Here is a 90,850-nt window from a genome sequence, read left to right as displayed (position 1 = left end):
CCGGGGTGCGGCGCATGACCGGGGCGAGAAGTTGCTGTGCAGCCTTTATCTGTTCGAGATTCACGCATGCCTCCAGAAAGTGCGCCTCCACACCCCTGTGAGGTATGAAGGCGCACTGCAGATTCGAATTCGAATTACCGTAGAGCGAAGATCAGAACTCGAGCGGGTGGGGTTACCCGTTCGGGCACTTCAAGTTGTTGAGTTCCCCTGGTCTGGGATGATCTGCGGGTGTCATCGACGTACAAGGGTTACCGATTCCCTCGCGAGATCATCTCCCCCTGCATGTGGCTGTACCACCTTCACTGCGGGTCAGCGCGGATCTTGGATCATGGTTGGTCCTGCAGTGAACACGAACCCACACCCTCACGCGAATGCGGCGCTACAGTCCGTCGCGAGGGTCCTTCGCAACACGCCGATTTGAGCGGGCGCGAAGGTCGAATGCGAATGGGCCGCTCGATCGAGCTGCGCACGGAATAGTCCTGGGCCGCACTGACTAACGGTCCGCGTGGGGGTGCGGGTTGAGCCACAGGTCTACGCCCGGACCCGGCTGAGACTCGCGCGTCGTTCGAATTCCTTTTCCAGGCCCACGAGATTCGGATCTGACAACAAGGCTGCCAGAAGTACGCGTGCCTGCCCGGCTCGAAGATCGGTGGAAAACACAGCCCCTGCGGCGATCAAGTCGTGCCCGCCACCACCGCCACCGTAAACCGGGGAGATATGCCCCGAGGACACCCGAGTTGTCACGGCTACCGGGATGTGAGCGCCTACGCAGTCTCGTACGGCCTCGACTATCGTCGGATTGGCATTTCCCGAACCGAGTCCATCGAGAACAAGTCCCTGTGCCCCGGCGTGCACGCAGGCGTCGATCTGTACACGGTCTGCTCCGGGATACACGGCGATGATGTCGACGCGGGTGTCCGAAATCGGATGCCACGGCAATGGTTCGGAAGTGCGCAGCAGGAGCGGATCGATGTGCACGGGGCGGAAGGCATCGAGTGCCGTCGTATCGGACTTTCGCGTACCTGCAGCTGGATGGACCGAACCGCCGAAGGCGATGAGGACACCACGCCCGAGTGACGAGATGTCCAGTCCGGCTGAGATCGCCGCGGCGAGATTCGAACGAGCGTCGGATTCGGGATGGTCGAAAGTGCGCTGCGCGCCGGTGAAGACCACCGGGCGTTGGTCGTCGTGGTGCAGGTCCAACAAGAACGCAGTTTCCTCCATCGTATCGGTGCCGTGAAGCACGACCACCGAGTCGAGTCCGGGATCCTTCAATTCATCGGCTACGGCGTCGCGAACACGATCCATGTCCGCGAAGGTCATGCTCGAGCTGTCCTTCGACATCACGTTCACGACTCGAAGATCGATGTCGGTCTGCTCGTTGCCGACCAGATCTGCACCGGTGATTGCGGGCCGGCTGATGCCGTGCGCATCCCGGGTGCTGGCGATGGTGCCACCAGTAGTGACAACTGCGACTTTCGGCACTGTGGTCCTTTCTCGTCACGCCGTGGCGCGTTGGATGGCTAGTTCGCGAATACGATTCCTGGCGGCGTACCAACCAATCATCAACAGCGGTGCGATGATCGCGATGGATCCGACGGTCCACGTTCCAACAGGGTGGAAACGAAGGATCCGGAAGTCGGTCGGTGCATCACCAGTTCGCCGAGTGCCCTCAGGATCAGGAACGCGAAGAACCCGCACAGCGCGTACACGAGAACCAAGGCCGGGCCCGCCTGTTGTAGCCGCCCTCCAGCGCCCATGAAAAGGCCGGTTCCGATCGCACCGCCGATCGCGATCATCTGAATCTGTCTGGGGCCGAGCGCCTTCTGATATCCGAGATCCTCCTCAGTGGCAACCTCGGCGCGGCCTGTCTCTTCCCGTTCGACGGTCATCAAACCTCCTCCGCAACGGCGGTGGCATGAGGCTTCTCGCCCGAAACGCGGAGATTGGCGAGATGCTCGGGGCTGAGCAACCGATCGAGTTCCTCGCGGTCGAGTAAGCCGGCTTCGATTACGAGATCGGCGACGCGACGCCCGGAAATCAACGCCTCCTGGGCGATCCGAGTGGACGCGGTATATCCGATGTAGGGGTTGAGCGCGGTGACGAGGCCGATGGAGTCTTCGACTCGGGCGCGCAGCAGTTCGGTGTTGGCCGTGATGCCGAGTACGCACCGGTCCGCCAGAATGCGGCAAGCCGCACCGAGGTGTCGCATTCCTTCGGACAGTGAGTGCACGATGATCGGCTCGAAAGCGTTGAGTTGGAGCTGACCGGATTCCGCTGCCATCGTGATGGTCACGTCGTTGCCGATGACTTCGTACGCGACCTGATTGAGGACTTCGGGAATGACCGGATTGACCTTGCCGGGCATGATCGACGAACCTGCTTGCACTGGTGGAAGATTGATCTCGTTCAATCCGGCCCGCGGACCCGAAGAGAGCAGTCGGAGATCGTTGCACACCTTGGACAACTTCACAGCGACCCGCTTGAGGACGCCGGAGAGGTGGACGAACTGGCCCACGTCTTGGGTCGCTTCGACCAGATCCGTTGCCAACACCAGCGGCAGTCCGGTCAGTGCGCCCAGATCGGAACAGGCCACCTCGGCGTAGCCGGCAGGTGCGTTGAGGCCAGTACCGATAGCAGTGGCACCGAGGTTGATCTCGTGCACGAGAAGAGCGGCCTCAGCCAGACGCGCCCGATCCTCCTCGATCATGACCGCGTAGGTGCCGAACTCCTGACCCAGAGTCATCGGCACGGCGTCCTGCAGTTGGGTGCGTCCCATCTTCACGGTGTCGGCGAACTGAAGAGATTTGGTCGTGAACGCATTCTGGAGTGTAAGAAGTGCATCCAGCAGGTCATCGATCGCGAAGATCGTCGAGATATTTACGGCCGTGGGGTAGACGTCGTTGGTCGATTGGCTCAGGTTCACGTGTTCATTGGGGTGAAGCCGTTCGTAGTCGCCGCGCTGGTGGCCGAGGATTTCCAACGCGCGATTGGCGATGACCTCGTTGGCATTCATGTTCGTCGACGTTCCGGCGCCACCCTGGATGACGTCCACCACGAACTGTTCGTGCCACCGCCCGTCCACGATTTCCTTACATGCCTGTGAGATGGCCTCCGCGCGCGGGCGGTCGAGGATGCCCAGCTTTTGGTTTGCGCTGGCTGCCGCCCACTTGACGTAAGCGATGCCGCGGATCAGATGCGGGTTCGTGGCGATTGTTCGACCAGTGATCGGGAAGTTCTCCATCGCGCGCAAAGTGTGGATACCCCAGTACGAATCGGCTGGAACTTCGCGATCGCCGAGCAGATCGTGTTCTGTTCGCGTTTCGAGCACTTGATCAATTCCTCGTGTCTCTTCGCGCAAGCATCACTCTGCGCGGTGGGTGTATTTCGGGATCGCAGCGCTGACGGTCAAGTAGTAGTCCCGCCCAGCTATCGGGCTATCAGGCTGTCTGACAGGTGCAATTGTTACCTCGCTCACTCCGGCACGTCAACCCTTCACCAGGTGCGATGTTTGACGCGGGACTTCGGCAGTCGCAACAATGACGGCATGAACCTGTCAGACAGCTGGGCCACCAGGCGACCCGTCGCCTCGCGGGTGAGTGCTGCCGAGGCAGTTCTCGCCGACCTCCGTGCCGCAATAACCTCCGGCGAACTGGCAGTCGGAGAGCGTCTCCCGTCCGAGGCGTCTCTGGCCGAAAGACACGGGGTCAGTCGATCGGTCATCCGTGAAGCCCTGCGCTCGTGCCATGCCCTCGGGCTCACCGAGACAAAATCCGGGCTCGGCACCTTCGTCGTCAGCGATTCGATAGCACGAGACCTCGACTTCGGCAGCTACGCCGCCAACGAGTTGGTCGAAGCACGGCCGCATGTCGAAATTCCGGCCGCAGGATGGGCTGCCCAACGGCACACAGCGGAGGAACTGACGGCCCTCCGCGGACTGGTCCAGCAGATGCGTGACGAGGATGATCCGCTCGTATGGGTCGCACTCGATGCGCAATTCCACGGACTGATCGCAAAAGCCAGTAGGAATCGGGTCTTCGAGTCGGTAATCGTCGACATCCGTGAAGCGTTGACAAGGCAATCCGAGACACTCAATCTTGTTGCCGGTCGCCAGGAAAAGTCGAACGAGGAACACGAACGAATAGTCGAAGGAATCGCATCCGGGAGTTACGACCACGCCTCCAGAGCGATGGCCGAACATCTGGACGCCGTCAAGATGACACTCGCAACTCTTTTTCAAGAGAGTGATTCGTAGATTCGGACACACTCCGTCGCTACGTCTGAACTGAGGCCCTCAGTCCAGACCGGATCGCGATCGCCACCCGCATCGAATGCCGCCGAATCCCAAACACCACGCCAGGCTCGACCGACAAATCGATCACAATGCGGGTGAAGGACGAAGCGCACCAATTGCTAAAAACTACTGATAAACAACGTCGTGCAATTACCCAAATCAAATCTCGTGCGCCAAGCGTCCACGCAAACCACCACCGACACAGCCGCCGGCGATCGCCCCGATCGACACGGCAGGCACTGAACCCTCCACGAGGGTCGTGGACCAGAAGTCCTCGATGGCGGCATGTGTAGCGGGGAGGGGAATCTCGGAAGACGGGCACCGGTCGTGATCGCCCCCGATGCCCACCCAGATCAGCCGCGGAGCCTTTCGACGTCGCCACCGTCGTTCGGCCGGATCGTTGAATCCGCGGATCCAGTGCCGGCCCTGCGCATCAGTGATCGGCGTTCCCTCTGGAGTAGCGCGCAATTGCTCGGCACTGTCATAAACGCGCCCCCGGTTGAGTGCTCGAGCGAAATCACTTTCGTAGCTGGCCATCATGCCTCCTGTAGTTCTCTAGTCAGATTAATGATGATTGCGTCTCTCAATAGCGCTACCTGCCAGTCGATTTCGAGACTCTGGCTACGCGCCCTCTGGAAGCAAGGGCACTTCAGAACAGGTGGGTGTCGCGGTAATCGTTGGTGCCTGGACATTCTTCGACGGCCGCGGCGGTGAATTCGGTGATCGGGGGTCGCCATCGGGCGCGCTCGGCTTTGCTGATGTGGCACCACATCGTGGTGTCCCGGAGGTCGAGGTCCTCGTCGCCTTCGCGGGCAATGAACGAGTCCGGGGATTGGTGCGTCAGCGCGGCCAGGGCGAGGAGCTGCTCGAACGAGGGGTAGCGGGTGCCGGCCTCCCATTCGTCGACTGCCGGCTCCTGCGCCCCGCATGCAACGTCGACGTCGGGGCCGTACAGCTCGGCGGCGTCGAGTGCGCGGGTGATCCGGTACGGGCAAGCGCACCGGTGGCCCACTGTTCGTAGGCCCGGTCATGGGCGGCTCTGCGCTGCGCCGCGACGGCAGCCCACTCGGCTCGTTTCCGCAGACGCGCTGCTGCCCGGTCTCCGGCTGCGCGGAATCTGGAGCGTGCGGGCATGGTGTGCTCGTCGGTCACAGCGCCTGTGGCTTCCCGTCGGCGCGACCTGCGTTCTCACCGACAGCGTGGCCGGCAGGGGTTCGGAACACGTCTTCCCCGCGAAGGTTGAGAACGGTGATGAGAGCTTCTCGCGGTGTGCAGTCGGGACGTAGATGACGCACCTCGATCGCTGCCAACCTTTCTCCGTCGGTGGCCTTGATCTGCGAAATCAGGTCCCGCTCGGCAGCGGTGAGCTCGAGGACGCCGGAGGGCTTGTGCTGGGCGAGGTAGCGACCGATTCGACCTGCCCATCCCCGACGAATCGCAGGTGGTTGCGCGATGCGAGCAGGACGCGCGGTCAACTCGCCACCACAGTTCGGGCACTCGTTGTCCATCGCCGCCGAACAGTCGACGCAGAAGGTGCATTCGCAGCTGCATATCGTTGCGGCGGAGGCGTTGTCGAGAGAGGTGCGGCACCTCTCGCACATTGTTTTCATCGCCAACATCGCCGCTCCTGGAGTCGTCTCGCCTTCCGGCGCAGTGCATCTGTCAGCGTCAGAGAACCACACCTACCCGGAATCGGCCTACGGGGTCACACACCCATCTCCCGGCCACTTCAGGCGTCCGTCAGGCCCGTCCGGCACGGTGTTACGGCACGATGATGTGCACGGTCGATCGGTGATTCGGAGGAAGTAATGAGCAAGGATTTTTACACTGCGTCGGAACTAGCGGAACTGGGCTACGTGTCCGAGCGTCTGACGTCGGTATTCGGCGAACCCGATTCCGTCGACGGCGAGTTCCGTTGGGATGGGCGACACCGTTGACGCCGTCGAGCGGGCCGTACTCGCTCCAGCTGCCCGGATCATGTTCGACGCCTTCGCTCCGGAATGGAACACACGCGTCCAGATGAACGGATCGAACCTCGCCCTCGGGTGGCCGCAGATGGAGCAGATGCTCGCCCGAGTGACGATGCGGGAATCCTGACCTCTCGTCCAGCACGCCGTCTGGAAGGACTCGTTCATGAAGACCTATCGCGACTTCGAGTGGCTCTTCCGCGACTACCCGTGGACCGAGAACGGGCTGTACGTGACCTATGTGCGCGACGCAGCGCCGGCTGCCGTGATCGAGGCGATGACCGTGCGCGAGCTGGGGGAAGTGCGCGGATTGCAGGGCATCAACGAACTCGGGTGGGAAGAGTTTTCGATCGTCGGCGCCGCGGCCTTGGGGAACTGGACGATCGCGCTCGCCCCGATGGCGTCAGCGGGCACGGACGACGTACTGATGGTGCCGCTGTCGGCGGGACGTGAGGCGCTCACACACTCGAGCAATGTCGCAGCTGCCGCCTCGTTCGTCCTGTGGCAGGACGGGGTTCGTACGGTGCACTTCGATCCTCACCTGCGCCTGGACCCGATACCGGAGGCGTGGCAGTCGCGGATGAGAGACGTCGGGCTCGACCCCGAGGGTGAAGGACCGTCGCCGGACGGGAAATTCCACGTCGTCGAAGCATCTTTTGCGATGGCCGCGAACTACACCGGCGTGCAGATCACCCCCGAATTTTTGTCGACGTCGACCTTCGTGGCCGGCAGTGACGACTGATCTCGATGCAGGTCAGCGCACCGAAATAACTCTCTGCCTTGGTTCGTTGTAGAGGCTGTCGGTGTTCGGTTCTTTGCCCCGGGTACCACCCCAGAAATGCCGCTTCGAGCAGCCACTTGCCGAGAGGCGCAAGACGGGCACCGACCCTGTCAAGCCGCTGGACACCCTTTTCGGTGCCGGCGGCTTCGTCATGTCCGAGGTGGTCAATGTTGGCAGGGGAGGTCGACTGGCAGATGTGCAGTATTCGAAAGGTGCTGTATTCCGGCCGACGATGGAGACTAAATCATGCGCCAACGCAGTGAGGACCGAACTTCAGTCGACAAAGCCAACAGGGCGCTTCGGTGGCTGCTGCTGGGATGGAGCGTGGGCAATGTTGCTGTGTGGTGGATCCACCTCGCCCGACGCAGCAGTCGTGAAGTCCAGGTTTCGCTGATAAGCCCAGGACCCTTCGGTGAACGCACCTGGATTGATATGGGAGGCTTCCTTGCGTATTGCTCGCTAGCATCCCTCCTGGCCATCCTGATTTGGTACATCCTGGCTCGTAGATGATCCCGTCGTTTACTTAGGCTGCGGAAACGGGCTCCAATACAACCACCAAATTGTCCATCAGCGAATCTTTCTGATTTGCACTGTTGCAGTGACTCAGTGACTCAGTGACAACCCGGTAGGTTGAGTGGCGGATGTGCAGTATTCGAAACATGCACTATTCCCCGTCCGGCCAGAGAGGCCGATCGGGGATCACTCGTCGAACACGAACCTGACGCTGCCATCTTCTGGCAGCTCATGAACAATCACCTCATCACCAAGGCCCGTGACGATGGATACGAAAGCCACAGTCTGGCTATCGATTTCGACGAACCAACTAACCGAGACACCCCGTTGACGGGGAACCCGGCGGAAGATCGACCCGCCGCCTTCTACGACCGACCCCGGGTGCAGCGACTGGGCCGTGTCGATCACTGTTCGCCGAACGACATCCAGGTCGATCACGTCATCGTCGGGGCCGATCAGTGACGGCTGGAAACTCGTCAGAGCGAACGGTAGGTGGATCATCACCGGCTCAGGCGCGGGAATGCGCACCGGGTTGTCACTGAAGTCGACATCCCAGACCAGGGTGCCGTCCTCGACGGTGGGGACCAGTCCGGAGTGTTCGACACCTGACTCGAGGCTGATACGTACCGAATCGACGTAGTCTGCCAACGACGCCGACTCCGGATCGCATTCATCGGCGCCCTCTGCGCCGAACTCGCGGACACAGCCTTCTCGCTCCCCGCCGCGCGTGTCCACGCACAACAGATCACCGCATCCGTGCTCTGCGAACGGAATGTATTCACTGAGGAACATGTGCGCGATCTCGCCGGCCGGTTGTTGCCGGGCGATATTTCCCCAGTCGTCGCCGAGGTATTCGGTGTCGTGGAGGTGATCTCGTAAAGAGCGGTGCTGTGTGACGATGTCGGCGAGCGGGAGAAGCTCGAAGCTCGGGAACACGCTTCCGACGAAGTCTTCTTCACCGATCGGTCGTTTCTGGCCGTCGTGAAGGGAAAAGAACTCTCGAAGCTCGAGGGTCCACGGTGCTGTAACGCGTTCGGCGTCTTCTCGCTCGGAGAGCGGCCGTGGCGGACGAACCGCGGCGGCCGTGATCGGTGCCTTCTCGTGAAGAACCTGCATGTACCGGCGCCATGCATTGGTGAGAGTCATCTCCCGAATGTATCCGTCAGGTCGGCTGTTAGCCGTTCACCCCTTTGTCCTCTTCGAACGCAGTCAGCGTGGCCCCAGCTAGGGCACGTCTGACGACTGGCTCGCCCAGAGGCGGCAGCGGCGCGCGTCTACGCAGCCGCTGCCGCAGAACCTCTCAGTGGTGTACCCGGGCGCGGGATGGCCTTCTGCGTTGCGGCGGCGACCAACCCAAGGGCTGCCAAGGGGACAGCGAAGAGAAGAGATCCCCAAAAAGAGCTCCAGTTCGCCAACCCGGCGATGGACAAACCAACGAGTGCGGCGACAGCCAACCCAGAGACCCACTTTCGCATTGCCAATGCGGCCACCACAGGTGGTGTTGCGAGCAACAGTCCCAGGCCGATCAGCGGCCAGGCACCTAGCACGTGGACGATGCGGTCATCGCACCGGAAGGAGGATCCGCTCTCGCCGGTCTTCGAGCACGCCAACGACACTTCAGCCATCGTCCATGAGGCACCGACCCACACGGTGAAGGCCAACGCAGCCCCGACAGAGACCCACCACACTGCTCTCGACACGCCCGCAGCCTAGCCCGGCGCGCGGGTGTGCGGCTCCACATCAACCCGCGGGTAAGGCTCTTCGAGATCGAGGAGGGGACGAGTCCGTCAATCAGCTGAGCGAAGGTTGCATCAGATACAACATTGATGCATCTGTTTCGGCGCTGATCACTCGTCATGTTCGGTGGTCAGTGGCGTCCGGGCAGGTCGACCTCATCAGCGGTCTTGTCGTTGCGCAGCCCTCGAAAGGATGGGTGCCGCAAGCTGCCGCCAGTGAAAACCGGTGGACGGTAGGTATTCGAACCTTGCGCTATTCGTTCAATCTTTGCCGTTATCGGGGCATCACCCCTGCCACCTGCTCCTGTGAGAAACACCGCAGATCATCGTGGCTGTAGAGATTCGCGATCGTCATCGGACGTCTGCGGCGAACCTAGCGAAAGTCAGCCCGAGATTCGCCAAGTCGCAACGTGCGGAGGTCTCCCAAACCCACTCCTCGGTTCATTGCCTCGCGCTACGGGCTCTCGCTGTTTCGCTGCGCTTACCCACTACGACAGACCTGCCGGCTGCGGCCAGTCCCATGACGGGCATATTCGAGTAGATCGACTCGTGCCGACCGGCTCCGACGCGGTAGGTCTCGTGGTAGACCCCGACGTCGCCGCTGGCGCCGACCTTCTTGTTGAAGGCTTTCCATGCCGGCAGGTGTGGATCGTTCGGATTCTTTGCGAACGCTTCGAGTTGGTCGAAGCTGCGCCAGTACTGCACCACGGTGAAAGTGCGTCCGCCCAGCGCTATTCGAGCCCCTAACATGCCTTTGTCTGGGTGCAGGCGCAGCTCGCGCAGCATTCGAGGCATCGAGAAGAATGGGCCGATCCACTTGTGGATCTTCCAGAGTTTGTTGATGCGGATGCCGATGAGGAAGACGACGAAGTCGTCATCGATCTCTGCGGTGTAGCGGCCGGTCTGGACTCGACTTCGGGCCATCGAGCGTCCCCTTCGTTGTCGGTCCCGTGATCGATTCACGGTATGGATAGTGCTCCTATCCATAATGGATAGTGCTACTATCTACTTGTGAAGTCAAGGAAGGACGAGTGAAGGTTTCCGAACTCAGTCAGCGCAGCGGGGTGTCGGTTTCCTCCATCAAGTACTACCTGCGCGAGGGCCTGCTGACGGGCGGTGTGCAGACGGCCACCAATCAGGCTGCGTACAGCGAACAGCACATTCGCCGACTGCGGCTGATCCGCTCCCTGATCGATATCGGCGGTCTCTCGATTTCACATGTGCGTGCCACACTCGCGGCGGTTGACGATGAATCGACGCCCATGCACGACGCATTCGGGGCGGTAATGCACGGTCTCGACGAGGTGCCCACCGAGACCGTGTCCACCGATATCCAGACGGCCTACGACGAAGTGCAGGAATGGCTTTCGTCCAGGGGCTGGGACATTGATCCGGACGCTCCCGCGCCGTATCGGCTGGCCGAACTTGTCGCTACGCTGCGCCGGTTCGATTTCCCGACAACGCTCACCGACTTCGACAGTGTCGCCGATATGATCGAGCGCACTGCGCATATCGAAGTGGAGTACGCCCGGGCCTTGCAGGATCGGACTGCAGCCGTCGAGACGATGCTCATCGGAACCGTAATACTCGAACGGGCCATCGTTGAGGTTCGCCGACTCGCCCTCGAAGCTGCCAGCGCCCGGATCGACATCGCGCCGCGCACGACGACGCGCCGTTCGCCGTGACCTTTCACCCCGCTCCCATTTGTCGACTAAGTCCGTAACAGCACAACCAGATGTTTCGAATCACCTCACTGCTGATAGCCGAATTCGATTGCTTACCTGGACTTGTCCTGCGCCGCTAGGTACGTCGCCCAACTGGTGCTCGCATACTGAGCCCATTTATGTGCCGTCTTAGGGGCAACGCCGAAGAGATCGCTGACCACGACGGCGTCGAGATGGGTGACGATGGCGATCATGGCCGTGTTCCGAGCAGCGCGGGTAGGCAACCCGTGTTCTTTCAACTGACGCCACAGAAGTTGGGTACTTCGAGGTCGACTCGGCGGCCTCCCCGGAAACAGGTAGGCCGGATGCCGAATACTGCTGCTTCGAACATTATCCGTTGATCTTCGGAGTAGTTCATCGATGAGTACAGCCAGCGAAGGTGGGACCATGACGGCATTCTCGTCAATCGTCAGGTAGGCCGCGGCATCCTCGTGCCGGAATCGGTCGGTGGTGAGTTCGACGATGCGGACGACAGGGAGTCCATAGAGCCTGATCAGAGCCCCGACTACCCGAATCTCGAGCGGCAGGGAGCTATCGGTGAGGCATCGCCGCAGCTGCTCGGCATGGTCTTCCTCATCCCGAAATTCTTGTGGGAGGGCATCTTTGGGACGACTATATCGATATCGGTAACGAGGCCGCGGGCACCCATCCAGGAGATGAAGGTGAACAAGGCCTGGACATTGGCAGGGCTCTTGTCGAGGTAGGTATCGAGATGCTGCTGGCTCAGTCCTGCAACAGAAGTTCCCATGAACATGCTGATCGCGACCTCGTAACTGCGAGCCGTAGATAATGCCAGAGGTTCATCCCCACCGCGAAGGTGGGGATGAAGGCCTCACCCTCCGCCGGTGTCCACTGCCACGGATACAACCCTGAGAATGTCACGACGCGCTGCATCAGCCACGTTCTCCGCACCACCGTCCCCGTCTTGAGGAACCGCGCAGCCTGTTGCCTACGCCAACCCTCCGACATCGCTGCGAACACCGCCGGTGCTGGATCGAGATGAACGACATTGCCCGCCACCCGCCAGCATTAAATGCGCTGAACCGGGAGGATTCAGGGTCATACCTCTGTTGTATCAGATACAACATTGATGCGGTACCCATAAACACCCAGCTAGCATCCGGGTGGCGCCGATGATTGCGAAAGCCGACACCGCGCCGACGTGCGGAAACAAGTGTCCCCCAGTGAGGGCTCCAAGGCACGCGAGGTTTTGATGAAGCCTGAGGAACTCGACGGTCTGCTGGTCTGGCCGTCGCCGAGAGGAATCGACGCCGGCGGAAACCACAGATCGCACTGCACGACCTGAACCGGATCATGATCGAGGAGGTCTGCTGGGTCGGCGGAGGCGTATTCGGGTCGGATTGCGGATTCGTTCGCGTAGCCAGCTGATGGATCCGCCCCATCCGATGTGTTCGGCAATCACTGTGGCCAGCATCGTCGGATGTTCTGAGAGCAGTGCCCTGATCTTCGGTTCCACGGCGCTGATCGCGGATTCGACTGATGGTCGCCGATATTTCGGTGGACCCTCGCTGGTCAGAGCGTTGGTGACGATGTCGCGCGCGATGCCGAGCTTGGCAGCGATGGCACGTTCGGACAGCTTTTCGCCGTGATAGAGGTGCCTGATCAATGCCCAGTCTTCCATGGAGATCACCCATTCAATCTTGGTTGGGTGGCCGAGTTTTGGACCGGGTGGTCTCAATCGATCGTTGCAACAGACCTGAGATTCTGGGGGTTATGTTGTCATCGTCTCGTCGTGTCAAGAAGGGGCCGGGCCGGCGCCCACTCTCCGACAAGCGTCGCCGCTTCATGGAATTGCGAGGCCGTGGATGGAGCATCCGCGCAGCCGCCCGCGAAGTTGGAGTATCCCGCGCGTCCGGAACCAACTGGGCCCGCGGCTATTCCGTCTATCACGCCGGACAACTGGTGCGGACCGTCGCTCCGTTGGACCGACTCGCAGTCCGCGCCATCAGTCCGCGGTTCCTATCGGAAGACGAACGTATTCAGGTAGCCGATCTACGACGTGAACGGCTGAGTATCCGGCAGATCGCTACGCAGTTGAACCGATCGCCGTCGACGATCTCGCGCGAGCTTCGACGCAACGCCTCTACCTCCGGGACGTATCGCCCCCACGAAGCCCACCGACGGGCCGTCGCTCGGCGAGCACGCCATCGTCAGCGGCGAATCGAATCCTCTGCCGAATTGTTCGACGCGTGTGTCACAGTTGCTGGGCCAACGGTGGAGTCCGCAGCAGATCAGCCGCCATCTGACGACTCGATTTCCCGCCGAACCAGCAATGCGACTGTGCCACGAGAGCATCTACCAGGCCCTTTACCAACCCGGATCCTTGCTGATGCGACCCTCACCACTGGCGCCGCAGCGGCAATCACCGTTGCGCACCGGCCGCCAGAATCGTCGTGCTCACGTTGCCGGCGACCGCCGTCGTCCCCGATTTGAACAGCCCATGCTCACTATCCACCAGCGCCCCGAGAGCGTCGCTGATCGGAGTGAAGCCGGCCATTGGGAAGGTGATCTCATCGTCGGTAAAGATGCTGGCTCAGCGATCGGCACCCTCGTCGAACGAAAAACCCGCATGATTCGATTACTCCACTTGACCCGTCTTGATGGCCAGACCCTTCGGCAGGCACTGATCGAGCGAATGGGCGATCTTCCACCGGATCTGCTGCGATCGATCACCTGGGACCAGGGCACCGAGATGGCTCAGCACCGAGCGATCACCGCCGCACTGGGCGTACCGGTGTACTTCTGCGATTCGCGATCACCGTGGCAACGCGGGTCGAACGAGAACTCCAATGGTCTGCTGCGGGACTACTTCCCCAAGGGCACTAACCTGAGCGTGCATTCGCCGCAGCATCTCCTGGCGGTCGAGAACGAACTCAATCGCCGACCCCGTCAAGTAATCCAAGACTGCACTCCCACAGAACTATTCGAGTCACTGCTAACCTCGAGCCAGGTCACCTGTTGCAACGATGACTAGAACCCGCCCCGTCGGGAGTGGACTAGTTTTCGACCGTCGTTCACATCCGCGAAGTGCGTCACCACACGCAGGCACGTGTGGCAGATCAGTCGACCATCCGAGTTGTCGAAGATTACGTACCTGCGTGACCGTTCACCAGAATCGTGAGGATCGCGGCGACAGTGCCTCGGCCGGTGCGACAAAGAGCGCGGTCGCCCAGAGCACCACGGCGACGACCACTGTGCGAACAGGCCCTGCGATGCTGTAGCTATGCTGCCGACTGACCTACGCAACTTGCACCTGGAGCGACCCACCGTCTACCTCGATCAGTGGGTGTGGATAGCGTTGGCCAAGGCCGATCACGGAACCGGCAGTCCAGAAGATCATGCGGCGCTCGCCGCTGTTCGGCTTGCGGCCTCATCGGGGGTCGCCTTTCCGCTATCTGCGACGCACTACGGCGAAACTCTCGCAGTTACCGACCCCGGGCAGCGACGTCGATTGGCACACACGATCGCATCCATCTCCTGTATGCGCACCCTAAGATCCCCGCACGTTCTCATTAAGCACCAGCTTCTGACCGCCATGCATGAGCAGATCGGGCTACCAACTTTCCGGCCAGCTCAGGTAGAGGTCCTTCATACCGGTTTCTATTGGGCCTTCCAAGGGGTTCGGACACGGGGTTTCACCATTGGAGCCCCAGACGCTGACATTCCCGAAGAGGTCCTGCGCAAACTGCCAGTCAGTGTTACTGAAATCAATCAGTGGGCGGAGATGCGGATGTTGGCCGGTGCTCGGGACCAGGACGTCGAAGCGCTGCGCAAGGTCGGTTACAACCCGGAAGGCGCCGCGCTGTCCTTCCAACAGCGCGTCGACTTCGAGTCAGAATTTGCAGCGAAGTTGCGGACAGGCGAGGTGAAGCCTCGTAATTCCGACGAGTTGCGGGTCTTTGTTCAGGCCAGGGAAGTAATGCACGAGCACATCGACACCCTCAACGAATTGTTCGCTGAGTACCGTGTGCCATTCAGCAGAACATTCGGTGACGGCGACCCCAGCAGCAGGCAAGCGATAGTCAAATTTATAGACGCGGTTCCATCCGTCCGTGTCGCGGTCGATCTCAAAGCCCATCTTTTCCGCAATCCTCAAAAGGTGTGGACGCGCAACGCCGTACGCGATATCGACGCCCTCAGTGCCGCCGTGCCGTACTGCGATGTAGTTGTGGCGGATCGAGAGATGACCGATCTGCTCGCCCGGTCAGGCACTGCATCGGCGATGGGCACCACTGTGCTGCGGAAGATATCTGAATTGATCGACGTGCTGCCTCCACTTGCCGAGCGCGCCCAACTGCTCGGTGATGATCGAACTGGCTGGGGAGGCAGTACCTTCCGCATCGAAGCGTTACCTGGTGTCGACATATGACGAACCGGAATTGTGGGTGAGTTCGGTGCCCGAACTCCCGACGAACGCACGCTTTGTCAGCCTCCCACCGGAGCCCACTCGGCCCACACTTTGCGACCCATAGCGTCACCAATCGGTCGACCTTGAACGTGCACCCTGATCTGAAGATCGCCGCTCGCGCCCCGCTAGGCTACGACGATGGCAACAAAGGATCAGCAAGTGAAGCACGTTGTGGAAGGTGTCGCGCTAGGTGTTCTCGCCCAGGGTGTTACGGCCGTAACAAGCGCCAAAATAGAGTTCGAGCTGGCGTTTAACCACGCATGGAGGAACTGGTCCCGCGCCGCACATTTTCCCAGCATCACCGGATTCGACCCTGGCAATCAGTTCTGGATCGGAGTCGGAAAATCGGAGGGCCGTCGGGGTGCACGCGCTGCATGGCAACGCGGCCGGTGGTCCGAACCGTATGTCCTGCTGAATGAGTGGACAGTCGACGAGTGCATCGAGTGCCACGCGGACGAACGCGCATCAGCCGAGGACTGGAAGGATCTAGGGGCGCTATACGTGTCTGAATTCAAACCCGAAGATCTGCGACGCACGACGGACTGATCAGCACAGCCACGATGGTCAGCTAGTGAGAACTCAACTGTCGAAAAGTCTTCTGGTCCAATTCCGATAATCAACGGGTGCATCGAGATCAACGAAGGATGCCTGGTCAAGCGAGATCGACGCCCGCTCACCGGCCAGGCCCATATCCCGCCTTGCAACAATTGAATCCTCAGACGGAGAACAAGGGTAGTAGTCACGGCTGGAGCAACAGGAACCATCGACTGGCCTTCACTCGGCCGTGAGAAGTTCGAGCGGACCGTCGAAGTGATGCTCCGCCGCAGATGGGAGAACGCCGGAGCCACCGTCATCTGTCATTGAGCTGGTGCGGTTGCTTTCACCCTGCAGCCCGCGTCGTAGACAAAGCCGACGCCAGCGCCGCCCTGAACGCCGGCACAGCGGCGAACTTCGAAGCCACCACTGTATGTCCGCACAATTTCCTCATCCGCGATCATTGACTGATGCAGACTGAGACCAATAGTTCGGCAATCGTGGGTTTAGATGTCGAGATCACCTCGATGAGCGAGGACCGCCTAGATCGCAAGGCCTACGCACGCAAAATCGCCGAGCGCATCCACACCGCCGGTGCGGGACCAAGTGTCGTTTTCGGGCTTACCGGGCCCTGGGGATCTGGTAAGTCCTCGGTAATCAACATGATCACCGAGGTGTTGGAAACGGAACATAGCGTTGAGTGGTCCGTTACGGCATTTACCCCTTGGTCTGCCTCGAACACCGTGAGCCTAGCGGATGAGTTCTACAACGCCGTCGCCTCAGCGATGCCTCCAAACGCAGCGGGTGAAAAGGCCCGCACACTGCTCTCGGCAGCTGCACCCACAACCATTGCTGTCATCAAGGCAGCCGGCGTCGCCTTCGTCGAAAAACACCTTGGCGACGGCGCGATCAAAGACATCTCCGAGGCTGCCGTCGACGCAGCAGCCGAACAGGCCGGCGGTCACAGTTTCACTGGCCGTTCCGACCCCTTCACCAAGCAATTCGGAACAATCTCGGACGCAATTTCACAGGTAGGAAAGAACGTCCTGGTAGTCGTCGACGATGTCGACCGGCTTCACGCGGACGAGTTACTCGCGGTGATGAAAACCGTCCGCCTTCTCGGACGGTTTCCTCACGTCCATTACCTGCTCTCCTATGATGAAAAAACTGTCATCGATGTGCTCACCCGAACCGATCTGGCCAACAACGACCATGACCGAGCCCGGGACTACCTCGAAAAAATCGTGCAGTACCCGTTCGAGCTGCCGCCCTTGCGTAAATCCCATCTCACCACTGAACTACGCCTACAGCTGAAAGCCATCGCGCAATCCCACGGAATCGACTATCTCACTCCGACACACCAAGATTCTGATCCGGCCGACACGGTGTATCGCACCATCCCTGAGGAAGAAAGCCTCACCCTCCGACGTATTTATCGCCTGTGCAACCAGGTAGACGTCATGCTTTCCCTGATAGGAGGTGAAGAAATCGATCTCACCGATGCAACCGTTATCACCTATCTGCGTCTGCACCACTCCGATCTGTACCGCAGGTTGCCTCGCTGGCGTTCAGCTCTGACGCGTACGTCACACATCTACTTTTCCAGTAGTACGAAGGAACCTACGGCTGAGGAATGGTTGGGGCGAATCGCTGATGTGGTGCGCCTTGAAGCCGACGCACCGCTCGTTCGCGAGCTTTACCGCGTCCTTCGCGGCCTGTTCCCAGCACTACCGCATCTCACGGGCTTATTTGTCTTGTCATCCGAGGCTCCACTGGGTGTACGCCTTCCCGCATACTTCCATCGGTACTTCTCCTTCGGAATGCCGGAAGGCGATGTCTCCAACGCATCCGTGCAAGCCGATTTCTCCAACCTGCTTTCCTCTGGCCAGTGGGCGGAACCCTCCATCATCCAGACCGCCATGACCGACCCGGACATAGACTTTCAGGTCTTCCAAAAGGTGTTCAATCAGGTGGACGAGATCCGCTCGGCCAGCGTCGAGAACTGCATAAGTGCAGCTCACAAGATCGCTGCAGAATGGTCGAGCACAGAGCGAGGCATATTAAGCCGTTGGCACAAGCTGATCTACCTACTTCTCGGAAGAGCTATCACCGACGCACAAGCATCAGAAGATGCACAGGAAATCATCGACGCGTTCCACAAAGAATTCGGACTCAACGCTGTCCTGGAAGTAGGCCACAGCAAAGTGGAAGAGAATTTCGTCGACCACGCCCGGATCCGCGAAGCCCTCCGTTCGGTCGACGAAGCCATGATCGAGGCCGTACTGAACGACCTCAAGATCGATCGATCTCCAGACGAACGGGTCCATACCTCGACCCTCGACTACGCGCGGTACCTCGACGAACAATCATGGACGAAAATACGCCAGGCGACAGCAACGCTGCTCAACGACGGATCCCGCACCCAATCCGACATCGCCGCCCGGTTTGTATCCGTAGCTCTCGTGAACAACGGGCACGGGACAGTGCGAAAGCTCCGTGAACTGGAAACAGAACTATTCACATACGTCATCCCTCGAGAACAGTGGGACCTCACCGATTTCCCGGAACCTCCCGACACCCAGCCCGACGAAACCGAACACACCCTCCCCAGCTGTAAAGCACTATCATCAAAGAGAATTCGCTCGATGCTGACCACACACCCAACCGACTAGAGACAGCTCCCCTACACCCTTCCCATCGACATCGACATCGACATCGACATCGACATCGAAGCCAATTTGAGGGGCTTTTCGTATGTCCATCGCAATCCAGAGTCATCGCCACGGCCCGCTACGTAGTATCCGGGCGGATACTACGTAGGCAACAAGCAGCGCGACGCGAGCATTCGGCGATACAGCAGCCGAGTGACCGCGACCATCTCACTGCTTCGACCGTCGGCAACGACTGATCACCCACGCCACGGCACGGCACGGCACGGCATACTGCATCCTCCCCACGGTCGAGTCAATAAAACCGTGCAGTCTGCAATCATGGGCACAGGAGGTGCGACGGTCACCTCGGAGGAGAACTCGGTGAAGCTCGTAACGCTCCGAATCTGCAATTTTCAATCGTTCGGCCCCGACCCCAAAGAGATCAAACTCGACTCACTGACCTACGTGCTCGGCCCTAACGGCTCAGGAAAGACCGCAGTCCTTCAAGCTCTCGTTCGAATGTTTGGAATCGATCAGTCACAACGACGAGTGCAGAAATCTGACTTCCACGTCCCGATTGCGACCACCGGAATTCCTGCAGCGGTGGAGAGCCCGGAACTCTGGCTGGAGGCTGATTTCGAATGGGAAGAGGCCTCCGACACCAGCGGCGCAGTTCATCCAACCGTCCCACCGTTCTTCGCACATATGCAGCTGTCCGTCGCCGGCGAGCCACCACGTGTACGAATTCGACTCACTGCCACACTCGACACAGATGAATATATCGATGAGAAAGTCGTCACCGTCATAGAAGCCGATACCCAGGGCACCCCGATACGGTGCGTCGACCTGCCTAGACGTGACCGAAGTAGCATCCAAGTTCACTACCTCCCCGCCCGACGAGATCCAGCCGACCACATCTCATACGCGGCCGCCTCGCTCTTAGGTCGTGCTCTTCGGGCAGCGAACTGGACTGCTGAGCGAAGCTCGGTGGCCACTCTGACAGAGCAGATATCCGATGCGCTCGTTGCCAACACCGCGGTTACCGGTATCGGAACGAAGTTGCAGGAGTCCTGGTCTGGCCTCCACACCGGCACCTTTTTCAGCAATCCCATCATGTCGTTCGGGCAGAGTGAGATCGACAACCTTTTACGCCATATGAGCATTACGTTCTCTCCCAGCCCCATCAACACCCCGGTTGATTACACTCGTCTCAGTGACGGCCAGAAGTCCCTCCTGTACATCTCCCTCGTCCTTGCTCTGCAGTCGATCGGACGGGAAGTTCTCGAAGGTAAATCAACGGCCTTCGACCCGGACAAGCTGCGACCGGCTGCTTTCACGTTGATCGCGGTCGAAGAGCCCGAAAATAGCCTTGCACCACAGTATCTCGGTCGCATCGTCAAGGCCCTACGAGAGGCGTGTATCCGAGAAGACGTACAGGCGCTCATTGCAACACACTCACCGTCACTGATGAAACGTGTTCCGCCAGAGAATGTTCGATTCCTCAGACTTAATGAGCAACGAGCAACCACCGTGCGTGAGATCGTCCTGCCGGAAAAATCGGATGTTGCTCACAAGTACGTACGCGAGGCAGTCCTCGCCTTCCCCGAACTGTACTTCTCACGTCTCGTCGTCCTCGGCGAAGGCGACAGCGAAGTAATCGTACTCCCCCGAATCTTGGCTGCCCGAGGCATCGCCGAGGATGACGCCTCCGTAGTGGTCGTGCCCTTGGGTGGCCGTCACGTCAACCACTTTTGGCGACTCCTCCACGACCTGGAAATCCCGCATGTCACACTGCTCGACCTCGACTTCGCACGCTTTGGAGGAGGATGGGGACGGATCAGAAACGTAGCCAACAAACTGCTGGAATATTCAGCTGACGTGAAGGAACACAAACCCTTCACGTCAGCTGATGTCGACAAGCTCCCAAAGTGGGACGAGCCACCAATCCCTCCAGAGGGTGTGGCCGAGAATGGTGGAAAGCTATGGAAGACATACCTTGAGGACTACGGCGTCTATTTTTCAGGACCGCTCGACCTCGACATTCTGATGCTCACGCACTATCCGGAGGCATACGGCATCGAAGACGCCTCGACGCTTCCGTTGCCCGACGACGCGACACGTAAACACGTACTCGGTAAGGCGCGCAAGAACGAGGAAGTGCTGGGAGACAGCATTCTCCGATTGTTCGATACCTACCATTCGCTGTTCGATTTGGACAGTAAACCTGCATCCCATCTCAGCGCCCTTGCAGCGCTCAATGACGCAGCATTGCTGGCAGCACTTCCGCCGGTTCTCGACCGAATGGCCACGTACATCAGCACCGAGCTTGCCAAGATTCCCGAATGATCAGCCAAGCAGACTGGCAACCGGCTGACGGCCTGATCCTGGAGCCAAACGCCATCACCGCGATACGCGAGACATCACACAACTGCGCTCTCACTGCGGGTCCTGGAGCGGGTAAAACGGAGATGCTCGCGCAACGCGCCGACTTCCTCCTCAGCACAACGACATGCCCATACCCCCGGCGAATCCTCGCGATCTCCTTCAAGGTCGACGCGGCCCGAAATTTGAAAGATCGCGTCGAACAACGCTGCGGATATCAGTTGGCCGCACGCTTCGACAGCCACACCTTCCACGCATTCGCCAAACGCCTGATTGACCGATACCGACCAGCGCTCACCGGCATCAACGCTCTCGAGCCGAACTACACGGTCGGCGACACCCGTATCCCGGGAACGCAAATCACCTACAAAGACATGGTTCCACTGGCACTCGAAATTCTCGAGAAAAGTGCTGCTGCTCGAGGAGCACTGCGCCAGACATACAGTCACCTATTTCTCGATGAGTTTCAAGATTGCACCGAACAGCAGTACACACTGATCCGAACAGCCTTCCTCGACACATCCACACAAGTGACCGCTGTCGGAGACACTAAACAACGCATCATGGGGTGGGCAGGCGCGCTCGAAGGGATCTTCCAGAAATACGCAACAGACTTCCACGCCGTGCCATCGAACCTGTACCAGAACCACAGGTCCAAGCCTCGCCTGCGCCGGATGCAAAATCGCATGATCGCGGTGATGGACCCTACTGGAACCGCGCCACCCGAGGATCTCCAAGGCGAAGAAGGCGAAGTGAAAATTCTCCGCTTCACCAATGACCAGGACGAGGCGGAACACATCGCCGGCTTGATCACTGATTGGCTCGAAGAGGGTGTGCCACATCAGGAGATCGCCATCGTCATCTCCAAGCAGCCACACCTCTACGCCGCACCGCTGATGCAGGCTCTCACAAACCGCGGGATCGCGTATCGCAACGAGCAAACACAGCAAGACCTAGCCGCCGAACCCGTATCGGCCCTGATCCTCGACTTCCTACGAGTCGTATTCGATGATCGACAGCCTGAGGCATATCAGCGATTGATGAAGACCGCAGCCAGCTACACAATCGACGAAGAAGCTGGAAGTCAAGCTCGAAGCGCAATCGACCGATACATCCGAGACTGTCGACGAAAGGTTCGAGAATCCGGCTTCGACAGCACCGATGCCGACGAAATCGAGGGCATTGCCTTCGGATTCATTCAACTCCTCGGGCGGGAGGCGGTGACTGCGCTCTCACCCGACTATGAGCGAAGTACACGGCGCGACGACCTCATCACCGAGACAATGGCCGCAGTCCACACTCAAATTGCCGTGGACCACGACCCTGCCGCCGCACTTCGGCGTCTATCGGACACAGACGCTGTCCGCATATCCACGATCCACAAAAGCAAAGGACTCGAATTCGCAAACGTGATCGTACTCGCAGTCGAAAATCAGACCTTTTGGAGCAATATTGACGCCGAACGCTCAGCGTTCTTCGTCGGCATCTCACGAGCAAAAGACTGCCTCATTCTGACTACCGCGCGCGAGCGCCCCTGGCCGAACGACCCATCCACCAAGAATTGGAAAGTGGCCCGCACCCCGCACCAGGAATTCCTCTCCTACACAAAGGAGTAGCGCCACAGCAAGCCTGACACGCAACAAGAGGAGAGCGCCGTCACGGCGAGCCTCCGCGAAGTCGTTTCGATCCTTGACGCACCAGGATGGCCACCCCCAACTTCGACTTCATTCCGAACCGCTTCTGAGAGGGATTACGGTGAACTCACTGTTTGCCCCCTAGAACGGTCCAAGGCTGCCAGAGTGAACTCTGCGATGCTGCATGCCTCACGCACGACAAGTCTTGCAAGCTCTGGGGTTACACCGGTGGGCAGCGTCCGGCCATGGCCTGTGCCTTGATGAGAATGTCAATCTGGTTCGAACCCAGTAGGGCGGTTTGATTCGAACCCACCCAGGCGGTTTCGGTCGAAATGTTGTAGACCGAGTTTGAGAGTGTCCAGCGTTGGTCTCTTCAGCTTTGGCGTCTGTGGATCAATTCGCGGTGTGGGGAGATCGGCGAAGAGATCGGCTACCAGCGAACCTCTGCCATGGCGGAACGCTTCGTACCATTAATGCGTGTTTTGGCAGCGCAGGCTCCGCGTCTCCACGCGCAGCGCAGGTGTCGAGCTGCAGCGAAGCTCAGCCAAATGCGACGCCAGATAACTGGGTGGCGATGCGATGGCTCTCATCCAGAGTGTGGGGCGGTGCGCGTCTCGGTCTCGGTCTCGGTTACGCCGTCGCTGTCGCCGTCGGTGCAATTTACCTTGGCATCCGGCGCCAGATTGCTTGCGGCAGCATTCGCGCGACGATGTACGCTGGGCGGGTCAGGGCAGGAACCCATACTCGGATCCGATTGTTGCGCAGGCCTTTCACGACGGCGTCGGCGATTTGACCGGGGGTGCTGGGTAGCGGAGCTGGGCTCATGCCTTCGGTCATGCGGCCGATGACAAATCCGGAGCGCACCAGCAATAGATGAACGCCGCTGCCGTGCAGGGCGTCCCCGAGTCCACTGGCGAATCCGTCGAGGCCGGCTTTAGCCGATCCGTAGACGTAGTTGGCCTTGCGTACCCGTATGCCCGCCACGGACGAGAAGACTACGATCTGGCCGCTACCCTGCGCACGTAGTAGATTGGCCAGCACGGTGAGAACACTGATCTGCGCTACGAAGTCGGTGTGAACTACTGCAAGTGCATGTGCCGGGTCCCGCTCCGCCAGAGCTTGATTGCCGAGGACTCCGAACGCGAGCACTGCGACACCAATTCGGCCGTGTTCGGCGGTGATCGTCCCCAGCAGACCTGGGTGGCTCGCAGTATCGTCGGCGTCGAACTCCACACAGTGGATTGCGGATGCGCCGGCTGCGCGTACGAGTGCGATCTCGTTAGCCAAGTCGCCACTGCGTCGCGCTGCCAGAATCACTACCCGTCCGGGCGCCAGTCTCTGAGCCACCTCGAGCCCGATCTCACTTCGCCCGCCGAGAACTAGTACCGCACCTGCATCAGTTGCGCCGGTATTGAATTCCCGTTGCATCCCCTCGTACGTGACGTCCATTCGAACAGAGTAGAACACGTTTCAAGTCTCCACGGCCGTGAACATCGCCGACACACCCGTGATCCGTCGAAGTAGCGTGGTGTGTCCCGCCGATCTTCGCTGCATCTCGACAGTAGGGCGTTCGACCGATCGGGGCCAGTAGTCTGGTTGACCGGGTAGTGCAACGAATCAGAGGGCTCGCCCAGGTTGTCGATCGGCCACCCCGACGAGGTGGGCGCGGAGGGCATCAGCAACGATTTCGGGATTCTCGAGCATCGGAATGTGGCCGACGCCCGAGAGGGTCACCTCTTCGACGTGGCCGGGCAATTCGTCGATCAGTCGCTGCATGCACTTGTCCCGGGTGAGGAAGGTGTCGAATTCGGACAGCATCAACGATGTCGGTGCGGTCACGCGGCGGATGTCCTGGTCCGTGAGCGGTCCATCGCGGAGATAGGCCAGTTGCATGGGCAGGTAGATGGGACAGCGAGAGACTGCGCGGATTGTGTTTGCAGCGTCGTCGGGGGTGACCGCAGCCATGTCACTGACGCAGTTTCGGATGATCGGGCGTTGAAAGATCTCGCGAGTTGCCAATCGATCACCGAACACGCGGGCAGCAGCAGCGAGTGGAAACTGTGCGACAAATACCAGGCCAAGCCGAAACTCGTTGTAGGAGAAATGCTTCCATCCTCCGCTAGGGTTTATTGCAGCGAGAGATCTCGCGCGGCCACGGCGCTCGAGTTCGAATCCGATCTCTCCGCCTAGTGAGCTTCCGGCTATATGGCAGGTTTCCCAACCGAGCTTGTCGAGTTCACGTTCGACGCCATCGGCGATCCCGCGGACTCCAACGTCGCGTAGTCGCAGACGAGGGCCGCCCCAGTGCCCTGGCATTGTCATCGCGAGGACGTCGTAGTCACGCGAGAGGTTGTCGACAACTCTGTGCCATGAATGGTGGGACAAGGTGTATCCGTGCAGCAGCAGTACAGGCTCACCCGATCCAGCCCGGTTCATGGATTTCACAAAGCCTCCGTCGTGTCTTTGTACTACCTGGTGGTGACACGCAGGATACGGACGTGTCGAGAGCCCCGTGTAGGAATGGTGTATCGGTCAGGCGGATTGCTGAGCTCGGGTATGAGCAAGTCGGTAGGAATCGGTGCCGGTTTCGATGATGTTGCCGCCGAACGTGAGCCGATCCACGATGGCAGCGCAAAGCCTCGGATCGGTGAACTTTTTCGTCCAACCCGAGAACGACTCGTTCGAAGCGATGGCCACGGAATTCTTCTCCCCCCGTTCGGTCAACACCTGAAAGAGCAGCTCCGCACCTCGCTTGTCGAGTTCCATGTAACCAAGTTCGTCGAGCAAAAGTAGATCCACTCTGCCGTAACGGGCGATCGTGCGGGTGAGCTGTTTCTCGTCCGCGGCTTCGACGAGCTCGTTGACCAGCCGGGTCGCGAGGACGTATTTGACGCGATAGCCCGCTTCAGCGGCCGCCGCGCCGAGCCCGATGAGGAGATGCGATTTCCCGGTTCCGGAGTCCCCGATCAAGCACAGGGGTTGGCCCTTGCGAATCCAGTCGCCGGTGGCGAGGGAGCCGATGGTGGCGGGATTGATATTCGGGTTGGCATCGAAATCGAATTCGGCCAACCACTTTTCGCGAGGGAACCCCGCTCCCTTGATCCGACGCACCACACTTCGCCGGTCACGGTCGTCGCATTCGGAAAGCAGCAACTCCGCAAGAAATCCGTAGTACGAAAGCTGGTCCTTGCGTGCTGCAGTGGCGGCGTCCTCGACCACGGCACGAACAGTGGGTAGCCGTAGCCGGCGGCAGGCCTGATCGACCGCGGCGGTGGCGGCCTCCTCGGTCAACCCTCGGCGGCGCAACGTGGTGGAAACCGTGACGGGTGGACGAACCATTCTCGGACCTACTTTCACTCGGCTCGGGCGGCGGACTGGGCGGGATTGCGGCATTCGGGTAGTCGCAGGAGTCGGTCGTAGTGATCGACCGTCGGCGCAGGCCGAGAATCGGCCGGCAGACCAGCGATGACCGCTGCCGGATCGGCGAGACGGCGTTGGGTCAGGCTGACAACGCGTTGCTCCCGGCCGCTACGACGAGCAACGAGATGACGGCCTGAATCAGACCCACCCGCACCGACCTCCGATGATGCGTGTCGGCGGGCTTCGACCGCGACGACATCGGCGGTCACAGCGCCCACGGTCAGCGCGGCTTCGATGCCCGCGATCATGTCACCTGCGCCGATCGTTCGGTGCAGGAGCAGGACGTCGATGAGTTGGCGGGTTCCGCCGGCGTCACCGTCGGTTTTGCGGGCCGCCGCCCAGAACGCGTCATGGCTCGAGGTGAACGTCCCGTTCCTGCGGGCTGCGGCCAAAGCACTCACCCCTGGCAGGGCACCGGGTTTGGTGCGTAGTACTTCCAGGTAGTGGTCGAGATCGAGGCTCTGACCGCCACGGGCGACGACACGTTGATGGCGAGCGACTACCGCCCGTCCGTCGAAGACCACCACTTCCGATGCCCGCAACGAGACTCGCACTTTTCGGCCGATGAAACGTGCGGGGACACAGTATTTCGCCATCCGCACGGTGATCAACGAACTACGGTCGACTCGCGGTTCCAGCGACAATCCAGGATCGAAGCCCTCGCCTGGAACAGGGCGCAGAAGCGGTGCTTCGACGGCGAAGTCCTGCCCGATAGTGCGGATCCGGTCATTGATTCGCCGGCCGTTGTCGGCGGTGTCCCAGCCGCGGATCTTCTCGTTGAGCTCATCGAGTGAGTCGACAACAGGCATCGGGGACAACCGATTACGACGGAACCGGCCCACCTCGCCCTCGACGCCGCCTTTTTCGTGCGCCCCGGAGATACCGGGTTGGCAGTAGAACGGGTCGAACCCGAAATGCGAACGGAACAACACCCACCGCGGGTTCTCCACTCGCACTCTCGACTGCCCGTAGATCACTTTCTGCACCGCACTAGTCAAATTGTCGTAGCGGATGTGACGGGTCGGGACACCGCCGATCTCGTCGAATGCTGCGATATGTCCTTCGAGGAACGCTTCCTGCCCTTGCGTCGAATACACGCGGTGCACGGATTTTCCCGAGTGCGAGAGTCGGAAGGCGAACATGTGGCATTTGGTTTTCACCCCGGCCAATATCACCCACACTTCACAGAAATCGACTTCCGCCTCGGCACCGGGTGCGTGTTCCTGTGGGACGAATACTTCGATGCGGCGTCCGGCTTCGACGTCGATCTGTGCTCGCCGGACCCGCACGTAGTCACGCACCGTCGAATACGAAAGGTGCTGCGCTCCATGTTCGTCGGCCAGCCTGGCGAGGATACGTCGGGCCGTGTGACGTTGTTTTCGGGGTACCCCGATATCAGTGGTGAGCATGCCGTCGATCGCGGCTTTGAACGGATCGAGCTTCGGTGAACAGCGCACCGGAACTTTTCTCGGCGGCGGCTCCGCCTGCGCCAACGCCATCCGCACCGTTGCCCGGCCAACCTGGTGGCGGCGGGCCAACTGCCGGATCGAACACCCCTCGACCCGGGCATCACGTCGAATTCGGGCGAACAACTCCATCCGAGTCTCCATCACTGCCCTCCACCAGCTGCTGGCATCCGAACAAACCAGATGGCACCAACTCTGAGGTGGGCTCAGCTCAAACCGTCACCATCGGTCCGGCGAGTCGCAGATGGGTCTGGGTCTGACCGTCACGGTGGTCTCGACTCAAGCTGTCATAAACACCGACTCAACACCCCCACAGAACACCTCCGACTACCCTGACAACATGAACGGACGCACCGCACTCAAAATCCTCGGAACCATCGCCCTGAGCGCGATCGCAGTCGCCTACGCACGCGTAACCGACGAAGACATCTCCAACTACCGAAAAGAACAAGACAGAAAATACTACGAGAACCACACACGATGGACCGACAAAAACCGCTGGGAATAACCCTCACACCCGAAAACCCGAGTCCATACACTGAACCGTGCCGGGTTTGATGCCGCATCCGTTTTTGTGGAGGATGCAGATCATGCCCAAGCGTTACCTGCTCGATCGCGATTTCACCGCCGAAGCTCCGAACCGCACATGGGTAACCGATTTCACCTATTGCCGAACGTGGGCGGGGTTCGTCTACGTCGCATTCGTGATCGACTGCATTTCCCGGGCGATTGTCGGCTGGCATGCCTCGACAGTGAAGGACACGGCGATGGTCACTTCGGCATTGAAGATGGCGTTGTGGCGACGCGATCACGGTGGACATCGGGTAGGTGATGGGTTGATCCATCACAGCGATGCCGGCAGTCAGTACACATCAATTTCCTTCGCGGAAACGCCTTCGCTGGAAGGGATTGCAGCTTCAATTGGAAGCGTCGGCGACGCCTACGACAACGCCCTCGCGGAGTCGACAATCGGACTGTTCAAGACAGAAGCAGTTTCCAAGAGCAGTCCGTTTCTGCAAGGGGCGATCAAGACGATCGACGACATCGAATTCGCGACGATGGAATGGGTGGATTGGTTCAACAATCGCCGCCTGCACGGCACCTTGGACTACGTCACTCCCGACGAGTTCGAGGCCGTCTATTACTCTCAACTATCGATTCTCCCGCCGGAGATGTCGCCAGCATAGGAGCGGCAAGAAACCCGGCACGGTTCAGACCCCATGCCGCGTTCTGCCGGTATCAGAGTCCGGTTTCTACGAGTGGCGAAAGCTGTCAACGGCGGGTTCACTGAAATATGCCTGGCTGACGCGGCTCATCACCTAGTCCACACGACTTCGAACGGAACATAGGATGCCTGTCGAGTCCATGCCGATCCAAACGCACCTCGGCCACGCGATTGCAGTTAAACACGGCTGTAGCAAATCAATGATGAGAGCTGTTGATGTGAAAGGGCTGGATGGACTTCAGATGGATCTGCTGCGCCCGAACACTCGACTTCTTCGCCAAGCGTTCGAGCGAAAGGTCGCGACAAGCTCGTGATGGGCCTTCTCCAGGCGATCACGGTCAGGCAGCAGTTGGCCAGTGTCGTTGTAAGGGTTCTGATTGGGGTAGTAACCCGTCTCAGACTCGACGTGGACCAAGCAAATTTTGTTCGCCTGTTGCGAGAGAGACTCGTCGAGAAGCAGAATCTGCTGCACAACGATCTTCATTTGCCGTGTCAAAGCCCAGGGATCCGAGTCATCTGGAGAAGCTCTTCCTTCCGCCTCCAGACTGCTGAGGTCTGCGCTGAGTTCGGCCTCGCGTTGCGAGGAGAGTGCAAGCATTGAGCTGACTAGCCTCAGCAGTTCGTCGCGACGCCACTTGTCAACTTCTCTCCTGTCGGTCCGCCACTGAGTGAAAAGGAAATTGGCTACCGTCGCAGAGATGGCGACTACTGACAGGATTGTTGCCCACATGACAAGGGACCATAACGTCCGGCACTGTCAGTATGAGGTTCACCCCGAATAGTGGAACGCCGAGCTCGAACACCTCTGATAATTCCGGCCGGCACCGAAGGACACCCCAGAAACTACCGGAATCGTGCGACAATCCGGCCCAATACTTCGTCGACGCCCCTCCGATAGCCCTCCCGTGGATGGGCAGGGTCGAGGAAGATCTCTCCGGTATTGATCTCGGATTCGGCCGTGATGATGGACCGGTCTGGACGTTGTCCGACATACCAGTTCAACCCCGACCCGGGACAACTCGCGGTGCGACCGAGAAGCCAATCACATGCAGCGACCTGTCCCGCCACATAGTCACCGCCACCTAATTGGCGTGCACTCTCTTGAATCGAAATGATGTCAGCGTCGCTTGGTACGGGGCCTGGAGACGGCAAAATCTCGAGAGCTTTGCACACACTCAGCGGATCTGCTCGGCTGACACGGGCGACGGCCGCCACGACAGCGCTGATGTGGGAGAAGGGCTGCCCGAAAAAATGCGGGTGCATCTCATCCGTAGCACCGTTAGGAAGCAATGACAGGAAGTAATTCCCCAGCTCCCATCCCCACAGACTTTGATCATCCCAACCGTCGAGCCATACGGCTTCCTTGAACTCGGTACCTGGACGATGCATCCACCAAGTAGACTCGCTTGACTCCATCACTGCTGTTCCCCCTACTTGGGCATTCCCGAAGACGTCGATCGAATCGTCGTTACCATTCGATGTCGTTGCCGTGGACCCTGCCTGTGAATATTTTGTCCGCGTCGTGAGTGGAGTTTAGCGCTGTACCAGTTAGGGACGCGGCTCTGCGGCCTCCCATGGTCGAGGGAAAGTCCAACGCTGACCTGTCGAGCCATGTCGTCCGTTTACCTTGGGAGTGGAGTGTCCGGCATCTGGTCTTGTTCTCTGCTACAGCGGGCCTTTCGAGAAATGCAATGCGCTGTCACGGTCCGTTTCTTACATCCAGTGGGCTCGCCGTCGCAGACACTGCAGGCTGTTGACCACGGTCGAAAACTGGTTCTGGCCCACTTTCCGTGATCGATTTTGAAAGTATCGGTCACTGAGGAGTATTCGTTTGCGGAGCAAGTCGAATCCAGCACGTCCGTACATTGCCGTTTCAGCATCTTGATCCTTCTGTGGAATCTGACCGCGGGGACGATCATGTTCTCCTCGGGGTTGACCACGGAACTGAGGAGACGATATGAGCGGCACGGTGACACTGGAGAACAAGTGGCCGGTACTGGGCCGGCATGCACAGGCGACCGAGTGGCTGCGACTGTGGGCCGATCTCGGGCGGGCTCCCCGAACGATCGACGCCTACGCGCGGGGGCTCTCCGAGTATCTGCAGATGTGCGAGCAGGAGAGTGTCGATCCGCTCACCGCCACCCGCGCCCATATCGGTATTTATGTGCGGGAGCTGACCGAACGTCCCAGCCTCCGAGGCCCGAACGTCGTGTCCATCGACTCCGGTGCCGGGCTAGCGAATGCCACGACCGCGCAACGACTGGTGTCGGTGCGACTGTTCTACGACTACCTCATGGAGGAGGGGCTGCGCGACTCCAATCCCGTGGCCGGGGCCGATATACGCCCGGTCGGCGCGGCAGTAAGCATCAGTGTGGGCTTGTGCCCCGGTTGACGAAGCTACCGTGGATTCCCGCCGAACAGCAGTGGGCGGACATCCTCGAAGTCGCCGCCGCGGAACCGGTCCGCAACTTCGGTGATGCTCGCCCTGGCCTACGACGCAGCGCTGCGCCGTGAGGAGCTGTGCTCGCTGCGCACTGACGATCTCGACCCCGCCCACCGCACCCTGAGGATTCGGGCGGAGACGACGAAGAACCGGCTCGAGCGGATTGCGGCTGTACTCGGCTGCGACCGGTGTGCTGCTGTCGGGCTATCTCGTGCACCGGGCGAGTCTGAGTAGGGCAAGTGGACCGCTGTTCCTTCTCTGAGTCCCGCCGTAATCGCGCTCAGCCGTTGAGCTTGTGGACGTGGTCGAAGGTGGTGCGCCGGATTGCGTTGGCCGCCGATGTTCCGCGGTTTTCCACCCACACAACTCGGCATCTGTGTCTGACGGATCTGGCCCGGATGGGTTGGGAGCTGCATACGATCGCGACCTTCGCCGGGCATCGCCATACTGACTCGACGCTGCGATATATCCACCTCTCTGGGCGGGATCTTGCCGACAAGTTCGGCCGCAGCATGGACCATATCCACGCGCAACGCATCGCGATGCTCGCGGCGGCAGGAACACTACGGTGACCGCGACGTTGAAGGTCGACGTTGAAGGTCGACGTTGAAGGTCGACGCGTATACGGATCCTGAATCTCGTTGGCGCTCATCGATTATCGGACATAAGTTCGACACCACTATTGCGGTCCGCGCGGAAGAGTCGCGGGCCATCGGTGAACTCGGAATCCGCAATCTGCGGCGGTTGCAGTATCACGATCCGACCGCGCCGGGCTGGCGTGTGATCGGACGACTGCTGCGACCGCTGGAGGCGGTCAATGCAGGGCTGGATTCGCCGCCCACTGCGCTTGTGTCACAGGGCTGGTCCTTCTTGCGCGAGAACGCCTATGTCGCAATTCCCATTCTCGCGCTGAGGACCAGCCCGTCTACTTCAGTCCCGCGTCATCAACGTCCATACCCACAACAACTAGTCTTAGGTGTGGCCACGACCGACAACAAGACTCCGACTCGCTCTACCCTGGAACCTGACCGGAATCCAGAGCGACCGCGGTCGATCGACTGGACAACCTATACCAACCGGGTAATGTCCGACTGGGACCGATTGCTTAGCTCAGAACCTGAAGAGAAAGCAGTTCAGTCCTTCCTCGAGTTGCACCCCGCAATGATTCCCGGCGGTAGCGGAGACGTTGGTCCTGGTGGTCACCATGGGTCAGAGATGTCTGCAGTCTTCCGTGAACCCGAGCTCACTGGTGCCGGGCGCCAGTTCGAGCCCGATTTCATGTGGGTCACGCGGTCGTCTGGCCTAATCACGCCAGTATTGATAGAGATCGAGAAACCTTCCAAGCGATGGTTTAAGGAGAATGGTCGGCCTACAGCCGAGTTTCGGGACGCACACGATCAATTGAACGATTGGCGGTCGTGGTTCGCAATCGACGAAAATCGCGCGCTGTTCCGCCGCAAGTACCTGTTCTTCGATCGGTACGAGGACCGACCGATAGAGCCACAATTCCTGCTGATCTATGGACGACAGTCCGAGTTTGAGTATGGCGGCGGGCACAAGGATCCAAATACGCTTCGCCACAAACGTGATACCCAGCGGCGCGATGCCGAGTCATTCATTTCATTCGACTCACTCCGGCCTCGGTTTGATCACGGAAACTCGATGACTATCAGTATGACCGCCCAAGGGCCGCGTCCGTTCGCGTACTCTCCCGCCTACAGCACAGACACTGATACTGGCGAAGGCGCTGCACTTCTCGGGGACCCGTCAGAAGCACTAGCGAGGTCCGTACTGATGACCGACGAAAGAAAGAGTTATCTTGCCGAACGTTGGAAGTATTGGCAGCAGATTGAAATCAAGACACAACGCAACCGAAATAACCCGATACGGGAGATGGGATACGAGTAACGTCGAATTAGCCACTATTTCATTGACGGCTCAACCATGCCACACTTCACAAAATCAGACACTCGTCGCGACAGAACCATAGTAATCGTATTCGAGGAACGTCCAACCAAAGGCGCGGCCTGTCTACCCTTATCGGAGTACGCCATGACGCAAACCTTGAACCAGGAAATTCACTTCAAATAGTTTGCGATGCAACGCGTCGCAGTCCAACTAGGAAACCCAAAGCAGCCACAGGAATAGAACCGTTGGGCGCTAACCGCGGGTGCCCTGCCCCGTGCCCGGGCCGGCGTCCGACTCGGAAAAGTTCACTCACGTATCCCGCGGGCGACAACATCCTTAGCAGAAGAAATATACTGAGCCGCTACGTCACGTACTTGAACGCTTATATTCGCCCCAGTACACACCTCCTTTCAATGTTGGGATAGCGCAGTGACGCTGACTGGGCTTGCTTAGCCGCTTAATCAGAGAGTCACACCGAACATTACGCTCATGAACGTGATCTCCTCCAAGTCCTGGACCTCTCCTTCTGCACGCGTGTCGGAGATTCACCATCGCTCGCAGACACCGGTAGGAGGTCAATGGCAGGAGAATGTCCAATACTATTCCCGTGCGCTTGTGCAACCATCGCACTTATCACGTGCTCAAGCTGTTTCCCTCTTTGCTTCTCGGGAAGCTGTGCGATCAGTCGTTCGGCTGATAGAAGATAGCTCTGAACTAACGGCTGCTGAAAGTAGAAGCGCATTTGCTGCATTGTTCCATCCTGCACGTAAATGAAAGTCTTCGCAACGTATCCGCTCGTGGCGGCACCTGCAGCCGCTATTAGCGCAGCCGCATATTTTGTGGAACTATCTCCAGCGAAGACAATTACGAGTATTCCCGAAGTGATCGTAAGGAGGCCGATCCCTCCTGCGACCATGCTCGCAAAATGCGCACTGGCTGCTTGTGATCTCGCAAGAGCATCGTAGGCCTCCATCTGCTTCCTGTTCGCACGCATGAGGCCTATCAGGTCATCCGGCCCCTTAATATCATCAACTGCCCTGTCGGCCGCCCCTAGAGCTCGGGACTCCGCCTCTTCGTAAAAACCTGCACGGGCGTTATTCCGTCTTGCCACCGCCCAAAACATTATAAAAAATCCTACCAAAAAGACAAGAACACCGATCGTTAGCCCGAAAGGTTCAGATATTCCAAGGTAATAGGATATTGCAGAATTTGAATTATACGTAGACACCGTCAAAGCTATAAAACCAACCCCAGCATAGAGAAGGATTATCGATATCATTCCGAGTGTTATAAACTCTTGACGAGCTTTTACACCTTGACGCGAAATCAACCAAGATTTCGATTCCCTATAGCTATCCTGATCATTCAGCCTGACCATGGAACCTTCATTACCGCCCCTGCTATCATCCGATTTCTCACGCCGCCTCAACATAGTTCGACACTAGTGGATGAGCGAATGGTCCGAGCATGCGACCCGGCGCCGATGAAACTGCCCCCACTTCAGGGTAGAAACGCCTTCACTTAACAACGCCGGCATCGAACTCGATACGCAGGAACTGACGGCGCGAAGCAGCGATATCACTTCCACCGGATGAAAGGGTCGGGACTGCCTACGAATTGGATGATCCTAAGAACTGACGGCTGCGGGTTCGTATTGATTGACCTATATCTGCCAGCGCCCTCGCTGTCAGGATTTAGTGAGACACTCGGAGGCAACCGAGATCACTTACTGAGGGCATGAAACGAGCACCCCCGATGACCAGCCCGAACCCCACGACAACCCCCGATTCGCCGGCAGATCCCGCACCGAAACCGACCCGCCGAACATTCACCACCGAATACCGCAACAACACCCTCGACGAATACAACAACGCCCCACACGGCGAAAAATCTGCAGTCCTACGCCGCGAAGGTTTGTACCAATCCCAACTCCGAGAATGGACGCAAGCTAGAACCGCAGCGGCCGGAAAGTCACAACCGAAGTCAGCATCCAGTCCCGACAACGACATCGCTACCCGCAAGGAAATGGCCCGTCTGACACGCGAGAACGCCCGTCTGGCAAAGCAATTGACGCGGACGGAGGCCGCGCTTGAGATCATGGGAAAACTTCACGTGCTCTTGGAATCCATCTCCTAGAGCACGGACACACCGCCCTTACCGAACACGCACTGAACCAGCACCTTCACCGACCTGCGAGCCGCCGAAATCCCCACCCGCAGATCCTGCATCCTGATCGGACGATCCCGCGCCACCCACTCAGACACCAGCAACCACCCATTCTGGGACCCAAGAAACCAAAGACAGTCCCGGACAACGGCCAAGCACTCACCGCATCCGAACGAGCCCAAGTGCTGACCGTCATCAACAGCGACAAGAACGCTGACCGCGCCATATGTCAGATATGGGCACGGGAACTCGACGAGGGAAACTACTGGTGTTCGGTGTCGAGCATGTACCGGATCGCTGCTTCGGCCGGGCAGAACCGCGAACGCCGACGGACAGCGACACATCCACGAAGGTGATCCCCGAACTCCTCGCAGACGGACCTTCACAGGTCTGGACCTGGGACATCACCAAGCTCCGCGGGCCCACCAAGGGCGTGTGGTTTCACCTGTACGTGCTCATCGACATCTACTCGCGCTACAACCCGTTGTGGATCGTTGCTGCGTACGAAAGTGCTGAGCTGGCAGCTGAATTCATTGCGGAAGCAATCGAGCGAAACGGCATCGCCCCGCACACCGTCCACGCCGACCGTGGCACCTCGATGACCTCCGGATTGGTATCGGAACTGCTTACAAACCTCGGCATCGTCCGGTCGCATTCACGGCCGAGGATGTCGAATGATAATCCGTTTTCCGAGGCTCAATTCAAGACATTGAAATATTTGCATGATTTTCCGAAATCGTTTGCATCGCTTGAGGATGCACGGGTTTTCTCGGAGGGGTTCTTCAACGAGTACAACCACATTCACCGTCATTCGGGAATTGCCTGGCATACTCCGGCGTCGGTGCTTTTCGGGACTGCCGATGCGGTCGACGAGGCCCGCCAGATCACCCTGAACGAGGCACGTCGCGAACCCGGCTCGGTTTTCACGTCGGCCCTGCCCGCCCGAAATGCCGACCGTTTTCTTCATCAACGAACCCGTTGCCGAATCGCAGATCAACTGATCGTGACTGTCTCACTTGACTTGACACATAGCGCCTTTTGGTTTTTCAACTCGGAATGAACGAGAAGGTTCGCTCCGACGAGGACCTGATCTTCTTCAGTTCTCCCGTCTCCTCTGTGCTCACCGTGTACCCGGTAAAGAAAGAGTTCATCGTCAACCGTGGCGGCGCGAAATCGCGCTACAACGTTCCCGAGGGTTTCGAGATACTTCATCTTGACCTCGAGCAAATGTTCCACGTCGCGTTGACCAACACCGGAATCGAAGCTGAAAACACCTGGTGGGAACTCGGATTCGACCCCGCCGGCGAAATCAACGAATACACCGCCCTCCGTATGACCTTCACAGTCCGGCCCGGTCACACCCGCCCGCCCCACGGAATCCGGATGGTGTTCGAGGAACTTGGAATGAAGACTCAGTACGGGCATCGTCCCGATCTGGACTGGCCCGAGTGGAGAGGGGGCGTCGGCAGCGGCCCGTGTGAACTGAAGGAGCTGATCTTCCATATCGGGATGGCCGTCAAGAATGCAGTCAAGGACGGCTACCAGTTTGACGGGCCATGGATGTTCCGCATCATCGACGTCCCCGACAAAGGCAAATGCCTCGAAAGTTTCTGCGCAGCAACATGGATCAAACCCAAACGGTGGCACGTAGCGCCGAGCTGACTGTTCCCGGCAGACAATCCAGATCCCCCGCTACCAGCTTCGGCGAGCCCCACTCGGCATCCGCTGGCGCGAAACATCGAGTCACCCACGCACACCCGAAACACCATTATCCCAGACCAAACCACGCGACGACCGCTCCAGGAGAGAATATGACTTCACTTACTCGCGGCCAGAACACACCACTGAACTCACCGCAGCTCACCGTTAACGTCACCGGCGTCACCCCCGGCACGGTCGACCTCATGGTCTTCCAAGTGACATCGACAGGAAAAGTACGAAACGACAACGATTTCGTCTTCTTCAATCAACCCGCTTCCCCCGAAGGGGCAGTCCGACTCACCGGATCGAGCACGGTCACCATCGATGTCACCAGAATCCCACCGAGCATCGACACCCTGCGGTTTGCAGTGAGCATGGATGACTCGGCACCAGGCTCCCTTGCTGGCATTCGCGGCCTCAGCGCCACACTGGGCGAGGTCGCGGCCTCAGCGCCACACTGGGCGAGGTCGCGGCCTCAGCGCCACACTGGGCGAGGTCGCGGCACCAGCACTCGGCTTGACTACCGAACGCGCCGCGATCCTGGCCGAAATCTATCGGAGAGGTGATCAGTGGAAGATCCGCAACGTCTCGGCCGGATGGGACAGCGGACTCAAAGGTCCTGCCACCGAACACGGTGTCGCCGTGGACGATGCACCGAACTCTCCTCCCGTCCGTCAAACCAAGCCCGCTTCGTCTGCGATTGTTTCTCCGACGCCTGCCGCACCACCCGTTCCGCAGCAGCGCGTCCAGCTCAGCAAGATCACCCTGACAAAAGCCTGCCCCACAGTGTCCCTCGCCAAAGGCGATCAGAGCGCGACCATGCGGATCAATCTCAACTGGACCCGCGGCCGTCGAGGCATATTCGGTGGCGGCGGTGCAGTCGACCTCGATCTCGCCTGCCTCTATCAACTCACGGGTCCAAGGGTGTCATCCAGGCTCTCGGCAAGTCCTTCGGCAACCTCAACTACCCGCCGTACATCGCGCTCGATGGCGATGACCGGTCAGGTAACACCGCTGGCGGAGAGAACCTTCACATCAACCTCACTCACCTGAGCGAGTTCAAGCGCATCCTGATCTTCGCGTACATCTACGACGGAACCCCGAACTGGTCGGCAGCCGACGGAGTGGTCACCCTATACCCGCCAAACGGTCCCGAAGTGGAAGTTCGATTGGACTCCCACAACAACCGCGCACGTTCCTGCGCCATCGCTCTGCTCAAGAACGAGAAGAACGAACTGACGGTCACACGAGAAGTGCGCTACATCAACGGAACCCAATCCGAGGTCTCGAAGGCCTACCGCTGGGGATTGAAGTGGAGCGCTGGTAGGAAATAGCTCCGAGACTTGTATTGCGCCATCGCAGCCGTCGCTCCTATCCGCCATGCGATGCCAACTCCTCAGCGCGAGGAGCCCGACGGTGGAGAAGCTGCAGCACGCTCGATCGACATGAGTGAGATGTGACTTGAGCAGATCCCATTGCCTAGTCCTGTTCACGGGAATCCTGTCACCAGTTATGCAGGAGCTCGCCATTCCTGCCAGTGTCGCTGCAACCACACCGTCTGCTTCTTGGTCATGGGAATGGTCAGGGGCGCCCCCGTGCAGTGAATCGTAGAGGGGGTACTTACGGATTTCTTCAGCCACGTCGACCGTCCCGAGTTCATTCACTGCGATGAGCCCATGGTCGAACAGTCGGTGCAGGTCGCGCCGCAGCAATAACCCTCCCTCGTTGTCGTGGACGCCGATTTCGGCATAGCTGTAGAGGTGGCACGCTTCGAGCGCCTCTTCCCGGCGAGGGACCGGTGAAGGCGCAGTTCGCGCCGTAGCGGCGGAGCAGTTCGGCGCGGAAAGCAGGTTGTCCGAGACGAACACGCACCGGGCGAGTGGTGTGACTGCCGGCCAGTTGAGTGCTCGTCGCCTCGACAATCGTCAGCGGCTCCCCCGGCGTCGTCCCTTGGTCGCTGCCGTGAATTCATCCCACCGAAGTTCTCGAATACTATTCTGCGAGTACGATTTCACGCACAACGCTCGAAGTTGCTTCGCATCGAGTGCGCCGGCGAGGTCAACCCAACCTTGATCGTGCGTCGTGCGGAACGTTTTGACAGTCGAGTCGGTGAAGGTCGGGGTCGGGAATTCTTTTCCGCAGTCATAGCAACGAAAGCGCGGCAAAGGTGTTTTCCGCTCCAGATAGTTGGTGGTAGCGCATTCCGGGCAGCGTCCGATGGGTTTGCTCTTATTCGCCGTGGTCGATTCGTTCGATCACGGATGCACCGATGAGATCGACTTGATACCAGACGACTATGACGTCACCGGGCGATACTTGACGCGAGTTGGCGACGTTACTGTCCCAGCTGTAGTGACTAGCAGCGTCATCGTCGTACTTCTCTCCCCCGCCGAGTCGCCGGTACTCGGTTTTCGTCATCACCAGCCACGCCCGACGCGGAGCGGAATTCGATTTTGGAGAGAAGGAGAACGTGAATCCGAGTGCCTCAAGAATCCGCACGACCGTGGCTTGGCCGCCGGAGAACTGCGCTGCGTCCAAAATCTGCCCGGTCGCGTAGCCGTGAGCCACGCCGACGATCGCTTTCGAATCGTATTCTCGCTCTTCGTGTCGAATCCTGTAGAGGCGTGAGGGGGCGAAACCGTGCTTAGCGAGGAACTGTTCGTGCCCGAACTCATCGCACTACTCGATAGCCTTCAGAACCGAATCATGCGTCACGTCCGCGAGGGTCACGGCGCCACGATATAGTCGCGCACCGACTAGGCATCCCTGACTGCAGATCTCGGAACGAAGAAGATGTCATGCAGCTCGTGTGTTTCCGGTGACGCGTACACGCTGCCATCTCACACGACTCGGCGCCGCTTCGTCCGCACGCATTGAGACCAACACGCCACAATCCCATAGTTCGGTAGGCGTCGTGTCTGGCCCGATCGACCGAAAAGACTCGATGACGCTAGTTAAGGCTCGTCAAACACTTAGTCTTCGCAACAGCCCAAGTCCCACCGCTTCGGCTACCTACGGTGTAGGTCCGATAGAACATCGCCTACCTCTATGCAGCGGTGACACCACCGGCGCTTTGGCATCGCCGAACTACGACTGTTCTTGGTACCAACTCATATGGGCTTGCAACAACACCGCTGCTTGTTTAGCTTCCGTGCGATTCCGCCGGCGCCCGCGGAAGTCCGCAACAATACTTCGCCCCCAAATGATCAGGGCTGCAGCAAAACACGATCCAGAGACGACGGCGATCGGAATAAGAAGCGCATTGCCCGTCCTCACCCCATCACGATACTGAGCGATCCAGTCGTAGAACGCGACCAAGGTGAAACCGAGCAGTGCGACAACAACGATGGCATGCCCTAGTCCGGCGAGAAATGTGATTGCACGACTCTGGGGTGTGAGCTTATGGACGATGTCGCGGAGCATCGCTGCGCATGCCAAGAGTGTCACTGTCAACGTCAGATATGGGGCGTAGATCGTCCAGGTATCCATCCCGGATGAATAGCAGAGACTCCGTGATGCCAAGTTCACCGACCCAGGGGAAAGGCGAGATCGGTAAAACCACGACACACGGGGCACCGTCACGACCGTGTCAATTTTGTGGGTCGCGCGATCGGAATCAAATGCTCGGCAGCTTACTACTGTGGACGAATCGAGGCCACGAAAACGTGAATGCCGGCGCCTCACTGGTCGCACCAGAATTGGGAATGTTCCCTCGTCGAGGGTCGCCGACAACGCCCATTTCCGGCTAACGCCAAGCGTCTGCAATGAGTCTTGTTATGCGCTGCGAACTCGATGGAGCACTCGCTGACGCAAGGACCTGCGCTGACTGGCAGGCACCGGGCCGGGCACACCGTTCAGTGCCGCGGCGGCAATAGCCCCGAGGAGTTTGGTGAGCTCGCGTTCGAACTCACGTGTCCCGTCGGTTGCGCCGGACCGTGCGTGCGCCAATTCATGCAGCAGAGTCCCGCAAAATCGGTCTGCGTTTGCCAGCTGACCACGATGGATCACGATCCGATTCATATCTTTTTGGTACAGCCCCAGGACCGTTTCCCCACCATCGTTGAGTCGCATCGTCTCACTAATGAGAATGCTCGTGACCCCAGTCTGGCCGGGAAGAATCTGAGCTAGCTGGGCAGTGGGCGCGGCAAGGGAGAATATCTGCTGCTCTGCAGGTGTCAGCATTCCTGGTTCGACGAAGGTATAAGAAAAGCTCTCGTTCCAAGACTTGCGGTATGTGTCGAGATCGACCAGCGGGCGCCCTTCCAAGTCCGTCTCGTTGCCGAGTGCCTTCGCAAGATCGTCCGGGACGACGACAAGCCGATATCCGTCGTCTTTCGCGTATTCGAGCTGCGGTGTGCGTTGCTCGAGTTGTCTGGCCGTTATGAACAAGACTTTGTCGTTCGTCTGCAGAACCCGGCACGCATGCAGTTTGACGTCTTTCCAGTCCAGTTCGGCGTGAATGGTCCCACTTGCGTAACCAGCAAGATCGACGGTGAGTGGTTCCGCTACTTCGCGGCTCGTGCAGGCAATGAGCATGTCTTTGACGCGTGAACTGTAGGCGGTTCGTCCCACGTTGGATCGTTCACGGTTCAGCGCCCGACGCAGCGGCGCATTGAGATCAATAATGTTGTAGGAGAATAAGAAACGCGGCTCCACTGCGACGAGCAGCCCTCGGACGTACACCCGTCCACCGTCACTGTCTGGGCGGCGTTCAAGCACTTCCCCGAAACGGGTCTGCTCAAGGGGAAGGTCTCCGGAGAATTTGAGAAACAATTCCTTGGCTGCCTCGACATCGGTGTCTGCGATACCCGTGATCCTGACGAGGGTACCCACCATCTGTGGGTCGGCCGGTGCAGTCACCAACGCGTGCAAGGTGACGATATCGCCGAAGTCTGGCTTGGCTTGTCTCCCTGTGCTGATGTCGCCGTGTGCACTATGGAGCGTCACACCGACATCGTTGCGTTCGAAGACTGCGAGTGCATCTTTGAGGCCGACACCGAACTGGCCGATGACGTCCTGATGGTGCTGTTTCTCTGTGCTTTCGTTTTGCGTGAGGTGTTGGTAGCGCAGTCCTCGTCCGAAATCCCGAATCTCCCACGTGCCATCCTCGACCTTCTCGATCACTGGTTCAGTTGTTCCGGTGATTTTGTGTTCGTCGAGCGCGTTCGCGATGATCTCTCGGATCGCAAAGGCGAGCGACCAATGCTTAAGCACTGTGTCGATATTCAGGTCGAACGCCTGCACATGCGGCCCGGCTGTCACGTCAGTTTTCCTTGGGGAATCGGTTCACTTGTCACCACACATCTATGTCTTGGCTCCTACGATTTAAATGACCGGAGACCTCATCATCGTTGCGCGCGCTGGTAATCGCGACCATCACATCACGCACTCACTTATTCACTCACTCCTACGATGCAGTCACCGCTCCTAGTGAGTCGACGATCTTCATCGTCTCCACCGCCACGGTAGTGACACGCTTGATTAGCTCAACGACGTAGGTCGGGTCGTCGTGCTCGTCGCACCAGTCGTTGGGGTCATTGACGATACCAGAGGGCTTGTCGGTCTTTACCTGGTAACGATCGATGATCCATGCCAGTGCCGACCGGGACCCGAGCATGTACCGCTCAGCCTCCTCAGGGATCCCTGAGATGGTGACCTTCGGGTTGTAAACGAGCGAGGTTCGGTCGTCGACGTTCTTGCCGGTCTCCGGGTCCTTCTTTTTGCCCCACTTCATCTTCGACACACGCCACGTCTCACGGTCTGCGTCTGATTCACCCGACTTGATTTGTACGTCAAGGGGATACGGTTCGACGGTCTCATAGTCGACATGCAAATCTGCCAGGCGGCGACCTGCCGAGGTCCGCTGCTCGAAACGCTCTCGGGACTCGGGTGTCGGAATGCGAGGGAGCATCTTCTTAAGGTCTGATGCGTATGCGTTCCGGTACGCTGGATCATGCAGGAGGCCGTAGACGTAGAAGAAGATGTCGTCCTTTGTTACGTGATCACCGACTGCAACGCTGTAAAGCTCGAGGATGCCGTCGGTGATGTTGTCGATACGGCGGTAACCCCACTCGTCGACTTCCGCTGCACCAGTCGATGTGAAGTCGAGTTCGCCATCAGAAGATTCGGGCTTCTCGTAAGTCCAACGGGGAAAAAACTGACCGGTATCTAGAAGATGCAGATTAGGAAGCAAGTCAGTGATGAACGGCGTGAACTCGAAATGGGACGCCGGCGCAGTCAGAACGATGCCGATATTCTTGTGGTGCGCCGTTGGGAACATCGAGGGCAATCACTCGGTCCTCGGCTCGATCGATTCGTGAAATCGCCGGGCGCTTGAGAACCCATTTTTGTGGCACTCGAACTCAGCCGCGATCACTCGACTTACACTGCTGCACAGCAGTTCCGATTCCCCAGACGAGCTCAGCAAAACGGCGAGACCTGGATATGCGAACGCCCAAGTAGAGCAGATAGGACCGAATTTGCGCCGCTGCGGATAGCGCTGGGAGTGATCCGACAAGCTGGCCATTGAACCGATTCGGCGGTATCGACCTATCTCCAGCTGACCACAGGACCGACTCGACCATCGACATAGCAGCGAACTCCGGAATTTTACTTGGTCGGCAGTGAGTCTCCGCGGCGCATGTTCCTGAGCGCCTAAGACTGGCGACACCCATTCCGCAAGGAACCGGATGTTGAACGGCCATGATTGCTTGATCATTCTCGTTCCGCTGCAATGTATTACCTCATTCTATCGAGTTAAGATTCGCTGCAGACGATTGAGTACTCGAGCCGAACGAAGGCAGCGAGCTCTTCCGCGGACGGGCCCGGAAACGGCAGAGCCAACTCTGATACAAGCTTGCTCCGCTTCTTGAAGTTGCATCGGCGATGCGCAGCACGAACATCGCCTTGGCAATCGAGTCCTCCGCGCGAAATCGGAACTAGGTGTTCGATCTGGGCACCCCAAGGGGCTTTCCGCGCAGCGCCCGCGTCGACGGGTTTGTCGCACAAGTAGCAGGTCCAGTTGTCAGTGGCGAATACTTCGGAATCCAGGTATGCGGTTCCCTGCCTTGCATTTCGGCGTTGCATGCGGGCTTTCCGTTTTCCGGCAGCGACTTAATCCGGGTTCGTCTCTGCCCACCGGCGATTGAGTTCGGCCCTGCGCTCCTTGTTTGCCTCACGCCACTGCTGGTGCGTCTCACGATACTTCTCAGGGTTCCGCTGCTTCGCGACTATTTTCAGTTCCGCGGCGCGTTCCTTGTTCCGTTCTCGCCATTCCTTGCTCTTTAGCCGATCGTATTCTTTCCGCTGAGCCTTTCTCGCCTGCGCAGTTCGCTCGCGCTCTTCACGTCGCACCTTGGCGGGTTCGTAGTCATAGTTTTCCAGCGACCAGACGCTCGATCGTTGATTTGCGAGTTCCGTATTCTCTTCGTACCAATTGCGGGCCAACCACTTCCGGTTAATAGCGCGGCACACGTCCGAGCAGATCTTCTGTTTCCAGCGTGTCCTGGTGAAATGCTGCTCGAAAATGCAACAGTCTGTGCTGCCGTAGTCACCCACGCGACCATTTGCACTGTAATGGTCGGTGGCACGTTTGCGCGCCGCGATCTTCTTGCATTCATCTGAGCATCGTTTCGCGCGAATTGTCTTCGCCTCGAAATCGCCCCCCACATTCCAGGCATACCAACACCGTCATGGGCATACCGCGCGCGCCGTTACGGATACCCAGACCATTACATCCTCCAGGTTCGATCCGCCGGTAACCATTACCGCGAAGTCAATCCCCCATGCTCCATGCACAACCGGTTAGCCTACTGTCGCTCACACCGGAACAGTACCTCAATAGTTGCCAGATCGATTACAGCACAGGGCATCTGATACGCACTGCACGCAGCAGGTACAAGATGTATTGGCATAGCCGCTCACGGTAGTCGGTAGAGGCCCTTCTCTATTCCAGCCTCGTCAATATCCGGACCACGCCACCACACCTCGCCAGGATCGGTTGTGAGGCTGATAACTGGAGTCCGGCTGAGGTGCCAGGCGGTACGCTTCGCGGCCGAGTTTCTGACCCCTTCGACAAGCCAACTCGTGACCGCAGCCCTTGACCCGTCACAGTGCGGCGCGATGGCTCGGCTCATGATATCCACGCGTCTGCCTGAAAAAGTGTCCCAGTGACGAATCTTCCGAGCTAGCTGTGGGTCTTCCCGATCGGCATCTGTGTAGAGCTGACGGCCCAGCTCGCTCGGCCCGAAATCTTCGTTCCGGGTTGCTCCCCCACGATTCCAGGGGAAAGCGCCGCCGTTCTTTCCTTCTGGAATTGCGTAGAACAGGTAAACATCGAGATCCTTCACACCACGATCCTCGTGCACATAGTGCCGAGCGCCACCCTGCACTAGACAGACCGCTAGAAGTGTCGACCAGTCAGGAAAACGCTGGCGGAACTTGAGGTCGTCGTGACGGGCAAGTTCCGCGAGCCGATCCATATGATCGACCGTGAGACGTGCGAAACTACGCACCGATCTAGCGTCATCCATGAAATGAAGGATTTCACAGAACACCGCGCCCAATCAGCAAGCCTCAACAGTCGGGCTACGACTCCGAATTTATAACGAAGGCTCGGTGCCCGACTACGCACCGAAAAACGTGCGCGGCCGAGACACCGGCAGCGGGACAGGCTCGCTGGACTGCAACAAAATCTTCGAGTTGAACGACCGAAGGCCGCAGGAATTCGATCTGTTGAGCAGCCATCCTGCGTACACGACTAGTTGATGGGCTCCTAAAGGCCTTGACGCTATTCCTTGCTCGCGCAGTACAACAGCATGCGCGGTTCGTTCAGGTGTCAGGATGGTTTGCCGGCCGTCGAGACGACTGGCGGTTTCGAGGCCGCCGATCTCTCACCGTCTGAGTCGGGAACGGACCGCATCGATTCCATCGTCATACGATTCGACGTAGCGTCCGGACCCGTACTGATAGCGCAAATCAACGGATGCCGGGTCGTGGGCCATGAACACAACGTCGGGACGCCCCCCGTTATACCGGCTGTAGACGGCGTAATTCCAGTCGTCGGGTGCGTAATCGTCGTTCCACTTCAGGCGGGCCACAGGGACGAATCCAGCCTCGGAATAGATCCTCGGTAGTGCCGTGTCGAAACAGTCCAGTCGTCGTCCGCCTTGCTGGACTGCAACGGCGAGCATGGATTTCGCGGCGCTTGGATATTTGCTGTCCCGATGAGAGAAAGCAGAGACGATTTCGTCGTCCTTGAGTGCGATGCCGGAACGGCCGTCGTCAGTCATGAACAGCCGCATATTCTCGTATTCGCCTGTGTTGTAGACGTGTACGGATGAGGCGAAGCGGTTGCTGACCTTGAGCTGTTCCATCTGCTGCCGGTAGAGATCAGCGTCGGAGGGCGCCAACTCGTACAGGTCCGGAGTGCTGTCTCCTCTGCGCTGAAGCTGCGTGGCCCGAACGGTATCGAGCGTGTGAACCTGTGTGGGAACAACCTCGCGGTCACCGATCAGAAGCCGTGGGCTTCGGCTTCCTCGATCGCCAAGTCGTCCCATTCCTGTTCGATCGTCGCCCGTGCGTTGTCCGGCAGTTCCGGCGTCCATCCCCTGCGACGCCAGAACGCTTCGCGTTGCTCCTGTGTCAGGGTCGGTGTCTCGTTCGCGGTCATGGCTATTGTCCTTCAAGTCGTGATGGGTGAATCCTGAGACTAATCTGATCTGCTGTTCACGTCGCGCTTTGCCTGTTTCGAGGCGATGCTGCAGCTTTTCTCGCTTACCTGGATCGTCCTCCGCGGCGAGCTGAGTGCGCAACTCGGTTTGACCGCCGGGGGTCGCGTCGTATTCGGCGGATCTGGCGTCAAGGTTTGTTGTCGCAGTGTCCAATCGTTGCCGGTTCCGGGTGTCCGCGGGGTTCGCGTCGAACAACGTCTGGGCGGCGTCGACTCTTCGGCGGGCGCTGTCAAGGCGTGCTCGCACGTGCGGGGTGCAGCGGGGGCCGGGGTACTTCTGGCACATCTATCGGCTCCCCCGATCGGCCGCGTCGACGAGACGTCCGAGCATGGCGCCGAGGTTTTCGGCGGCGATGTCGACGAGTTCGCTTTTCTCGGTGAGGTATTTGTCGCGGCGCAGTTCGATCATCACCGAGTACACGCGGGGATCGGTGTTGTAGCGGTCGAGGGGCACGTACGTGCCGGAAAATGGGGTATCCGTGCCGATGTCCTCGAGTGGGGAGAACGCGGCGTAGGCGGCCTCTATAAGCCAAGGCGGCGTGTGGTGTGGGTCGGTGCCGATGCATAGCGCGGGACGCTGGCCATCTCGGTGCAGCTCGTATGGCGACGGCAATGTCGGGTAGGAGTGGACGTCGATGATCACGGCGCGGCCGGTGGCGGCGATGCGGTCCGTCACCAGGTCGGACAACGCGGCGGTGTAGGGATGGAAGTAGTTATCGAGCAGTGCATCTCGTGTGATGTTGTCGGCGTTGCGCAGGACACCTCCGTCGCAGGTTCGGGTGTAGACCGCGCCGCGGCCGACGGTGTTGAGTTCTTCGCGCTCGTCGGGGAATCGTTCGGGATCGATCACCAGGCGCGAGAGGTCGTTGCGCAGTGTCCACGGCTGCGGTGTCACTGATTGCGCAGCGTGCTGTGCGATCACGTCGGTGTGCACGTCGGTGATCTCGTCCAGCTCGGCAGCGAGTTGTTCGTCGGTGACGGTCAGTGACGAGCGAATCTCGGGCGGAATGACGCGCGAGGCGTGCGGGACGTGCAAGATGACCGGCGAGGATGTATCGCCCGCGATCAGTGTTCTCGTGTTCACGAAATCTCCTTGGCGAGTGTGGAACTGGTGCCGGCTTCAGTTGATGACATCGACGAACCAGCGGCCGTCGAGCTCTTTGGTGGTGATGGTCTGTGGCAACTGTGCAGGCGGCTGGCCGGGACGCATTTCGGTGAGAGCGACGGAGTAGATACCGGCCGCGATCGGTGTGATGCGCACGCAGTGTGTGGTTCCTGTTGGGACGGTGCCGATTCCGGATTGAATCTTCTCCTTCGATGGCAGGGAGGTGTCAGGGGTCGAGAGAGCACGGACGGCTGTTCCGGAGCGGGTGGCGTAGTAGGCGTGCTCGAAGGCTGCGATAACTCCTGGGCCGCTTTTCTGGTCTCCGGGGTCGGTGCGGCATGCGCTGGGGCCGGTTTGAGTCGTCGGTGCGGAGGCGAGAGCGGGCGGGGTGACGTCGAGGTTAGGTGCCGTTTCCGAGGTGTCTGTCTCGTCGGCAATCCTTTTCGGTGCGCGCTCGTCGTTACCGGAGAGCAGACGCAGGGTGAACCAACCGAGCAGCGCGACCACGACAATCAGGGCAGCGACGTAGCGCAGGCGAGGCGATCGAGAATCCTTCTTGCGCGGCCGCTTCGGCGGTTTCGGAGGCTTGGGTGCGGTGACTGTTGTGGCCGTGTCCGCGCCTGCGCCGTGGGGCGTGCCGCCGAGTAGGTCGATCACTGCGGGGTGTCTTTTCGTGTTCGTCATCGCTGTCGTCCTTTCGGTGCTCGCGCCTGGTTCTGCAGTGGCGCATGGACAAGTTCAGGGCGAGCTTTACGCCGGAATACCCGCTCCGACTGCGTCGCTGATCAGCGAGGACGCCAGGCCCGGGGTCGCGTTGGTGAGGAATTCCGTGAGTGCGGTGTCGACGTGTTCGATGATCTGCTCGCCTCCGGGCTGGGCTGCGACGACGTCGCGGGCCTGCTGGTCGATCGCGGGGGCAGCGGCGACGGTGTCGCGGACAGTGGTGGCTACGGCCTCACCGATGGGGCCGGAGTTCTCCCAGTCGGTGAGCGTGTCCTGGGTCTGGCTGGTGACGGCGGGTTGGTCGACGTCGGGGACCTCGATTTCGACGGGTTCGCCGAGTTCACCTGCGCCGTACGCGACGGCCGCGGTGAATCCTGCTACTCCCCCGCCCAGTCCGCCGAGAACGAATGCGGGGCCGCCGGCGAGGAAGGCGCCCGTACCGGCGCCGACGGCGGTTCCGGCGAGACCGCCCGCTACCCAACCAATTCCGGGGACGAAGACGTTGCCCAGTCCGAGGCCGAGGTTTCCGCCGACGGTGCCGCCGATCAGCGCTCCTCCGATGGCGAACGGGGTCGCGAGGCCGATTCCTCCGGCGAGTGCTCCGGCGGCGGCACCGCCGACTTGGGTGGCGGCGTCGCGGCTGGCTTTGTCGACGGGGACGCCGAAGGAGTTCCAGCCGGTGGCGACTCCGGATTCGATGATGGCGGTGGTGTTGTTGGTTCGTTCGAGGTCGACGTCGGAGACCCAGTTCGGTTGTGCGATGTGGAATGTTCCGATGCGGAGGATGTCGCGTGGGGCGATGATTGGTGCGACGACGTCGACGGGGCCGGGGCCGGGGAGATGGAGCTGGGTGTAGTCGGTCGGGGTGTTGTCGGTGTAGGTGGGTGGTGTGTAGGTGTTGGTGTCGTAGTCCCAGTTCGGCAGCGGCTGGTACTCGATGTTCTGGTATTGCGCGGGTGGATCGACCCAGTAGATGGGCTCGGTCGGGGCTGGAGCTTCTGTGGCCGGCGGCGGGGTGGGTTCGGTGGTCACTCCGGACTGTCCCCCTCCGTCGTTGATGCCTGCTTGTCCTCCTCCGTCGGTGATGCCGGCTTGCCCGGGCGCTGCGATTGCCGCTGGTGCGAGGGTGATTCCGGCGGCCGTTGCTGCGGCTGCGACGACTGCGATGATGCTTTGGCGGGCGAGGGTGCGGCTGCGGTGTCGGCCGTGCCGGTGTGCGCGGCGGGTTGCTCGGTTGGCTGAGGTGGTGTCGATGCTCATGTGGTGCCTTTCGTTCAGGAGGGTACGGATGGATGCAGGGAGGGAGGCCCGTGTGCGGCCCCGGGCTGATAAGAGGTCAGTCAGCGGCGTGGGCGATGAGATCGATGACGGTCGAAGCAACGATGGTCAGGGCTTCGGTGGTGCTGCGCCGGAGCTTCGAGGGCGCGATGCGCTCACCGGAAGCGAAGAGTGGCTCGAACGGCATCCGGACGACCGAATGGACGCCGGCGTCGAGAAAGGCGTCGACAGCGTCGATTTCGACCATCGGTGCGTCCCCGGGTCCGTCGGTGATGACGACGATGGTGCGAGCCATCATCGCCCGGCCCGCGGTCGTGGCGAGGTCGAGGAGCATGCGGTGCGCGGCTGCGGCGGCGTCGCGGCGGAGCGGGACGGGCACGAGGAGGACGTCCGCGTGGCTGGTTGCCCAGTGCCAGCTGCCGGCGAGGCGGTTATTGCCGGTGTCGGCGATGAGGATCTCGCGGTGCTGGGACAAGATCTGCGCCGCCGCGTGGGCGTCGTCGTAGCCGAGACTGGATCCGTGGTCGCCGTTGTTGCCGGCGACGATGTCGTCCCCGCCTGGTTGGCGGGTGAGGTACTGCGAGAGCGCCGAGGGGCGGATGCTGCCGGGCTCGGCTGCCTCGGCGGCGATCAGTGAGCGCACGTCGTGTCCGTCGCGGGGTGGGATGCTGACGCGGTCGGCGAGGCTGCCGCCGACGTCGGCGACGTCGACGCAGACCGTGGTTGCGGCGCCGCGGTGTTCGGCGATGATCGCGTTCAGCCCTACCGCGAGTGGGGTTTTGCCGACGCCGCCTTTCGGGTTGGCGATGGTCACGATCGAGAACCCCGGGAGGGGGCCGGTGATGGATGCGATGGCGGCGCGGTGGCGCATTTCGGCGGACTCGGGTTTCGGGTCGATTCGTAGGTTGAGGACGGTGTTGAGTCGGCCGCGTAGTCCGGTGCGGGCGGGTTCGTGCGAGCCTGCCGCGAGCTCGGGGGCTGCGAGCACTGATGTCGAGGTAGGTGTGCGCGCCGCGGGGACTGGCCGGGCATGCGTGTCAGCTCCCCCGGATGGCGGTGAGTCACCGAGGGGTGTCACCGCCATAGTGACCGGTTCGTCCACATGATGATCCGGCCGCGTCTGTGGTGTGTCGGCGGGTGCGGGGATGGGGCCGGTGGGCAGCGATTGCGCCACTGTCCCGTCCGGTGCGACGGTGAGTTGGCGGGAGCGGCCCGCTTCCTGCACGGTGACCTCGACGGGTGAGCCTGCGTCGGCGGAGAGCTGTCGGCTGAACTGTGCAATCACCGCGTGGATCGACTGCCCGTTCTCGGCGGACAGTTCCACCTTCTCGTCCCCTGCCCCGCTCACGAGTGCGGTTCGCTCGGAGGTGATTTCGATGGCAAGGGTCGACATCACGCGGTGGTTCCGGTGAAGGCTCCGACGCCGGAGAGTTCGGTGTCCATTTCGAGGACGATCGTGTCGGCCTTGTCGAGGGCGGCCAGGGCGTCGTCGCGGGCTTTGCCGTCGGGGAGTACTTCGATGATCTGGCGACGGGTGGCGACGGCCTTCTTGATTTCGTCGAGTCGCGGAGCAGTCAGTTCCTGGTCTTCGCTGAGTTTCGGTAGCCACGTTGGGATGGCGTTTTTGAGGACGCGGCGTAGTTCGGTGATGACGGGGTCACCGCCCCCTTTGGGGGCTGCGAAGGGGTTGCGCAGCACGGTGATGTCGTCGGCAGTGGGGGTGATCGATTGAGAGATGCGGCGGCTCATGGGCGGACCTTTCGGGTGAGGGTAGTGCAGGTGTGTCAGCGAAGTCGGGGCTGTGGTGTCAGGGCGCGGGTGCGGTGGTGTCGGGTTCGGGAAGGAGGACGACTTCGTGTGGTCCGTAGGTGATGTGGTTCTTGACCCGTCCGGTGCCGTGGAAGGTCAGGGTGGTTTCGGTGACGGCGCCGCTGTCTTTGTCTCGGATGACGGTGACCGCGGCGACGGTGGCCGGGTGTTCGTTGCCGCGTCCGTCGTCGACGAGGACGGTCATTCCTTCGGTGACCGCGGCGGCGGGTATCGCGTCGGCGAAGTCATCCCCTGGGTCGGCGGCAGGCGTGTCGTCGTGGTGGCCGAGAACGGTGGGCTCGGGAGCTCGGCCGTAGGCGCGGGCCGCGACGGCGACGGAGCGTTCGGATTCGATGAAGTGGCGCAGTTCGGTCGAATAGAACGCGATGTGCGGTTCCTGCTGGGGCCGCAGCCCGTCGATGATCTTCTTCTCCGAGGCCGAGAGCTGGTTCCACTTGTTGGGGTGCGGGTCGACGTTCGGTGTCCACCACATCTGCGCATCGACGGGCACGCCGTCGTTACCGAGCGCGACTCCGCGGCCGGGGACGGAGGTGTCGATCTCCCGGCCGATCTGCGAGTCGCCCCACAGCATCATCGCGCCGTCCTGCGAGAGGTTGCCAAGGGAGATGCGGGTACCGAAGTTGTCGCGCGCGTTACCCGAGGCGCCGCCGAAGAGGGATGCGTCGGGTCGCTGCACACCGAGCAGGAGCCGGATACCGGCCGAGCGGGCGAGGACTGCGAGATCGGCCCACGCGCCGAGTGGGTCGAGTTCTTTGAGGAGATCGCGGGTTTCGTCGTCGCCGGTTTTGGCGAGGCGCTGCCATTTGCCGGAGAGGATGAAGAACTCGTCGAGGACGGCGATCAGGAGAGGAAGTTGGGACGGCTCGATCTTCTTCACGTGGACGTAGTGGTTGCGGGCCATCATTTCGCTGTGCAGGGCACGCACGAGCATCGCGGAGCGGACGGCGTCGTAGACGATGGCGGCGCACCCGGGGTAGCCCTCGAGTCCGTCGAGTTCGATCATTTTCGGGTCCACGCCCAGGAACGGGATTCCTCGTCGTGCCGCTTCGGTGAGCAGGGTGCGGATCACCGATGTCTTGCCGCCGCCGGTAGGCCCGACGATCAGGCAGTGAGGTTTGTTCGACTTGGTGGAGATGTCCCAGAACATGTTCACCTCCGATGCTGCCGTCGCGTAGGGCAGGTGGCGCAGGTTCTCGTCGACCAATTCGAGAGGGTGATCGACGCGGGTGGGCAGTGGGGCGCGCAGGCTCATCAGGAGATAGCCCTCGGAGGGAAACCAATCGGTGGCCCAGGTGCGGCCGGATTCGTGCTCGCCGGCGAGGGCGGCGAGGGCTTCGTCGACCTTCTTCTGGAATCCGCGTGCACCGCTGGAGAGGGTGGGTGTGAAGGTGATCTTGAAGGCGGTTTCGACGTCGCCGTCGAGCGAGGCGACGCTCACGGCAGGCTCTTTCAGCGGTCCGTCTTTGAGGGAGTTCGCCAGTGCCTTGTGCCGCGGTGATCGGAGGTCGGGTTGGGTCAGCGTGCGGGTGATGCGGATTCGGTCGAGGTGGGCGTCGTGGACGACGGTGTAGGTCCATTTGCTGGTGCGCCTGCTCGCGGAAGCTCTTACTGCGGTGGTGAATTCGTCGAGCTCTTTCGGACGGATGATGGCGCCGCGGGCAAGGGTGATGGTGGCGCTGCGCAGGGTGGTGATGCCGGGCGGGTATCCGATGGTGATTTTGACCGGGGTGTGGCGGGTGCTTTGCCGGATTTGGGCGTCGAGTCCGGCGCGGTGACGGTGGGTGAGGAACCGTGCGATATCGCAGGCGAGCAGGCCGAGAGTGAGGGCGGCGAGCGGCCACCGATACTCGTGGACTGCGGAGACTGCGCGATCGAGCTGAGGGTTCGAGAATTGTTCGGCGAGTGCGAGGAGTCGCGGCGCGAGAAACGCGAGTGTTGTTGCGATGACGGCGAAAGGCGCCCACGCCCTGTACGGGCGGAGGGCGGACTCCCCCGCACCGCTTGTTCGCGCGTGGGATTTGTCGGAGCCGAAGAGGTCGACGAGAAAGTCTTTGAGCGGGTCCTGCTGGCTTCTGCTCACCGTCCACTCCTCTCACTCGAATCCAGTCCCGAGGCGGTCGTCGCTGGGGCGTGTGGGGTGCACTGTCACAGAGCGCGGGAAGCAAACTCAACCCGCCTGTGGATAACTTGTTTCGCGGGTGCGTGACTGGAGCGCGCATCACATGCCCTAGCTGTGACACCGGGGCGTGATACACACCCATCGCCTCTACCCGCAGACGGTTCTGGTTGTGGCGCTGCGCATTACCGATCGAATAATCCTCGCCGGCATCTCTGATGCACCGTTTGGGGACTTGTTCGACCACCTACGCCGCGGGCCCGAAGACGATGTACATCACGGGTGGTTTGTGTCTTCCTGCGCCACTGTTCGCGGGCCCTGCGGGGCTCTCGAACACCTCGCTCCGTGAGGTACAGAACCCGGTGCGCGAACAGTCGAGAACGGTGTCGACGACACCGCGGCAGGCGCCGCGCCAGGAAGATCCGGCGATACTCCGAACAGAACCCTGACCAGCAGTTGATTGAAATATGTTGGCGCGAAGCAATTTTGACCAGTACACTCCCCCTAGGCCCGAAGGGCCGGGGGAGTGACCCCGAAGGGGAAGCGTGAATCGGACCCCTGAATTTCGCCCCTGTCCGCGACCACTGCACGCCCCTCGATGCGGGATTGTTCGAGCATGGGGTGCGCAGCCTGCTGCGTGTGCGTGCTGAACACGCTGTGCATGCAGCGCATGCACAGCGCGCAGGCAATGGTGAAGAACTGTTCTTCGAACTTCAGATCATGACCACGGCACGGGTGCCTTGAGCAAGCTCCAGCAGGGGTCACCCGCACAGCTGGCGAACATGTTCCGAAAAAGGTTCTGCGCCAGGTTCTTCAGGCCGACGACGCCCACGAAGCTCAGCGAGGGAGACATGTGTCGATCTCCATGGTCTGCGGCGGGTCCGTCGACCATGCCGATTCGCGACCCTCTGCCGCTCCACTGAAGGAACGCTCCCGGCGGCGTGTGAGGAAGACTTCCGCGGACACCCGCAGCGAAGACCACGGCGTAGACACGCATGCCCAATACTCGAAGTAGTTCCCCGCGATCGCCGAGAGATCCCCGACGGATGAATCGCGACACCTGACCACACACCCCGCACGACGACACGCGCCCGCGCTGATCAACCAGCGCGCCAAACTGCGGGGGCCGAAAAGTTATCCACAGGTTGCATTGAAATTCCTGCCACCACTCTTCTACGTTTCCGCACAACCACATTCGTGGGGTCTGGTTTCACCACTGTGTTGGAGAGTGCTCATGTTTTCTCTTGCTTCCACCGTGATCGACGTGTCGATCACGGCGACGCATCCACCGCTCACCGCCGATGCGGTGACCTTCGCGCAGTCGACGGACGTCAATACCGGTGGTCTGCGCGCGTGGATCAAGGACAACATCGTCTTCACCATCCTCATCGCCCTCGCGTGTGTGGTTCTCGTCGGTGGGCTCAAGGGCAATTTGTCGCGGGTCTTCACGGTCGGCGGACTCGGGTTGTTCGGGCTTGCCTACCTCGGTATCGCGACATCGGAATCGGCGGCCACGGGGATCGGCAATTGGCTTCTCGGGCTCGTCGGTATCTCGACCTAACGCTGATGCCTGCGCAGAGACCATTCGAAGGGGATGCTCGGTGATCGACAACGACGACCTGATGTACCGCGTGGACCGGCACTACCTCGGTCCGACCGGTTATCCACTGCCCGTGCGGATCCGCTACACCGCCGGCATCGTCGGCGTGGTTGCTTTCGTGGTGGTGTTCGTGATCGGTCGCGGAATTCTGCACGTCCCGCTCGGATTCAAATCTCTGATGGTGATGGCCGTGATCACGGTGTGGCTTACTACCCGGATCGCGAAGTTCGTCACCCCGGACCGCCCACTGCGGTCGGTTCTCAAGGCCGCCCTCAACGACCTCGTTGCACCGCGCCCACCGAAGCGCGGTGCACCCGTGTTCATCTCGCTACCCGAGCGGTTGACTACAGGAGAACCTGCCGTCGTACCTGTTCGCCTCGACGGTGAGGATCACCGATGACCTTTCCCGAGAACGACATTGCGGCTCTGTTCGATCCGAAGCTCGACGACCCGGTTCCGGTCATTCCTCCCGGTGCCCTCCCTCCGTCGTGGGCAGCAGTACAGTCACATGCTCCGCAACCGGCGCGTGCGTGGTCCGAAGCCGAACACCCACACACTCCGGATGGTTCTGAACACGACCACGGCGAGGACGACACCGCCGGCCACACTCTCCCTGCAACCGATCCGGACCACGTCGCAGACAAAGCGCTCGGCCGTCAGCGTCGCCGCATAGGCAAGAAACGTGCAAAGTCGGCAACAGATCGCGACAAGGCCGCAGCGAAGAAACGCGCAGACCGCGAACGAAAAGCGGTACGCCTGAAACTGATCGGCACATCAGCAAACATCACCCGCACTGCGACCACCTCCACCGCATGGTTCGTCCAACGCCAGGGGCCGTGGAACTTCCGCACCACCGGAAAGCAGCGCCGCTTCATCCAGGACGAAGCGATCATCCTGACCAACCTGCAGAAGGCCGGCGTCAGCACGCTGCATCGCCGCCTCGTGCGCACCCCGTTCCCCGTCGCACAGTGGGCGGTCGATCACGACAAGTGGGCCACCCCGATTCCCGATGTTCCCGGCGCACTGTCATGGGCGGACTACCTGCGCGGGCAGCAGCATGCGATGTTGTGGTCCAACGCGACGATCAAAGGCCGCTACTGGGGTATCGAACTGCCGCAACGCTCCTCACTCGGCCAGGGGTTGGACTGGACCGCCCGGATGCTGCGCCACCTCGCTCACTGGCCACTGCTGGGCAGAGTGTGCACCGGGGTGAACAGCTGGGCCGACGACGCATTCGAACGGGAGCAGAAGGCCCTCGCCGACCACCTCGCCACACTCGAACGAATCATGTCCGGCCGCGGAGTGAAAGCAACCCCGGCCACACCGGCGGCGATCGACTACTTGCTACGCCGATCAGCGACCATCGGCCTGCCACTGGAAGCTGGCGGTGCGATCGCCGGAGCCGGAGATTGGGAAGAAACCGACGTCGCCGCCCTCGAAGACCTCACCGACCTCTCCCTCACCCCAGGCGACGGGTACACCACCGTCTCCGGCGTCGTCGACGGCCGCAAGTACACCGGCGTGGTGATCGTGCTGACGATCGGCCGCATGGCTCCCCTACCAATTCCGGAACGAATGCTGCCCTGGCAGATCATCGGGGACCCGTCCGGTGAACCTCTCGAATGGTCCGATCGCATCGAGCTGCACGACAAAGCGAAAACGATCCGCACCATGCGCTCCCTGACCGGCAAGATCGAATCGCAGTTCGACCACTACACCGTCGAACACGATCAGGTCCCACCGAAAGAGTTGGCGGAGCAGCACGCCCGCGCACAGGACGTGATCTCCGACGTCGAAGAAGACCATTCCGGACTCTCGACTCGTACCACCGGGTGGTACCGCCTCGCGGTGGTCGGCACCGACCCCGACGATGCGCGGCAGAAAGTCTCCGATCTGCAGGAGATGTACTCCCCGCACATCGCGCTCGAACAAGAGCACGGCCAATACCAGTTGCTGCGCGAGTTCATACCCGGTGAGCCGCAAGCCAACATCGCCAACAAACGGCACATGGACGTCGAAGCAGTCGCCGCCGGGATGGCGACCGTCAGTGACCGGATCGGTGACCGCCGCGGTGTCATCCTTGGCGAGACCGGATCCATCTCGCCGCGCCCGGTGATCTGGGACCTGTTCGCCGCGCACGAGATCAAGCACAAGTCCGGTCTGACACCGATCGTCGCCGTACCCGGTTCGGGTAAGACGTTCCTGGCCGGCATGATCGTCTACCAAGCCGTGAGGGCCGGCGCGTACGGCGTCGTCCTCGACCCCTCCGGCCCGCTCGCAGCGTTGGCCGGACTACCGGAGTTTCGCGACATCGCCCGCGTCTACGCCCTCACCGGTCGCGATTCACGCGCTGGCGCCTTGAACCCGTACCGCGTGATCACCGATCCACGTCGCGACGATCCCGAGTACGACGCCCGCAACGTCGAGTTCGCCCGGGATGCAGATCCGTTCGCGGCGGCTCAGTCGAAGTTCGATGCGGATATGCGTGCAGCCGCCGCCGAGCGTGTCGAGGTCGCCGTCTCGGTGCTCAAGATGATGCTCACCGAACGGCATCTGCATCTCGAGCACACCGAACCCGTGCTGCACATGGCCGCGAACATGGTCGGCGGCGACGGCAACCACAACCTCCGAGAAGTGTTGGCCGCGATCCAATCAATCGGAGTGAGCGATCCGGACCAAGCCGTCGAAACCTGCGCGAACGGGTTGTACCAGCAGCTCAGTTTAATGTCGGAGCTGACCGAGGCGCGTGTGCTGTTCCCGGAGGAGGGCACGATCGGCAGTGGAGCGGACGCATTCGACGCCGACATCCGACTGACGATCCTGACGATGCCGGGCCTGCAGCTACCGCCCGAAGGCACGCCGTCCTCGCAGTGGACACCGCAGCAACGGATGACGGCGCCGTTAATGCACATGGCAGCGTGGCTAGCGAACAGGCTCGTCTACGAAAAGCCTCGCCACGTGCGCAAGGTGCTCTTCCTCGACGAGAACAAATACCTCGAATCCACCGGCGCCGGACGCACCCTCAACCTCCGAATCGCCCGCGACTCACGCAAATTCAAGGTCCGCGCCCTGGTCTGCTCCCAGCTCCCGGATGATTTCCTCGGATTGGACGGCAGCGACGACAAGACCGCCCTGACCTACGAGGTGTTCGTCGGTGACGTCGGCGGTGATCCGCACGCAATCGAAGGCGCGCTGAAACTGCTCAAACTTCCCACCGGGCAAGGGTTCGAGCAGTTCCTCGCTGAACTGGGCAGCGGCGGCGAGGACACTCTCGACGAGGACACCGACACCTCCTATCAGGACGAAGCGCGGCGCTGGATGATCCGGATGGCCGACGACGTGGAGCTGGTGCGTTCGAGCTGGATTCACTACGTGCATCTCGCGCATGTGTTCGCGGCGCTGAATTCCTCGTCGGCGAAGAACGCGCTCGGCGGCGCCGCATGAATACCCGCGGAGGGCTCAGAGCGCCCTCCGCAGAGCTGGATGAGGCAATCCCTCACCGATCGCGCGTTCGGGCGCTGACAATGAATCTGGCGCGGGTTCTCACCGTTCTAGCGTTGGCGCTGGTGCCCCTCGTCGCCCCGGGAGGGCCGATCGCATCTGCCGGCGGATACGACTGCAAAGACGTCCCCTCCCCCGAATTCCCGAACTCGGTCATGGCTGCCGAGTTCGATTCCTCGAGCAAAGACCGCGAACCAAAACAGAGCGGCACCGGCTACGAAACCTACGGATGGGCCGGATTGCGCTGGTACACCTACGACCTCGGCTGCGGCAACGACCTGGTCCGCGCACCCGACGCAGTCGCGGACACCACCCTGGGCAACACATTCCTCGCAATCGGCAAGGGATTCGCAGCTGCCGCGTTCTGGCTCGACGACCAGACGAGAACCGGTGCAGCTGCAGAAGAGGCCGGAATTGCCCCGGCGATGGTGCAGTTCGATCAGATCGTCGCCTCGATCTCCAACGGAATGCTCGGTGTCTATGGAACGTGGCTGGGTGTGGCTTTGATGGTGGTCGCCACGATCATCATCTGGAACGCCCTCAAATCGAATGCCGCGGCCGTGACTCGCACCGTCGCGATCGCCGGCGCTGCAATGGCCATCGGAGCACTGTTCGTCGGCGCACCGCAAAAAGCCATCCAGGCCGCCGACGACACCTTCGGCTCGATCATCACCGACACACAAGGTCAGATGCTGTCCGTGTCCGGAAACACCGGAGACCCCCGCAATGTGCTGATCGACAAGATCTTCCTCGACGACTGGCGCAAAGGATGGTTTGGCACGAACTTCAACGACAAGGACCTGCAACTCGGACCGAAGCTCCGCGACACCCTCGCATTTTCGTACGCGGAGCAGCGAGAAGTGGCCGGCGACAACGAAGCCGCTAGCAAGCTTGCCGAAGACAAAGCAGCCAAGTTCGACGACGAGATCATCAACAAACTCGACGGATTGAACCTCTCGTACGGCCAGTTCCAGGGCAAGGACTCCGGACGCACCGGCACAGGGTTCATGGCGATGATCAAACTCGCCATGCCCTCCATCCTGTGGATCGGCGCATCCGTCCTCAAACTCACTGCGCTATTGGCTATTCGACTCGCAATTCTCTTCGCACCGATCTGGGTTCCGATCGCCGCCGCACACGGTGGTACCCTCTCGCGCGTGTGCCGCATGATCGCCACCGCCTACATGTGGGGCGTGGCCGGCGCGGTCATCATCGCGCTGTATCTGATGGCGCTGGTCAAGCTGTACGACACCGACAACGGTCTCGTCGACGGCACGTGGCGGCTGTGGTTCATGGTCATCTTGACTGCGGTGTGCTGGTTCATCATGCGTCCGTTCAAGCGGATGACTCAGACCTTCACACAAAACCAAGCGGGCGCACTCAATCGCAAGGCTCGTCACGCGCAGACGTCGATGAAGCAGAAGCTCTTCAAGGCCGGGAGCGCCGTTGTGGGCGGTCCCGCGGCGTCGATGGTCGAGGAAGGTGTCGGAGCGCTTCGGAAGGCGACCAAACGCGGTGGTGACCTCGACAAGGATTCGGTGACACCAGTGCGTCCGGAGGGGCGCGAGTTGAATCAGCGACGTCGCCACGAGGTCGACAAGTCGCGCGTCGATGCGCGTAAGACGATGGATCGTCAACAGCGTCTGACGGATTCACGCAAGAACGATGTGCGACGCCAAAGCCTCGCCGGTACCGCGAAGAGTTCTACGGGCCTCAAGCGACCCGCCGCCGACCGGCCACAAACCGCAGGTACCGCCGCCAATCGAGGCCAGGCACTCGCTCGCCAGTTGGTCGAAAACGAGGTCGGTTCGCCGCGCAGCACTTCGTCGGTGAGTGAGACATGGGACGGAGGCCCGCGGTCGAGTATCGCGCCGATGAAGGTGTTCACCCCGCCCTCGCGGGATGACTCCACCGGGTCGACGACACCCCGTTCGCGTCCGACGCCCTCGAACGCGTCGACGCCTCCGCGGTCGACGGCACGACTGTGGACGCCGTCGTTGACCTCTGCAGGCACTTCGTCCGATTCGACCGACAGGTTCAGCTGATGTCGTCCAGCACAGCCAATCCCGTACTCGCACCGATCCGGCGGTGGGTGCTGTATTCGCGCACCAACATGACGATAGCGATCGTCTCTGCGTTCGGTGTGCTGTTCGTGGCGGGAGCGGTGTTCGGCCAGTCCCCGACCCCGTCGAACACCGCCTCGAAGATCCCGGCCTCCACCGCATCAACGACAGGAGCAGCGTCCGCGTCGCCGGGTGATCTGAGCTACGAGTTGACCGAGGTGACCGAATCCTCGATTGCCGGCAAGTCGATAGCTTCGGTAGCCGAGAGCGCACCGGCGACAGCGATGGCCTACACGCACGTCTACGTCGATCAGTCACTCTCGAACAGCGAATGGAAGACCAAGCTGGGCGTGCACACCGCAGAAGCGCCCGGCGTGACTGTGGTCAATGCCCGCCCGCTCGTACCGGTCGCGATCACCGGCCCGACGCGCAGCGAGATCGTGGCCGGCACCGGCGGTGAGAGCGCCGTGCAGGTCATCGTCCCGACGCAGGCGGGGAATCTTCGGATCACGCTGAAAGCGTCGGACACTGACGAGGGTTCGACGTGGCAGGTTCAGAATCCTTTGCCCACCCTGGACCGCAGCGAGATCGACAAGCTCGGCGTACCTTCCCTCGCGAGCGCACCGCCCTCGGAAGCTGCCACAAGCACCACGGCTCCGACATCGACGACCGCTGCGAGCACTACCTCGACCACGACGCCGACTGCGACCAGCTCGGTCGCTGTTCCCTCGGTGGACCTCGAACCGCCGCCTGTTCCTGTCCCTGGGCCCATCCCGATTCCCGACCTCGACACACCGCTCCCGGGAACGCTGTGAGTCGCCGCCGTGGAGCGGTAGCCCTGATCGTCACCGCGGCCACCGCCGCGATCCTGGGGCTGTCCGGATGCACGCAGCAGCCTGTGATCCCCCACAACCGTTGCGGCGGAACCTCGTCGAGCGAGCGAGACGACAAGGGATCCCCTACCGGAAACACCGAACTGAAAGCATCGGGGCCGATCACCCAACCGACCAAGGAGGGAACGACGACGTTCACGTCCCCGTTCGGGCCTCGTTGGGGAACCGAGCACAAAGGCGTCGACTTCGCCGGCCCCGTCGGGACACCGATCTACGCGGCGCTCGACGGTGTTGCGGTCAAGGCCGGGCCCGCCTCCGGGTTCGGGAACTGGATCGTGCTCGACTCGATCGTCGACGGCAAACCCGTGAGCACCGTCTACGGCCACATGTTCGACGACGGTGTCCTCGTCACGGAAGGACAGCAGGTCAAGGCCGGCGATCACATCGCGAACATCGGAAACAACGGCCAATCCACCGGCGCACACTTGCATTTCGAATACTGGGACGGGGGACGACTGCAGGGCGGAACCGCCGTCGATCCGATGACCAAGCTCGGCGGAGCGCCCTCCCCAGCCGGCGAAGCGGATAGTGATTCTCCTGCCATCGAACTGGCGGCGTCGTCATCGTCGATCGACTGCGGCGGCTTCGGCGTGGCAGGTGGTGGCGATCTCAAAGCCGGTTCCGTTCCGCCGGAAATGGAACCGTGGTTCCGCAAAGCCGGATCGATCTGCCCCCAGATCAAGCCCTCACTGCTGGCGGCAGATGCGAAAGCAGAATCCGGCTTGGTCCGTGGACTGACCTCCGGCAGCGGAGCGCAAGGTGTCACGCAGTTCATGCCGCGAACATTTGCTTCTTACGGCCAGGATGACGACGGCAACCTCAAGATCTCGATCTGGGACGACGGGGATGCGATCATGGCTCAAGGCCGATACTTCTGCGCCATCGCGGCCCAGGTCGACGGCTGGATCGCCGACGGATCGGTCAAAGGCGATCCCAAATCGCTCTACATCGCTTCCTACAACGCAGGCGAAGGCGCAGTGAAGAATGCGGGTGGAATGCCCAGCGGGGGCGACTACACCACCCAGACGCAGCCCTACGTCGCGAAAGTCCTTGCCTACGAGGCAGAGTTCGCTGCACCCGGCGGTAGCGGCGAAGTCGTGGTTTCGCCCGGTTCGGCATCCGGATCACAGGTCGTCGAAGCTGCCCGCCAATTCCTCGGCACCCCGTACGTGTGGGGCGGCGGCAACATCAACGGCACCACCGGCGGTGGATTCGACTGCTCCGGACTGACCAGTTACGCCATCTACAAGGGAAGTGGAAACAAGATCACCCTGCCCCGGACATCCGAACAGCAGTGGAACGTCGGAGTCGAGATCCCGATCGACCAAGCACAAGCCGGGGATCTGGTGTTCGGTTCGTGGGCCGGAACAGGTCCGGGGCACGTCGGCGTCGCGATCGGCGGAGGCCAGATGATCCATGCTCCCACCACGGGGGACGTCGTCAAACAAGCTCCACTGCAGAGCGATATGAAAGCAAGGAGGGTTCTGTGAGCAACGCACGCAAGCTGGTTCTGCTCGCCGTCGCTGTCGTTCTCGTCGGGGGACTGGTGTACTTCCTCTCCGGTCGAGGCAACGAGACGGAAACCGCGACAGCCGAACAGACCACCCCAGCACCGGCGCCGCTGACCATTTCGGCGTCCCCGGCTCCGACAACAATCGACATCACCGAAGATCCGGATACGGAGGCGGCCGAAAACATTGCTCGCCAGGCGCTTTCCGTGGCGTTCACCTGGTATCCGGCAACGGACCGCAGCCCCACCGACGGATACGCACGCGCCCGGGAATGGTTCACCGACACCCTGGCACAGACCCTGCTCGTCGACGCGCACACGGAACGCGGCCCCGGAGCGCAATGGAACCAATGGGCCTCCGACAACGCCAAAGTCGTCGCCGACGTCACCCTCGGATGCTCCGGCTGCCCACCCGACACCGACACCCTCATCCACCGAGTCGCCAGCATCCACCAGACCGCAATCACCGAAAACGAAACCAGCACTGTCACACCCGATACCACGGTCTGGGTGACCCTCACCAAAGGTGGTGACCAGTGGCTCCTCGACACCATCCACTACTGACCACCACTCCCCACCGTGACTGCACGACAAAGGATTCGCACCGATCGACTAGGTTCGTAACCAACAGGGCGCCGAACGAGACACAGGCACACACGGTTTCAGGGACAACGGGACCGAACAGCCCCGCGAACCCACATTGGAGGGGAACACACATGAAGCGCACCACCACCGCCATCGCAGTCACCGGGATCCTTGCCACACCACTGATCCTGACCGCATGCTCGGACTCGATACCCGCCAACGACAACGGCGGCAGCTCCACCACCACCAGCGCAAGCAACGGTCGCGCCGGCACCGTCACACCAGCTGAAACCTCCTCCTGGCGAGGAAACCTGGTAATCGGAGTCGGCGACCAACAAGCCAACGACAAAATCACACTCCCTGCCGCCAACCAGGTCCACGCACAGTGCGTAGGCGAAGGCGACAACCTCACCGTCGACATCGCCGCACCCAACGGCTGGCATGCAGTCCTCACCCACGGATCTCAAATCGTCACCATCGAAAACACTCAACTGAACTATGCCGCGCAAGAATTCACCACCCCGCAAAGCTCACTCGACTACGACATCGAATGGAACAACAAGTTCGGCAGCGACAAGCAGTATCTATCGGGTGTCACCTGGGACGTGCCCCACACAGGTGACGTAGAAATCCAACTCAACGAGCGAACACCCCCACACTGGGTGATCAAATCAGCCGAAAAGGTTAACCTCGCCTTGCATGTCGATTGCAGCTCTCAATAACAGCGAAAGTACGGTCCGGCGCGATCAGTTCCGGCACCTATCGAGCTACAAGATCGCCGGACTTCCCATTTTGGACTATCAGAGATTGTGGTCCAGGTCTCGTCGATGTCCATCCGAGATATATCCCACCAAGAAGAAGCAGTAGTCCGACTAAGCCCCCGATTGCCGGTCCGTAGTCCGTACCCCACCGGATTTGGTCTCTATACATGACAGCTCGTTCGATCTGTTCGTGCTGCGTCTGGGAATCGAGTTTGGGGGCTACATCGATGATCGTGATGGCTTCAGGGGCTGAAGCAGATGCCGCAAAATATTGCCTATAGTGTTGCTGCACTTGGATTATGGCGCCGGAAATGGGCTCGACGGACAGTTCGCGTGTGATGCCATAGAAACGTTTCATGGTGACTGGGCTCGTTCCTGGTTTCCCCCAACTGGAGGCAGGCAATGTGATCTCCGTGCCAATCTCCACAGGTGCGATTTCCTGACGGAAGTCGTAGACGTCAACGCCTTCAATTTCACCCTCTGCGATGAAGTTCGCGTCATGGCTATCCCGCAGTGTCGAGTCGAAATACGGATACGTTCGTTTCTGAGTGTCGAACGGAAATTTGAATTGAAGTCCCTCATGGGCAACAACTTCCGCCGGTTTGTCCATCACGGTCTGGATCGAGCCGATCGGCTCCTCGACCGGGATCGCCGAGATCCTGTCGACAGTGGAACGATCGATGCTCGCATTCACAATCGCTGCCGAACCGACCCGATCGTCCCGCACCATCTGAACCGCCGACTGCAGGGTCACCACGTCGGATCCCGACGGATCTACGGCAGTGACGCGCTGCTGGACCGTGATCGGAACATTGCTATCCACAACCAATTTGCCCTTGGCTAACGCCGCAGCATCCAGCAATACTGCAGTACCCGTCGACACTGTTGCCGCATCGATGCTCAACGGAATCTTCACCAGCTGACCCTTGGCATAGGTGGGCGCCAACGCACTCATTGTCAGCAGAAAACCTGCCGCCGCAATAGCCACGCAGGCAGCGCGTCGACGTGAGGGGCGCAAGTTAGGCGACATTCGGACGACCCTAGCGTGTCTTGCGCTCGACTGCGCGAGCCCGTGACTGCGCTAGTCTTGAGCGCCCAGTTGAGCGATACCAACAACAACGACTACGGTGTTCGGTTGGGGCCGTAGGGGATACTCGGTGAGGAGGTGCCCCGAAGTGGCAGACAAAACCGTCGCTCGAGCAGTCGAGCGCCTGTTCCGCATTGCCGTAGGCGACGAAGCGCGAACCCTTGAAGGTATGGCCGAAGCATTGTCGCGCGACCGCGGACGCCCACTGACCGTGCTGGACGACGCAGTCCTCCCGCCAGGTGTATTTGGTCAATGGGTCCGGCACCACGACCGCGATGAAGTGTCCTGTGCAGGGTGGGTTCATGCTCGCGACCGAACGATTGCTCATGAGTTGGGACATATCGCGTTGAACCACTCCGGTAGACCGGCCATCGATTTGGCCACCGACTTCCTTCCACCCGCGTTGCGTGATCTTGGAACTCTGATGCTTCGACGCGATTGTGTGGACACCGTCTCGACGGAAGAAGCCGAGGCTGAAGCATTCGGGAGTCTGCTTCTGCGGCGGCTTCACGTCACACGGCGCGCGCAGAATCCTTTGGTTCGTTCACGACTGGATGAGGCACTCGGTTGATCACTGCTCTCGCTGCGGCAGTACTCGCCATTGCAGCGGCCACCCGGATCCAGCGTTGGTGGTTTTCCAGGTCATGGACTCTGGCAGGCGCAATCATCGTTCTACTGTGTATGTCGATTCATATGGCGCTCAACGTGAAAACGGTCGAGAGCGCTGTCAGAGTCACACTCGGGGCTGGCATACCCGGCACAATCAAGATGCTGCTCGTCTGTGGTATCTGCGTCGGCACCGCCGTTGTGTTCACAACCGTCACCAGCTCCCATCATCTCAAAAAGCTACTTTGGCTGCATATTTCACTGTCCGTTGTCACCGCAGCGCTCTCGTTCTACTTCTTCTTCAAGACTCCGTGGCCGGCATCGAACCCCGACAACCGGACTTTCGACAACCAATACGCATTTCTTCCGAATTACGCAGAGGGCCTGATGTTGGGCATGGCCTATCCGTTTCTGTTGTGCTTGATGGTGACGATCGTCGCTATTCGGCAGGCAGACCGGCGGACGGCAACGGGCTGGGGGCTCATCATCGTTTCCCCCGGAGCCGCAGCACTCAGCGCATACGCCGCACTCCGAATTGGTTACCTGGGGTCGGTACGGTGGGGACTGATCGATCCGACCCCGACACCCTTTGCAATCTCGCGCTTCCTGGCCGTTGTCGGCGTTCTCTTTGTCGCAGCGGGAGTGTTGGTTACAGCGATTGGAACCGCGCTTGTCTCACGAGCGCAACTTCGGGCCTTTGACGACCTTCGCTCCGAGCTACTTGCCCGTTGGCCTGGTGCCCTACGGCCATCCGAGCCCGGAAGCGGCGCCGCTGATCGGACCGCCGATCGCGCAGCGGAACTGTTGGACGCGCTGAGCTTGGAAGCCAAGAGACAGGCTCTACCGAACCAAGGTGCAGCCTTGAGCCGGACAGAGGTGGCACATGCTGTTGCGGAATGGATTATTACTGATCGGATTCCGGAGGGACTGGGATCGGACAACCTCCGAGCACGGGCAGCTACTTCAGATGTCCGCTGGGCGCGAGAACTGGGTGATGCGTACGCCCGTGAAATCGAACGAAAGTTGGTCCTCGAGCAATGACAGAAACACGAGTACAGGGGAATACCTCGGGACAGGACCGGATCGCACGGTTACTTACCGAGGTCGGCGCGCCCTGGGTCATCAACATCGTGACCTCATTGATCCTCGGGTGCTCCATCGGGGCGCCAGGATGGGGAATCTTCGTCGCGATCTGCTCAGGTGTGGTCCCTATGGGCGTCATACTCTACGGGATGCGGAAGTCGAAAATCGGCGATCACCATGTCACCAGCATCAGCGAACGACACCTGCTCATTGTTGTATTGCTCGCAGTTGCCTTGGGTGGGTTGATCATTCAGATTGTCGCGAGCGCACCCATTCAGATGATCGCGTTCATGACTGCCGGTTTGGCGGCGCTGGTGGTGGCTGCATTGATCACTAGTGTTCTTCACTGGAAAGTCAGCGTGCACACTGGAGTTTCAGCCGGAGTCACCATAGTTTTGGCACTTGCGCTGTCGCCCTGGTGGCTGCTTGCTCTCGCCTTGACCCCGTTGATCGGATGGTCACGGGTTCACTTAGGAGATCACACCAAGGGGCAGGTCATCGTCGGAGCTATCGCCGGAGCAGTCACAACGGGGATTTCATATGCGTTGATCGCTTAGAAACTAGTCATCGTCGGACTGCATCATCTTCCGAAACGGGTCGTACGCACGCGCTGCAACCTGCTCACGGTCACTGTCGCGAACATCCTGGATCCAGGCAATGGTGTGCTTGACCAACTCATACGTTTCTTCGTCACTGAAGTAGTCCATCGGAACATGAAAGACGTTGCAGATATCGCGAACCGTTTCTACGCCCGGTGATTGACGCTTACCACTCAGCAGTTGAGACATGTAACCGGTAGTCATCTTGCCGCCGCCGAAGCGGATTATGTCCACAACCTCGGTTTGCGTGTACGGACCACGATCTCTGGGGTGCACCGTGTCGAAGAGATGTCGGAGCCGTTCTGCGAATGTGCTCATCGTTCGTCCCTCCGTCCTCAATCAACGTGCGGGATGGGCGCACTGGTCCAATGTTCAATTTCCAATACTGGCAAGTCCCGCTGCCCAACGCAACTTGCAATAGTAAGATTTCAGTTTTAGGCTGACCTCGACCGTGAGGGGCAGCAGTGATTTACAGAGTCAGGACTGACAGGCGGTGACCCACCGCAGCCGAAACGACCTATCTTCATCAGTCAGCACAACAGCGAAGTCGACCGAAGAGAAGTCCGAACCTAGGCGGGCGCCTCAGGCCCCCGATGACGAACCCGCATATGCGCAGCGAGCAACTCGTCAACCGAGACACCTAGAACCGGGGCCAGTTTCTCCGCCACGACGTCCGACAAAGGAATTTCGCCCCGTTCGATGCCTCCGACGATCGGTGTCCGCAGGCCGGCCTGCATCCCAAGTTGCGGTTGAGTCAAACCCTTCAAGACGCGCCAATCACCCGGATACCTGTCAGCCTCAGGCACTTGTACGATATCGGCGATCTTTACACCCAACTCCGCCACCACAGTCGCCAGAAGATCAACCTGCGGAGAGGAATTCGACTGCTCCCAGCGCCGGATCGTCGTTTCACCCACTCCTGCCCGCCGCGCCAATTCCGCACGTGACAGCCCCGCAGTGCGGCGCGCAGCCACAAGACTTGACGGGGAAAACCCCCGCATCACTCGCCGACTCACAGCCAGCATCCTTCGCATCTCGTTGTCATTAGTAGACACTGTGCCGCCTCCTCGATACCATTCGCACACGCGGCTATTTTTAGATGACTGGTTTTAGATGGCGGTCAAGTCGTAGTCAACGACCTCAAGGGAGACAACTAGAGCAAAAAACGAAAGAGTCCCCCGGCCGCGCCAACGACCGAGGGACCAGACCAAACGGGATGCAACCCGTCCAGCATTTTCTTCAGATGCAGAAAGGATTCTGCGATGTCTATCTTAGTGGACCCATCAGGTCCGGATGACGTGTTCCGCAATCGATACGCGACGCTATCGACGTTGATGCTTCGTCGGCTTGTTGCGCGGCATTCGTCGATCGGCGGGCGTTGCGATGGTTGCGGTTTCAGTATTTCGGAGCTCGTTCCGTTGTGCCCGGAGGCTGCGGCCGCGTTGCGTGAGTTGACGCACCGTGAGGGCAGGGGAACATCCGCGGTCATGTTGCCGAAGTTCAGCACTGACGATCTCCTTCGGGTTGCTGCTTCGCATCATCCTGATCAGGTTGGTCGGTGCGCGCGGTGCGGGTTCGTTTTCTCGCCGGAGTGCGATGTATGCCCGACTGTGCGAGCTGTTCGTGTGGAGTTGGAGGTTCGGGGCGTGGTGCCCATTCGCGGTGCCGAGCCGGGCAAGGGTTTGTGCGCGGGGAAGTCACCGTCGTGGGAGATGGATGGCCGCACGGTGATGGAGTGGCGCCGCGCGATCTCCTCGTGTGAGGCATGCCCGTTGTTGGCGCAGTGCCACCAAGATGCGGCCGCGTCGGTGGAACGTGGGGATGGTCCGCAACGAATGATCATGGCGGGCAACGCGTATGACAGCCACGGCAATATCGTCGACGGTGAACGCTTGGGCCCGTACGAGTCGTTGACGACAGCAACGCGCCGTCGCCGGGATTCGGAGGTGGCCGCGTGAGGGCCGCGGCGCCGCCGCCGACTGTGTTGGCGTGCGCGGTCGATCCCCAATCGTGGGATCTCGATGAGGGCTCGTATCGAGCGGGTGTGGATGCGCAGGCTGAGTGTTTCCGGTGCCCGCGTTTGGCGGATTGCCGGAAGGAGTTGTCGTCGATGGTGGCAGCGGATACTCCGCCTCGGTCGATGATTTGGGCGGGTGTGCCGTTCAGTCATCGTGGCCAGCCGATTACCTCGGATGCGGTGTTGCGTTCGTACTACCGGCGGGTCGACGGGCATCGCGGTACTTCTCGTGGGAGCGCTGCGTGACCCCGATAGTGGGGTCGTTCGATCCGGTCTTCACACGGCCACTCGACACGCCGGCATCGGAAGAGTCTGCGGCGCTGATCTTGACGTCGTTCGAATCAGCGTGGTCTGTGTACGGAATCCTCGCCGACACACACGGCCATGTGCCTGTCCGGGACCGCTACGACCGGTTGTGGATCCTCGTCGAAGTCGCCGGCCGCCTGCGTAGCCGCCGCACCTTCATTCACGATCATCCGCACATCGGCGACTCACCGGATGTGTACGGGTTGATCGACGTGGACTCCCGCGCAGTTCTTCATGCCCGCGATCTGATCGAAGCCCACGGCCCGTTGAGCGTCGACCCCTCCCATGCCGCGGTCCTCGCCCCTATCCGTACCGGTGCGACAGATTCCGCACACCTTCCCACCTGCACGTCACAAGCCTCGTTCGACGTCACCCGATTGGACTGCCCCACATGACAACACACCGCTTGCTCGACGAACTGAACAACCCCCACCGCCCCCTCCCAGACATCATCTACGGGATCAGCACCGGGGCGCTCCCCTCCCCCGCCTCAACCGGCCTTCCCGCCGAACGATGGCAATGGCTCGCACACCTCCTCACCCACCCACAATGGGGAATGACCGCAATCGTCGACGGACTCGACCATGTCTGCGCCCCCGTCGCCCGACTGTGCCGACTCACCGCCCACCCCATCCACCCCCTCAACGTGCGAGAACTGTGGGCCGCAGAACAACTCCCCACCACCGAACTCATCGCAGCGCATACACCGAATGCGGACGGTCACTGGGAAGTCCTCAACACCGCACTGGAGCTGATCACCGACGGACTCGACCACTGCAACGGACACGAGACCTCCGGGATCGAAGCAGTCACATCAGCATTCACCGCCGTCATCACCGCACAGGACGCTGCCACCGCCCGCACGACTATCACTGCTGCCGTCGAACACTGGATTCATCCCACACACACCACCACATCATCTGTTTCCACACAGTTGGGGGCAGCATCATGACAACAACACCGCATCGCTCACCGCTGATCGAATCCATGATCAGCACCGCCTCCACAGCGCTACTGAAAGAAGTAGGCATCACCTTCCCCACCGACGCCGAACTGACCGAGGTACGACAACTCGCCGAAACAATCGTCCGGGACACCGTCGACGCACTCGCAGGACCGCGCGAGTTGTCGGTCGGGATACGCGACAACCTCATCGACGTGGCAGATCTCGTTGCCTCCGATCCGGAAACTGCGTCGGTCGATCAGATTCACGAGGTTGCGGTTGCACTCCGGGGGCTTCTGGATCTGCACATCCCCGTTCGAGCGAATCATTCGTGATTGCGCTCGTTCTCGCTGTCGCGTTGGGGTGTGCAGGTGTTGTGGGAGCGGTGTTTTCGCTTCGCCCCACGCGTTCCTGACATTCGAAACGCGACAGATCCGCACATCGGGGCCGGCGTCCGTCGCAGACCGCCAGCGGCAACTGACCTCGATAAACATCCGGCCTGACCCGAACACCGCCGAAAAGGGAGACCGCCACCACCCAGTCTGAAATCCGAAAGACCTTGACACACAACTCCATAGACGCAGTCCAGAAACGACGAAACCCCCTTACGGGGGTTCGTCACACACTGAGCCAAATCAACAGCGAAGCCATGCCCGGCTCGCTGTCACTGATGAAGCCGAAGTAACCGCTCCGCCTTCTGTACTGCACTACTTCTTCACTCACATGAAGGGATTTACCTGTGACAGGTACATCTCAGGGTAACGCACACCCTGAACCAGCTTCAACACTTCCACACAACAACACCCCAGACCGCTCACCATCAACGCGCCACGCCCCAGTCTCCGACACCGAGTGGGCCCACGCCGTACAACAAGCCACCGAAAACGTCGCCCGCATCGAAACACTCAACCGGACGAGCAACCAACGCGGAAACTCATGGTCCCTCCCCATCCCCGACGGCACCTACAGCTGTACCCCCACCTGGACCAGCCGCACACACTGGCAACACCAAGTCCGCACCCTCCTCAACTCCCCCACCGGCACGAAACTCTGCACAACCCACACCATCACCACCGAAGCCGTCTTCGCCGTCGCCGTGATCCACGCCTCCCACGCCGAAAGCGCAACCGGACGCTCAGTGACCGCCTCACGCGAGACCATCGCCCACCGAGCAGGAGTGAGCACCTCCACCGTCAAACGCGCCCGACGAGTCCTCACAGCCCTCCGAGTCGCAGTAGAACTCGTCCGCGGCCGCTACCTCAGCCGCATGGAAGCCATGGCCGCAGAATCACACCACGGGCACCGCCAATTCCGTGCAGCCTCCACCTGGGCACTCACCACACCCCGCCCGATAGCCACAACCGTCACCCCTCCCTTCACAAAACCCAGAAAACCCTCCCGAGCCACACTGCGCACCAACGCATACAGATCCAGAACCACCACACGGAACCATCCACAATCCGGCACCCGTGACCCCCTATCCCCCTCCGGGGGATTTGCACTTAAAGCTCTTGCTTTCAAGATCTCACCAACGCGCACACAAGCACACGCGGGCAAGACAACACACCAACCAACAACCACACCCCGACCCATCCACCTCCAACGCGCAGCGGCCGAACTCCTCGCCCACGCACCAGCACTGAAACCAGACGGCCACATCGGAAAAATCTGCGACACCATCCAACAAACCGGAATCGACACCACCCGATGGACCGGACGGGACATCGCACGCCAACTCACCACAGACACCCAACAACGCGGCTGGACCTGGCCCAACCACATCCCACGACCAAGCGCATTCCTACGCTGGCGACTGACCCACATCGACTGGGCCGCACCCACCCCCACCGAGCGAAACGACGAACACAATCGCACTCGACGCGCTGACCAGCTCGCCCGACACGCGGAAGTACGCGCACGCGACGAACGCGCCGCCTCGGAAGAAACCCGAACAGAAGCACTCCGGGCATTTCGGAGCGCTTCTACCCCTACGGCCGATCTGCTGCCGGCATGACGCCGCGCCACCATCGAAGCCCCGTAACGCCTCCCAAACGGAAGGTCACCGTCACCCATCAGTGACAACGCACCGATGGTCTCACTCTTGCGTACAACGCTCGGCTCGGCGTGTCGAACCAAGCCCGAATCAACCGTCTATCTGGAAGTCCCGGACAACAAGCTGGTCCGCCGATTCCGTTGGAACGGAGGCGAAATGGGCATTCTTAGAGTAGATCTCCGTGGTCAGGGAAGCGTTCGAAATGACCCAGATCCGACGATCTCGTCATCGGCTTCCAGGGTGTAGTTGTAGCTCGTATTCGGTGTGAGACTCGTGACGATGCTCAAAGTGCGCAGTCCGGTCCGGGTTGTGTAGTTGTAGACGTAGAACGGGCCTTGGGTGGCTGTGACTCGGAACGTCGTTCGACTGGTTCCGGCGGGAATGGTGACGACCATGTTTGCGCCGGTCCTCGTCGGGGTCAGGGTGTAATTCCAGACGTCGGGGGTCGGCTCTGTGGTGGTGGTCGATGCCTGCGTCATCGGTGGTGTTGTTGCGGTGGGGGGAGTTCCTGTCGTAGTCGTTGTCGCCAATGTGGTTGTCGTCGAGGTCGTCGACTCGGGGGCAGCGGTGACAGTGGTGGGAAGGTGGTTGTTCGGCACGTGATCGTCGAGGTGACTGGCCAGAACTGCGCCGAAGGTACCGGAAAGGTTGTGCCCGATACCTGTTGGAGACTCCAGATCCGCGGTAAAGCCGTGTGCCGAGTACCAAGCCGAGCCTTTCTGCGCATCCAAGAGTGCGTTGTAGCCGTCGCTAACAGTGGTGCCGTTGTCGGCGCCTCCGGTGTACCAGTGCATGGGTAGGTCGGCGATCAAGCCGCTGGCGAAGGGCTGAGCAGATACACGTGGCGCACCGCCGCCACCGAAGACCACGGTGCCGCCACCGTCGATCTTGCTGGAGTACTTCGGGATGAGGAATTGGGTGATGAACTGGGCGCCTCCGCTGTAACCGACGAGCCAGATGTCCTCGGTGTCGATGTTGTAGCCCGCCTTCAGCGTGTCGAGCAGGTCGGCGACGAAGTCGGCGTTCGCGCTCCCGTTTTCCCACCACGTGATATCCCCGGCCGAGTCCGGAGAGCGCACCGGAACGGTGATGTAGCCCCGCGAGCGGGCTTGAGCCACGATGCCCGACGGACCGCCGAGGCTGTACGACGAGGTGGGGTTCGCGAATTCGTACGCCCCGTCGCCGTGGAACTGAAGCACCAAACCGGCAGCGTGATCCTGCGGGATCCCCGCGGAGTACACGTGGTACTTCGACGAAAGACCGTTCGAGGCGGTGAAGGGCTGAAAGGTCCGATCCGAATAGGCCATACCGGTGCCGTAGGTGTTCTCAGCCGAGGCAAACGAGGACGGGACGACGATTGAGATGAGGCCGGTCAGCGCCGCCAGTGCCGCTGTAGCCAGGGCAGTTCGGGCGGGCGCGGCGGAGGCCGTCGATCCGAATCGGGGCATGGGCACTGCCTTTCCTCTCGAGGCCGCGGCGTAGCCCGCGTGACTCACACCTCGAATGAAAGAATGCCACCTCGGGTACCGCACGGTCGGCATTTCCCGATAGTGCCCCGAGAGTGGCTGGTGTCGGACGGAATGCTTGGCTTCGCGAACGCCGAGTCATGTTGACAGTGAACCGCTTTAGTGTTGTCGGCAAAGAACTTGACGATAGTATGGCAGGCCGCTCTGGCGAGCCTGCATGCCCTGATCAGGTCGGCGTCACCCGGCGTTCCATCACGGACCACCCGTCCACGCTGTAGTGAAGGTATCGGGGGCTTTTCGTCCTGCCGCGCGTAACGCGCATCCCTCACTGCGTTCCTGACTCGCCGAGAACGCTACCGCCTGGTCCCTCCTCCTGGGATGCGTCGCCCATGAAGTGGTGCTTACCTGCCGGAACGCAACACCCGATTCGAAGCAACGATTTTCCTTCCCATTCCATGACCCACCACGGACTCGTGCGACCAGGTGACAATGCCACCCCTAATGCTCGGTATGACAACGGACAGTGCCGTCGTCCCCGGCTGCACCGCATCCGCTGTCGGCATCACCTGGCGAGTAAGCCTGAAGAGACTCGCTGACGAACGGTCTGATCCATCGCACATCGCTCCGAGGACGGCAGCGGTGTCGGGTTCCGGCTCCGGATCTCCTGGAAAGCGCGTGGTAGAACGCACGAACATCTCGTGGGTAACCTCTTGTGCAGAAGACTTTTTCAGAGTTCAGTAGCAGTTGGGCGCCCGCCGACCGGCTGGTCACTCGACGGGAGGCGGGGCGCCCGTCTCTTGACCAGGCCCAGATCCTGTATCCGCAAGTCCGCTCCGACGGTTTCGGTAACGGCGATCAGTCACGCGCATCGCATCGCATCGCGTCGAACCGACCCGTCGAGCGAGTGCCGTCATCTCGCGGTCGGTATTGATATCGCCGGAATCGACGCGCTCGATTCGGTCGGCTTCCGATCGACATTCGATCAGCGACGGCGCACACGAGAGATCCGCGGGTGGTGCCGTTTCGAACACTCGCTGGTTACTCCTCGGCAAGAGTCGGTGCCGGTTCCTTCGATCGGCGGTGGGGACGGCCGCGAAAGCCACCACAAGGCAGTTGGGGTACTTGCGCTGCCTCAGTGATTCTGGGGACACGAGCCTGCGTGCGAAGTGATCGCTGGCTGTTGCCTTCGCTGCCGCGCACGAAAAATGAAGCAGCCGCACTGACGATTTCGGTCACAATTTTCGACGTGCATGGCCCAACCGAGGTCATCTGCGTTCGGGACCTTCGGCCCCCTCACATCGAGTGGTCACGACCCTCGATGATGCTGCGCCAGCGCCGAAATCGGACAAATGATGTGTACTGCACTGCACGAACCGGCAACGGCACTCCGGCGAGATTCGTCCGTCGCCGGACATTGACCTTCTCTTCGACGACCTCCCGCCACATCATTGGGACTAAAGTCACATTCTTATTTGCGGGGACTTAGCGACAACTATTCACAGCCATATTCCACCGGCTTATCTGTGAGTTACCTGTAACCCTGCTGGCAGTGCCCCTGCACCAAATCGCACCCCAACTCCCCCTGAAAGAAACTGGACGGTTTCGGAGACTCCACCTCTTGATTCGAACATTTCCGGCGCTAGTGTTTTCCCCGCAACCGTCGTAGCGTGTGTCAGCGCAATCACTCAGCTAGTTAAATAGTGAAATACACCGCCGTGCCCGGACGAACCCCCGGAGCACGCGGTAGGACGGCGGGATCGCTCTCGCGAAGGGAAAATCATGTCGGATCACAAGAGTCTGTGGGCGGGCGCATGGTCCGGCATGGAACCCGCACGCAGGAATTACTCTGCGCTTCCCCGCCGCCTCAACCATGTCTTCGAAGCCAGCGCAGACTCGACCCCGGCAGCCATTGCGCTCGAGTGCGACGGGTACGCGATCTCCTACCGCCAACTGGATGAGCGATCGAACCAGTTGGCGCATGTGTTGGTCGGCAAGGGTGTGGGGGTCGGGTCGCGGGTTGCGATTTTCCTGCATCGTTCCGTCGACACTTACGTGAGCTTGCTGGGTGTGCTCAAGGCTGGTGGAACATTTGTGCCGATCGATCCCGGTGCGCCGCCGGATCGTGTCGCCTACGTTGTCGAGGATGCCGGCGTTCAGCTCGTACTGACCTCGACAGCGTTGGCTCCGAACACCGCGGACTGCACGGTCGAACGTCTGCTCGTGGACGACGCTGCGGCGGTGTTGGATGAGCAACCACGCCATCGACTCGCCCTCGATTCGCGGTCGGATCCGGATCCCGCCTGCTACATCCTCTACACCTCAGGCTCGAGTGGTCGCCCGAAAGGGGTGGAGGTCGCCCAGTCGAGTATCTGCAATTTCCTCGACGTAGTCCCGGGCGTCTACGACGTCCGCCCTGACGATCGTGTCTACCAAGGTATGACGATTTCCTTCGACTTCTCGATCGAAGAGATCTGGCCTACGTGGGCCCGCGGCGCCACCATCGTCGCTGGTCCCACCGACAGTCGCCGACTGGGCGGTGAATTGGCCGATTTTCTCGACGCGAACACTGTCACGACGCTGTACTGCGTTCCGACTCTGCTTGCCACCATCCCGCGCGATCTCCCCCTCATTCGCAATCTGCTGGTCGGTGGGGAAGCGTGCCCGCGTGAACTGGTGGAGCGGTGGGCGCGGCCGGGCCGGACGATCCTCAACACCTACGGGCCGACCGAAGCCACTGTCACCGCGACATGGGGGGAGCTTCTGCCCGGACGGCCGGTGACGATCGGGCGGCCACTGCCGACGTATTCGGTCGTCATTCTCGACGAGGCCCGTGGGCTAGTTCCCCGCGGCGAGGTAGGCGAAATCTGCATCGGTGGCCGCGGTGTCGCACGCGGATACGTCGGGCGCCCCGACCTGACCGCCGACCGCTTCATCGACCACTTTTCCGTGCCAGCAGGCCAGAAGCTTTATCGCACTGGCGATCTCGGCCGCTGGACGGATGCGGGTGAGATCGAATACCTGGGCCGCGCCGACGCCGAGGTCAAGATTCGTGGCCACCGCATCGATCTCGGTGAGATCGAAAGTGTGCTCCTCGAACACCCGTCGGTGTCGGAAGCCGTCGTAGCGCTGGCGGCGGCAACACCCGGTGACACCACGCCGTCGGAATTGTGCGCCTACCTCGTCCTCGCCACCCCCGGCGAGGACGAGGACCTCATGAAAAAACTATCGAAAGCTCTCTCGCAGCGCCTTCCTGCGTACATGGCGCCGACCTTCGTCGACGTCATCGCCTCCCTACCTGTGATGCCAAGCGGAAAAGTGGATCGATCAAAGCTCCCGGCCCCGACCCGCCGACGCTTCTCCGCTTCGACCGGCCCCGTCATCGCACCGCGCAACGAGCACGAGCGAACCGTGCGGGCAATCTGGGCGCGAGCCTTCGGTGTCCCTGCCGAGGAACTATCCGTCGACGCGGACTTCTTCGACGATCTCGGCGGACACTCGCTACTGGCCGCAACAGTGGTCTCCGCGCTACGGGAGAGCAGTATCGGTGCCTCGTTCTCGATCCGCGATCTCTACACCCACCCCACTGTCCGCTCGCTCACTCAGGCACTGGCAACAGAAAAGCCCTCCCAACCGGTGGCCGCGAATGTCGCAGTCAGGCACGCCGATACGGACGTCGCACGAGCGGGCGGTATCCAGTTGGGGGTGATCTACCTGTTCCTGCTGATCACCACACTTCCGGTCTCGTACGTCTACACCAAGAACGACGGCTTCGTGTCCGTGCCGGTTCTGCTCGAGATGCTGGTCGCCATCATGGCCACCTATCTCTGCGTGCGTTGGTTCCTGCCGGTGATCAGTGCGCGCCCTTTGGCCGCCGGCATCAAACCCGGACACTACAAGCTCTGGGGTCCGACGTACTTGCGGCTGTGGACCCTCGATCTTCTCCTGGCGGTCGGCGCCCTGCCTGTGGTCAGCGGATCACCCTTGATGTCGATCTATCTGCGCATTCTCGGCGCGGACATCGGTCACCGCACAACCATCGCAACCTCCTCGATCTCCCTGCCGACCCTCGTCGAGATCGGCGACGGCGCCTCCATCGGATACGGCGCCACCATCCGGCCGTGGCGAGTGGAATCCGGCGTGGTCACCGTCGGGAAGATCGTCGTCGAAGCCGGTGCGTTCGTCGGCGCCAACGTCGTACTCGAACCCGGATCGACCGTCGGAGCTCGCGCCGCGCTCGGCGACCAATCCCTGTTACCGACGGGAAACACCATCCCGCAAGAAGCCCGCTGGGCAGGATCGCCCGCCGGGCCCACCGAAGCCCTCGACCCCGCCGTGGAAACGATGATGCGCGCCGAAAGCGTGCGAGCACGGTGGAAAGCACGCCACATCCTGGCAGCCGTCGCAGCATTGGCGGCGCTCGAATTCGGCGCCATCGCGTTGATGATCCCCGGCATCGCACTGGTGTGGGGCGCCCTGCTCACCTGGGGTGTGCTGGCGGGACTGGCGGCGACCTTACTTACCGGCCCGATCTTCGTGATCTCGGTATGCGTGTTCGTCGCCGTCAACAAACACCTCGTCCTGCGCAATGCCCCCGCCGGAATGCATCCCGTCCGCTCGGGTCTGGGTATCCGCAAGTGGATGGTCGACAAACTGCTCGAGTTCAGTCTGTTGTTCACGAACTCGCTGTACGCCACTCTCTACACCGCGCCGTGGCTACGGTTGCTCGGCGCAGACATCGGCCGCGGCGCCGAAGTCTCCACCGTCTCGCACGTCGACCCGGACATGCTCACCATCGGCAAGGACAGTTTCGTCGCCGACATGACCAGCGTGGGCAGTGCCAGCTTCGCGAACGGTCGGATCATGTTCCAACCCACACGAATCGGCGAACGCACCTTCATCGGCAACGCCGCCGTCATCCCGTCTGGAATGGAGATCGGTGACAACGCACTGATCGGCGTCGCCACGGTACCGCCCGCCGCCGGCGTCCCCGACGGCACCTCCTGGCTCGGGTCCCCCGCCATCTACCTGCCCAACCGACAAGACAGCGGCGACTACGACGACGAACTCACCTACACGCCCCCACGTGAGGTGGTGCGTGATCGCTACGTGATCGAGTTCTTCCGCGCCACCTTGCCGCCGACAGTTCTCGGGATCAGCTTCTACCTGTACCTGCTGGTGTTGTCCTCGCTGGCGTTCGGGCGCGCACTCGCCATTCCGGCGCTCGTCGCGCCTCTGGTCGCGATGGCCTCGAGTCTCGCGGTGATCGGATTCTGCGCAGCAGTCAAACGCAACATGGTCGGCCGCTACCGCCCACGTGTGGAACCACTGTGGAGTAAGTTCGTCCGCCGCTCCGAGTTCGCGACCGGACTCTACGAGAGTGCCGCCGTACCGATCGGTGTCGGCATGCTCGTCGGAACCCCGTTCCTGCCGATGGTGCTGCGCTGGTTCGGTGCCACGATCGGGAAACGCGTGTGGTTCGGAACCACCTACCTCACCGAATTCGACCTCGTCCATATCGGCGACGACGCCACCATCGGCACAGAATCCTCACTGCAAACACACCTGTTCGAAGACCGCGTCATGAAAATGTCCACAGTCACCATCAGCGCCGGCGCCAGCATCGGGACCCGGTCAATCATCCTTTACGACACGATCATCGGCGAACACGCCTCCCTCAGCCCTCTCTCGTTACTCATGAAAGGCGAAGAACTTCCGCCGAACACTCGGTGGCGCGGCATCCCCGCCGAAGCCGTTCTCGCCGACGACCCCCATACCCGCGGCATCGAGGACTCGGTCCTGCGCCAGAGCACCACCCACCCCGGTAATGCTGCGCGTGCTCTCATCGCCGCTCAAGGAGTATCCGCATGAAATGGGTATCGCTGGCCCGCAACACCTCCCGCCGGGCAAGGATCTCCAGCACCCGGCCACACCCACGCGCGCTGGTATACCGCGGCCCGGCGTCACTTCCGGGATGCCCGGAAGCCGTCGCGGACCTCCTGGCGTCGAGCGTGTGGAACTTCGACGTCCACTTCGTCGGCCCGGACGAGAAGTTGCAGATCGACGAGTCGACGCTTCATTCGGCCGCGCTCTATGCCCAACCCGGCGGTGGCGATCTCGGCAGTGCATTCGCTCACCTGCGTCGGCATGTTCCCGCGATTCAACACTTCGTCCGCTCCGGCGGACGGTACCTCGGCTTCTGCCTCGGAGGATACCTCGCCGGCCGCAGCCCAGGGTTCGAATTGCTTCCCGGCGACGCCGACCAATACGTCGCGACTCGCAGTGCCGAAGTGCACACGACCAGAAGCACTGTTCTCGAGGTTGATTGGAGCGGACAGGTCGAAGAGATGTACTTCCAGGACGGCCCCTACTTCTCACTCGATCGCCACTACCGCCGCTACTACGACTGCGAAGCGAGCATTCTCGCTCGCTATCGCAACGGAAGCATCGCAGCGCTGAAAATCGACTACGGTCAAGGCCGCGTCGCCGTCGTCGGGCCACATCCCGAAGCGGACGAAAGCTGGTATCGAGGAGACGGTTTGGATGCGCCCGAGCACCTTGCCACCGACCTCGGGCACCGCCTGATCAACGCGGTGATGATCCGATGACCGGTAATGACCTGGTCGCCACCAGCCCCACTACGCCGATCAAGACCACCCGCGCTGCCGTCTCGGCCCCACGACTTCTCGGCATCGACGCCGCCCGCGGAATCGCGCTGTTCGGGATGATGGCCGTGCATTCGCTCGTCGCTGTCGGTGAGGACGGATCCCCGACGCTGTCCTACAGCATCGCAGCAGGACGATCCTCCGCCTTGTTCGCTGTCCTGGCCGGAGTCGGAATCGCCTTCACCACCGGACGAGCCCGCGTACAACGCGGACAACGGGGCGCTACCGCGGCAGCGCTGGCAACACGAGCCGGCGCAGTCGGAGCTATCGGATTGCTCCTGGGCTACACCGACGCCGAATACGCCGTCGTGATCCTCCCGTACTACGCGATCCTCTTTCTCCTCGCGATCCCACTCGTCTTTCTCCCGACCCGCACCCTCGCCGCGCTCGGAGTGCTGATCGCGATCGCGGTGCCAGCGGCCATCGAACTCGTCGGCTCCTCGCTCCCAACCCCAAGCTTGGACAATCCCACCCTCAGCGCCATCATTGACAACCCGGGACGCTGGACAATCGAACTATTGCTCAACGGCGAATTCCCGGCACTGCCCTGGGCCGCATACATCTGCGCCGGCATCGTCATCGGCAGACTGCGCCTCACATCGGCGAACGTCGCCGCAGCACTGCTGGTCACCGGTTCCGCGATGGCAGTCAGCGCCCGAATCCTCTCCGAGATCCTGATCTTTCACCTCGGCGGCCTCGAACACCTCGTCACCGGCAGCAAGCTACCCCGCGCAGATATCCTCGACCTCATCTCCTACGGAGCCGACGGTTCGGTAGCCGGTTCGTCGTGGTGGTGGCTTGCCGTCGACGGCCCCCACTCCAGCACACCCCTCGATCTGCTGGGGACAATCGGCTCCTCCGTCGCAGTGATCGGAGCGATGCTCTTCCTCGGTCACCTGGCAGGCACAAGACTGGAAAAGATGACGCGCCTCGTCATCGTCCCGTTGGCAGCCGCCGGCTCGATGACATTGACCCTGTACGTGCTGCACATCTGGTTCATCAACTCCCCCTACGACACCTACGAGCCCTGGACGGGATACATCCTGCAAGTGTGCGCCGCGCTCAGCCTCGGAATGTTCGTCAAACTCACCACAGGACGAGGACCACTGGAAGCATTCGTCACGATGCTCGCCAATCGGAGCAGGCGCGCAGTCACGGAAAGAACGTCGCAGAGCGCTGCTGCGCACCATCACTGACCGACTCGATCAGGTCCACACCGAGGTCGAATCGGATACCGTCAGGATTGGTGAGACCGCCTGTGTACCAAAACTGGTCAGCTTCGGGGTGCGGACCGACGACACCGACCCGCCCGCGGCCGAAGTCGGCAGCCACCGCCGCGACCCGACCATTGCGGTAGCGCGCCAGAACCTCCGTCGGGGCATCGCCGCGAAGGACGAAAATGGGCCCATCCTGGAAAAACATCCACCGCTTGTCCCCACGCCATGTCACCTCGACCACCGTGTTGCCAGTGGTGTCGATCTCGGAATTCCGAGAGGAGATGTACCGCGCAGAGTCACCTGGCAGAAGTCCGAAACCCGGTGTCGCGCCAGCCAAATAGCCGCCCAAACAGAACCCGAGATACCGGCCGCCCGCGTGAACCCACTCCCGGATCAACGGCGCGTGTTGCTCCATATGCACCCACGCCGAGGCAAGCCCCCCACCACCCGGTTGCGCATACATAGTCGCACTGGCCAACGATTCCCGCGTCAACTGGACATTCTCGTCCGGGCCGCAAAAGACGACGTCATACGGATCGTCCGCCAACGTGAGCAAACGCGCCACCGCCTCCGGGCAGCCCGGCGACGAAGCCGGACCGCGATAAACCAACGCGCGCCTCGACAGCGCCCGCGCGGAATTTGCTGACGCAACACTTGCCCCGCCGATCGCCACTACCGTCGCCGAGCCGAGGAACGCACGTCGATTCATCACACTCGCGCTACCATCATCGACACCAATAACATTGACCGACAACCATGAGATCAGCCTAGCGAACACTTGCGAATGCCCCTCGCCGCACGCTGGTCGAGTTCCACAACCGGGTTCCGTTTCGTCCGGACATCTCGTCTCGGCGGCATGCGCTGTCGCGCAAGGGTGAGAACAATCGAACCCACGGCGAAGCTTCCTTTCAGAGACCACGAAAGAACCAAGTTCACTCAGAATCGATCACCGAACCGGCCGAGGGAAGAATCCGCCCAAGATCTTCGCGATATCCATACAGCCGAGGCGCCAATCGCGGCTCGGTAACCCTCGCCGGTCACATCATCCGCGTGTGTAGGTCGCCTCTGCTGCACGACGGAGCTCCTGCCCCGAGTGGTCAGCCACCTCGGTACAGCGTCCGCAAGAACAGCAAGATCCGTCATCAGTGTCACCACCGGTCGAGGGAATCGATTGGCAGCGCACACATCATCGAGCACATCGTCGACCCCCCTCGACAACTCCTCGTTCGCGGTCCTTGTGATCGACGATCCAGACGAGCGCCAGCTGGTGACGAACGTCAGCCGCGGTAGCGGCGTCCGGTGTCATCCTGTTCGCGGTGGGGATAGTGTGCGGATGCTGAAATCGTGCGGATGCCAGGGTTCGTTGTGTCGTTGACCTTCACAAGATCGGAGACTGCTGATGGCCACTCCGCAATTGTTAGCCCTCGGAACTGTCTGTATCGGGTTGTTGTCGCTGGCGTTGCAGATCATCGCGTTGTTCGTCGACCGTGGGCGTGGGCGTCAACTGCTCATGCATGCCGCCAACGGCAGTGTTGTAGTTGCTTTGGCATTGTCGGCCGTTGTCCTGTTTCTTTGATCTTGCCGCTCCAACGAAACACACCCGACGAAAGCTGTTAATTGTCAAGGAGTTTCGATGAACACGCCTATCGCACACCGACGGCGGTCGGCCGGAACTGCCCTGCTCGTCGTCGGCGGGTGATCTGCTGACCTTGCGAGGCCCTGACCCAACGAAACGACGAGAGAGTGACGAGGAGAATTCGCTGATGGTGAGCGGGTGGCGGAGGACAACGTGTTCCAGGTCCGATAGAACGAGTTGTTCGCCACCTCGAATCGGCGACTTGCGAACGCAGAAGTAGCGAAATATGTTCTGGCACAAGGAGTCCGAATTCGACACCGTACCTCTCGCAGTTGCGTAACAGGGTCCGCGTGAGCCCTTCCGACGAGGTGGTGGCCGCGTTGGCCGACTACTTCGGCGTCTCCCCCGGCTACTTCTTCACTATCCCCTGGTCCGGGATCGCCCCCCGGTGTGCAGGGCGAGGACGCCGAGATCGTGGAACGTCTCGACGATCCAGAATTGAAGGAACTGTTAGCGGCGGCGAACGGGCTCTCCACAGTCTCTTTGGAACTACTCGCCGACATCGCCACCAAACTCCGCATCACCGCCGATGCACCGTCATACATACTGTTCTGAGCTGAATGAATCTCCCAGCGTGAATGCCACGCCCCGATTCGCAACACAGCCCTGACAACTTGCTCCTCTCTACACTGTGCATGGCACTCAGAACCAAGACCTCCGCCTGTCGACACACCGCTTCGGGGTCGCGAGCGGATCATGCTCGGCTACTACGCTGCGGGCGCACTGCTCGTGCGGGCCTCCGCGCAGCCGCACGAGGCCCTCGCGAGCGAAAAGGAAACCGGCACGGCCGCCGTGGGCGCGACGCTCACACCGGGCAGGCCAGTGTCAGTTTCCCGTCCACTGACATCGCCAACTTCCGCACCATCACACAGCACACGCTGACGAGCCGCACCCGCACCCGTGCCGGCGCCGCCGCCATCCGTGCCGGGATCGAACAGAACGCAGGAAGCGACGTCATCGAAGAGCGTATCGCTGCGGCCGAGGCTGCAGGACGTCCACTCTCACTCTGGTAACGAAGCTGCCACTCGACACACTGACGATGTATATTCACTGGGACATATTTCATTGCAGCGCAACATATTTCATAAGTAGAATGCTACAATACGTTGCTGCACAATTGCTTTGCGCGCGTAATCCGGTAGGCATCGACCTTTGCGGACGGTGGCCGGATCCGTCACTGCCGCCGGGCTTCCTCTTCGACGCATCGGGCCAGGCGGATCCGACGATATGTCTTGACGGTCAACGGCTCCCGCAGGTTCCTGCAGCCAAGCCCGTCACGGAGAAGTTTGTCAGAGCGCATCACGATCCTGTGACGCATGTGGTTTTCCTTCGCGGCCCCAGTGCTGGAGCGCGACGATTGCTTCGCGCAGGGCATGCCCGCGATCGGTGAGCGCGTAGGCCCGCGTGTTGTGCCGCAGGGGCAGGCGGGTCAGTACGCCGGCCGTTTCGAGCTCGCGCAGGCGGGTCGCGAGCATGTTCGTCGGTACTCCGAGGTCGCGCTGTAGATCACCGTAGCGCTGTGGCCCGTTGAGCAGCCGCTCCACGATGAGCAGCGCCCACCGTGCTCCCACGACATCGAGGGCCGCGGCGAGGTCGCTCATGCGGTCGTATCGGTGTCCGGCTTCATCCAGAACGGCGAGTAGTGGTAGCCGTCGGGGTCGTCGAACTGGCGCTGGTACATGAAGGGATAGTCGTCAGTGTCACCGATCCGCCCGCCTGCGTCGCCGGCACGCTCGACGAGTTCGTCGACCGCCTCGCGGCTGCCGAGGTCGAATGAAACCGTGACCTTCGACGGGGTATCAGGTCCGCCGACCAGTTCCTCGGCGCCGCCGACGCTCGCGTACATGTCGCGGCTGCCGAGCATGACGTACTGCTCGGGCGCGATCGCGAAGCAGGAGACGTTGTGGTCGGACATCTCGGTGTTGAGGGTCCAGCCGAGGGCGGTGTAGAAGGTGGTCGCACGTTCGACGTTCTCGACCGGGCAGGTGATGAACAGGCTCATACGACAACACTTGCAAAATGCAAGTACGCTGTCAAGATCCCCGCCACCCCACCGGCCGGTCACATGTTGTGAACGACCAGCCACTGCTCAAGGGATTGGATAATCTGAGCGACCGCTTACGTTGGCAAACCTGACGTGGAAGAGAACCGATACCGAGATGAACCAGAAATACTGGGATGATCTGACCGCCGAAGGCCGGGAACTCACGCGGGTCGCAGAGGGCGAAGCCCGAGATTTGAAGGTGCCACTACATGTCGAGGATCGGGCGGCAGTCCGAAAGCTGGCCGATACCTACCGTTCATCGGTCCGCGATACGCACTATCGCGACCCCGATCTGCGTTATTCGGGTCGGACTCAAATCCACTCTCACACCACATTAGAAATCGAGAGCCTTCGCGAAGCCCAATCCGGCAATATCTTCCCTACACGTCTTGCGAAAAGATTACAGTGAGCCATGAGGCAGGACTTTTGGCCCTATAATATAATGCCAAAATACCCATTTTGGCACTTAGGCAAATCCGGCCACTTCAGTCCACATTTACGAGTATTCATAAACACAGCAGCATGAGGTATGGATATTGGAGATGCGGCGCCGCGCGGACCAATCGCAGTCATACAGCACGTTGCTATCGATTCACCAGGGAAAGAGATATGACACCACCGAGTCCGACAGACGCAACAGGGTCCGATTATGCAGGCGAAGATGCCACAGGTCTACGGAAGAAGGCGATCTCAGATCCTGCCGAACGCGCCACTCTCGACCCGTTCGCTGCGATCGACGAGACGTACGCGGACCCTGCACTCAAGGCCATCTTCGAGGGACTGCGTGCGACTATCGCCGACGGACAGTCGCGCGCATGGTCGGCGCTCAACGACAGCGAACGGTTACGCGCCCTCTACGAAACGGGACTACTCCGGCCTGGACCTCATCCTGAAGTCGATCAGATAGTCGAGTTGACCATCGACGCAGTCGGGATCCCAAACGCTGCACTGAACATGATCACCGACGTCGAACAAATCAACGTCGGGATCGCCTCCCGCTCAAACGACATCGGGGACCAACGGACCCACCCTCTCTCCGACTCGCTCTGCGTATACACAGTCGTGAGTGGCTCTCCACTCGTAATCGACGACATCGCCGACCACCCGATACTCAGGGATCACCCGGCAGCAAAGAGCGGCGTAGTGGGCGCTTACATCGGCATACCGATCATCGACAACGCCGGTCACCCCGTAGGGACACTGTGCGCGTGGGACACGCAACCGCATCATTGGTCGAGTGGTGAGGTCCAGATCATGACGGACCTTGCCGACGTGATCCAAAACGTAATATTCGACAAATAGAAGACCATTGCCGCGCAACTTTCGATTGTTGACTGTGACGCCGAGTCGCATTCAAACCATGTGCGAGTTGCTACGGCGAATATTGTTAGATCCCCTATAGAATGCGGTTAATGGTGAATGTACAAATTGTCTGATTAATTCGGGATTGTCGTGGATGGAGTGGGAATTGCCGCAATTGTTGGAGGTCGAGACTTCGACCGCCCCTGGAGGCCTCCCACCCACCTCTTCGAATTCTCGTAAAACATTCGGGCAGCGCATCCGGACCGATCCGCTGAGCACCATCATCAGTGTTTCCATCGATGCGTTGTCGGCGACAATCGCGGCGGCGCTCGCATGGTGGTGGGCGCTCACATCAGTTTTGCTTCATCCACCCTTGTGGTGCTTCGCGCTCTTTGTTCCCCTGGTCGTAATCGTCATGGGCGCGCGGTCGTTGTATCGCCGCTCGCTCAACCGCCGATTCCTCGACGAGTTCTACGGGATCCTATCCTCCGGCTCGATCGCGGCAATGCTGCTGCTGTGTGCGCTGGTCTTGTTCGGAATCACCGATCGCCCCGGTGCCGCCGTGACCAAACTATGGGTGTGCGCGAGCATCCTTATTCCATTCGGCCGTCTGGTTCGCGTGGTGGTCCAACGACGCCTGCAACGGAACTCCCATCTCGTGTCCCCCACGTTGGTCATCGGATCCGGACAGCTCACCCAACACGTGATTGCTCGCATGATCGCGGCTCCTGAACACGGCATGAACCCAGTCGGAGTGCTGTCGGACGAATCCCCCATACACATCGACCCGGAGACGGATGCCGCCCAGGTGCCCTACCTGGGCACTGTCAATCGCCTAGAGTCCGTCATCGCCGAAACCCAGGCCGAACGCCTGGTCATCGCATTCACAAAAGTTCACGGTGAACTACTGACCGGAGCAGTCCGCATCGCCCACCGCCACGGACTTCGCGTATGGGTAGTGCCACGCATGTATGAGGTGATCGGCTCGAAGAGCCTCATCGACCACATCGGCGGCATGCCCTTGTTGTCAGTGCCTCACACCAATCCCCGAGGCTGGCAGTTCCGGGTCAAACACATCAGCGACAGAATCGCCGCCGGCTGCATCCTTCTCGTGCTGTCCCCCCTCTTCCTCACCCTCATGCTCTTGGTGCGCTGGAGCTCGCCCGGACCGATATTCTTTGCCCAAGAGCGAGTGGGGCGTAACGGCCAGATCTTCGGCTGCCTCAAGTTTCGTTCGATGCGCCTACCCGATCCCGACCACGTGACGTTTGTTCCGAAAACCGGTAGCGCACCGGGGGGTGTCGAGGGAACCGATCGACGGACCCGGATCGGAAAACTCATGCGGTCGACGTCGATGGACGAACTCCCCCAATTGCTCAACGTCCTCCGGGGTGACATGAGTCTGGTCGGACCTCGACCCGAGCGTCCAGAGTTCGTAACCCTTTTCGAGGCGCAGATCCGCCGCTACGGCGAGCGACACCGAGTCAAGGCGGGCGTCACGGGTTGGGCTCAAGTCAACGGCTTGCGCGGACAGACTTCCATCGCGGACCGCGCCGAATGGGACAACTACTACATCGAGAACTGGTCTCTGTGGCTGGACATCAAGATTTTGATGCTGACCGTGCTGGCAGTTTTCAAACAGGCCGAATGACGCACGGCGCAGTCTTCATGCTTTCTCGGACGCGAGTCTGTTCGCTCGCTTCTCGCTGAGGAAGACCGAGTTGTATTCCGGCGCCAACCTCGAGGCTGCCACGTGATAGGGCACGAACATGAGCACCTCGGTGATGACAAAGGACAGAAATATTGCAGTGCTGGAATGGAAACCGAACAAGAAAGTCAGTCCGAGCACCACATAGAGCGCGGTGTTCGCGGCCCTGAGCCAGAACACCATTTGCGTGCGACCTGCCCGTCGTAGCGCGGCAAAGGGGATGGTTGTCACCAGCATGCACAGCTTCCACACACAGGCAACCGCCAGAGCAACATACAGTGAACTGTTCCAGGCGGGACCGAAAATCAGGCTCCACACACCCAGGTAGGCACTAGCGAAGATCACCGCTGTTCCGACCACGATAATCATCGCAACGTTGGCGACCTCACCTTTGTGTCCGTGGGCGAGTTGACGCACTCGGCCGTAGGCGAGAATCGGTTCGAGGATCCCTGAAATGGTTGATACAACCCGGAATCCGACAGCAGCTGACGGTCCGAGGACAGCCAGGATGAAAGATGCCAATGCCGGCTGGACCATACCGACTGTCGCAGTTTCGCCGGTGACCCACGCAGCCTTGGTCAGGTCAGGCGGCAGGCCCAGATCACGGCGAGAAGGCAGCGGCCAACATCTGATGAGGATGGCTACGAGAGCTCCCGCTGCAAGAACCCTGACACAATTGGCGTTGTCGTACACAGCAAAGATCAATGCGCACAGGCAGCCAACCATAAGGATCGAAGCGGCAACCGATTCCAGCTTCCATCTACCCCGCACCACACCGATCGTCCGGGCCATCAGCAAGCCCGACGACAGTCCCAGAACTCCGATCAGCGTGATGGGCGTCGGAGGTACCGCTGGACTCACGATGAGGAGAGTCCCGGATATCAGGCTCAGCAATGCAATCCACCAGGGCATAGATACCTTGTGATCGGCTTCTGGAGTGGCAAGGCGGGACTCGACCACGAACGCTGACAGCAACTGCGCCACGTATGTTCCAATCGCCAGCGAAACAGCAAGGAAGCCTTGCTGTTCGATGGGTGCAACGCGTGCGAATACAGCGATGAAAATTGCCGGGAACGCATTAAGTGCCAACCCCGCGACGATTTGCACCAGTGGCTCAACGCGCTTCACGTTCAGCACTGACTGAACGCGCGTCACTCCCCAGCCTCTAAAGGCACGGCACACATCGTCGATTCTTCGAAATTGATGGCGATAACTGCTCCGTAGCGCGGCACCCCAACATCAATCACGTTGGCATCCAATTGGATCAGGTCGATTCCTGGTGGCCAGTGCGCATCCGCACTTCCGTCCCGTAACGCACACTCCACCTGTAGTAGTGTATGCCACGGATCCGCTGCCGTGCTCGCTGAGATCGAGCCACTTACGAAGAGGGAGCTCAGCGATGTGTGATTCGAGATCCTTTCCCCCTCGTCAAAGTTCCATCCCCGTCGGGCC

At 60.7% G+C, this 90,850-nt stretch carries 87 protein-coding genes and 7 pseudogenes; 49 read left to right on the top strand and 45 right to left on the bottom strand.

Annotated features, from left to right (window positions below):
• Window positions 1-531: 531 nt before the first annotated feature.
• The 3 genes and pseudogenes from ACFT1A_RS26800 to ACFT1A_RS26790 form a co-directional block, all read right to left on the bottom strand.
• Window positions 532-1,485 carry an asparaginase gene (locus ACFT1A_RS26800; protein WP_378449463.1) on the bottom strand — a complete coding sequence of 318 codons (954 nt, stop codon included), beginning with the start codon at window positions 1,483-1,485 and terminating at the stop codon, window positions 532-534.
• Window positions 1,486-1,619: 134 nt separating this feature from the next.
• A pseudogene (locus ACFT1A_RS26795) lies at window positions 1,620-1,892 on the bottom strand (L-asparagine permease); the annotation flags it as partial.
• A complete protein-coding gene (locus ACFT1A_RS26790) occupies window positions 1,892-3,331 on the bottom strand; it encodes an aspartate ammonia-lyase (protein ID WP_378449462.1) in 1,440 nt (479 codons plus the stop codon). The pseudogene ACFT1A_RS26795 and the gene ACFT1A_RS26790, both read right to left, overlap by 1 nt.
• A gap of 216 nt (window positions 3,332-3,547) precedes the next feature.
• Between ACFT1A_RS26790 and ACFT1A_RS26785 the strand changes: the two genes are divergently transcribed.
• The gene (locus tag ACFT1A_RS26785) at window positions 3,548-4,255 is read left to right on the top strand and encodes a FadR/GntR family transcriptional regulator (protein WP_378449461.1); all 708 of its coding nucleotides are present in this window, start codon (window positions 3,548-3,550) and stop codon (window positions 4,253-4,255) included.
• Between the two features lie 198 nt (window positions 4,256-4,453).
• Here the strand turns inward: ACFT1A_RS26785 and ACFT1A_RS26780 are convergent, their stop codons facing one another.
• The 3 genes from ACFT1A_RS26780 to ACFT1A_RS26770 form a co-directional block, all read right to left on the bottom strand.
• On the bottom strand, window positions 4,454-4,831 hold the full coding sequence (locus ACFT1A_RS26780; protein ID WP_378449460.1) for a hypothetical protein: 378 nt from the start codon (window positions 4,829-4,831) through the stop codon (window positions 4,454-4,456).
• A 112-nt stretch (window positions 4,832-4,943) separates the two neighbouring features.
• Entirely contained in the window at window positions 4,944-5,306 is a 363-nt protein-coding gene (locus ACFT1A_RS26775; RefSeq protein WP_378449459.1) for a hypothetical protein, read from the bottom strand.
• A 136-nt stretch (window positions 5,307-5,442) separates the two neighbouring features.
• Window positions 5,443-5,904, bottom strand: coding sequence for a DUF1272 domain-containing protein (locus ACFT1A_RS26770; protein ID WP_378449471.1), 462 nt, complete (start codon window positions 5,902-5,904; stop codon window positions 5,443-5,445).
• A gap of 198 nt (window positions 5,905-6,102) precedes the next feature.
• Here ACFT1A_RS26770 and ACFT1A_RS26765 point away from each other — a divergent pair, with 198 nt between their 5' ends.
• From ACFT1A_RS26765 to ACFT1A_RS26755, 3 genes are read left to right on the top strand one after another with little or no spacing between them, the layout of a single operon-like run.
• On the top strand, window positions 6,103-6,231 hold the full coding sequence (locus tag ACFT1A_RS26765; RefSeq protein ID WP_378449458.1) for a hypothetical protein: 129 nt from the start codon (window positions 6,103-6,105) through the stop codon (window positions 6,229-6,231).
• Window positions 6,215-6,391 (top strand): hypothetical protein, encoded by a 177-nt coding sequence (locus ACFT1A_RS26760; protein ID WP_378449457.1) that lies wholly within the window; start codon window positions 6,215-6,217, stop codon window positions 6,389-6,391. The genes ACFT1A_RS26765 and ACFT1A_RS26760 overlap by 17 nt, the downstream gene beginning before the upstream one ends.
• Before the next feature lie 36 nt (window positions 6,392-6,427).
• A complete protein-coding gene (locus ACFT1A_RS26755; protein ID WP_378449456.1) occupies window positions 6,428-7,003 on the top strand; it encodes a DUF6461 domain-containing protein in 576 nt (191 codons plus the stop codon).
• A gap of 738 nt (window positions 7,004-7,741) precedes the next feature.
• Here ACFT1A_RS26755 and ACFT1A_RS26750 read toward each other — a convergent pair.
• The 3 genes from ACFT1A_RS26750 to ACFT1A_RS26740 form a co-directional block, all read right to left on the bottom strand.
• Complete coding sequence (locus tag ACFT1A_RS26750) at window positions 7,742-8,701, bottom strand: SMI1/KNR4 family protein (protein WP_378449455.1); 960 nt, start codon at window positions 8,699-8,701, stop codon at window positions 7,742-7,744.
• Window positions 8,702-8,829: 128 nt separating this feature from the next.
• Window positions 8,830-9,255 carry an ABC transporter permease gene (locus ACFT1A_RS26745; protein ID WP_378449454.1) on the bottom strand — a complete coding sequence of 142 codons (426 nt, stop codon included), beginning with the start codon at window positions 9,253-9,255 and terminating at the stop codon, window positions 8,830-8,832.
• A gap of 477 nt (window positions 9,256-9,732) precedes the next feature.
• On the bottom strand, window positions 9,733-10,215 hold the full coding sequence (locus tag ACFT1A_RS26740) for a DUF4188 domain-containing protein (RefSeq protein ID WP_378449453.1): 483 nt from the start codon (window positions 10,213-10,215) through the stop codon (window positions 9,733-9,735).
• A gap of 107 nt (window positions 10,216-10,322) precedes the next feature.
• Between ACFT1A_RS26740 and ACFT1A_RS26735 the strand changes: the two genes are divergently transcribed.
• Window positions 10,323-10,976, top strand: coding sequence for a MerR family transcriptional regulator (locus ACFT1A_RS26735; protein WP_378449452.1), 654 nt, complete (start codon window positions 10,323-10,325; stop codon window positions 10,974-10,976).
• A gap of 92 nt (window positions 10,977-11,068) precedes the next feature.
• On the opposite strand, the gene ACFT1A_RS26730 is transcribed toward ACFT1A_RS26735, so the two are convergent.
• Complete coding sequence (locus ACFT1A_RS26730) at window positions 11,069-11,209, bottom strand: hypothetical protein (RefSeq protein ID WP_378449451.1); 141 nt, start codon at window positions 11,207-11,209, stop codon at window positions 11,069-11,071.
• A 237-nt stretch (window positions 11,210-11,446) separates the two neighbouring features.
• Between ACFT1A_RS26730 and ACFT1A_RS26725 the strand changes: the two genes are divergently transcribed.
• On the top strand, window positions 11,447-11,719 hold the full coding sequence (locus tag ACFT1A_RS26725) for a hypothetical protein (protein ID WP_378449450.1): 273 nt from the start codon (window positions 11,447-11,449) through the stop codon (window positions 11,717-11,719).
• Between the two features lie 19 nt (window positions 11,720-11,738).
• Here the strand turns inward: ACFT1A_RS26725 and ACFT1A_RS26720 are convergent, their stop codons facing one another.
• Both ACFT1A_RS26720 and ACFT1A_RS26715 read right to left on the bottom strand, forming a co-directional pair.
• The gene (locus tag ACFT1A_RS26720; protein ID WP_378449449.1) at window positions 11,739-12,035 is read right to left on the bottom strand and encodes a hypothetical protein; all 297 of its coding nucleotides are present in this window, start codon (window positions 12,033-12,035) and stop codon (window positions 11,739-11,741) included.
• A 292-nt stretch (window positions 12,036-12,327) separates the two neighbouring features.
• Window positions 12,328-12,666, bottom strand: a complete 339-nt coding sequence (locus ACFT1A_RS26715) for a hypothetical protein (RefSeq protein WP_378449448.1) — start codon at window positions 12,664-12,666, stop codon at window positions 12,328-12,330.
• A 155-nt stretch (window positions 12,667-12,821) separates the two neighbouring features.
• Here ACFT1A_RS26715 and ACFT1A_RS26710 point away from each other — a divergent pair.
• The 6 genes and pseudogenes from ACFT1A_RS26710 (at window position 12,822) to ACFT1A_RS26685 (ending at window position 22,627) form a co-directional block, all read left to right on the top strand.
• Window positions 12,822-14,010: pseudogene (locus ACFT1A_RS26710) on the top strand (IS30 family transposase).
• 324 nt (window positions 14,011-14,334) lie between these two features.
• Complete coding sequence (locus tag ACFT1A_RS26705; RefSeq protein WP_378449447.1) at window positions 14,335-15,405, top strand: hypothetical protein; 1,071 nt, start codon at window positions 14,335-14,337, stop codon at window positions 15,403-15,405.
• A 177-nt stretch (window positions 15,406-15,582) separates the two neighbouring features.
• A complete protein-coding gene (locus ACFT1A_RS26700; protein WP_378449446.1) occupies window positions 15,583-15,990 on the top strand; it encodes a hypothetical protein in 408 nt (135 codons plus the stop codon).
• A gap of 458 nt (window positions 15,991-16,448) precedes the next feature.
• Window positions 16,449-18,650: a P-loop NTPase fold protein gene (locus ACFT1A_RS26695; RefSeq protein ID WP_378449445.1), complete on the top strand. Its 2,202-nt coding sequence runs from the start codon at window positions 16,449-16,451 to the stop codon at window positions 18,648-18,650.
• A 318-nt stretch (window positions 18,651-18,968) separates the two neighbouring features.
• Window positions 18,969-20,975 (top strand): ATP-dependent endonuclease, encoded by a 2,007-nt coding sequence (locus ACFT1A_RS26690; RefSeq protein ID WP_378449444.1) that lies wholly within the window; start codon window positions 18,969-18,971, stop codon window positions 20,973-20,975.
• Window positions 20,972-22,627 (top strand): UvrD-helicase domain-containing protein, encoded by a 1,656-nt coding sequence (locus tag ACFT1A_RS26685; RefSeq protein ID WP_378449443.1) that lies wholly within the window; start codon window positions 20,972-20,974, stop codon window positions 22,625-22,627. The genes ACFT1A_RS26690 and ACFT1A_RS26685 overlap by 4 nt, the downstream gene beginning before the upstream one ends.
• Before the next feature lie 134 nt (window positions 22,628-22,761).
• Here the strand turns inward: ACFT1A_RS26685 and ACFT1A_RS26680 are convergent.
• The 5 genes and pseudogenes from ACFT1A_RS26680 to istA form a co-directional block, all read right to left on the bottom strand.
• Window positions 22,762-22,896: pseudogene (locus tag ACFT1A_RS26680) on the bottom strand (hypothetical protein); the annotation flags it as partial.
• 409 nt (window positions 22,897-23,305) lie between these two features.
• Window positions 23,306-24,073, bottom strand: coding sequence for an SDR family NAD(P)-dependent oxidoreductase (locus tag ACFT1A_RS26675; RefSeq protein ID WP_378449470.1), 768 nt, complete (start codon window positions 24,071-24,073; stop codon window positions 23,306-23,308).
• A 189-nt stretch (window positions 24,074-24,262) separates the two neighbouring features.
• On the bottom strand, window positions 24,263-25,081 hold the full coding sequence (locus ACFT1A_RS26670) for an alpha/beta fold hydrolase (protein WP_378449469.1): 819 nt from the start codon (window positions 25,079-25,081) through the stop codon (window positions 24,263-24,265).
• A 96-nt stretch (window positions 25,082-25,177) separates the two neighbouring features.
• Window positions 25,178-25,984: an IS21-like element helper ATPase IstB gene (istB, locus tag ACFT1A_RS26665; protein ID WP_378449442.1), complete on the bottom strand. Its 807-nt coding sequence runs from the start codon at window positions 25,982-25,984 to the stop codon at window positions 25,178-25,180.
• 14 nt (window positions 25,985-25,998) lie between these two features.
• Complete coding sequence (gene istA, locus ACFT1A_RS26660; RefSeq protein ID WP_378449441.1) at window positions 25,999-27,675, bottom strand: IS21 family transposase; 1,677 nt, start codon at window positions 27,673-27,675, stop codon at window positions 25,999-26,001.
• Between the two features lie 196 nt (window positions 27,676-27,871).
• Between istA and ACFT1A_RS26655 the strand changes: the two genes are divergently transcribed.
• Together ACFT1A_RS26655 and ACFT1A_RS26650 are read left to right on the top strand one after the other, a co-directional pair.
• Complete coding sequence (locus ACFT1A_RS26655) at window positions 27,872-28,039, top strand: hypothetical protein (protein WP_230815729.1); 168 nt, start codon at window positions 27,872-27,874, stop codon at window positions 28,037-28,039.
• 97 nt (window positions 28,040-28,136) lie between these two features.
• Window positions 28,137-28,718: pseudogene (locus tag ACFT1A_RS26650) on the top strand (IS3 family transposase); the annotation flags it as partial.
• 276 nt (window positions 28,719-28,994) lie between these two features.
• Here the strand turns inward: ACFT1A_RS26650 and ACFT1A_RS26645 are convergent.
• Together ACFT1A_RS26645 and ACFT1A_RS26640 are read right to left on the bottom strand one after the other, a co-directional pair.
• On the bottom strand, window positions 28,995-29,486 hold the full coding sequence (locus ACFT1A_RS26645; protein WP_378449440.1) for a hypothetical protein: 492 nt from the start codon (window positions 29,484-29,486) through the stop codon (window positions 28,995-28,997).
• 113 nt (window positions 29,487-29,599) lie between these two features.
• Window positions 29,600-30,145, bottom strand: coding sequence for a hypothetical protein (locus ACFT1A_RS26640; RefSeq protein WP_378449439.1), 546 nt, complete (start codon window positions 30,143-30,145; stop codon window positions 29,600-29,602).
• A gap of 568 nt (window positions 30,146-30,713) precedes the next feature.
• Here ACFT1A_RS26640 and ACFT1A_RS26635 point away from each other — a divergent pair.
• The 5 genes from ACFT1A_RS26635 to ACFT1A_RS26615 are packed head-to-tail and all read left to right on the top strand — an operon-like array spanning window position 30,714 to window position 33,107.
• Window positions 30,714-31,148 (top strand): site-specific integrase, encoded by a 435-nt coding sequence (locus tag ACFT1A_RS26635; protein ID WP_378449438.1) that lies wholly within the window; start codon window positions 30,714-30,716, stop codon window positions 31,146-31,148.
• A complete protein-coding gene (locus ACFT1A_RS26630) occupies window positions 31,136-31,270 on the top strand; it encodes a hypothetical protein (protein ID WP_269068372.1) in 135 nt (44 codons plus the stop codon). Before ACFT1A_RS26635 ends, ACFT1A_RS26630 begins: the two co-directional genes overlap by 13 nt.
• Window positions 31,233-31,433, top strand: a complete 201-nt coding sequence (locus ACFT1A_RS26625) for a tyrosine-type recombinase/integrase (RefSeq protein WP_269068373.1) — start codon at window positions 31,233-31,235, stop codon at window positions 31,431-31,433. Before ACFT1A_RS26630 ends, ACFT1A_RS26625 begins: the two co-directional genes overlap by 38 nt.
• A gap of 53 nt (window positions 31,434-31,486) precedes the next feature.
• A complete protein-coding gene (locus ACFT1A_RS26620; RefSeq protein ID WP_378449437.1) occupies window positions 31,487-31,771 on the top strand; it encodes a tyrosine-type recombinase/integrase in 285 nt (94 codons plus the stop codon).
• Window positions 31,772-31,805: 34 nt separating this feature from the next.
• Window positions 31,806-33,107, top strand: coding sequence for a Shedu anti-phage system protein SduA domain-containing protein (locus tag ACFT1A_RS26615; RefSeq protein WP_378449436.1), 1,302 nt, complete (start codon window positions 31,806-31,808; stop codon window positions 33,105-33,107).
• Window positions 33,108-33,594: 487 nt separating this feature from the next.
• Here ACFT1A_RS26615 and ACFT1A_RS26610 read toward each other — a convergent pair whose 3' ends face one another.
• Window positions 33,595-34,485, bottom strand: coding sequence for a hypothetical protein (locus tag ACFT1A_RS26610; RefSeq protein WP_378449435.1), 891 nt, complete (start codon window positions 34,483-34,485; stop codon window positions 33,595-33,597).
• Window positions 34,486-34,862: 377 nt separating this feature from the next.
• On the opposite strand from ACFT1A_RS26610, the gene ACFT1A_RS26605 reads away from it, so the two are divergent.
• The 5 genes and pseudogenes from ACFT1A_RS26605 (at window position 34,863) to ACFT1A_RS26585 (ending at window position 38,308) form a co-directional block, all read left to right on the top strand.
• A complete protein-coding gene (locus tag ACFT1A_RS26605) occupies window positions 34,863-35,243 on the top strand; it encodes a hypothetical protein (protein WP_378449434.1) in 381 nt (126 codons plus the stop codon).
• A 382-nt stretch (window positions 35,244-35,625) separates the two neighbouring features.
• A complete protein-coding gene (locus tag ACFT1A_RS26600; RefSeq protein WP_378449433.1) occupies window positions 35,626-36,333 on the top strand; it encodes a transposase in 708 nt (235 codons plus the stop codon).
• Window positions 36,330-36,935: a hypothetical protein gene (locus ACFT1A_RS26595; RefSeq protein ID WP_378449432.1), complete on the top strand. Its 606-nt coding sequence runs from the start codon at window positions 36,330-36,332 to the stop codon at window positions 36,933-36,935. Before ACFT1A_RS26600 ends, ACFT1A_RS26595 begins: the two co-directional genes overlap by 4 nt.
• Entirely contained in the window at window positions 36,830-37,540 is a 711-nt protein-coding gene (locus ACFT1A_RS26590; protein ID WP_378449431.1) for a TerD family protein, read from the top strand. The genes ACFT1A_RS26595 and ACFT1A_RS26590 overlap by 106 nt, the downstream gene beginning before the upstream one ends.
• Before the next feature lie 220 nt (window positions 37,541-37,760).
• Window positions 37,761-38,308: pseudogene (locus ACFT1A_RS26585) on the top strand (Tellurium resistance).
• A 336-nt stretch (window positions 38,309-38,644) separates the two neighbouring features.
• On the opposite strand, the pseudogene ACFT1A_RS26580 reads toward ACFT1A_RS26585, so the two are convergent.
• The 16 genes and pseudogenes from ACFT1A_RS26580 to ACFT1A_RS26505 all read right to left on the bottom strand — a co-directional run.
• Window positions 38,645-38,842, bottom strand: a pseudogene (locus tag ACFT1A_RS26580) (HNH endonuclease); the annotation flags it as partial.
• Between the two features lie 361 nt (window positions 38,843-39,203).
• Window positions 39,204-39,542, bottom strand: a complete 339-nt coding sequence (locus tag ACFT1A_RS26575; protein WP_378449430.1) for a hypothetical protein — start codon at window positions 39,540-39,542, stop codon at window positions 39,204-39,206.
• Window positions 39,543-40,061: 519 nt separating this feature from the next.
• A complete protein-coding gene (locus ACFT1A_RS26570) occupies window positions 40,062-40,463 on the bottom strand; it encodes a hypothetical protein (RefSeq protein ID WP_378449429.1) in 402 nt (133 codons plus the stop codon).
• A gap of 285 nt (window positions 40,464-40,748) precedes the next feature.
• On the bottom strand, window positions 40,749-42,236 hold the full coding sequence (locus tag ACFT1A_RS26565) for a hypothetical protein (protein WP_378449428.1): 1,488 nt from the start codon (window positions 42,234-42,236) through the stop codon (window positions 40,749-40,751).
• A 145-nt stretch (window positions 42,237-42,381) separates the two neighbouring features.
• Window positions 42,382-43,263: pseudogene (locus ACFT1A_RS26560) on the bottom strand (type ISP restriction/modification enzyme); the annotation flags it as partial.
• 824 nt (window positions 43,264-44,087) lie between these two features.
• The gene (locus ACFT1A_RS26555; protein ID WP_378449427.1) at window positions 44,088-44,642 is read right to left on the bottom strand and encodes a hypothetical protein; all 555 of its coding nucleotides are present in this window, start codon (window positions 44,640-44,642) and stop codon (window positions 44,088-44,090) included.
• Between the two features lie 251 nt (window positions 44,643-44,893).
• On the bottom strand, window positions 44,894-45,538 hold the full coding sequence (locus ACFT1A_RS26550) for a hypothetical protein (RefSeq protein ID WP_378449426.1): 645 nt from the start codon (window positions 45,536-45,538) through the stop codon (window positions 44,894-44,896).
• A 327-nt stretch (window positions 45,539-45,865) separates the two neighbouring features.
• Window positions 45,866-46,348 carry a hypothetical protein gene (locus ACFT1A_RS26545; RefSeq protein WP_378449425.1) on the bottom strand — a complete coding sequence of 161 codons (483 nt, stop codon included), beginning with the start codon at window positions 46,346-46,348 and terminating at the stop codon, window positions 45,866-45,868.
• A 137-nt stretch (window positions 46,349-46,485) separates the two neighbouring features.
• The gene (locus ACFT1A_RS26540; RefSeq protein WP_378449424.1) at window positions 46,486-46,644 is read right to left on the bottom strand and encodes a hypothetical protein; all 159 of its coding nucleotides are present in this window, start codon (window positions 46,642-46,644) and stop codon (window positions 46,486-46,488) included.
• Between the two features lie 346 nt (window positions 46,645-46,990).
• Window positions 46,991-47,788, bottom strand: a complete 798-nt coding sequence (locus tag ACFT1A_RS26535; RefSeq protein ID WP_378449423.1) for an N-formylglutamate amidohydrolase — start codon at window positions 47,786-47,788, stop codon at window positions 46,991-46,993.
• 36 nt (window positions 47,789-47,824) lie between these two features.
• Window positions 47,825-48,493, bottom strand: coding sequence for a hypothetical protein (locus tag ACFT1A_RS26530; protein ID WP_378449422.1), 669 nt, complete (start codon window positions 48,491-48,493; stop codon window positions 47,825-47,827).
• A gap of 66 nt (window positions 48,494-48,559) precedes the next feature.
• Window positions 48,560-49,792: an insoluble domain protein gene (locus tag ACFT1A_RS26525; RefSeq protein WP_378449421.1), complete on the bottom strand. Its 1,233-nt coding sequence runs from the start codon at window positions 49,790-49,792 to the stop codon at window positions 48,560-48,562.
• A gap of 76 nt (window positions 49,793-49,868) precedes the next feature.
• Entirely contained in the window at window positions 49,869-51,203 is a 1,335-nt protein-coding gene (locus ACFT1A_RS26520; protein ID WP_378449468.1) for a ParA family protein, read from the bottom strand.
• The gene (locus tag ACFT1A_RS26515; RefSeq protein ID WP_024487971.1) at window positions 51,203-51,559 is read right to left on the bottom strand and encodes a hypothetical protein; all 357 of its coding nucleotides are present in this window, start codon (window positions 51,557-51,559) and stop codon (window positions 51,203-51,205) included. Before ACFT1A_RS26515 ends, ACFT1A_RS26520 begins: the two co-directional genes overlap by 1 nt.
• A gap of 58 nt (window positions 51,560-51,617) precedes the next feature.
• Window positions 51,618-53,720, bottom strand: coding sequence for an FtsK/SpoIIIE domain-containing protein (locus ACFT1A_RS26510; RefSeq protein WP_378449420.1), 2,103 nt, complete (start codon window positions 53,718-53,720; stop codon window positions 51,618-51,620).
• A gap of 754 nt (window positions 53,721-54,474) precedes the next feature.
• The gene (locus ACFT1A_RS26505; protein ID WP_378449419.1) at window positions 54,475-54,753 is read right to left on the bottom strand and encodes a hypothetical protein; all 279 of its coding nucleotides are present in this window, start codon (window positions 54,751-54,753) and stop codon (window positions 54,475-54,477) included.
• Window positions 54,754-54,990: 237 nt separating this feature from the next.
• On the opposite strand from ACFT1A_RS26505, the gene ACFT1A_RS26500 reads away from it, so the two are divergent.
• The 8 genes from ACFT1A_RS26500 (at window position 54,991) to ACFT1A_RS26465 (ending at window position 64,630) form a co-directional block, all read left to right on the top strand.
• Entirely contained in the window at window positions 54,991-55,317 is a 327-nt protein-coding gene (locus ACFT1A_RS26500) for a hypothetical protein (RefSeq protein WP_378449418.1), read from the top strand.
• Between the two features lie 40 nt (window positions 55,318-55,357).
• Entirely contained in the window at window positions 55,358-55,756 is a 399-nt protein-coding gene (locus ACFT1A_RS26495; RefSeq protein WP_378449417.1) for a hypothetical protein, read from the top strand.
• Window positions 55,753-58,800 carry an ATP-binding protein gene (locus ACFT1A_RS26490; RefSeq protein WP_378449416.1) on the top strand — a complete coding sequence of 1,016 codons (3,048 nt, stop codon included), beginning with the start codon at window positions 55,753-55,755 and terminating at the stop codon, window positions 58,798-58,800. Before ACFT1A_RS26495 ends, ACFT1A_RS26490 begins: the two co-directional genes overlap by 4 nt.
• 80 nt (window positions 58,801-58,880) lie before the next feature.
• The gene (locus ACFT1A_RS26485) at window positions 58,881-60,902 is read left to right on the top strand and encodes a hypothetical protein (RefSeq protein WP_378449415.1); all 2,022 of its coding nucleotides are present in this window, start codon (window positions 58,881-58,883) and stop codon (window positions 60,900-60,902) included.
• A complete protein-coding gene (locus ACFT1A_RS26480; RefSeq protein ID WP_378449414.1) occupies window positions 60,902-61,735 on the top strand; it encodes a hypothetical protein in 834 nt (277 codons plus the stop codon). Before ACFT1A_RS26485 ends, ACFT1A_RS26480 begins: the two co-directional genes overlap by 1 nt.
• A complete protein-coding gene (locus ACFT1A_RS26475; RefSeq protein ID WP_378449413.1) occupies window positions 61,732-63,303 on the top strand; it encodes a peptidoglycan DD-metalloendopeptidase family protein in 1,572 nt (523 codons plus the stop codon). Before ACFT1A_RS26480 ends, ACFT1A_RS26475 begins: the two co-directional genes overlap by 4 nt.
• Window positions 63,300-63,887, top strand: coding sequence for a hypothetical protein (locus ACFT1A_RS26470; protein WP_378449412.1), 588 nt, complete (start codon window positions 63,300-63,302; stop codon window positions 63,885-63,887). Before ACFT1A_RS26475 ends, ACFT1A_RS26470 begins: the two co-directional genes overlap by 4 nt.
• A 152-nt stretch (window positions 63,888-64,039) precedes the next feature.
• Entirely contained in the window at window positions 64,040-64,630 is a 591-nt protein-coding gene (locus ACFT1A_RS26465; RefSeq protein WP_378449411.1) for a hypothetical protein, read from the top strand.
• A 37-nt stretch (window positions 64,631-64,667) separates the two neighbouring features.
• Here the strand turns inward: ACFT1A_RS26465 and ACFT1A_RS26460 are convergent, their stop codons facing one another.
• A complete protein-coding gene (locus ACFT1A_RS26460) occupies window positions 64,668-65,657 on the bottom strand; it encodes a DUF3068 domain-containing protein (protein ID WP_378449410.1) in 990 nt (329 codons plus the stop codon).
• A gap of 187 nt (window positions 65,658-65,844) precedes the next feature.
• On the opposite strand from ACFT1A_RS26460, the gene ACFT1A_RS26455 reads away from it, so the two are divergent.
• Genes ACFT1A_RS26455 through ACFT1A_RS26445 form a run of 3 tightly spaced genes read left to right on the top strand, consistent with a single transcriptional unit; the run spans window position 65,845 to window position 68,002 of the window.
• On the top strand, window positions 65,845-66,327 hold the full coding sequence (locus tag ACFT1A_RS26455) for a hypothetical protein (RefSeq protein ID WP_378449409.1): 483 nt from the start codon (window positions 65,845-65,847) through the stop codon (window positions 66,325-66,327).
• Window positions 66,324-67,403 carry a hypothetical protein gene (locus ACFT1A_RS26450; protein ID WP_378449408.1) on the top strand — a complete coding sequence of 360 codons (1,080 nt, stop codon included), beginning with the start codon at window positions 66,324-66,326 and terminating at the stop codon, window positions 67,401-67,403. The genes ACFT1A_RS26455 and ACFT1A_RS26450 overlap by 4 nt, the downstream gene beginning before the upstream one ends.
• On the top strand, window positions 67,400-68,002 hold the full coding sequence (locus ACFT1A_RS26445; protein ID WP_378449407.1) for a hypothetical protein: 603 nt from the start codon (window positions 67,400-67,402) through the stop codon (window positions 68,000-68,002). The genes ACFT1A_RS26450 and ACFT1A_RS26445 overlap by 4 nt, the downstream gene beginning before the upstream one ends.
• Before the next feature lie 3 nt (window positions 68,003-68,005).
• Here the strand turns inward: ACFT1A_RS26445 and ACFT1A_RS26440 are convergent, their stop codons facing one another.
• Together ACFT1A_RS26440 and ACFT1A_RS26435 are read right to left on the bottom strand one after the other, a co-directional pair.
• Window positions 68,006-68,362: an XRE family transcriptional regulator gene (locus ACFT1A_RS26440; RefSeq protein WP_378449406.1), complete on the bottom strand. Its 357-nt coding sequence runs from the start codon at window positions 68,360-68,362 to the stop codon at window positions 68,006-68,008.
• Window positions 68,363-68,613: 251 nt separating this feature from the next.
• Window positions 68,614-69,078 (bottom strand): helix-turn-helix domain-containing protein, encoded by a 465-nt coding sequence (locus ACFT1A_RS26435; protein WP_378449467.1) that lies wholly within the window; start codon window positions 69,076-69,078, stop codon window positions 68,614-68,616.
• Between the two features lie 612 nt (window positions 69,079-69,690).
• Between ACFT1A_RS26435 and ACFT1A_RS26430 the strand changes: the two genes are divergently transcribed.
• From ACFT1A_RS26430 to ACFT1A_RS26410, 5 genes are all read left to right on the top strand, one after another.
• Window positions 69,691-70,002, top strand: coding sequence for a hypothetical protein (locus ACFT1A_RS26430; RefSeq protein ID WP_378449405.1), 312 nt, complete (start codon window positions 69,691-69,693; stop codon window positions 70,000-70,002).
• Window positions 70,003-70,303: 301 nt separating this feature from the next.
• Complete coding sequence (locus ACFT1A_RS26425; protein ID WP_378449404.1) at window positions 70,304-70,762, top strand: hypothetical protein; 459 nt, start codon at window positions 70,304-70,306, stop codon at window positions 70,760-70,762.
• Complete coding sequence (locus ACFT1A_RS26420) at window positions 70,759-71,319, top strand: hypothetical protein (RefSeq protein WP_378449403.1); 561 nt, start codon at window positions 70,759-70,761, stop codon at window positions 71,317-71,319. The genes ACFT1A_RS26425 and ACFT1A_RS26420 overlap by 4 nt, the downstream gene beginning before the upstream one ends.
• Window positions 71,316-71,645, top strand: a complete 330-nt coding sequence (locus tag ACFT1A_RS26415) for a hypothetical protein (protein WP_378449402.1) — start codon at window positions 71,316-71,318, stop codon at window positions 71,643-71,645. Before ACFT1A_RS26420 ends, ACFT1A_RS26415 begins: the two co-directional genes overlap by 4 nt.
• 404 nt (window positions 71,646-72,049) lie before the next feature.
• The gene (locus ACFT1A_RS26410) at window positions 72,050-73,324 is read left to right on the top strand and encodes a hypothetical protein (RefSeq protein WP_378449401.1); all 1,275 of its coding nucleotides are present in this window, start codon (window positions 72,050-72,052) and stop codon (window positions 73,322-73,324) included.
• Window positions 73,325-73,548: 224 nt separating this feature from the next.
• Here the strand turns inward: ACFT1A_RS26410 and ACFT1A_RS26405 are convergent, their stop codons facing one another.
• Both ACFT1A_RS26405 and ACFT1A_RS26400 read right to left on the bottom strand, forming a co-directional pair.
• The gene (locus ACFT1A_RS26405) at window positions 73,549-74,817 is read right to left on the bottom strand and encodes a hypothetical protein (protein ID WP_378449400.1); all 1,269 of its coding nucleotides are present in this window, start codon (window positions 74,815-74,817) and stop codon (window positions 73,549-73,551) included.
• A 1,305-nt stretch (window positions 74,818-76,122) separates the two neighbouring features.
• The gene (locus ACFT1A_RS26400; RefSeq protein ID WP_378449399.1) at window positions 76,123-76,278 is read right to left on the bottom strand and encodes a hypothetical protein; all 156 of its coding nucleotides are present in this window, start codon (window positions 76,276-76,278) and stop codon (window positions 76,123-76,125) included.
• 330 nt (window positions 76,279-76,608) lie between these two features.
• On the opposite strand from ACFT1A_RS26400, the gene ACFT1A_RS26395 reads away from it, so the two are divergent.
• Genes ACFT1A_RS26395 through ACFT1A_RS26385 form a run of 3 tightly spaced genes read left to right on the top strand, consistent with a single transcriptional unit; the run spans window position 76,609 to window position 82,687 of the window.
• Entirely contained in the window at window positions 76,609-80,697 is a 4,089-nt protein-coding gene (locus ACFT1A_RS26395) for a Pls/PosA family non-ribosomal peptide synthetase (RefSeq protein WP_378449398.1), read from the top strand.
• Window positions 80,694-81,434, top strand: a complete 741-nt coding sequence (locus ACFT1A_RS26390; RefSeq protein WP_082654969.1) for a BPL-N domain-containing protein — start codon at window positions 80,694-80,696, stop codon at window positions 81,432-81,434. The genes ACFT1A_RS26395 and ACFT1A_RS26390 overlap by 4 nt, the downstream gene beginning before the upstream one ends.
• Window positions 81,431-82,687: a heparan-alpha-glucosaminide N-acetyltransferase domain-containing protein gene (locus ACFT1A_RS26385; RefSeq protein WP_378449397.1), complete on the top strand. Its 1,257-nt coding sequence runs from the start codon at window positions 81,431-81,433 to the stop codon at window positions 82,685-82,687. The genes ACFT1A_RS26390 and ACFT1A_RS26385 overlap by 4 nt, the downstream gene beginning before the upstream one ends.
• Here ACFT1A_RS26385 and ACFT1A_RS26380 read toward each other — a convergent pair.
• Window positions 82,644-83,417 (bottom strand): BPL-N domain-containing protein, encoded by a 774-nt coding sequence (locus ACFT1A_RS26380; protein ID WP_378449396.1) that lies wholly within the window; start codon window positions 83,415-83,417, stop codon window positions 82,644-82,646. The two genes, ACFT1A_RS26385 and ACFT1A_RS26380, sit on opposite strands and share 44 nt — an antisense overlap.
• Window positions 83,418-84,107: 690 nt before the next feature.
• Between ACFT1A_RS26380 and ACFT1A_RS26375 the strand changes: the two genes are divergently transcribed.
• The 3 genes from ACFT1A_RS26375 (at window position 84,108) to ACFT1A_RS26365 (ending at window position 85,357) form a co-directional block, all read left to right on the top strand.
• Window positions 84,108-84,284 (top strand): hypothetical protein, encoded by a 177-nt coding sequence (locus ACFT1A_RS26375; protein ID WP_378449395.1) that lies wholly within the window; start codon window positions 84,108-84,110, stop codon window positions 84,282-84,284.
• Between the two features lie 450 nt (window positions 84,285-84,734).
• Window positions 84,735-84,899, top strand: a complete 165-nt coding sequence (locus ACFT1A_RS26370; RefSeq protein ID WP_378449394.1) for a hypothetical protein — start codon at window positions 84,735-84,737, stop codon at window positions 84,897-84,899.
• 80 nt (window positions 84,900-84,979) lie between these two features.
• Window positions 84,980-85,357, top strand: coding sequence for a hypothetical protein (locus ACFT1A_RS26365; RefSeq protein WP_378449393.1), 378 nt, complete (start codon window positions 84,980-84,982; stop codon window positions 85,355-85,357).
• A 276-nt stretch (window positions 85,358-85,633) separates the two neighbouring features.
• Here ACFT1A_RS26365 and ACFT1A_RS26360 read toward each other — a convergent pair whose 3' ends face one another.
• Together ACFT1A_RS26360 and ACFT1A_RS26355 are read right to left on the bottom strand one after the other, a co-directional pair.
• Entirely contained in the window at window positions 85,634-85,945 is a 312-nt protein-coding gene (locus tag ACFT1A_RS26360) for a winged helix-turn-helix transcriptional regulator (RefSeq protein ID WP_378449392.1), read from the bottom strand.
• Complete coding sequence (locus ACFT1A_RS26355) at window positions 85,942-86,346, bottom strand: VOC family protein (RefSeq protein WP_378449391.1); 405 nt, start codon at window positions 86,344-86,346, stop codon at window positions 85,942-85,944. Before ACFT1A_RS26355 ends, ACFT1A_RS26360 begins: the two co-directional genes overlap by 4 nt.
• A gap of 157 nt (window positions 86,347-86,503) precedes the next feature.
• On the opposite strand from ACFT1A_RS26355, the gene ACFT1A_RS26350 reads away from it, so the two are divergent.
• The 3 genes from ACFT1A_RS26350 (at window position 86,504) to ACFT1A_RS26340 (ending at window position 89,341) form a co-directional block, all read left to right on the top strand.
• Window positions 86,504-86,797 (top strand): hypothetical protein, encoded by a 294-nt coding sequence (locus ACFT1A_RS26350; protein ID WP_378449390.1) that lies wholly within the window; start codon window positions 86,504-86,506, stop codon window positions 86,795-86,797.
• Between the two features lie 200 nt (window positions 86,798-86,997).
• Entirely contained in the window at window positions 86,998-87,690 is a 693-nt protein-coding gene (locus ACFT1A_RS26345; RefSeq protein ID WP_378449389.1) for a GAF domain-containing protein, read from the top strand.
• Between the two features lie 154 nt (window positions 87,691-87,844).
• Entirely contained in the window at window positions 87,845-89,341 is a 1,497-nt protein-coding gene (locus tag ACFT1A_RS26340) for a sugar transferase (protein ID WP_378449388.1), read from the top strand.
• 15 nt (window positions 89,342-89,356) lie between these two features.
• On the opposite strand, the gene ACFT1A_RS26335 is transcribed toward ACFT1A_RS26340, so the two are convergent.
• Window positions 89,357-90,526 (bottom strand): hypothetical protein, encoded by a 1,170-nt coding sequence (locus tag ACFT1A_RS26335; protein WP_378449387.1) that lies wholly within the window; start codon window positions 90,524-90,526, stop codon window positions 89,357-89,359.
• Between the last annotated feature and the right edge of the window lie 324 nt (window positions 90,527-90,850).

The sequence above is a fragment of the Rhodococcus sp. NPDC057135 genome (assembly GCF_042670865.1).
Taxonomy (GTDB): domain Bacteria; phylum Actinomycetota; class Actinomycetes; order Mycobacteriales; family Mycobacteriaceae; genus Rhodococcus_F.
The sequence above is the reverse complement of the archived record's forward strand: the minus strand, read 5'-3'. Positions and strand labels throughout refer to the sequence as shown.

Coding starts and splice junctions, on each gene's coding strand:
- ACFT1A_RS26400 (WP_378449399.1), bottom strand. CDS start 76,278: ATGATGTGGCGGGAGGTCGTCGAAGAGAAGGTCAATGTCCGGCGACGG.
- ACFT1A_RS26695 (WP_378449445.1), top strand. CDS start 16,449: ATGCAGACTGAGACCAATAGTTCGGCAATCGTGGGTTTAGATGTCGAG.
- ACFT1A_RS26345 (WP_378449389.1), top strand. CDS start 86,998: ATGACACCACCGAGTCCGACAGACGCAACAGGGTCCGATTATGCAGGC.
- ACFT1A_RS26685 (WP_378449443.1), top strand. CDS start 20,972: ATGATCAGCCAAGCAGACTGGCAACCGGCTGACGGCCTGATCCTGGAG.
- ACFT1A_RS26635 (WP_378449438.1), top strand. CDS start 30,714: ATGAGCGGCACGGTGACACTGGAGAACAAGTGGCCGGTACTGGGCCGG.
- ACFT1A_RS26385 (WP_378449397.1), top strand. CDS start 81,431: ATGACCGGTAATGACCTGGTCGCCACCAGCCCCACTACGCCGATCAAG.
- ACFT1A_RS26590 (WP_378449431.1), top strand. CDS start 36,830: ATGGATGTTCCGCATCATCGACGTCCCCGACAAAGGCAAATGCCTCGA.
- ACFT1A_RS26395 (WP_378449398.1), top strand. CDS start 76,609: ATGTCGGATCACAAGAGTCTGTGGGCGGGCGCATGGTCCGGCATGGAA.
- ACFT1A_RS26355 (WP_378449391.1), bottom strand. CDS start 86,346: ATGAGCCTGTTCATCACCTGCCCGGTCGAGAACGTCGAACGTGCGACC.
- ACFT1A_RS26375 (WP_378449395.1), top strand. CDS start 84,108: ATGGCCACTCCGCAATTGTTAGCCCTCGGAACTGTCTGTATCGGGTTG.
- ACFT1A_RS26435 (WP_378449467.1), bottom strand. CDS start 69,078: ATGCGAAGGATGCTGGCTGTGAGTCGGCGAGTGATGCGGGGGTTTTCC.
- ACFT1A_RS26770 (WP_378449471.1), bottom strand. CDS start 5,904: ATGAAAACAATGTGCGAGAGGTGCCGCACCTCTCTCGACAACGCCTCC.
- ACFT1A_RS26740 (WP_378449453.1), bottom strand. CDS start 10,215: ATGGCCCGAAGTCGAGTCCAGACCGGCCGCTACACCGCAGAGATCGAT.
- ACFT1A_RS26595 (WP_378449432.1), top strand. CDS start 36,330: ATGAACGAGAAGGTTCGCTCCGACGAGGACCTGATCTTCTTCAGTTCT.
- ACFT1A_RS26525 (WP_378449421.1), bottom strand. CDS start 49,792: ATGAGCATCGACACCACCTCAGCCAACCGAGCAACCCGCCGCGCACAC.
- ACFT1A_RS26730 (WP_378449451.1), bottom strand. CDS start 11,209: ATGATCGCCATCGTCACCCATCTCGACGCCGTCGTGGTCAGCGATCTC.
- ACFT1A_RS26485 (WP_378449415.1), top strand. CDS start 58,881: ATGAATCTGGCGCGGGTTCTCACCGTTCTAGCGTTGGCGCTGGTGCCC.
- ACFT1A_RS26515 (WP_024487971.1), bottom strand. CDS start 51,559: ATGAGCCGCCGCATCTCTCAATCGATCACCCCCACTGCCGACGACATC.
- ACFT1A_RS26605 (WP_378449434.1), top strand. CDS start 34,863: ATGACCAGCCCGAACCCCACGACAACCCCCGATTCGCCGGCAGATCCC.
- ACFT1A_RS26360 (WP_378449392.1), bottom strand. CDS start 85,945: ATGAGCGACCTCGCCGCGGCCCTCGATGTCGTGGGAGCACGGTGGGCG.
- ACFT1A_RS26445 (WP_378449407.1), top strand. CDS start 67,400: ATGACAGAAACACGAGTACAGGGGAATACCTCGGGACAGGACCGGATC.
- ACFT1A_RS26675 (WP_378449470.1), bottom strand. CDS start 24,073: ATGCAACGGGAATTCAATACCGGCGCAACTGATGCAGGTGCGGTACTA.
- istA (WP_378449441.1), bottom strand. CDS start 27,675: ATGGAGACTCGGATGGAGTTGTTCGCCCGAATTCGACGTGATGCCCGG.
- ACFT1A_RS26500 (WP_378449418.1), top strand. CDS start 54,991: ATGTTTTCTCTTGCTTCCACCGTGATCGACGTGTCGATCACGGCGACG.
- ACFT1A_RS26350 (WP_378449390.1), top strand. CDS start 86,504: ATGAACCAGAAATACTGGGATGATCTGACCGCCGAAGGCCGGGAACTC.
- ACFT1A_RS26520 (WP_378449468.1), bottom strand. CDS start 51,203: ATGTCGACCCTTGCCATCGAAATCACCTCCGAGCGAACCGCACTCGTG.
- ACFT1A_RS26420 (WP_378449403.1), top strand. CDS start 70,759: ATGACAACACACCGCTTGCTCGACGAACTGAACAACCCCCACCGCCCC.
- ACFT1A_RS26505 (WP_378449419.1), bottom strand. CDS start 54,753: ATGCGTGTCTACGCCGTGGTCTTCGCTGCGGGTGTCCGCGGAAGTCTT.
- ACFT1A_RS26645 (WP_378449440.1), bottom strand. CDS start 29,486: ATGTGGGCAACAATCCTGTCAGTAGTCGCCATCTCTGCGACGGTAGCC.
- ACFT1A_RS26760 (WP_378449457.1), top strand. CDS start 6,215: ATGGGCGACACCGTTGACGCCGTCGAGCGGGCCGTACTCGCTCCAGCT.
- ACFT1A_RS26610 (WP_378449435.1), bottom strand. CDS start 34,485: ATGGTCAGGCTGAATGATCAGGATAGCTATAGGGAATCGAAATCTTGG.
- ACFT1A_RS26365 (WP_378449393.1), top strand. CDS start 84,980: ATGGCACTCAGAACCAAGACCTCCGCCTGTCGACACACCGCTTCGGGG.
- ACFT1A_RS26765 (WP_378449458.1), top strand. CDS start 6,103: ATGAGCAAGGATTTTTACACTGCGTCGGAACTAGCGGAACTGGGCTAC.
- ACFT1A_RS26750 (WP_378449455.1), bottom strand. CDS start 8,701: ATGACTCTCACCAATGCATGGCGCCGGTACATGCAGGTTCTTCACGAG.
- ACFT1A_RS26625 (WP_269068373.1), top strand. CDS start 31,233: ATGCTCGCCCTGGCCTACGACGCAGCGCTGCGCCGTGAGGAGCTGTGC.
- ACFT1A_RS26785 (WP_378449461.1), top strand. CDS start 3,548: ATGAACCTGTCAGACAGCTGGGCCACCAGGCGACCCGTCGCCTCGCGG.
- ACFT1A_RS26530 (WP_378449422.1), bottom strand. CDS start 48,493: ATGACGAACACGAAAAGACACCCCGCAGTGATCGACCTACTCGGCGGC.
- ACFT1A_RS26640 (WP_378449439.1), bottom strand. CDS start 30,145: ATGCATCGTCCAGGTACCGAGTTCAAGGAAGCCGTATGGCTCGACGGT.
- ACFT1A_RS26670 (WP_378449469.1), bottom strand. CDS start 25,081: ATGAACCGGGCTGGATCGGGTGAGCCTGTACTGCTGCTGCACGGATAC.
- ACFT1A_RS26490 (WP_378449416.1), top strand. CDS start 55,753: ATGACCTTTCCCGAGAACGACATTGCGGCTCTGTTCGATCCGAAGCTC.
- istB (WP_378449442.1), bottom strand. CDS start 25,984: ATGGTTCGTCCACCCGTCACGGTTTCCACCACGTTGCGCCGCCGAGGG.
- ACFT1A_RS26570 (WP_378449429.1), bottom strand. CDS start 40,463: ATGGATACCTGGACGATCTACGCCCCATATCTGACGTTGACAGTGACA.
- ACFT1A_RS26700 (WP_378449446.1), top strand. CDS start 15,583: ATGGCAACAAAGGATCAGCAAGTGAAGCACGTTGTGGAAGGTGTCGCG.
- ACFT1A_RS26545 (WP_378449425.1), bottom strand. CDS start 46,348: ATGGAACAGCTCAAGGTCAGCAACCGCTTCGCCTCATCCGTACACGTC.
- ACFT1A_RS26480 (WP_378449414.1), top strand. CDS start 60,902: ATGTCGTCCAGCACAGCCAATCCCGTACTCGCACCGATCCGGCGGTGG.
- ACFT1A_RS26780 (WP_378449460.1), bottom strand. CDS start 4,831: ATGGCCAGCTACGAAAGTGATTTCGCTCGAGCACTCAACCGGGGGCGC.
- ACFT1A_RS26415 (WP_378449402.1), top strand. CDS start 71,316: ATGACAACAACACCGCATCGCTCACCGCTGATCGAATCCATGATCAGC.
- ACFT1A_RS26465 (WP_378449411.1), top strand. CDS start 64,040: ATGAAGCGCACCACCACCGCCATCGCAGTCACCGGGATCCTTGCCACA.
- ACFT1A_RS26390 (WP_082654969.1), top strand. CDS start 80,694: ATGAAATGGGTATCGCTGGCCCGCAACACCTCCCGCCGGGCAAGGATC.
- ACFT1A_RS26755 (WP_378449456.1), top strand. CDS start 6,428: ATGAAGACCTATCGCGACTTCGAGTGGCTCTTCCGCGACTACCCGTGG.
- ACFT1A_RS26540 (WP_378449424.1), bottom strand. CDS start 46,644: ATGACCGCGAACGAGACACCGACCCTGACACAGGAGCAACGCGAAGCG.
- ACFT1A_RS26440 (WP_378449406.1), bottom strand. CDS start 68,362: ATGAGCACATTCGCAGAACGGCTCCGACATCTCTTCGACACGGTGCAC.
- ACFT1A_RS26690 (WP_378449444.1), top strand. CDS start 18,969: ATGGGCACAGGAGGTGCGACGGTCACCTCGGAGGAGAACTCGGTGAAG.
- ACFT1A_RS26340 (WP_378449388.1), top strand. CDS start 87,845: ATGGAGTGGGAATTGCCGCAATTGTTGGAGGTCGAGACTTCGACCGCC.
- ACFT1A_RS26655 (WP_230815729.1), top strand. CDS start 27,872: ATGAACGGACGCACCGCACTCAAAATCCTCGGAACCATCGCCCTGAGC.
- ACFT1A_RS26380 (WP_378449396.1), bottom strand. CDS start 83,417: ATGAATCGACGTGCGTTCCTCGGCTCGGCGACGGTAGTGGCGATCGGC.